Annotated in this window: 103 protein-coding genes and 5 tRNA genes (2 of these 108 only partly in view); 42 read left to right on the forward strand and 66 right to left on the reverse strand. The window is 68.3% G+C overall.

Going from position 1 to position 112,716, the window contains the following annotated elements; all coding sequences use genetic code 11:
- The 8 genes from DES45_RS01570 to aceA all read right to left on the reverse strand — a co-directional run.
- Positions 1-597, reverse strand: the beginning of a protein-coding gene (locus DES45_RS01570; protein ID WP_114768217.1) for an ATP-binding protein. The gene continues 1,644 nt to the left of window position 1, outside the view; the window shows 597 of its 2,241 coding nt (coding positions 1-597); it begins with the start codon at positions 595-597; its stop codon lies beyond the left edge, outside the window.
- Positions 594-1,160, reverse strand: coding sequence for a biliverdin-producing heme oxygenase (locus tag DES45_RS01575; protein WP_170151357.1), 567 nt, complete (start codon positions 1,158-1,160; stop codon positions 594-596). Before DES45_RS01575 ends, DES45_RS01570 begins: the two co-directional genes overlap by 4 nt.
- A gap of 108 nt (positions 1,161-1,268) precedes the next feature.
- Complete coding sequence (locus DES45_RS01580) at positions 1,269-2,021, reverse strand: ABC transporter permease (RefSeq protein WP_114768219.1); 753 nt, start codon at positions 2,019-2,021, stop codon at positions 1,269-1,271.
- Complete coding sequence (locus DES45_RS01585; protein ID WP_114768220.1) at positions 2,018-2,956, reverse strand: ABC transporter ATP-binding protein; 939 nt, start codon at positions 2,954-2,956, stop codon at positions 2,018-2,020. Before DES45_RS01585 ends, DES45_RS01580 begins: the two co-directional genes overlap by 4 nt.
- Entirely contained in the window at positions 2,949-4,067 is a 1,119-nt protein-coding gene (locus DES45_RS01590; RefSeq protein WP_245429747.1) for an ABC transporter permease, read from the reverse strand. The genes DES45_RS01585 and DES45_RS01590 overlap by 8 nt, the downstream gene beginning before the upstream one ends.
- Positions 4,068-4,205: 138 nt before the next feature.
- Positions 4,206-5,117 (reverse strand): glycine betaine ABC transporter substrate-binding protein OsmF, encoded by a 912-nt coding sequence (osmF, locus tag DES45_RS01595; RefSeq protein WP_114768222.1) that lies wholly within the window; start codon positions 5,115-5,117, stop codon positions 4,206-4,208.
- 186 nt (positions 5,118-5,303) lie between these two features.
- Complete coding sequence (locus DES45_RS01600) at positions 5,304-5,510, reverse strand: DUF4170 domain-containing protein (protein WP_114768796.1); 207 nt, start codon at positions 5,508-5,510, stop codon at positions 5,304-5,306.
- A 42-nt stretch (positions 5,511-5,552) separates the two neighbouring features.
- Positions 5,553-6,872: an isocitrate lyase gene (aceA, locus tag DES45_RS01605; RefSeq protein ID WP_114768223.1), complete on the reverse strand. Its 1,320-nt coding sequence runs from the start codon at positions 6,870-6,872 to the stop codon at positions 5,553-5,555.
- A 187-nt stretch (positions 6,873-7,059) separates the two neighbouring features.
- On the opposite strand from aceA, the gene DES45_RS01610 reads away from it, so the two are divergent.
- A complete protein-coding gene (locus DES45_RS01610) occupies positions 7,060-8,493 on the forward strand; it encodes a helix-turn-helix domain-containing protein (protein ID WP_114768224.1) in 1,434 nt (477 codons plus the stop codon).
- Positions 8,494-8,497: 4 nt separating this feature from the next.
- Here DES45_RS01610 and DES45_RS01615 read toward each other — a convergent pair whose 3' ends face one another.
- From DES45_RS01615 to DES45_RS01625, 3 genes are read right to left on the reverse strand one after another with little or no spacing between them, the layout of a single operon-like run.
- Positions 8,498-9,010 (reverse strand): GNAT family N-acetyltransferase, encoded by a 513-nt coding sequence (locus DES45_RS01615; RefSeq protein WP_114768225.1) that lies wholly within the window; start codon positions 9,008-9,010, stop codon positions 8,498-8,500.
- 9 nt (positions 9,011-9,019) lie between these two features.
- Complete coding sequence (locus DES45_RS01620) at positions 9,020-9,760, reverse strand: glutamine amidotransferase (protein ID WP_114768226.1); 741 nt, start codon at positions 9,758-9,760, stop codon at positions 9,020-9,022.
- On the reverse strand, positions 9,753-10,223 hold the full coding sequence (locus DES45_RS01625) for a tellurite resistance TerB family protein (protein WP_170151358.1): 471 nt from the start codon (positions 10,221-10,223) through the stop codon (positions 9,753-9,755). The genes DES45_RS01620 and DES45_RS01625 overlap by 8 nt, the downstream gene beginning before the upstream one ends.
- Before the next feature lie 359 nt (positions 10,224-10,582).
- Here DES45_RS01625 and DES45_RS01630 point away from each other — a divergent pair, with 359 nt between their 5' ends.
- From DES45_RS01630 to DES45_RS01645, 4 genes are all read left to right on the forward strand, one after another.
- Positions 10,583-10,969 (forward strand): response regulator, encoded by a 387-nt coding sequence (locus DES45_RS01630; RefSeq protein WP_114768228.1) that lies wholly within the window; start codon positions 10,583-10,585, stop codon positions 10,967-10,969.
- A gap of 147 nt (positions 10,970-11,116) precedes the next feature.
- Positions 11,117-14,758 carry a tetratricopeptide repeat protein gene (locus DES45_RS01635; protein ID WP_114768229.1) on the forward strand — a complete coding sequence of 1,214 codons (3,642 nt, stop codon included), beginning with the start codon at positions 11,117-11,119 and terminating at the stop codon, positions 14,756-14,758.
- 3 nt (positions 14,759-14,761) lie between these two features.
- On the forward strand, positions 14,762-16,747 hold the full coding sequence (locus DES45_RS01640) for a CHASE2 domain-containing protein (protein ID WP_245429690.1): 1,986 nt from the start codon (positions 14,762-14,764) through the stop codon (positions 16,745-16,747).
- A 228-nt stretch (positions 16,748-16,975) separates the two neighbouring features.
- Positions 16,976-17,863, forward strand: coding sequence for a cation diffusion facilitator family transporter (locus DES45_RS01645; RefSeq protein ID WP_114768230.1), 888 nt, complete (start codon positions 16,976-16,978; stop codon positions 17,861-17,863).
- A 70-nt stretch (positions 17,864-17,933) separates the two neighbouring features.
- Here DES45_RS01645 and DES45_RS01650 read toward each other — a convergent pair whose 3' ends face one another.
- The 15 genes from DES45_RS01650 to hemC form a co-directional block, all read right to left on the reverse strand.
- Entirely contained in the window at positions 17,934-19,688 is a 1,755-nt protein-coding gene (locus DES45_RS01650) for an ABC transporter substrate-binding protein (protein ID WP_114768231.1), read from the reverse strand.
- Between the two features lie 97 nt (positions 19,689-19,785).
- Entirely contained in the window at positions 19,786-20,070 is a 285-nt protein-coding gene (locus DES45_RS01655; protein WP_114768232.1) for a DUF2160 domain-containing protein, read from the reverse strand.
- Positions 20,071-20,082: 12 nt separating this feature from the next.
- Complete coding sequence (locus tag DES45_RS01660) at positions 20,083-20,859, reverse strand: carbohydrate ABC transporter permease (RefSeq protein WP_245429748.1); 777 nt, start codon at positions 20,857-20,859, stop codon at positions 20,083-20,085.
- A 98-nt stretch (positions 20,860-20,957) separates the two neighbouring features.
- Positions 20,958-21,854 carry a carbohydrate ABC transporter permease gene (locus DES45_RS01665; protein ID WP_114768234.1) on the reverse strand — a complete coding sequence of 299 codons (897 nt, stop codon included), beginning with the start codon at positions 21,852-21,854 and terminating at the stop codon, positions 20,958-20,960.
- Positions 21,851-22,939 (reverse strand): ABC transporter ATP-binding protein, encoded by a 1,089-nt coding sequence (locus DES45_RS01670; RefSeq protein WP_114768235.1) that lies wholly within the window; start codon positions 22,937-22,939, stop codon positions 21,851-21,853. The genes DES45_RS01665 and DES45_RS01670 overlap by 4 nt, the downstream gene beginning before the upstream one ends.
- Before the next feature lie 12 nt (positions 22,940-22,951).
- On the reverse strand, positions 22,952-24,040 hold the full coding sequence (locus tag DES45_RS01675) for an ABC transporter ATP-binding protein (protein WP_114768236.1): 1,089 nt from the start codon (positions 24,038-24,040) through the stop codon (positions 22,952-22,954).
- Between the two features lie 318 nt (positions 24,041-24,358).
- The gene (locus tag DES45_RS01680; RefSeq protein ID WP_114768237.1) at positions 24,359-24,646 is read right to left on the reverse strand and encodes a hypothetical protein; all 288 of its coding nucleotides are present in this window, start codon (positions 24,644-24,646) and stop codon (positions 24,359-24,361) included.
- Between the two features lie 850 nt (positions 24,647-25,496).
- A tRNA-Asp gene (locus DES45_RS01685) sits at positions 25,497-25,573 on the reverse strand.
- A gap of 13 nt (positions 25,574-25,586) precedes the next feature.
- A tRNA-Gly gene (locus tag DES45_RS01690) sits at positions 25,587-25,661 on the reverse strand.
- Between the two features lie 23 nt (positions 25,662-25,684).
- Positions 25,685-25,760, reverse strand: a tRNA-Ala gene (locus DES45_RS01695).
- A gap of 112 nt (positions 25,761-25,872) precedes the next feature.
- Positions 25,873-25,948, reverse strand: a tRNA-Thr gene (locus tag DES45_RS01700).
- A gap of 84 nt (positions 25,949-26,032) precedes the next feature.
- A complete protein-coding gene (locus DES45_RS01705) occupies positions 26,033-27,670 on the reverse strand; it encodes a heme biosynthesis protein HemY (protein ID WP_114768238.1) in 1,638 nt (545 codons plus the stop codon).
- 17 nt (positions 27,671-27,687) lie between these two features.
- Positions 27,688-29,397: a COG4223 family protein gene (locus DES45_RS01710; RefSeq protein WP_114768239.1), complete on the reverse strand. Its 1,710-nt coding sequence runs from the start codon at positions 29,395-29,397 to the stop codon at positions 27,688-27,690.
- A gap of 150 nt (positions 29,398-29,547) precedes the next feature.
- Positions 29,548-30,246 carry a uroporphyrinogen-III synthase gene (locus DES45_RS01715; protein ID WP_114768240.1) on the reverse strand — a complete coding sequence of 233 codons (699 nt, stop codon included), beginning with the start codon at positions 30,244-30,246 and terminating at the stop codon, positions 29,548-29,550.
- Positions 30,246-31,172 (reverse strand): hydroxymethylbilane synthase, encoded by a 927-nt coding sequence (hemC, locus tag DES45_RS01720; protein ID WP_114768241.1) that lies wholly within the window; start codon positions 31,170-31,172, stop codon positions 30,246-30,248. The genes DES45_RS01715 and hemC overlap by 1 nt, the downstream gene beginning before the upstream one ends.
- 123 nt (positions 31,173-31,295) lie before the next feature.
- Here hemC and tsaD point away from each other — a divergent pair, with 123 nt between their 5' ends.
- The 7 genes from tsaD (at position 31,296) to DES45_RS01755 (ending at position 37,204) form a co-directional block, all read left to right on the forward strand.
- Complete coding sequence (gene tsaD, locus DES45_RS01725; protein WP_114768242.1) at positions 31,296-32,351, forward strand: tRNA (adenosine(37)-N6)-threonylcarbamoyltransferase complex transferase subunit TsaD; 1,056 nt, start codon at positions 31,296-31,298, stop codon at positions 32,349-32,351.
- The gene (locus DES45_RS01730; protein ID WP_114768243.1) at positions 32,351-33,349 is read left to right on the forward strand and encodes an NAD(P)H-dependent glycerol-3-phosphate dehydrogenase; all 999 of its coding nucleotides are present in this window, start codon (positions 32,351-32,353) and stop codon (positions 33,347-33,349) included. The genes tsaD and DES45_RS01730 overlap by 1 nt, the downstream gene beginning before the upstream one ends.
- A 4-nt stretch (positions 33,350-33,353) precedes the next feature.
- Positions 33,354-33,767: an EVE domain-containing protein gene (locus tag DES45_RS01735; protein ID WP_114768244.1), complete on the forward strand. Its 414-nt coding sequence runs from the start codon at positions 33,354-33,356 to the stop codon at positions 33,765-33,767.
- A 173-nt stretch (positions 33,768-33,940) separates the two neighbouring features.
- A complete protein-coding gene (gene acs, locus DES45_RS01740; RefSeq protein WP_114768245.1) occupies positions 33,941-35,899 on the forward strand; it encodes an acetate--CoA ligase in 1,959 nt (652 codons plus the stop codon).
- Between the two features lie 160 nt (positions 35,900-36,059).
- Entirely contained in the window at positions 36,060-36,320 is a 261-nt protein-coding gene (locus DES45_RS01745) for a DUF6356 family protein (protein WP_210210170.1), read from the forward strand.
- A gap of 67 nt (positions 36,321-36,387) precedes the next feature.
- Complete coding sequence (locus DES45_RS01750) at positions 36,388-36,894, forward strand: L,D-transpeptidase (RefSeq protein WP_114768246.1); 507 nt, start codon at positions 36,388-36,390, stop codon at positions 36,892-36,894.
- An 88-nt stretch (positions 36,895-36,982) separates the two neighbouring features.
- On the forward strand, positions 36,983-37,204 hold the full coding sequence (locus DES45_RS01755) for a hypothetical protein (protein WP_147282328.1): 222 nt from the start codon (positions 36,983-36,985) through the stop codon (positions 37,202-37,204).
- Between the two features lie 10 nt (positions 37,205-37,214).
- Here DES45_RS01755 and DES45_RS01760 read toward each other — a convergent pair whose 3' ends face one another.
- From DES45_RS01760 to DES45_RS01775, 4 genes are all read right to left on the reverse strand, one after another.
- Positions 37,215-38,528 (reverse strand): class I SAM-dependent methyltransferase, encoded by a 1,314-nt coding sequence (locus tag DES45_RS01760; RefSeq protein ID WP_173949852.1) that lies wholly within the window; start codon positions 38,526-38,528, stop codon positions 37,215-37,217.
- 70 nt (positions 38,529-38,598) lie between these two features.
- Positions 38,599-39,513 (reverse strand): sigma-70 family RNA polymerase sigma factor, encoded by a 915-nt coding sequence (locus DES45_RS01765; RefSeq protein ID WP_114768248.1) that lies wholly within the window; start codon positions 39,511-39,513, stop codon positions 38,599-38,601.
- Positions 39,500-39,964 carry a carboxymuconolactone decarboxylase family protein gene (locus DES45_RS01770; protein ID WP_114768249.1) on the reverse strand — a complete coding sequence of 155 codons (465 nt, stop codon included), beginning with the start codon at positions 39,962-39,964 and terminating at the stop codon, positions 39,500-39,502. Before DES45_RS01770 ends, DES45_RS01765 begins: the two co-directional genes overlap by 14 nt.
- 82 nt (positions 39,965-40,046) lie before the next feature.
- The gene (locus DES45_RS01775) at positions 40,047-40,259 is read right to left on the reverse strand and encodes a DUF1674 domain-containing protein (RefSeq protein WP_114768800.1); all 213 of its coding nucleotides are present in this window, start codon (positions 40,257-40,259) and stop codon (positions 40,047-40,049) included.
- A gap of 162 nt (positions 40,260-40,421) precedes the next feature.
- Between DES45_RS01775 and htpX the strand changes: the two genes are divergently transcribed.
- The 6 genes from htpX to DES45_RS01805 all read left to right on the forward strand — a co-directional run bounded on the left by htpX (position 40,422) and on the right by DES45_RS01805 (position 47,642).
- Positions 40,422-41,345 (forward strand): zinc metalloprotease HtpX, encoded by a 924-nt coding sequence (htpX, locus tag DES45_RS01780; RefSeq protein WP_114768250.1) that lies wholly within the window; start codon positions 40,422-40,424, stop codon positions 41,343-41,345.
- 3 nt (positions 41,346-41,348) lie between these two features.
- Positions 41,349-42,659: a 16S rRNA (cytosine(967)-C(5))-methyltransferase RsmB gene (gene rsmB / locus DES45_RS01785; RefSeq protein ID WP_114768251.1), complete on the forward strand. Its 1,311-nt coding sequence runs from the start codon at positions 41,349-41,351 to the stop codon at positions 42,657-42,659.
- Between the two features lie 97 nt (positions 42,660-42,756).
- The gene (locus DES45_RS01790) at positions 42,757-44,517 is read left to right on the forward strand and encodes a heparinase II/III family protein (RefSeq protein WP_114768252.1); all 1,761 of its coding nucleotides are present in this window, start codon (positions 42,757-42,759) and stop codon (positions 44,515-44,517) included.
- 94 nt (positions 44,518-44,611) lie between these two features.
- Complete coding sequence (purH, locus tag DES45_RS01795; protein ID WP_114768253.1) at positions 44,612-46,204, forward strand: bifunctional phosphoribosylaminoimidazolecarboxamide formyltransferase/IMP cyclohydrolase; 1,593 nt, start codon at positions 44,612-44,614, stop codon at positions 46,202-46,204.
- 137 nt (positions 46,205-46,341) lie between these two features.
- Entirely contained in the window at positions 46,342-47,103 is a 762-nt protein-coding gene (locus DES45_RS01800; RefSeq protein WP_114768254.1) for a phosphatase PAP2 family protein, read from the forward strand.
- Entirely contained in the window at positions 47,100-47,642 is a 543-nt protein-coding gene (locus DES45_RS01805) for a regulatory protein RecX (RefSeq protein WP_114768255.1), read from the forward strand. Before DES45_RS01800 ends, DES45_RS01805 begins: the two co-directional genes overlap by 4 nt.
- Here DES45_RS01805 and DES45_RS01810 read toward each other — a convergent pair.
- The gene (locus DES45_RS01810) at positions 47,639-48,187 is read right to left on the reverse strand and encodes a GNAT family N-acetyltransferase (RefSeq protein ID WP_425374249.1); all 549 of its coding nucleotides are present in this window, start codon (positions 48,185-48,187) and stop codon (positions 47,639-47,641) included. The genes DES45_RS01805 and DES45_RS01810 overlap by 4 nt on opposite strands.
- A gap of 38 nt (positions 48,188-48,225) precedes the next feature.
- Positions 48,226-48,867, reverse strand: coding sequence for a DUF1345 domain-containing protein (locus DES45_RS01815; protein WP_114768257.1), 642 nt, complete (start codon positions 48,865-48,867; stop codon positions 48,226-48,228).
- Positions 48,868-49,024: 157 nt separating this feature from the next.
- On the opposite strand from DES45_RS01815, the gene DES45_RS01820 reads away from it, so the two are divergent.
- The gene (locus DES45_RS01820) at positions 49,025-49,447 is read left to right on the forward strand and encodes an OsmC family protein (protein ID WP_114768258.1); all 423 of its coding nucleotides are present in this window, start codon (positions 49,025-49,027) and stop codon (positions 49,445-49,447) included.
- Positions 49,448-49,678: 231 nt separating this feature from the next.
- On the opposite strand, the gene DES45_RS01825 is transcribed toward DES45_RS01820, so the two are convergent.
- The 3 genes from DES45_RS01825 to DES45_RS01835 are packed head-to-tail and all read right to left on the reverse strand — an operon-like array spanning position 49,679 to position 52,557.
- Complete coding sequence (locus tag DES45_RS01825; RefSeq protein WP_114768259.1) at positions 49,679-50,659, reverse strand: TRAP transporter substrate-binding protein; 981 nt, start codon at positions 50,657-50,659, stop codon at positions 49,679-49,681.
- A gap of 35 nt (positions 50,660-50,694) precedes the next feature.
- On the reverse strand, positions 50,695-52,008 hold the full coding sequence (locus DES45_RS01830) for a TRAP transporter large permease (RefSeq protein ID WP_114768260.1): 1,314 nt from the start codon (positions 52,006-52,008) through the stop codon (positions 50,695-50,697).
- Between the two features lie 3 nt (positions 52,009-52,011).
- Positions 52,012-52,557, reverse strand: coding sequence for a TRAP transporter small permease (locus DES45_RS01835; RefSeq protein ID WP_114768261.1), 546 nt, complete (start codon positions 52,555-52,557; stop codon positions 52,012-52,014).
- Positions 52,558-52,777: 220 nt separating this feature from the next.
- Between DES45_RS01835 and DES45_RS01840 the strand changes: the two genes are divergently transcribed.
- The gene (locus DES45_RS01840; protein ID WP_114768262.1) at positions 52,778-53,992 is read left to right on the forward strand and encodes a putative DNA modification/repair radical SAM protein; all 1,215 of its coding nucleotides are present in this window, start codon (positions 52,778-52,780) and stop codon (positions 53,990-53,992) included.
- Complete coding sequence (locus DES45_RS01845) at positions 53,989-55,431, forward strand: UdgX family uracil-DNA binding protein (RefSeq protein ID WP_114768263.1); 1,443 nt, start codon at positions 53,989-53,991, stop codon at positions 55,429-55,431. Before DES45_RS01840 ends, DES45_RS01845 begins: the two co-directional genes overlap by 4 nt.
- A 3-nt stretch (positions 55,432-55,434) precedes the next feature.
- On the opposite strand, the gene DES45_RS01850 is transcribed toward DES45_RS01845, so the two are convergent.
- Positions 55,435-56,751, reverse strand: a complete 1,317-nt coding sequence (locus DES45_RS01850; protein WP_114768264.1) for a cation:proton antiporter — start codon at positions 56,749-56,751, stop codon at positions 55,435-55,437.
- A 138-nt stretch (positions 56,752-56,889) separates the two neighbouring features.
- Here DES45_RS01850 and DES45_RS01855 point away from each other — a divergent pair, with 138 nt between their 5' ends.
- Entirely contained in the window at positions 56,890-59,040 is a 2,151-nt protein-coding gene (locus tag DES45_RS01855; RefSeq protein WP_245429691.1) for a transglycosylase domain-containing protein, read from the forward strand.
- Here DES45_RS01855 and DES45_RS01860 read toward each other — a convergent pair.
- The 4 genes from DES45_RS01860 to DES45_RS01875 all read right to left on the reverse strand — a co-directional run bounded on the left by DES45_RS01860 (position 59,037) and on the right by DES45_RS01875 (position 65,006).
- Positions 59,037-60,230, reverse strand: coding sequence for a multidrug effflux MFS transporter (locus DES45_RS01860; RefSeq protein ID WP_114768265.1), 1,194 nt, complete (start codon positions 60,228-60,230; stop codon positions 59,037-59,039). The genes DES45_RS01855 and DES45_RS01860 overlap by 4 nt on opposite strands.
- An 89-nt stretch (positions 60,231-60,319) precedes the next feature.
- Complete coding sequence (locus DES45_RS01865; protein WP_114768266.1) at positions 60,320-62,761, reverse strand: spermidine synthase family protein; 2,442 nt, start codon at positions 62,759-62,761, stop codon at positions 60,320-60,322.
- 150 nt (positions 62,762-62,911) lie between these two features.
- The gene (locus DES45_RS01870; protein WP_114768267.1) at positions 62,912-63,655 is read right to left on the reverse strand and encodes a M48 family metallopeptidase; all 744 of its coding nucleotides are present in this window, start codon (positions 63,653-63,655) and stop codon (positions 62,912-62,914) included.
- Between the two features lie 76 nt (positions 63,656-63,731).
- Entirely contained in the window at positions 63,732-65,006 is a 1,275-nt protein-coding gene (locus DES45_RS01875) for a polyhydroxyalkanoate depolymerase (protein ID WP_114768268.1), read from the reverse strand.
- Between the two features lie 240 nt (positions 65,007-65,246).
- Between DES45_RS01875 and DES45_RS01880 the strand changes: the two genes are divergently transcribed.
- Positions 65,247-66,626, forward strand: a complete 1,380-nt coding sequence (locus DES45_RS01880) for an ActS/PrrB/RegB family redox-sensitive histidine kinase (RefSeq protein ID WP_114768802.1) — start codon at positions 65,247-65,249, stop codon at positions 66,624-66,626.
- A 57-nt stretch (positions 66,627-66,683) separates the two neighbouring features.
- Positions 66,684-67,241: an ActR/PrrA/RegA family redox response regulator transcription factor gene (locus DES45_RS01885; protein ID WP_173949854.1), complete on the forward strand. Its 558-nt coding sequence runs from the start codon at positions 66,684-66,686 to the stop codon at positions 67,239-67,241.
- A gap of 10 nt (positions 67,242-67,251) precedes the next feature.
- Here DES45_RS01885 and DES45_RS01890 read toward each other — a convergent pair whose 3' ends face one another.
- The gene (locus DES45_RS01890) at positions 67,252-67,749 is read right to left on the reverse strand and encodes an MmcB family DNA repair protein (protein ID WP_114768270.1); all 498 of its coding nucleotides are present in this window, start codon (positions 67,747-67,749) and stop codon (positions 67,252-67,254) included.
- A 247-nt stretch (positions 67,750-67,996) separates the two neighbouring features.
- On the opposite strand from DES45_RS01890, the gene DES45_RS24960 reads away from it, so the two are divergent.
- Complete coding sequence (locus tag DES45_RS24960; protein WP_170151359.1) at positions 67,997-68,620, forward strand: DUF4142 domain-containing protein; 624 nt, start codon at positions 67,997-67,999, stop codon at positions 68,618-68,620.
- 55 nt (positions 68,621-68,675) lie between these two features.
- Here the strand turns inward: DES45_RS24960 and DES45_RS01900 are convergent, their stop codons facing one another.
- On the reverse strand, positions 68,676-71,333 hold the full coding sequence (locus tag DES45_RS01900; protein WP_170151360.1) for a peroxidase family protein: 2,658 nt from the start codon (positions 71,331-71,333) through the stop codon (positions 68,676-68,678).
- A 455-nt stretch (positions 71,334-71,788) separates the two neighbouring features.
- A complete protein-coding gene (locus tag DES45_RS01905; RefSeq protein ID WP_114768273.1) occupies positions 71,789-72,343 on the reverse strand; it encodes a hypothetical protein in 555 nt (184 codons plus the stop codon).
- Positions 72,344-72,494: 151 nt separating this feature from the next.
- Between DES45_RS01905 and DES45_RS01910 the strand changes: the two genes are divergently transcribed.
- The 6 genes from DES45_RS01910 to DES45_RS01935 all read left to right on the forward strand — a co-directional run bounded on the left by DES45_RS01910 (position 72,495) and on the right by DES45_RS01935 (position 83,809).
- On the forward strand, positions 72,495-75,026 hold the full coding sequence (locus tag DES45_RS01910) for an ABC transporter ATP-binding protein (protein WP_114768274.1): 2,532 nt from the start codon (positions 72,495-72,497) through the stop codon (positions 75,024-75,026).
- Positions 75,027-75,233: 207 nt separating this feature from the next.
- On the forward strand, positions 75,234-76,139 hold the full coding sequence (locus tag DES45_RS01915; RefSeq protein ID WP_114768275.1) for an MBL fold metallo-hydrolase: 906 nt from the start codon (positions 75,234-75,236) through the stop codon (positions 76,137-76,139).
- 279 nt (positions 76,140-76,418) lie between these two features.
- Complete coding sequence (locus DES45_RS01920; RefSeq protein WP_170151361.1) at positions 76,419-80,642, forward strand: cadherin domain-containing protein; 4,224 nt, start codon at positions 76,419-76,421, stop codon at positions 80,640-80,642.
- Positions 80,643-80,833: 191 nt separating this feature from the next.
- Positions 80,834-81,838: an NAD-dependent epimerase gene (locus DES45_RS01925; protein ID WP_114768277.1), complete on the forward strand. Its 1,005-nt coding sequence runs from the start codon at positions 80,834-80,836 to the stop codon at positions 81,836-81,838.
- A gap of 1 nt (position 81,839) precedes the next feature.
- Positions 81,840-82,871, forward strand: a complete 1,032-nt coding sequence (locus tag DES45_RS01930; protein ID WP_114768278.1) for an MraY family glycosyltransferase — start codon at positions 81,840-81,842, stop codon at positions 82,869-82,871.
- Positions 82,868-83,809, forward strand: coding sequence for an NAD-dependent epimerase/dehydratase family protein (locus DES45_RS01935; protein ID WP_114768279.1), 942 nt, complete (start codon positions 82,868-82,870; stop codon positions 83,807-83,809). Before DES45_RS01930 ends, DES45_RS01935 begins: the two co-directional genes overlap by 4 nt.
- On the opposite strand, the gene DES45_RS01940 is transcribed toward DES45_RS01935, so the two are convergent.
- From DES45_RS01940 to DES45_RS01950, 3 genes are all read right to left on the reverse strand, one after another.
- Positions 83,742-85,709: a nucleoside-diphosphate sugar epimerase/dehydratase gene (locus tag DES45_RS01940; protein ID WP_114768280.1), complete on the reverse strand. Its 1,968-nt coding sequence runs from the start codon at positions 85,707-85,709 to the stop codon at positions 83,742-83,744. The two genes, DES45_RS01935 and DES45_RS01940, sit on opposite strands and share 68 nt — an antisense overlap.
- Positions 85,710-85,806: 97 nt before the next feature.
- A complete protein-coding gene (locus tag DES45_RS01945) occupies positions 85,807-86,589 on the reverse strand; it encodes an ABC transporter ATP-binding protein (protein WP_114768281.1) in 783 nt (260 codons plus the stop codon).
- Positions 86,586-87,590, reverse strand: coding sequence for a FecCD family ABC transporter permease (locus tag DES45_RS01950; protein WP_114768282.1), 1,005 nt, complete (start codon positions 87,588-87,590; stop codon positions 86,586-86,588). Before DES45_RS01950 ends, DES45_RS01945 begins: the two co-directional genes overlap by 4 nt.
- A 186-nt stretch (positions 87,591-87,776) precedes the next feature.
- Between DES45_RS01950 and DES45_RS01955 the strand changes: the two genes are divergently transcribed.
- The 3 genes from DES45_RS01955 (at position 87,777) to DES45_RS01965 (ending at position 90,938) form a co-directional block, all read left to right on the forward strand.
- Positions 87,777-88,931 (forward strand): aminotransferase, encoded by a 1,155-nt coding sequence (locus DES45_RS01955; protein WP_114768283.1) that lies wholly within the window; start codon positions 87,777-87,779, stop codon positions 88,929-88,931.
- 106 nt (positions 88,932-89,037) lie between these two features.
- On the forward strand, positions 89,038-90,123 hold the full coding sequence (locus tag DES45_RS01960) for a polyamine ABC transporter substrate-binding protein (protein ID WP_114768284.1): 1,086 nt from the start codon (positions 89,038-89,040) through the stop codon (positions 90,121-90,123).
- An 86-nt stretch (positions 90,124-90,209) separates the two neighbouring features.
- Entirely contained in the window at positions 90,210-90,938 is a 729-nt protein-coding gene (locus DES45_RS01965) for an SIMPL domain-containing protein (RefSeq protein ID WP_114768285.1), read from the forward strand.
- Positions 90,939-90,948: 10 nt separating this feature from the next.
- Here the strand turns inward: DES45_RS01965 and DES45_RS01970 are convergent, their stop codons facing one another.
- The 4 genes from DES45_RS01970 to DES45_RS01985 all read right to left on the reverse strand — a co-directional run bounded on the left by DES45_RS01970 (position 90,949) and on the right by DES45_RS01985 (position 93,548).
- Entirely contained in the window at positions 90,949-91,767 is an 819-nt protein-coding gene (locus DES45_RS01970) for an anti-sigma factor family protein (RefSeq protein WP_114768286.1), read from the reverse strand.
- Entirely contained in the window at positions 91,764-92,273 is a 510-nt protein-coding gene (locus DES45_RS01975) for an RNA polymerase sigma factor (protein WP_114768287.1), read from the reverse strand. The genes DES45_RS01970 and DES45_RS01975 overlap by 4 nt, the downstream gene beginning before the upstream one ends.
- A 51-nt stretch (positions 92,274-92,324) precedes the next feature.
- On the reverse strand, positions 92,325-92,996 hold the full coding sequence (locus tag DES45_RS01980; RefSeq protein ID WP_114768288.1) for a GNAT family N-acetyltransferase: 672 nt from the start codon (positions 92,994-92,996) through the stop codon (positions 92,325-92,327).
- Between the two features lie 165 nt (positions 92,997-93,161).
- Entirely contained in the window at positions 93,162-93,548 is a 387-nt protein-coding gene (locus DES45_RS01985; protein ID WP_114768289.1) for a COG4315 family predicted lipoprotein, read from the reverse strand.
- Positions 93,549-93,757: 209 nt separating this feature from the next.
- Here DES45_RS01985 and DES45_RS01990 point away from each other — a divergent pair, with 209 nt between their 5' ends.
- Positions 93,758-94,501 (forward strand): Crp/Fnr family transcriptional regulator, encoded by a 744-nt coding sequence (locus DES45_RS01990; RefSeq protein WP_114768290.1) that lies wholly within the window; start codon positions 93,758-93,760, stop codon positions 94,499-94,501.
- 25 nt (positions 94,502-94,526) lie between these two features.
- On the opposite strand, the gene ptsN is transcribed toward DES45_RS01990, so the two are convergent.
- The 5 genes from ptsN to DES45_RS02015 all read right to left on the reverse strand — a co-directional run bounded on the left by ptsN (position 94,527) and on the right by DES45_RS02015 (position 100,232).
- Complete coding sequence (ptsN, locus tag DES45_RS01995) at positions 94,527-94,985, reverse strand: PTS IIA-like nitrogen regulatory protein PtsN (RefSeq protein ID WP_114768291.1); 459 nt, start codon at positions 94,983-94,985, stop codon at positions 94,527-94,529.
- 98 nt (positions 94,986-95,083) lie between these two features.
- Positions 95,084-95,659, reverse strand: coding sequence for a ribosome hibernation-promoting factor, HPF/YfiA family (gene hpf, locus DES45_RS02000; RefSeq protein WP_114768292.1), 576 nt, complete (start codon positions 95,657-95,659; stop codon positions 95,084-95,086).
- 103 nt (positions 95,660-95,762) lie between these two features.
- Positions 95,763-97,175: an RNA polymerase factor sigma-54 gene (gene rpoN / locus DES45_RS02005; protein ID WP_114768293.1), complete on the reverse strand. Its 1,413-nt coding sequence runs from the start codon at positions 97,173-97,175 to the stop codon at positions 95,763-95,765.
- Between the two features lie 132 nt (positions 97,176-97,307).
- Complete coding sequence (locus DES45_RS02010; protein WP_114768294.1) at positions 97,308-99,734, reverse strand: putative bifunctional diguanylate cyclase/phosphodiesterase; 2,427 nt, start codon at positions 99,732-99,734, stop codon at positions 97,308-97,310.
- Positions 99,735-99,767: 33 nt separating this feature from the next.
- Positions 99,768-100,232, reverse strand: coding sequence for a putative pterin-binding protein (locus DES45_RS02015; RefSeq protein ID WP_114768803.1), 465 nt, complete (start codon positions 100,230-100,232; stop codon positions 99,768-99,770).
- 346 nt (positions 100,233-100,578) lie between these two features.
- On the opposite strand from DES45_RS02015, the gene folE reads away from it, so the two are divergent.
- Together folE and DES45_RS02025 are read left to right on the forward strand one after the other, a co-directional pair.
- Positions 100,579-101,166, forward strand: a complete 588-nt coding sequence (folE, locus tag DES45_RS02020; protein ID WP_170151362.1) for a GTP cyclohydrolase I — start codon at positions 100,579-100,581, stop codon at positions 101,164-101,166.
- Between the two features lie 37 nt (positions 101,167-101,203).
- Positions 101,204-101,707: a 6-pyruvoyl trahydropterin synthase family protein gene (locus DES45_RS02025; protein ID WP_114768296.1), complete on the forward strand. Its 504-nt coding sequence runs from the start codon at positions 101,204-101,206 to the stop codon at positions 101,705-101,707.
- Here DES45_RS02025 and DES45_RS02030 read toward each other — a convergent pair.
- The 7 genes from DES45_RS02030 to DES45_RS02060 form a co-directional block, all read right to left on the reverse strand.
- Positions 101,695-102,597 (reverse strand): DMT family transporter, encoded by a 903-nt coding sequence (locus DES45_RS02030; RefSeq protein ID WP_245429693.1) that lies wholly within the window; start codon positions 102,595-102,597, stop codon positions 101,695-101,697. The two genes, DES45_RS02025 and DES45_RS02030, sit on opposite strands and share 13 nt — an antisense overlap.
- Positions 102,594-103,532, reverse strand: a complete 939-nt coding sequence (locus tag DES45_RS02035) for a bifunctional helix-turn-helix transcriptional regulator/GNAT family N-acetyltransferase (protein ID WP_114768297.1) — start codon at positions 103,530-103,532, stop codon at positions 102,594-102,596. The genes DES45_RS02030 and DES45_RS02035 overlap by 4 nt, the downstream gene beginning before the upstream one ends.
- A 91-nt stretch (positions 103,533-103,623) precedes the next feature.
- Positions 103,624-104,460 (reverse strand): LPS export ABC transporter ATP-binding protein, encoded by an 837-nt coding sequence (gene lptB, locus DES45_RS02040; RefSeq protein WP_245429694.1) that lies wholly within the window; start codon positions 104,458-104,460, stop codon positions 103,624-103,626.
- Between the two features lie 48 nt (positions 104,461-104,508).
- Positions 104,509-105,141 carry a lipopolysaccharide transport periplasmic protein LptA gene (gene lptA / locus DES45_RS02045; protein ID WP_114768298.1) on the reverse strand — a complete coding sequence of 211 codons (633 nt, stop codon included), beginning with the start codon at positions 105,139-105,141 and terminating at the stop codon, positions 104,509-104,511.
- On the reverse strand, positions 105,138-105,881 hold the full coding sequence (gene lptC, locus DES45_RS02050) for an LPS export ABC transporter periplasmic protein LptC (protein ID WP_170151363.1): 744 nt from the start codon (positions 105,879-105,881) through the stop codon (positions 105,138-105,140). The genes lptA and lptC overlap by 4 nt, the downstream gene beginning before the upstream one ends.
- Before the next feature lie 103 nt (positions 105,882-105,984).
- On the reverse strand, positions 105,985-106,599 hold the full coding sequence (locus DES45_RS02055; RefSeq protein WP_114768300.1) for a ribonuclease D: 615 nt from the start codon (positions 106,597-106,599) through the stop codon (positions 105,985-105,987).
- A gap of 117 nt (positions 106,600-106,716) precedes the next feature.
- The gene (locus DES45_RS02060) at positions 106,717-107,265 is read right to left on the reverse strand and encodes a hypothetical protein (protein ID WP_114768301.1); all 549 of its coding nucleotides are present in this window, start codon (positions 107,263-107,265) and stop codon (positions 106,717-106,719) included.
- A gap of 306 nt (positions 107,266-107,571) precedes the next feature.
- Between DES45_RS02060 and DES45_RS02065 the strand changes: the two genes are divergently transcribed.
- Complete coding sequence (locus DES45_RS02065; protein ID WP_114768302.1) at positions 107,572-107,850, forward strand: hypothetical protein; 279 nt, start codon at positions 107,572-107,574, stop codon at positions 107,848-107,850.
- A 211-nt stretch (positions 107,851-108,061) separates the two neighbouring features.
- Positions 108,062-108,457, forward strand: coding sequence for a hypothetical protein (locus DES45_RS02070; RefSeq protein WP_114768303.1), 396 nt, complete (start codon positions 108,062-108,064; stop codon positions 108,455-108,457).
- Here the strand turns inward: DES45_RS02070 and DES45_RS25955 are convergent.
- Positions 108,433-109,284 carry a hypothetical protein gene (locus DES45_RS25955; RefSeq protein ID WP_147282329.1) on the reverse strand — a complete coding sequence of 284 codons (852 nt, stop codon included), beginning with the start codon at positions 109,282-109,284 and terminating at the stop codon, positions 108,433-108,435. The two genes, DES45_RS02070 and DES45_RS25955, sit on opposite strands and share 25 nt — an antisense overlap.
- Here DES45_RS25955 and DES45_RS24700 point away from each other — a divergent pair.
- Positions 109,256-109,513: a DUF1236 domain-containing protein gene (locus DES45_RS24700; RefSeq protein ID WP_170151364.1), complete on the forward strand. Its 258-nt coding sequence runs from the start codon at positions 109,256-109,258 to the stop codon at positions 109,511-109,513. The two genes, DES45_RS25955 and DES45_RS24700, sit on opposite strands and share 29 nt — an antisense overlap.
- Before the next feature lie 69 nt (positions 109,514-109,582).
- Here the strand turns inward: DES45_RS24700 and DES45_RS02080 are convergent, their stop codons facing one another.
- Positions 109,583-110,833 carry an extracellular catalytic domain type 1 short-chain-length polyhydroxyalkanoate depolymerase gene (locus tag DES45_RS02080; RefSeq protein ID WP_114768305.1) on the reverse strand — a complete coding sequence of 417 codons (1,251 nt, stop codon included), beginning with the start codon at positions 110,831-110,833 and terminating at the stop codon, positions 109,583-109,585.
- Positions 110,834-110,893: 60 nt separating this feature from the next.
- A complete protein-coding gene (locus DES45_RS02085; RefSeq protein ID WP_114768306.1) occupies positions 110,894-111,313 on the reverse strand; it encodes a CopG family transcriptional regulator in 420 nt (139 codons plus the stop codon).
- Between the two features lie 153 nt (positions 111,314-111,466).
- Between DES45_RS02085 and DES45_RS02090 the strand changes: the two genes are divergently transcribed.
- The gene (locus DES45_RS02090) at positions 111,467-111,847 is read left to right on the forward strand and encodes a rhodanese-like domain-containing protein (RefSeq protein ID WP_114768307.1); all 381 of its coding nucleotides are present in this window, start codon (positions 111,467-111,469) and stop codon (positions 111,845-111,847) included.
- A 307-nt stretch (positions 111,848-112,154) separates the two neighbouring features.
- Here DES45_RS02090 and DES45_RS02095 read toward each other — a convergent pair.
- Positions 112,155-112,239 (reverse strand) — tRNA-Leu (locus DES45_RS02095).
- A 231-nt stretch (positions 112,240-112,470) separates the two neighbouring features.
- Here DES45_RS02095 and DES45_RS02100 point away from each other — a divergent pair.
- On the forward strand, positions 112,471-112,716 hold the start of the coding sequence (locus tag DES45_RS02100; RefSeq protein WP_114768308.1) for a complex I NDUFA9 subunit family protein. Its footprint extends 858 nt past the window's final position; the window shows 246 of its 1,104 coding nt (coding positions 1-246); it begins with the start codon at positions 112,471-112,473; the stop codon falls past the right edge of the window.

The following is a 112,716-nucleotide window of genomic DNA, read 5'->3' on the forward strand; positions in this document are numbered from 1 at the left end:
CAGGTCGAGATAGGACGGCAGGACTTCGTTCCTGTCCTCCGCGATGACCGTGCCGTTCCAGTTGTCGTCGAAGCGATAGACTAGGACGCGGTCGAACCCGGTCAGGCGGCGGACGTCTTCCGCGGCGACCCGGCAGAGATCGTCCACGGTCACCGTCGTGCGCAGCTGGTCGACGAAGCGGCGGAGCGTCGGATAGAGCGCATCGAGGCTGGCGACCGAATTGGCCGGAATTTCCTCGAGCTCCAGCACCACCTGGTCGCCAGAGCGGGAGAGCACTGCATCGAAGCTCCGCTCGCCGGTCGTGGTCTCGAGCCTCATGGGACGCAGATAGCGGGTTCCCTCCTCGGCGCTCGGCTGGGCGACGTCCGCCCCGATCTCGGCCGCGAGCAAGGGCAGTGCCTGCAGCAGGGGCCGGTTCAGGAGCGTGCCTGGGGCGAGCCCGAACAGGGGAGCGATGTTCGCGCTCGCATAGGTGACGACCTGGTCGGATGGCCGCATCGCCAGCAGGATCCCGTGCGGCTGGATGCTGCCTGGGATGTGGATGGGCTCGCGCTCGCACGCGGTCAGATCGAGGTCCGGTGGTGTCTGAACGTTCATGGCACCTCGCATAACCAGTCATGCATGACATCGAAGGTCCGGCTCGCGGAGGCGACGATGAGATCGTCCGTCTCGGGCGAGGACGCGGCGGCGAGCATCGTCCCGAAGGATTTCCACATCATGGCCGTGTCCCGTCCGTAGGACCGGAAATAGGCGCAGCCGGTCTCGACGGAAAGTCCGAGCCGGCGCTCCACGTCACGGGCGATGATCGTGCCACCGAGGGTGGAACCCTCGACCACATACATGCTCCCCAGCACGGCGGTGGGGGCCTGCAGGGGCATCAAGGGATGGCAGCGCGGCAATCGGGCAATTTCATGAGCGCTCATTCCGAGGGCCCGGAGATCCCGGGCCAGAAGATCGGCCTTGCAGCGGCGACGGAAGGCCTGCCGGTCCGGAGCGCGCGCTTCCGCCGCCGCCTCCCATACCGTGTGGAACCCGTAGAACCGGGCCAGCAGCGCGCGATAGGCCTCGCGTGACGCGATCCGTCGTTCGAGGTCGATCGCCGCCTCGATCCGATCGTGGGCCGGACGCGTTTCAATTTTCAGTCGTTCGAGCAATGTCATGAATGAAGGGACTCTAGGGAAACTTTTCCCCCGCGTATAGGCCATGGAGGTCGTAAACGGGGCTCGCCTTCTGCGAGGTCAATTTAACGTGAAGGTGACGGCCCGGCTTCACGAGGTCGCCGCGACGCCGCCAAGCTTCCGGGCCATTGTTCGCTCCGCCGTCATGAACAGGTCGTGGATCAGGATCGCCAGCAGGGCGACCACGGCTCCGCCCTGAAGGATGAAGGCCGTATTGTTCGATTGCAGCCCGGCGATGATGACCTCCCCCAGCCCCTTGGCCGCCACCGTCGAGCCGATCGTGGCGGTGCCGAGATTGATGACGACCGAGAGTCGGATTCCCGCCAGGATGATCGGCATCGCCAGCGGGAGTTCCACCTCGAGGAGGCGCCTCGATGGGCTCATCCCCATGCCCTTGGCGGCCTCGAGGGTGAGCGGGGAAACCTGCGTGAGACCCGTCAGGGTGTTCTCGAAGATCGGCAGGAGCCCGTAGAGAAAGAGCGCGATGAGGGTCGGCTTCGCGCCGAAACCGACGAGCGGCACGGCGATCGCCAGGACGGCGATCGGCGGGAAGGTCTGGCCGATGTTCACGAGGCTGCGGGAGAGGGGCAGGAACTCCATCCCCATCGGGCGCGTGACGAAGATCCCGAGCAGCACTGCCACGACGGTGCTCGCCAGCGTCGCGCCGAAGACGGTTGCAAGGTGGGCGAGCGTGAGCGTCAGAAGGCTGCCCTGATTGTAGATGGCCGGAGCGCCGTTCACCGTGAGGGGCTCGAAGACGGGCGCGAACAGGTCCGGCGCCGTCACGAAAGCGACGAGGAGCAGAAGCGCCGAGGCGCGCAGGAGCACGGAACCCCGGCTCATGCGGAGGACCGCCCAAACCGCAGGATCCGGTCGACGCTCACGCGCCCGATGACGGTGCCTCCCGCATCCGCGACGGGAAGGACCTCGCGTCCCGACCAGATGAGCCTGGAGAGCGCCTCGCGCAGGTTCGTCGACGCGCTGAGGGCTTCACCCTCCGCCGTCCCCGGCTCGAGCGCATCCTGCACCCTCGCCAGGGACAGGAGGCGGAAGGGCCGCTCGGCCGTGCCCACGAGACGCTCGACGAACTCTTCCGCCGGCCGCATCAGCAGTTCCGCCGGCGAGGCGTATTGCAGGAGTCGCGCCTGATCCATCACGGCGATCCGGTCGCCGAGATGGAACGCCTCCTCCATGTCGTGGGTCACGAGCACGATCGTGGTGCCGAGCCGCCGCTGGATCGCCAGCAGATCGTCCTGCGCCTTGGCGCGGATGACCGGATCGAGCGCGCCGAAGGGCTCGTCCATGAGCAGCAGGGCGGGCCTCGCCGCAAGCGCCCGCGCCACGCCGACCCGCTGCTGCTGGCCGCCGGAGAGCTCGTGCGGATACTTCCCGGCGAATTCCGCCGGGTCGAGCTGATAGAGGTCGAGCAGCTCCTCGACCCGGGCGGCGATGCGCTTCCGGTCCCAGCCCAGGAGGCGCGGCACGGTGGCGATGTTGTCGGCCACGGTCCGGTGCGGGAAGAGCCCGTAGCCCTGGATCACGTAGCCGATCCGGTGGCGGAGCTCGTCCTCCGGGATCGCCATGGTGTCCTGGCCGTCGATGAGCACGCGGCCGGAGCTGGGCTCGATCAGCCGGTTGATCATGCGCAGCAAGGTCGATTTGCCGGCCCCCGAGGTGCCGACGACGACCGCGACGGTGCCCTCCTCGATCACCATCGAGACCTCGTCGACCACGACGGTGTCGCCGTAGCGCTTGCTGAGGCGTTCGATCTCAATCATGGCCGTTCGCCAGGTCGATGGCGGCATCGAGAATCACGGCCGCCGTGAAGGCGAGCGCGACGGTGGGAATGGCGCCGAGCAGCACGAGATCGATCGCCGTCTGCCCGATGCCCTGGAACACGAAGGTGCCGAACCCTCCCCCTCCGATCAGCGCCGCGACGGTGGCGAGGCCGAGATTCTGCACGAGCACGATGCGGATGCCCGTGAGGATGACCGGGAGCGCGAGCGGAAGCTCGATCTGCGTGAGGCGCTGCCGGTCGGACAGGCCCATGCCGCGGGCCGCCTCGACGACCGCCGCCGGAACCTGCGCAAGGCCCACCACGGTGTTCCCGACGATCGGCAGGAGCGAATAGAGAAAGAGCGCCACCAGGGCCGGGGCGCCGCCGATGCCGCGGATTCCGACTTCCGCCGCGAGCGGCACCGTGGCGGCCAGATAGCCGAGCGGCACCATCAGGATGCCGAAGAGGGCGATGCTCGGGATCGTCTGGACGATGCTGAGCACCGGGAGGATCGCGGCCCTCAGCCGGGGCGCGCGATGACAGAGAATGCCGAGCGGCAGCCCGACCAGGCAGGCGGCCAGGAGCGATCCGAGCGCCAGGAAGAGGTGCTGCCTGGCCTCGCGCCAGAAGCCGTCGGCCCGGGTGGCGTATTCCTTCAGGATCGACAGCCCGTTCCAGGCTCCCGAGAGCACCAGAAGCGCCACGAAGGCCGCCGCGACCGCGAGCGCCGCGAGGCGCGCCCAGGGACCGAGGCGCAGGCGCGTGAGCGAATCCGCCACCAGGAGCCCCAGGGCGAGCGCCAGGAGCCAGAAGCCCAGGGCCGGAGAGATCCGCGCGAAGGTGTTCCCGGGCGGCGTCAGGAACCACGCGGCCGCGCCGACGGAGGGCGTGACGACCATGAGCCCCAGAGCCGCCGCTCCCAGGCGCAGCCAGGGCTGCTGCACCACCACGGCCGCGACCGCCGCCAGGAGAGCCGCCGCGAGCACGGCCCCGGCCAGGATCGGTGACACCGCTTCGACCAGCATCCGGGCCTCGCCCGCCACGATCCGGTTGGCCCGGTACGTCACGAAGGGCGCGGCGAAGACCGCGATGCCGATCAGCACCGCGATCACGCCGCCGAGGCGATCGACGGAAAGGCCGGGCCGCGACGAAGCCTCGCCGAGCGCACGGCCTGGAAAGGTGGTCGGATTCACGGGCAGCCCGGTGCCTTCCGCAACATGGCAGCTCTCAAGCGATCGCGCGCGAGCCGATCACTTGAGGAAGCCCTTGGACTTCAGATACTCGGTCGCGACCGCCTTCGCGGCCTCGCCGCCCACCTGCACGCGGGCGTTCAGGTTCTGAAGCGTGGTGAGATCCAGCGATTCGAAGACCGGCTTCAGCACGTCGGCGATCTTCGGGTTCTCCTTGAGGACGGCCTCGCGGACGATGGGCGCCGGCGCATAGACGGGCTGCACGTTCTTGTCGTCTTCGAGCACCACCAGTCCGGAGGGCGCGATGCCGCCGTCCGTGCCATAGACCATCGCGGCGTTCGCCCCGTTGGTCTGCTCGGCCGCCGCCTTGATGGTCGCGGCCGTGTCGCCGCCGGACAGCACGATGAGCTGCTCGGGCTTCATCTTGAAATTGTAGGCGGCCTGGAAGGCCGGCAGGGCCGCCGCGGAATTCACGAACTCGGCCGAGGCGGCGAGCACCACCTTGCCGCCGCCCGAAACCCATTTGCCGAAATCGGACAGGCTCGCGAGCTTGTTCTGCGAGGCTACGTCCTTGCGCAGCGCGATGGCCCAGGTGTTGTTGGCCGGCGACGGGGTGAGCCAGACGATCTTGTTGGCGTCGTAGTCGAGCTTCTTGGCCGCCTCGTAGCCCTTGGCGGCGTCCTTCCAGATCGGGTCGTCGGCCTTGTTAAAGAAGAAGCCCGCATTGCCGGTATATTCCGGATAGATGTCGATCTCGCCCGCCGTGATCGCCTTGCGAACCACGGGGGTCGCACCGAGCTGGATGCGGTCCTGCGTTTTGATGCCGTTGGCATTGAGGGTCAGCAGGATGATGTTGCCCAGCACTGCGCCCTCGGTGTCGATCTTCGAGGACACGACCACGTCGGCCCTGGCGGACAGGGCCGTCAGACCGAGGGCGACGGCGACGGTCAACGATTTCAGGACGGCTTTCATGGAGATCCCCTAGGAGTTCGGCGCAACGGCCCTGCTGTTTTAGGTCACGCCGCGCCATTAGGCAGAGGGTGCCGCCAAGAAGTTCCCCGAAATAGACGATAAAAATGCGGGAGCACGCAACAAGGCACCGCCGTTTTCCCCAGGGGAAGGCGGTGCCTGTTCAGATGCGCGGAGGAAGCGGCCGGCTCAAGCGGTTACGGCCGGCGGCTCCTGGGCGATGGTGAAGCGGACCTGCGCCTGCGGGCGGTGATCCTCGGAGAGGGTGCGCCAGGTGCGCTCGGCGTCGGTGCGGCTGTCGAAGGGGCCGACCACCCGCTCCGTGCCCTGAACTAGCTGTTCGCAGTCGCAGGAGGTGTATTCACCACCGACCACCCAGAAACGTGACTTTTGCATGCTGATCTCCATCGGTGAAAAGGGTTTTGGGATTTGGGAGGCTCACTCCGCCGCCTGAAGCTTGGCGGCGGTCTGGAACTGCGCGGTCTCCGTCGAGTCGCCCATGGCGGTCGTGGAGGACTTGCCGCCGGTGATGACCACCGAGACCTGGTCGAAGTAGCCGGTGCCGACCTCGCGCTGGTGGCGGGTTGCCGTGTAGCCGTCCGCCTCGGCGGCGAACTCGGCGGCCTGGAGTTCCGAATAGGCCCCCATGCCACGGTCGCGATAGCCGCTCGCTAGGTCGAACATGCCGAAGTTGAGCTGGTGGAAGCCGGCCAGGGTCACGAACTGGAACTTGTAGCCCATGGCGCCGAGCTCGCGCTGGAACTTGGCGATGGTGGCGTCGTCGAGCTTCTTCTTCCAGTTGAAGGACGGCGAGCAGTTATAGGCCAGGAGCTTGCCCGGATAGCGCTTGTGGACGGCTTCGGCGAACTTGCGCGCATCGTCGAGGTCCGGGTGCGAGGTCTCCCACCACAGCAGGTCGGCGAGTTCCGCATAGGCCAGGCCGCGGGCGATGCAATGGTCGAGGCCGGTGCCGTCCTTGAGGCGGTAGAACCCTTCCGGCGTGCGGCTGTCGGGCTCGATGAAGGGACGGTCGCGCTCGTCCACGTCGGAGGTGATGAGCTTGGCCGATTCCGCGTCCGTGCGGGCCATGATCAGGGTCGAGGTGCCCATCACGTCGGCCGCGAGGCGTGCAGCGATCAGGTTGCGCTCGTGGGCGGCGGTCGGGATCAGCACCTTGCCGCCCAGATGACCGCACTTCTTCTCCGAGGCGAGCTGATCCTCGAAATGGACGCCCGCCGCGCCGGCCTCGATATAGGCCTTCATGATCTCGAACGTGTTGAGCGGACCGCCGAAGCCCGCTTCCGCATCGGCCACGATCGGCAGGAACCAGTCCCGCTTCGCCCCGCCCTCCGCATGCTCGATCTGGTCCGCGCGCTGGAAGGTGCGGTTGATGCGGCGGCACAGCTCCGGGCCGGAATTGGCCGGATAGAGCGACTGGTCGGGATACATGGCGCCGGCGACGTTCGCGTCCGCCGCCACCTGCCAGCCGGAGAGATAGATCGCCTCGAGACCCGCGCGGGCCATCTGCATGGCCTGGTTGCCGGTCATGGCGCCGAGGGAATGGATGTAGGGGCGCTCCTGCAGGAGCTGCCACAGGCGCTGGGCACCGCGCTCGGCCAGGGTGTATTCGATCTTCACCGAGCCGCGCAGGCGCTCGACGTCCTCGCGGGAATAGGGGCGGCGGATCCCGTCGAACCGTCCGGCGGGGGCGGAAGAGATCAGGTCAGCGAGGGAACCCGGGGGCGTCTGGGCGGTCATGGTTTATCCTTCCGTTTACATCCGTTGACAAAGGGGGCCTGCAAACCGCAATCTCTTTGTGCGAGCAGTGCTTCTGAAGGTAATAATCATCAGCGAAGCTATTGTTTCAACGAGAGTTTCAGGAAGAAAAGTCGTGTTGTCACAACACGACACAGCACTGAGAGTAAAACTGTAAAGAAATTTACCTATGGATGAGAGCAGAAAGCTGTTCGTCGGACCCCGCCTCAAACGCCTGCGGCGGGAGCGCAATCTCAGCCAGGCCCGCATGGCCGAGGAGCTTGGCCTGTCGCCGAGCTACCTGAACCTGATGGAGCGCAACCAGCGCCCGATCACGGCGCAGGTCCTGATCCGGCTGGCCCATGCCTATTCGCTGGACCCGCGGGAATTCGCCACGGACGATCACGAGCGAACCGTCTCCGAGCTGGACGAGGTCTTCGCCGACCCGCTCTTTCGCAGCGCTCCGGTGTCCCGGATCGAGCTGCGCGAAACCGTGGAGAGCGCCCCGACCCTGGTCGATGCGGTCAACCGGCTCTACCGCGCCTATCAGGCCTTGCGGGGCGCGAGCGAGGCCATGACGCCGCGCCTGAACGACCGGGACCGGGCCGAGGACGCGCCGCAGGACAACCCGGTCGACCGGGTGCGCCACCTGATCCACGAGGCCAAGAACCATTTTCCGGAGCTGGACGAGGCCGCCGAGTCCCTCGCGTCCGATCTTGCGCTCACCGGGCACGAGCCGTTCTACGCGGTCAGTGAGCGCCTGCATGCCAAGCACAGCATCCGGGTGCGCATCATGCCGGTCGACGTGATGCCGGATTCCCTGCGCCGCTTCGACCATCACCGGCGGCAGCTCCTGATCTCCGAGATGGTGGAGCCCTCGGGCCGCACCTTCCAGGCCGCCTACCAGCTCGCCTTCGCGGAGATGCGCGAGACCATCGACGCCCTGGCGGCCCGGCTGGAGCCCGAGGACGGTCCGGCGCGGCGGCTCCTGCGCGTCTCTTTCGGCAACTACTTCGCCGGCGCCCTGATGATGCCCTACGGCAGGTTCCACGCGGCCGCGGAGGCGCTGGGCTACGACGTGGAGGTGCTGGGGGCCCGGTTCGGGGCGAGCTTCGAGCAGGTGGCGCACCGGCTCACCACCCTGGCCCGTCCGGGGGCGCGCGGCATCCCGTTCTTCCTGGTGCGGGTCGATTCCGCCGGCAACGTGTCGAAGCGGTTCTCGTCGGGCCGCTTCCCGTTCTCGCAGTTCGGCGGCACATGCCCGCTCTGGAACCTGCACAGCACCTTGCGGACGCCCGGCCAGGTGGTGACGCAGGTGATCGAGCTGCCGGACAGCTCGCGCTGGTTCTCGGTCGCCCGCTCGGTCAAGCGCGCCTTCACCCCGTGGGGCATGCCCGATCCGCAATTCGTGGTGGGCTTAGGGTGCGAGTTGAAATACGCCCATCGGCTCGTCTACGCCCGCGGCCTCGACCTCTCGGCCCCGGACCCGACCCCGATCGGCATCAATTGCCGCCTGTGCGAGCGGGTCGCCTGCCCGCAGCGCGCCGCGCCGCCGCTGATGCACGCGCTGATCGTCGACGAAATGAAGCGGGGCGTGTCGCCATTCGAATTCGACGCGACGTGATCGATCAGGCCGGGCGGTCGTGCCGGTAGAAGGCGTTGGGAATACCGTCGACGTCCCGGATGCCCGTGAACGCCATCCCGGCCTTTTCGAGGACTCTGCGGGATGCGACATGCCCGGCCACCGCGAAGCCGATCACGTGGTCGACGGGCTCGACCCGGTAGATCCAGCCGAGCAGCGCGCCGGCGGCCTCGGTCGCATAGCCCTGCCCCCAGAGAGAGCGCATGAAGCTGTAGCCGAGCTCGAGCTCGCCTGTCTCGGAGAAGAGCCCGAACCCGGCGCGGCCGAGGAACGCGCCGTCCCGGTCCGTGACCTTGAACTTCGTCCAGCCATGGGCCGCGTAATCGGCCCGGAAGCCGTCGAACTTGGCCTTCAGGTACGGCTCGTCCCAGGGCGGATCGCCCATCGCCAGGAAATGCTGTACCTCCGGGTCGCCGTGGAGGGACGCAAACAGCGGGAAATCCTCCGCCGTCCAGGGGTGGAAGCACAGGCGCGCGCTGGTCAGGATCGGCGTCGTCATGGGCAGCGTTCAGCGCTCGGCGGCGAGCCAATGGTCCAGGAAGGCGTCGAGCCAGAGCCGGACATGGGGATCGTACTGGAAACGGCCGTTGATCTGCCGGACGCGGTCCTGCGCGCCGGGCATGGCGAGGCGCTCGGCCGCCACCACCGTCCAGCGGCAGATCATGGCGTGAGTGACCTCCGGGTGGAACTGCAGGCCGAAGGCCGCCTCGCCCACCCGGATGGCCTGGGTCGGAAAGTCGTCGCCGGACGCGAGGGTCTCGGCTCCCGTAGGGCAGTCGAAGCCCTCCCGGTGCCAGTGATAGACGTGGGTCGGCCAAGGCGCGCCGAGATCCTCGCCGAAGACCTTGCCGGCCGGGGTCGGAAGCAGCGGGTAATAGCCGATCTCCGCCCTGCCCTCCGGGTGCTGCCAGACGCCGGCGCCGAGGTGCTTGGCGAGCATCTGGGCTCCGAGGCACAGGCCGAGGAAGGGCTTCTTCTCGGTAAGCGGCACCCGGATCCAGTCGATCTCCGCCTTCACGAAATCGTCAGGATCGTTGGCGCTCATGGGCCCGCCGAAGATCATCGCGCCGCCATGCTTCTCCAGGGTCTCCGGCAGCGGGTCGCCGAACCGGGGCCGCCGGATGTCCAGGACATGGCCGCGCTCCTGCAGCAGGCGCCCCACCCGCCCGGGGGTCGAGTGCTCCTGGTGGAGAACGATGAGGATGGGGTCCTTGGGCTTGGGCGCGCGCCGCGCTGCCGGCCTAGCCACGGGCCTGGTCCGGAACGAGGTTCCTGAGGGCCTCTTCCTTAATGGCGGCGATCTCCGCCTCCGGGAGGTCGAGGAGCCGGCCGGTGCGCCAGATCAGGTCGTCCTCGAATTCATGGACCGCGCCGTCGATGGCGGCGATGCGATAGGCCAGCGCCAGGAGGCGCGGCCGGTCTTCGGAAGGAACGTCCTGGGCGATGCGGTCGATCAGGGAGGTGGAGGGCTCCAGGGTCCCCTCGATCTCGGCGGCGTGCCGCAGCAGGCGCTCCGCCTGTTCGCGGGTCAGGCCAAACCGGGAGCCGAGGAGCACGCGGAGCCCCTCCTCCTCGACCTTCAGCGTCCGGCCGTCGGCGCGGGCGATGAGGATCAGGAGGACCGCAACGGTCAGGCGCTCGTCGGTTTCGGCGGAATCGTCAACGGGGAGAGAATCGTGGAAGAAGTCGCGCAAGCGGGTGATGACGGACATGGCCGGAATATTCGGGTGCCGCGCCCGTCTTCGCAAGAGGCCCCTCATGAGCGTCGTGAAAGGCGCCCCTGCTTCGGCGGCAGGCCTGATCCTTCCGGCAGACCGGACGGGCTCTAAGGCGAAGAGTCGCACGGGATCTCGAGAGGCGCTCCGGCCTCGCCGTCACTTTCACGAATAAAGTCAAGCTCTTCCGGACCTAGGCAAGCGACGCTCCCCACCCTAAGTTAACCCCTGCTGACATCGCATGACCGTTTCGCCGCATGCCCCTCTGTTGCAGGACGGCGTGGCAGTGATATTAGCATTCAATTCCCTGGCTCCGGCAAAGACCGGCTGCCCTTACGGCATGAGAAAGAGCACCTGTGACTGAAAGTATCACCAGCAGCGACCTTAGCGGCCTCAAGATCCTCGTCGTCGAGGATGAGGCGGCCATCTCGCTCCTGCTCGAGGACATGCTGCTCGATTTCGGCTGCGAGGTGATCGGTCCCGCAGCGCGCCTGTCCGCGGCCCTCGATGCCGTCGCGAACGAGAAGGTCGACCTCGCCATTCTGGACGTGAACGTGGCAGGCGAACCGATCTACCCAGTCGCTGAGGCTCTCGCCCAGCGCTCGATCCCGTTCGTCTTCTCGACGGGCTACGGCAGCGCCGGCATCCGCGACACGTTCCGGGACCGCCCCGTCCTGCAGAAGCCGTTCGCTCAGAACGATCTCAAGCAGAAGCTGCTGATGGCCCGCAAAGTGAATCCGTGAGGATTCCAGGTCACGCACTCCAATTTTTCGTCCCCGATGTGCCGTAGAGCACGGCATATCGTTACGGAAATCGTTTTGAGGTTACGTTATTCCTGCTAAGGTTCGCCGCCTTCAGGGTACCTTGTAACTTCCAAGCCGATCTTCCCCATGCATCCTCGCTCCCTCCGGTTCCTGGTCGCCACCAGCGCCCTCGCCCTTTCCCTGGCCGGCGCGCAGGCGCAATCGCCCGTTCCGCGAGCGGCTCCCGCCGCAGGCGCCATCGTGGCCGCCAAGGGCGGCGAGGAACTGCGCTTCGTGCGGGAGGAGGCCTGGCGGTCGGCCGAGCTTAGGCAGGACCTGCTCGGCGGCGACGCGCTGCGCACCAACGCCATCGGCAACCTGGCGATCCTGTTCTCCGACCAGACCCAGATCCGCGTCGGGCGTAACTCGACCCTGACGGTGAACGAGATCGCCGGCGCCGGCGCCGGGACGACCCAGCTCAACCTCCAGGCCGGCAACATCTGGGCGCGCGCCAACCGGGGCGGAACGGGCGTGGACGTCAAGACGCCGGCCGCAGTGGCGGCGATCCGCGGGACCGACTGGTCCCTGTCGGTGGACGGTTCGGGCAAGACGTCGCTCATCGTCCTGGAGGGCGTGGTCGAGCTCTCGAACCCACAGGGCTCGGTGACGGTCCGGCAGGGCGAAGGCGCCGTCGCGTCCATTGGCCAGGCGCCGACGAAGTTCGTGCTCGTGAACTCCAACGACCGCGAGCAGATGCTCTTCTACATGACGCTGCGGGACGCGTTCACCTCGACCTCGGTGTCGCCCCTGACCGGTCCGGCGCTGCGTGCGGAGCGCACCCGGATCGCCGCGATCCCGCCGGAGAACCGGCGGGCCGAGGACTGGCTGAACCTTGCGGAGATCGCCCCCTCGTTCGACGGCCGCGCCGCCGGCGTCGCCGCCCTGGCGGAGGCCCGCCGCTTTCCGCTCAACGCCCGCCAGAGGGCGCGGGCGGACCTGGTCGAGGCCGTGCTGGCCGGCGCGCAGCGGCGCTGGAGCGAGTCGGCGGCTCTCTTCGCCCGTGCCGAACGCGGCGGGCTCGATCCCAAGCGCCGCATCAGCGCCGCCTACGGGCGCTACATCGCGCAGTCGCTCGCGGACCCGAAGCGGATCTATCCCGAGCCGAAGCTCAGCCCGAACGATCCCGAGGCCGCCCTGGCCCACGCCTATGTGGTGGCCTTTCGCGAGGATCTAACCGCGGCCGCCGAGGTGATCCGGCAGGCCGAGAAGCGCTTTCCCAACGACACCCGGATCGCCGTCCTGTCGGCGCAGCTCGCCTTCGCGCTCAACCGGCGCGAGGAGATGCGCGAGGCCATCGCCCGCGCGGTCGCCATCGATCCGGACGATCCGGCCGTCGTGATGGCGCACGCCAACATCAAGGGCGACATCGACGGGCGGGTGAATGAAGCGATCGACGACCTGCGCCGCGTCGCGGCCGTCGCGCCGGGCGACCCGGACGTCTGGAACGACATCGGCCTGTTCGAATCCACCCGCGACCGCCCCATCGCCGCCGAGGAGGCCCTGCGCCGGTCCATCGCGGAGGATCCCGAAAGCCCGATCGCCTACGTCAATCTCGCGCTCCTGATCCTCGACCAGAACCGGGTCGACGAGGCCGGCGTCCTGATCGAGAAGGCGCTCGAACTCGATCCGGCGTTCCACATCGGCTACGTGGCCAAGGGGCGCTACCTCCTGCAGAAGGGCGAGGCCGCCCGGGGGCTCGACTTCATCCTCATGGGCTCCGCCGCCAACCCGGCCCATTCGCAGGGCCTGCTCGCCGCGGCGATCGCCTATTACCAGAACGGCGACGAGGAACTGGCCGATCAGGCGCTGGACAATGCCGACCGCCTCGACCCGAACGATCCGATCGTCTCCATCGTCCGCACGGCCATCGCCATCGACCAGTACCGGGCCGACGAGGCGGTGCTGAGCGCCCGGGAGGCCGTGCGCCGGTTCCGCCAGCGCGGCGGGGATTTCGCCGGGATCGCCGTGAACCGGCAGGCCGGCTCCTACCCGGCCCAGGCCTACCGGTTCATCGGCCTGAACGAGTGGGGCCGCTTCTACGGCGACCGGGTCTTCGACCCCTTCACGGCTTCGGGCTATTTCGACCAGGCCGCCGCCCAGCGTCCGACCCTTCTCACCGCGCGGCCGACCGTCGCGACCGTCGAGGGAGAGACCGCGGACCTGACGGCCTTCAACCTCGTCGTGCAGGGCCTGTTCTTCGATCCTCTCGCGGTGTCGGGCCGGATCGGCCGCCTCGATCTCCTGCGCCGCCCCTTCCTGGATGTGGAGGTCGGCGGCAGCCTGCTGTTCCGGGACAACCGGGTCGGCTGGGGGACGGAGGCCAACGTCCAGGGCTTCACCAACGAACCGATGCCCACCTCGTTCTCCCTTGCGGCAAACCGCCTGCGCGGCGACGGACGCAACCCGATCGACAAGGAGGAGGCGGACAGCGCCTCGTTCTTCGTCGGCTCGTCCCCCTCCGCCACGGACCGCTTCCTCGTCTTCGGGGCGGCCGCCAGCGCGGAGCCGGGCCTCGCGCGGATCGACACCCGGACCCGCTTCTTCACGGGCCAACAGGAGACCACTGCCCTGACCGGCGGGGCCGGCTGGAGCCACAGCTTCAGCGACCGCAACGTCCTCACGGGCGCGGTCTTCGCCCAGCGCAGCTTCGACCGCCGCTACTCGCAGGCGACCTCCGCCGATCTGTTCCCGCTCATCGTGGGCGGGGAGCAACGGGAGCGGCGCTGGACCGAGGGCGTCGTCGCGGCTTTGGGCCATACGGTCGGGTTCGGTGACCTGACCCTCCGCTACGGCTTCGAAGGACAGGCCGGACGATCCTTCAACAGCGCGTTCGGAAACAGCTTCGTTCTCAACGCACAGACCAATCGCATCGAGCGCGCCGACATCAACGAACGCACGGAGGCGGATTTCCGCGCCACCCGTCTCTATGCGGACGCCTTCTGGCGGCCGTCGGACTGGTTCGAAGCCGAGGTCGGAGTGCAGCGGACGTCCGTCGACGTGGAGAGCCAGCCGGGGGACACGTCGGTGACGCCGCGGCTCGGCATCGGCGTCTCGCCGTTCGAGGGGCACTGGCTGCGGGCCGCGTACCAGCGCGACGGCGACCTGCCGCTCGCCTTCACCCTGGCGCCGGTCACGACCGTCGGGCTCGTGCCCAACGAGCTGCCGACCGCGCTCGGCGGCCGCATCGACACGCTCGCCCTGCGCTGGGACGCGGAGTGGAGCCCCCATGTCTTCACGGCCGTCGAGTACCAGCGGCAGGATGCCCGCGGCCTCGACCTGCCTCTCGCCGCCACCCTCGACAGCATCTCGATCGGCAAGGCCCGGATCGAACGTCTCGCCGCGACCGCGAACCTCTGGCTCGGTTACGGGATCGGCGTGTTCGGCACCGTCGGCACGGTCTCGTCCGAGATCCGCTCCGCCGAGGCGGTCGGCGCCGACGTGCCCTTCATCGCGGGACATTTTGCACGGGCGGGCCTCACCTTCGTCCATCCGAGCCGCCTCAAGATCACCATGGCGGGCACCTTCGTGAGCGACCTGAAGGGCGACATCGCCGGAACGCGCCTCGACGATTACTGGACGGCGGACGGCTCGGTGACGTGGGAAACGCCCGACCGGCGGCTGCTCCTGGGCTTCAGCGTCCTCAACCTGCTCGACCAGGATTACGAGATCGCCCCCGGCATTCCCGGCACCGGCCGGACCTACGCGGCCACCATGAAGGCGCGGTTCTGAGGAGTGGGCGGCCCTGAGACAGGCGCCGATTCGTCCCGGACGGGAAGCGCCGACCGGGCAGCCCTGCGCCACTTCGCGATCGCGGCCTTCATCGCGGCGCTCCTGATCCCGCTCGCGTTCTTCAAGCCCTTCGGCCTGATCGAGGCACGGTTCTACGACGTGCTCTCCACCATCGTGCCGCCGCGTCCTCCGCAGCCTGGCGCTCTGATCGTGGCGATCGACGAGCCGTCCTTTTCCGAGATCGGGCAGCGCTGGCCCTGGCCGCGGGACCTGCATGCGCGGCTGGTCGAGAGCCTGCGCCGCGCCGGCGCCCGGGTGATCGGCTTCGACGTCATCTTCTCCGAGCCCTCTTCCGAGGAGGCCGATAAAGCTCTCGCGGCCGCCCTGGGCCCGGACGTGGTGCTGGCGGCGGACGACGTGACGACCGTACTCGAACAGGGCGTCCAGACGACCCGGGTCACCCCGATCGATCCGTTTCTCGATGCCGGCGCAACGCCGGGCGTCACCTCGGTCGATCTCGACGGCGACGCTTACTTACGCCTCATGCCGCGCGTGTCCGAGGGCTTCGCGGCCGAGATTCTGCGCGTCGAGGGCGTCGCCGTCGGCCCGCCGCCGGAGGGCGCGCTGATCCAGTATTTCGGCCCGGCCGACACCTATCCGCGCGTGTCCTACTACCAGGCCCTCGACCCGGAGACCTTCCTGCCGCCCGGCCGCCTCAAGGGCCAGACCGTGCTCGTGGGCCTCAGCCTGAAGGCCGCGACCTCCGCCGATGCGGGCGCGCCCGATACCTTCCCGACCCCCTATACGCTCACCAGCGGCACCCTCACCGCCGGCGTGGAGGTGCAGGCGACGATCCTCGACAATCTGCGCCATCGCCTCTACGCGGTGCCGGTCCCGCGCCTCGCCATGGCCGGTCTCATCGTGGCCGCCGCCTTCCTGGCCGCCGCACTCTGCCGCCGAGGGATCTCCAAGCGCGCGGGCGTCCTGGCCGCCCTGACGATCGTGGGGCTCCTGGTCGGCGCCTGGGCGCTGCTGCGCTTCGGGCGCATCTGGGCGCCCCCTGCCCTGCCGATGGCGGCGGCGCTGGGCGTCTTCGGGGCGCGGTTCGGCGTGGACTTCATGCGCGAGCGCCAGATGCGCCGCGCGGTGTCGGAGGCCTTCTCGCGCTACCTCGCGCCGGAGCTGGTGGCGCAGCTCGCCCGCGACCCCAGCGCCCTGAAGCTCGGAGGCGAGCGCCGCAATCTCTCGATCCTGTTCTGCGACGTGCGCGGCTTCACGAGCATGTCGGAGAGGCTGAAGGACGAGCCGGAGCGGCTCACCACCCTCATCAACCGCCTGCTCGACGTGCTCTCGGGCGCCGTGATGGCCGAAGGCGGCACCATCGACAAATACATGGGCGACTGCGTGATGGCTTTCTGGAACGCGCCCCTGCGCAATCCCGACCATCCGCTGCGCGCCGTGCGCGCGGCGCTCGGCATGATGGGGGCCGTCGAGGAGCTGAACCGGGTGCTGCGCCAGGAGGAGGGCGAGAACGCCCCCCGCTTCGCGGTCGGCGTCGGCATCAACACGGGCGACTGCATCGTCGGGAACGTGGGCTCGCGCTGGCGCTACGACTACTCGGTGCTGGGCGACGCCGTGAACCTCGCCTCGCGCCTGGAGAGCCTGTCGAAGGAGTTCGGCGTCTCGGTGATCCTCGGCCCGGCGACGGCCGCGGCCGTGCGCGGTCATTTCGTGCTGATCGAGCTCGACCGCATCGCCGTGCGCGGCCGCGCCACGGAATCCGCCATCTACACCGTCGTCGCGCCGGCCGCACAGCAGGCTGATCCCGCCATCGCCGAGCTGGAGGAGACGCATCCCCGCCTGCTCGCGGCCCTGCGGGCCGGGCAGAGGCAGGACGCCGAGGCGCTCCTCGACCGCTGCCGCACCCTCGCTCCCTCCCTCGCCGGCTATCACGACAAGCTGGCGGCCAGGATCGCGAAGATCGCCTGAGCCCATGTTCATCCCTGGTGGCCCGACGAGGAGGTAAGGGAATTCAGCCTCCGGTTGGCCCAAGCGCATCGATTTCCTCCCCCTCCGCTTTCCTCCGGCCGGGAAGGACGTGCGCGCGCCCTGCTCCTGCAAGCCATTTGCAAAGAGAAACAAAGACTTGCGGCTTCTGCGAACCGCTCTATAAGGTCGCCTCCGCCCACCCCCGACCCTGACATAGCCCGGACGCCTATGGACAAGATTCAGAAACTTGCCATCGGCAGCATCGTCATCGGAGCGATCGTGTTCGCTCTGAAATATGCTGCCTATTACCTGACGGGCAGCATTGCGCTCTATTCGGACGCGCTCGAGAGCATCATCAACGTGGTGACGGCGGTGGCGGCCTATATGGCCGTGCGCGTGAGCGCGCAGCCGGCCGACGCCAACCACCCATACGGTCATCACAAGGTCGAGTATTTCTCGGCGGTGCTGGAGGGCGTGCTGATCATCGTAGCGGCCCTGATGATTCTCGAGGAATCCTATCGCGGCTTCATGGCGCCCAAATTGCTGGACGCCCCGGCCGAAGGCCTCGCCCTCAACGCGCTCGCCGGCTTCATCAACGCCTTCTGGTCCTGGATGCTGATCCGCGAGGGGCGACGCCTGCGCTCCCCGGCGCTGGCGGCCGACGGGCGCCATCTCCTGACGGACGTGGTCACCTCCTTCGGGGTTCTGGCGGGGCTCCTGCTCGTGCCGATCACCGGCTGGGCGCAGCTCGACCCGGCTCTCGCCGCCGTGGTGGCGCTCAACATCCTCTGGTCCGGCTGGGGCCTGATGAAGGAGAGCATCAGCGGCCTCATGGACGAGGCGGTGCCCGACAAAGTGCTGACCCAGATCCGCGAGGTCATCTCGAACAATGCCGCCGGAGCCATCGAGGCGCACGACCTGCGCACCCGCCACGCCGGCAAGGTCACCTTCATCGACTTCCATCTGGTGGTGCCGGGCGGGATGAGCGTCACGGACGCCCACGACATCTGCGACCGCCTGGAACGTGCCCTCAAGAAGGACGTGGACGGCGCGCTCGTGACCATTCACGTGGAGCCGGACAACAAGGCGAAGCACGCCGGCATCGTGGTGCTTTGACGGGTGCGGCCCAAGAAAAAAGGAGGGGGCGTTCACCCCCTCCTCCTCTTCGTTGCGCGGTCGATCCGGCTCAGCTGCGCTTGGGCGGCGAGGCGGGCCAGCTCTTGATGAGCGTGTCGTAGTCCACCGTCTCGCCCTTCGGCTTCTCGTTGGCGAGCTTCGGCTGCGGCGCGATCGTGCCCGAGGCGGCGGCCTTCTTGATCCACTCCTCGGCCGAGGTCTTCGGGTTCAGCTTCGGTCCGCACTCGCCCTGCACGTTGGCGCGCTCGAGGCGTCCGAGCACTTCGTCCTGCGCGGCCGCAAGCGCGTCCATCGCCTGCTGCGGGGTCTTGGCGCCAGACGCCGCGTCACCGATGTTCTGCCACCAGAGCTGCGCGAGCTTCGGATAGTCCGGAACGTTGTTGCCGGTGGGCGTCCACTGCACGCGGGCCGGCGAGCGGTAGAACTCGATCAGGCCGCCGAGCTTCGGGGCGCGCTCCGTGAAGCTCTTGTCCCAGATGTCGCTCTCGCGGATGAAGGTGAGGCCCACATGGCTCTTCTTCAGCGAGACCGATTTCGAGGTCACGAACTGCGCGTAGAGCCAGGCCGCCTTGCGGCGCTCGAGCGGCGTGGACTTCAGCAGCGTCCACGAGCCCGCATCCTGGTAGCCGAGCTTCATGCCCTCCTTCCAGTACGAGCCGTGCGGCGACGGAGCCATGCGCCATTTCGGCGTTCCGTCCGCATTCACCACCGGCAGGCCGGGCTTGACCATGTCGGCCGTGAACGCCGTGTACCAGAAGATCTGCTGGGCGATGTTGCCCTGCGCCGGCACCGGTCCCGATTCGGAGAAGTTCATGCCGTTCGCCTGCGGCGGGGCGTATTTCTTCATCCAGTCGAGATATTTGGTGATCGAGTAGACGGCCGCGGCGCCGTTGGTGTCGCCGCCGCGCTCCACCGAGGAGCCGACCGGGCGGCAGCCCTCCATGCGGATGCCCCACTCGTCCACCGGCAGGCCGTTCGGGATGCCCTTGTCGCCGTTGCCGGCCATCGACAGCCAGGCATCGGTGAAGCGCCAGCCGAGCGACGGATCCTTCTTGCCGTAGTCCATATGGCCGTAGACCTTGACGCCGTCGATCTCCTTCACGTCGTTGGTGAAGAACTCGGCGATGTCCTCATAGGCCGACCAGTTCACCGGGACGCCGAGGTCGTAGCCGTACTTGGCCTTGAACTTCTCCTTCAGGTCCGGCCGCTGGAACCAGTCGTAGCGGAACCAGTACACGTTCGCGAACTGCTGGTCGGGCAGCTGGTACATCTTGCCGTCCGGCGCGGTCGTGAAGGACTTGCCGATGAAGTCGTTGATGTCGAGCGTCGGCGAGGTGACATCCTTGCCCTCGCCCGCCATCCAGTCGTCGAGCGCGATGGCCTGCTTGTAGCGGAAGTGGGTGCCGATCAGGTCGGAATCGTTCACCCAGGCGTCGTAGACGTTGCGGCCCGACTGCATCTGGGTCTGGATCTTCTCCACCACGTCGCCCTCCTGGATGAGGTCGTGGGTGAGCTTGATGCCGGTGATCTCCGAGAAGGCCTTGGCAAGGGTGCGGGCCTCGTACTCGTGAGTGGTGATCGTTTCCGACACCACGTTGATCTCCATGCCGGCGAACGGCTTCGCGGCATTCACGAACCATTCCATCTCCTTCATCTGCTCTTCCTTGGAGAGCGTGGAGGGCTGGAATTCGGTGTCGACCCAGCGGCGGGCTTCCTCCATTCCGGCGAAAGCCGCGCCCGTGCCGAGCGCCATCGCGATCGTACTGGCGGACACAAGAAGCTTGAGACGCGATCTTGCAAACATGGGTTCTTCCTCCCGTGATCGGCCGGTTGTCGTCCCGGCCGGGTTCTTCCCTTCGGCCCCGTCTTTCAGGGCCGCAGAGCCTTGTTGAACCTTCCCCTCACACGAAGCGGAACACGGCCGCCGCGTAGACGAGGGAAAGGCCGAATGCCCACCAGAGCTGCTCGGGTCCGAAGAACCCGAGCCAGGCGAGATGAATGAAGGCTGCGCCGAGCAGCGAAATGAACAGCCGGTCGCCGCGGGTCGTGGGGATGCGTAAGACCCCGACGCGCTCCGCCTCCGGCCGCGCGACGGCGAGCACCGTCATGACGAGGAGCAGGCTGGCGATGCCGGCGAAGAAGAGGCCGGTCTGCCAGGTCCAGGCCATCCAGGCGAGATCAGGCATCGACCGCCCTCCTCAAACCCGCCCCAGGGCGAAGCCCTTGGCGATGTAGTTGCGCACGAACCAGATCACGAGCGCGCCCGGCACGATGGTGAGGACGCCGGCCGCCGCGAGCATGCCCCAGTCCATGCCGGAGGCCGAAACCGTGCGGGTCATGGTGGCCGCGATGGGCTTGGCGTTCACGGTGGTCAGCGTGCGCGCCAGCAGCAGCTCGACCCAGGAGAACATGAAGCAGAAGAAGGCCGCCACGCCGATGCCTGAGGCGATCAGCGGCATGAAGATTTTGATGAAGAACCGCGGGAAGGAATAGCCGTCGATGGCGGCGGTCTCGTCGATCTCCCGCGGCACGCCCGACATGAAGCCCTCCAGGATCCACACCGCGAGCGGGATGTTGAACAGGCAATGCGCCAGCGCCACGGCCCAGGGCGTGTCGAAGAGCCCGATCGCCGAGTAGAGATTGAAGAAGGGCAGCGCGAACACAGCCGGCGGCGCCATGCGGTTGGTGAGCAGCCAGAAGAACAGGTGCTTGTCGCCGAGGAAATGGTAGCGCGAGAACGCATAGGCCGCCGGCAGCGCGAAGGTGATCGACAGCACCGTGTTGATCACCACGTAGGTGAGCGAGTTGATGTAGCCCGAATACCAGCTCTCGTCCGTGAAGATGCGGATGTAGTTGTCGAAGGTGATCTCCCGCGGCCAGAGGGTGAGGCCGGAGGTGATCTCCAGGTTGGTCTTCAGGCTCATGTTCACGAGCCAGTAGATCGGCAGCATCAGGAACAGGAGGTAGAGGGTCATGACGACCACCTTCCCGTTCACCCGCGGGCCGGCGACGGCGCGGTTGACCGCGGCCGGCGTGTCCTTCGCTCGTGAGGCTCCGATGGCGACGGTGTCGGTCATGCCTCGACCCTCTCGCGGTCCGCGTCCACGTTGGTCATCACCGTGTAGAAGACCCAGCAGATCGCCAGGATGATGAGGTTGTAGACGATCGACATGGCGGCCGCCTTGCCGAGGTCGAACTGCCCCAGCGCCAGCTTGACGAGGTCGATCGACAGGAAGGTGGTGGCGTTGCCGGGCCCGCCGCCGGTCAGCACGAACGGCTCGGTGTAGATCATGAACGAGTCCATGAAGCGCAGGAGCACCGCGATCAGCAGCACCCGGCGCATCTTGGGCAGCTGGATGGTGCGGAACACCGCCCAGCGCGAGGCGCCGTCGATGCGCGCGGCCTGGTAGTAGGCATCGGGAATGGATTTCAGGCCCGCATAGCACAGGAGCGCCACGAGGCTCGTCCAGTGCCACACGTCCATGACGATGATGGTCACCCAAGCGTCGAGGGAATGGCCCGTGTAGTTGTAGTCGATGCCGAGATGGTTCACGACCCAGCCGAGAAGCCCGATGTCGCCACGGGCGAAGACCTGCCAGATCGTGCCGACTACGTTCCACGGGATCAGGAGCGGCAGCGCCATCAGCACGAGGCAGAGCGCCACCGTCCAGCCCTCGCGGGGCATGGCGAGCGCCACCGCGATGCCGAGCGGGATCTCGATCGCCAGGATGATGGCCGAGAACAGGAGCGTGCGCCACAGGGCATCGAAGAAGCGGCCGCCGAGCTCCCGCGACGGGTCGAGCAGCTCCGCGAACCACCCCACTCCGTTCCAGAAGAACTGGTTGTTCCCGAACGTGTCCTGCACCGAGTAGTTCACCACGGTCATCAGCGGCACGACGGCCGAGAAAGCCACCAGGGCGAAGACCGGCAGGACCAGGAACCAGGCCTTGTGGTTGAGGGTCTTGTTCATCGCGCCGGCTCTCCCGCGACGAGGTGCCCGTCGGCATAGATGTGAACGTGACGCGGATCGAAGGCGAGCGCGGCCTCGTCCCCGTCGATGGCGAAGGTTTCCGGCACGCTCGCCGCCAGGGCGTTTCCGGCAAGCTCCACCCGGGCGATGCGGGCGCGGCCGATATCGTCGATGCGCCGCACGCGCACCGGCAACCCGTCCCCCCTCTCCTGCAGCCGCACGAATTCTGGCCGGATGCCGAGTTCGATCCGCTGGCCCTGCGGCAGGGTCCGGTAGGCGCGCGTGAGCGACACGGGCTCGTTCTCGATATAGGCCGTCGCGCCGTCGACCCGGCACGGCAGGATGTTCATGCCCGGAGACCCGATGAAGTGGCCCACGAAGGTATGGGCCGGGCGTTCGAAGAGCTCTTCCGGGGTGCCGGTCTGCACCACCGCGCCGTCATGCATCACCACGACCTTGTCGGCGAAGGTCAGTGCCTCGGTCTGGTCGTGCGTGACGTAGATCATGGTGATGTCCAGCGCCCGGTGAATCTCTTTAAGGGTCGAGCGCAGCTGCCATTTCAGGTGCGGGTCGATCACGGTGAGCGGCTCGTCGAACAGGATCGCGGCCACGTCGGGCCGCACGAGGCCGCGTCCCAGAGAGATCTTCTGCTTCATGTCGGCCGTGAGATTGCGGGCCTTGCGGTCGAGCACGCGGGTGAGGTCGAGAAGGTGCGCGATCTCCTCGACCCGCGCGGCCGTGCGGTCGCGCGGCACGCCGCGGTTCTTGAGCGGAAAGGCCAGGTTCTCGCGCACCGACATGGTGTCGTAGACCACCGGAAACTGGAACACCTGTGCGATGTTGCGCGCCTCCGTGGACAGCTCGGTCACGTCGCGCTCGTCGAAGCGGATGCGCCCGCGCGTGGGGTGCACCAGCCCGGAGATGATGTTGAGGAGCGTGGTCTTGCCGCAGCCGGAGGGACCCAGGAGCGCATAGGCGCCGCCCTGGTCCCACACGTGGTTGATCTCCTTCAGGGCGTAGTCCTGGGGCCCGCGCGGATCGGGCTTGTAGGCGTGGGCCAGATGATCGAGGGTGATTCTGGCCACGGCGCTCTCCTCTCAGGCGGCCCTTGCGAGATCGGCGGCCGCAAGCCGGCCGGTCTCGTCGAACAGGAACAGGTGACGCGGGTCGAGCCACGCCGTCACGACGGCGCCCGGCTCCAGCCGTTTAACCCCCGGCACCAGGGCGACGAAGCGCCGGTCGCCCACGTCGAGATGCACATAACTTTCCGAGCCGGTGATCTCGGCGACGGAAACGGTGGCCGGAAGGTGGATCGCGTCGGGGGCGCCCGAAGCCTCGAGCCCGAGGTGATGCGCCCGGAAGCCCACCGTGTAGGACCCGTCCGGCACGTCCGCGAAGACGCCGCGCGCCGGCACCTGGCCGCCGGTCCCGAGGGTGACCGTCCCGCCGGATTTCTGCGCCGTCAGCGTGTTGAGCGGCGGATCCGAGAAGACCCGCGCGGTCACGAGGTCCTGCGGCCGCCGGTAGACCTGCGGCGTCGGGCCGAACTGGGTGACGCGGCCCTCGAACAGGGTCGCGGTGTTGCCTCCGAGGAGCAACGCTTCGGACGGCTCCGTGGTGGCGTAGACGAAGATCGCGCCGGAGGCCGCGAAGACCCGTGGCAGCTCCTCGCGCAGCTCCTCGCGCAGCTTGTAGTCGAGATTCGCGAGCGGCTCGTCGAGGAGCACCAGGTCGGCGCGCTTGACGAGCGCCCGCGCGATCGCCGTGCGCTGCTGCTGTCCGCCCGACAGGTTCAGGGGCTTGCGGTCGAGATAGGGCTCGAGCTTGAGGAGCCGCGCGGCATCCTTGACCCGGGCGGCGATCTCGTCGCTTCTGAGCCCGGCGACGCGCAGGGGCGATGCGATGTTCTCATAGACCGTTAGGGACGGGTAGTTGATGAACTGCTGATAGACCATCGCGACGCTGCGGCGCTGGACGGGCCAGCCGGTCACGTCCTGCCCGTCCACAAGCACATGGCCCGTGGTCGGCGCGTCGAGTCCCGCCATGAGGCGCATCAGCGAGGTCTTGCCCGCCAGCGTCGCGCCGAGCAGCACGTTGAGGGAGCCGCGGGTCAGCGTCAGGGACACGTCGCGGATATGAGTCTCGGCGCCGACCTTCTTGCTGACGTTGTCGAGAACGAGGGTCACGCCGCAGGTCCTCTCCGTCCGAGAAGACGAGCCTCGGGCGACGACGAATCGAGATCGTCCAGAGCCTCACCGCATTGAGCGTCGCGGATCCCATCTCCCAAGCGCTTTCTCCCTGAAGCCCTCGTTCGATTCGGCGTTTTTTTGTTTCTTGTGAGCTCAAGCCTATGTGGGCCGCGAGGGGAGCGCAAGAGGCCGCACGAGGCACCCGAAGGGAAGGCCCTGTGCATATCCCCGGCCCACGCCAGGACATCACCGAGCCAAAAGAAAAGCGTGGCCCCGAAGGACCACGCTGGACGCTACGCTACTCTACTGAAGGCCTTAGTCGCAGATCGTCATGCGACGGGTCACGCGCTCGCCGTAGCGATTGATGTGGCGGCGCACTTCGACGCGGCAGTCGCGGTCGTCGTCGTCGACGATCACGCGGCGCTCGACGCGGCGGCGCTCCACGACCGGACGGTATCCGCGGTCGCGATCCTCGTAGACGCGGACGCCGCCGGGGCCGACCTCGAAACCGACCTGCGCCTGAGCAGGCGTGCTGGCACTCGTCACGATGCTTCCGAAGCCGAGGACGGCCGCAGCCGTCATCAGCAAGATGTTCTTACGCATGTCCCTACTCTCCATCACAGAGAAAACGTGCAGCAAGAACGCTTCCTTCGCTGCCATGGTTCCGATTATTTTTGATTGGGACTAACGTCATAAGAACCCGTCTGAACGAATGTTCAGATTACTTCCGAACTCTTGGATCTCTACTGTCGGCCGACTTGCGCGGAGGCGCTTCCACGCCCGAATACATCAAGGCGCTCCGGAGCGGCAGACGGCCCGGGCCATGCCGGAATGCCGCACCGGATGCAGGAGGTCGGTTAAGGCTTTGTTTACGTTTCGGGCGCAGCCTTCTCGTGTGCCGAGTGCGGCACAACGTGTAGCTCTCCCTGGATGTGGCCGTAGAAGGCGGCCTACCTTGAGCGCCAGCCGAACGGGCGCTCTTCTTTTGAGCACGACCCTGGCTATGCGATCCGGCGAAACCCTGACGGCGCCGAACAGCACCGGAAACTTTCTTTGCCGCCACGCTGAAACCCGGTGTCGTGAGCCGGCTTGAACCTCTGACGGGCTCCGAATCGTCCCGTCCCAACGCAGACCGGCGTGACGATGCGTGTGGGCTCCTGACGCCCGCCGGTCCTGCATGAACCCTGACCGGGCGCCCGCCCCGGCCTGAACAGGATGGAGGCTGGAATAGCGATACCCACTGGGCTGAAGCACGCCTCCCCGCCGATCAAGTGAGCGCCGAGGCCTCCTTCGGCCCGACAATTCGTCTGAAGATCACCGGATGATGTCCGGATCAACGCCAGTGGCGAGTGACCACGCGTCACGACGGGCCCGTCCTCCAACAGGGAGCGGGCCCGTTTTGCGGGCTCCGGACCTTTTCGGCGATGGAAGAAGGGGAGTTCCCTGGACCGAGTGGCGCGGGCGACGGGGCTCGAACCCGCGACCTCCGGCGTGACAGGCCGGCACTCTAACCGACTGAGCTACGCCCGCGTATCAGTGTGTTTGGAGCGGGCGAAGGGATTCGAACCCTCGACCCCAACCTTGGCAAGGTTGTGCTCTACCCCTGAGCTACACCCGCACACTCCAAAGTTTTCAAGTGCCTGGTGGAGCTGAGCGGGATCGAACCGCTGACCTCGTGAATGCCATTCACGCGCTCTCCCAACTGAGCTACAGCCCCATGCCCGGCACGGCGGTTTGGGTGACCGCCACTGTCTTCCCGATCTCACGAACGCGACGGCTACCGGGAGGCAGCCCTTTAGCACACACCTTGACCCAAGGGGAGAAGGAAATGGTGCCGCAAGAGGGATTCGAACCCCCGACCCCCTCATTACGAATGAGGTGCTCTACCAGCTGAGCTATTGCGGCGTCGCGATCTTGCGATCGAAGAGGGCGCCCTCATACCCCCAAGCGCGGGGCTTGGCAAGGGACGCACGCATTTTGCCGCGCCCGTTACCCAAATAATCCGCGGCGGCCGCCGCCGGCCTCCTTGAGCTTGGGCACGTCGGGCGGCGTCACGGGAAACACGACGGGCTCCGGCCGGTGCGCCGTCGCCTCGGCGGCCCCCTCCCTGGCCGGCTCCTTCTCCGGCCCCTGGACAGTCTCCGGGGCCGATTCGGCCGGTGCCGGCGCGGTGGCCGTGGCGTCGACCGGAACCGGCTCGTCCGCGACCACGGGGGCTTCCGGCGGGGCCGCTTCGGCCGGAGCCGAGACCGCGACCTCGTCCGGCGCGATCGGCGGCAGGATCTGCGGCTCCTCGTCGAGGTCGCCGGTCACGTCGTCGCTCATGGCGACCTCCGGCGCGACGAGCACGTCCGGCGGAGCCTGCCACACGAAGGCGTCGATGCGACCGGTGACAGGCGAGATCGGCGCCCAGCGGTCCGACACGACCCCGTCCGCGATCCAAGCCGGATCGCGCGGCGCCCGGGTGGCGCGGGCGAGCCATTCGCGGCTGCGGCCGGTGCGGCCGTGCTCGGCCTCTTCCAGATCGGCCATGAGGAGGCAGACCCGCATGGTCGGGCGCTCCTCCAGCAGCGGCTGGAGGGCCCGGCGGGCGCGATCGAACTCGCGGGCCTCGTACGCCGCCCGCGCGACGGCGAGCTGGCCCTCGGGGGCGTGGTTCGAGAGCCTCTGCAGGGTCTCGGCACGGGCGAGCCGGTCGAGGGCCGAATCGCCCGGACGGAGATTGAGATAGACCTCGGCGAGCTCCGGGTGCGGGTTGCTGCGCCAGGCGGCCTCGACGATCTTGGCCGCGCGGCGCAGGTCGCCCCTGTGCGACAGGAGGCGCCCGGCGAGCGCCGCCGCCGGAACCAGATCCGGCGCGAGCTTCACGGCGTCTTGGCTGCTGCGCAGCGCGCCATCCGGGTCGGTCTCGGCCCGCTCGAGGGCGTCGGCGGTGAGCAGGACAGCCCGCTGGCGCTTGGCGGTCTTCTTGTCGAGAAGACCGAGGGAGGCCCGACGGTCGATCGCCTCCAGGGCGCCGCGCCAGTCCCGCTCGGCGGAGCGCGCCTCGAGGACCGCGTCGCTCGCCCAGGCCGCGGCCGGCGCAAGCCGCACGGCCTCGGCGGCGTATTCCCGCGCCGCGAGATTGTCGCCGCGACGGCGAGCCTCGACGAAGAGGCCGCGCAGGCCCAGGACGCGCGTCTCGTCCTCCTCCATCATCTGGGTGAAGGCGGCCTCCGCGGCCGCCCGGTTGCCGGACACCTGGGCGGCCTGCGCCTTGAGGAGCAGGGTCAGGGGCTCATGCCCCAGGAGACGCTCGGCCTCGCCGGCATAGCGGCGGGCCGCGATCGGATCCCCCGCGCCGACCGCCACCATGCCGCGGGAGACGGCCTGATAGCCCCGGGCGCGGCGGCGCGCCTTCGAGGCGAAGCTGAGCCGGGAGGGCAGGCCCATGATCGTGACCACGATCGACCACAGCATCGCGAGCAGGAGGGCGAGGCCGGCGAGCCCGACGGCGGCGACCGCCACCGAGGTCTGCGCCTCGTAGCCCCCGAAGGTCACGAGGACCGTGCCAGGCCGGTCGGCGAGCCAGACCGCCCCGAAGGCAGCAAGGCAGAGGAGACCGATAAAGACGAGAGCGCGCCACATGCTGGCCTGATCCTTACTTACTGGGTCGTACGGGTGTTGAGGGCGGCGACCGCGTCGGAGACGATCGCCTGCGCGGCCGCATCGGCCTGGGCGCGCGCCTTGGCCTGACGGCCCCATTCCTCGGAGAGGCGCCGGGCCGGCTCGGGCAGGGCGTCCCAGCCGGAGACCGCCGCCGCGACGTCGCCGCGGGCGAGCGCCTGCTCGATCTTGCCGACGAGGCCGGTCACGCCGGCCGAGTCCGGCGCGTCGACCGGCCTGACGGTCACGACCTTGTCGGCCATGCGCATGAGCCGGTCCGTCCAGGTCGCGTCGGCGGGCCGCTCCTGCTGCAGGATCCTCTCGCCGAGCGGCTTGAAGTCCTGGGCGAGCTCGGCCGCCGTGGGCGCCCCCTGCTGGGCGAAGGGTTCGAGGGCCTGGAGGCGGCCCGGATCGGTCTCGGCATTCCTCAAGGCGGACAGAACGTCCGCATAGGGCGCACCGTTCCGCAGGGCGGAGCCGAGGCGCTCGGCCAGGATGACCCGGATCGCCGGCTGAGTCGTCGCCTCGGTGGTCTGGGTGACCTGACGCGACAGGGCGGCGAGGCGCTGCTCCTGCTCGCCCGTGCGGCGGTCCTGCTCGGACAGGCGCCGGTCGACCTCGGACACGCGGCTCTCGACGGCCTGCCGCGCCTGGGCGGCCGCCTGCTGCACGTCGGCCCGGACCTGCTGGAGATCGGTCTGGACCTGCTGGACCGTGCCCTGGACCTGCTGGATGGCGCTCTGCGCCTGCTGGAGGCTGCCTTGGACCTGCTGCACCTGCTCGAGCGCGCCCTGCGCCTGCTGGAGCCGCTGGGCATTCGCCTGGATCTGCTCGTCCGCCCGCGAGACGCGCTCGGTGAGCTGGGCGAGGGCCGCCTCGTTCTGCTGCGGTTGCGGAACCGGCCGGTCGAGGGCCTCCTGGGCCCGGGCGGCCGCCTGCTCGGCAGCGCTCTGGGCAGCCTGGATCCGCTGGTCGACGGAGCCGACCGCCGACTCGACGGCGGCAAGCCGGCTCTCGAGCTGTCCGTTGGCGGCTGCCGGCTGGCCCGGCGCCGGCGCGGCGCGCTGCTGCGCCAGGGCGCCGACGCGCTGCTCGAGCTGGGCGATCCGCGGGTCGTTCCCGGTCGGGGCGCCCTGCCAGTGCTGGATTCCGTAGAGGAGCCCCGCGCCGATCAGGCCGCCGAGGAGGCCGGAGCCGATCATGGCGCCGGCATTGCTGCGCGGCGCGGGTTCGGCCCGCGGCGGCGGAGGCGGCACCTCAGCCGGCTCGGCGTCAGGGCGGAGCGTCGCTCCGGCAAGAGTGTCCTGGGCGCCCGGCAAGGTGTCGGATGCGCTCGCGAGGGTGTCCTGCGCCGACGGGGTGTCCTGAGGAGGCTCCTCGCGCAGGACCGTTTCCTCGGCCGGCACCGGCTGGCCGGGGATCTCCGCGGCGGGCGCCATGTCGACCGGAATCTCCTGCGCGGCCAGGGGCTCGGCCGCGCCGCCCGGAAGCGAATCGACCCCGGCTCCCGAATCGAGCGTCGCCGTCGGCTGGGCGGCCGCATCCTCCGCCACGGGGGCCGGCTGCGCGGTCGCCTCGTCCTTGGGCTTCTTGTCCTCCGGCGGAGCCGCGTCGTGGACGACGGTCGCCTTCAGGTCGATCGTCGCGGGCTCGCGCTTGTGCTTCTTGCGGGAGGATTTCGAGGCTTTGGGGTCAAATGAATCGGTCACGGATCACTCTTGAGATGCAAATATGGCAAGCTTGAGCGCAGCGTTTCGTTCCCTGCCCGGGTATCCTCCCGAAGAACCGCCGGTTCCCCCGGGCGATGCCGTGCGACGACGGCCTTCACGGACGGATCGTAGACGAAGCGTAGCCCAGCGTCACGGGAGGCCGTCCAGCAGGGCGAGGAGCGCCTCCTCGTCCGGCCGCGCCGCCTGAAGGGTCGCGATGCCCAGCCCTTCGAGGGGCGCCGCCACGTCCGGCGACAAGCAGAGATGCGGAAACGTCCTGAGGGTCGATGTCAGCCCTGCCTCCTCTGTCAGCCGGAGAACGATGGTCGCGCTCCTGCGGGAATAATGGAGCGCCGCCCCGATTTGGCCAGTGTGCAGCGCCTCCGCGGCCGAGGGCTGCAATGACGCGACCGCCTTCGCCTCGTAGGCCTCCCATTGCACGATGCGGTATCCCGCGGCCCGCAGCGAGGCCGCCGGCTCATCCTTGTGATGGCGCGCCGTGACGTGGAGCAGCGTCGTGCCGCTCCTTGCGGCATCGCGGATGACGCCGATCATCGATTTCGCGTCGCCATCGGCCGTGACCACATGGTGGAACCCGGCCTCGCGCACCGCGGATGCCGTGTGGGGGCCGACGGCGAAAACCGGTTTCGTCCGGTCGCCGATCTGCGCCAGGGCCTCCTGCGCATGGGCGCTCGTGACCACCAGCGCGTCCCAGGTCTCCGCCGGCATGGGATCGCCTGTCGGGACGACCTCGGTCACGGGTGCGATGACGGCATCGTGACCGCGTTCCGCAAGACGCCCTGCCGTTCGCACGGCATCGTCCTGCGATCGTGTGACGAGGATGCGCATCACGAGTTCAGGAATCCGGCCGGCATGCGGGAGCGAAGGTCGAGCCCCGCCTCGCGCCCGAGGGTGGCGGCGTCCGACGCGTCGCCGCGGCGGACGACCTCCAGGGTCTCCGACCCGTCCGGCCGCAGGACCATACCGCGGATTTCGAGCGAATTCCCGTCGAGGCGCGCATGGCCCGCGATGGGCGTGCGGCAGGAGCCGTCGAGCACAGTGAGAAAGGCCCGCTCGGCCGCGAGCGCATGGCCGGTCGGCGCGTCGAGGATCGCCGCGACCGCCTGGGCCACCCGGCCGTCGTCGGCCCGGATGGCGATCGCGATGGCGCCCTGCCCCACCGCGGGCAGGAAGTCCGTCACGTCGAGGGTGGCGGACACATGGTCGGTGAGGCCGAGCCTCCGCAGGCCCGCCATGGCCAGGAGCGTGGCGTCGACCTCGCCGCGATCGAGCTTGGCGAGGCGCGTCTGCACGTTGCCGCGCAGGAGCGTCACCTCGATGTCGGGGCGAAGCCGGCGCAGCTGCGCCTGGCGCCTTAAGGAGGCGGAGCCGACCACGGCCCCGGCCGGCAGATCGGCGAGGCTCTTGAAGCGGCGGCTGATGAAGGCGTCGCGCACGTCCTCACGCGGCAGGTAGCCGGCGATCACGATCCCCTCGGGCAGCGCCGTGGGCAGGTCCTTGGCCGAATGCACCGCGAGGTCGATGTCGCCGTCGAGCAGCGCGATGTCGAGCTCCTTGGTGAACAGACCCTTGCCGCCGGCCTCCGAGAGGGGCCTGTCCTGGATGGCGTCGCCCGTCGTCTTGATGATCGAGAGCGGCAGCCGCTCGGGCGCGAGGCCGTGGGCTGCGCCGAGGCGTGCCTGCGTCTCGTGGGCCTGGGCGAGCGCCAGGGGGCTGCCTCGCGTTCCGATGACCAGGGTGGGTGCGTCTGCCATTCCGGCTGGGTTTCCTTCAATCAGGAGAGCGATCGGGTTTGATCTTGTGCGGCGCGGCGGACTATAGGGGGAGGACAGGCGGGCCGTGAAGCCCGAAAGATCACGTAGGGATCCGTCCAGCACATGCGCATCCTCGGCATTGAGACCACCTGCGACGAAACCGCCGCCGCGGTGGTGGGCGTCGGCTTCGACGGCAAGGGCGAGATCCTCTCCAACGAGGTTTTGAGCCAGATCGCCGAGCACGCCCGCTATGGCGGCGTGGTGCCGGAGATCGCCGCGCGCGCCCACGTGGAGGTGATCGACCGGCTCGTGGCACGGGCGCTCAAGAGCGCCGGCTGCACCATCAAGGACATCGACGGCATCGCGGCCGCCGCGGGCCCGGGCCTGATCGGTGGGGTGCTGGTGGGGCTGACCACCGCCAAGGCCCTCTCCCTCGTGACGCGCAAGCCGCTGCTGGCCGTGAACCACCTGGAGGCGCATGCGCTGACCGCGCGACTCACGGACGGCATCGGCTTCCCGTACCTGCTGCTCCTCGCTTCGGGCGGCCACACCCAGCTCGTGGCCGTGCGCGGCGTCGGCGACTATGTCCGCATCGGCACCACCATCGACGACGCCATCGGCGAGGCCTTCGACAAGGTCGCGAAGCTCTTAGGCCTCCCCTATCCGGGCGGGCCGCACGTGGAGGCCGAGGCCGCCAAGGGCAACCCGGAGCGCTTCAACCTGCCGCGCCCCATGCAGGGCCGGGCCGAGCCGAACTTCTCGCTCTCGGGTCTGAAGACCGCCGTGCGCCTGGAGGCCGAGAAGATCGCGCCGCTCACCCAGAGCGACGTGGCGGATCTCTGCGCCAGCTTCCAGGCCGCCGTGGTCGACGTGGTGGTCGACCGCACCCGGGTGGGGCTGCGCGCCTTCCGGGAGATCGCCGGCCATCCGACCGCTCTCGTGGTGGCGGGCGGCGTCGCCGCCAACCAGGCCATGCGCCAGGCGCTCCAGCGCCTCGCGGTGGAGACCGGCCTGCGCCTCGTGGCCCCGCCCCTGGCTCTGTGCGGCGACAACGGCGCCATGATCGCCTGGGCGGGCCTTGAGCGGATGCGGCTGGGCCTCATCGACGACATCACTGCCCCGGCGCGCGCCCGCTGGCCCCTCGATTCGAGCCGTGACGAGGCGGGAGCCAAGGCCTGATGCCGGCATCCACCGGCCCGATCGGCATCGCCGGCGCCGGCGCCTGGGGCACAGCGCTCGCCAATGCGGCGGCCGCCGCCGGCAACGACGTCACCTTATGGATGCGCTCGCCCGAACAGGCGGCGGAGCTGTCCGCCTCGCGCGCCAACGAGCGCTTCCTGCCGGGCATCCGCCTGCACGAACGCATCCGCCCGACCGCCGACCTGTCGGAGCTTGCCGGCGCGCGCGCGGTGCTCCTCGTCACCCCGGCGCAGACCACCCGCGGGATGACGGCGGCGCTTGCAAACATCCTGCCGCCGGAGGCGCCTCTCGTGCTCTGCGCCAAGGGCATCGAGCGCGAGACCGGGGACTTTCTCTGCAACGTCGTCGAGCAGGTCCGCCCCGGCGCGCCGGTCGCCGTTCTGTCCGGCCCGAGCTTCGCCCACGACGTGGCCCGCGGCCTGCCCACCGCCGTAACCATCGCGTGCACGGATGCGGCCCTTTCGGAAGGCATCGCCACCGCGCTGTCGGGCCCAACCTTCCGGATCTATCACCGCACGGACGTGCGCGGGGTCGAGATCGGGGGCGCGGCCAAGAACGTGCTCGCCATCGCGTGCGGGGCGGTGATCGGCCGCGGCCTTGGCGAGAGCGCCAAGGCGGCCCTGATCGCCCGCGGCTTCGCGGAGCTCCTGCGCTTCGCCCGCGCCTATGGGGGCGAGGCCGAGACCCTGATGGGACTCTCCGGCCTCGGCGACCTGGTGCTCACCTGCTCGTCCGCGCAGTCGCGCAACTTCGCCTTCGGCATGCGCCTCGGCCAGGGAATGTCCGCGGCGGACGCCGCCGGCGGAAAGCTCGTGGAGGGCGCCGCGACCGCCAAGGCCCTGGTGGCGCTTGCCCGCGCCAAGGCCATCGACATGCCGATTTCCGAGGCCGTCGAACGGATCCTCAACGGCGCCTGGACCCTCGACCAGGCCGTCGACGCCCTCATGAACCGTCCGATCAAGTCCGAACTCGAGTAACAGCATGGCCCACTGGCTCTACAAGTCCGAACCCTCCGTCTGGTCCTGGGACCAGCAGGTCGCCGAAGGCGCGAAAGGCACGCACTGGAACGGGGTGCGCAACCACGTCGCCAAGCAGAACCTGATGGCGATGAAATTAGGCGAGCAGGGCTTCTTCTACCATTCCAACGAGGGTAAGGCCGTCGTCGGCATCGTCCAGGTGATCAAGGAGTACTATCCGGACCATACCGACGAATCGGGTAGGTTCGGCATGGTGGACATCAAGGCCGTGAGGCCCCTGCCGAACCCCGTGACCCTCGACGAGATCAAGAAGGAGCCGGCGCTCAAGGATATGATCCTCGTCAACAACTCGCGCCTCTCGGTGCAGCCGGTCACGGACGAGGAATGGGCGATCATCTGCCGGATGGGCGGGCTCTGACCCCAGCGTAGGTACGGCCTGTCCCACCTCCCCACGGGGGAGGGAAAAGACGCGCTGTTGCACCGCAAACAAAAGTATGAACGACCAAAGTCCGATCCGGGGCGGCTTCCCGACGCAGCGCACTTTCCGTAAAGCTATAGGCAACCACATCGATCGCCTCTGGGAGAAGCGCCATGGAAGAGAAGATCTACGACGTGTCGCCGGAATGGAGCCGCCGCGCCTATCTGGACGACGCGGGATACAAGGCGAAGTACGAGGCTTCCGTTAAGGACCCGGAGCGCTTCTGGGCCGAGGAGGCCAAGCGCATCCATTGGTTTAAGCAGCCGACCCGGATCAAGAACACCAATTTCGGCCCCGAGAACGTGGCGATCCGCTGGTTCGAGGACGGCACCACCAACGTGGCCTATAACTGCATCGACCGGCATCTCGACACCCGCGGCGACCAGGTCGCCATCATCTGGGAAGGCGACGATCCGTCGGAATCCAAGAAGATCACCTATCGCGAGCTGCACGACGAGGTCTGCCGCATGGCCAACGTCATGCGCAACCGCGGCGTCGCCAAGGGCGACCGGGTGACGATCTACATGCCGATGATCCCAGAAGCGGCCTACGCGATGCTCGCCTGCGCGCGGTTGGGGGCCATCCACTCGGTGGTGTTCGGCGGGTTCTCGCCCGATTCCCTCGCGGGCCGCATCGAGGATGCGAAGACCGCCTTCATCGTCACGGCCGACGAAGGCCTGCGCGGCGGCCGCAAGGTCCCCCTGAAGGAGAACGTGGACGCGGCCATCGAGCGTGTGGGCCCCGGCATCGTCGACCACGTTCTCGTGGTGCGCCGCACGGGCGCAGCCGTCAACATGGTACCCGGCCGCGACGTCTATTACGACGAGGCCGCCCAGATGGTGTCGGGCGAGTGCCCGGTGGAGGAGATGAACGCGGAGGATCCGCTCTTCATCCTCTACACCTCAGGGAGCACCGGCAAGCCGAAGGGCGTGCTGCACACCACGGGCGGCTATCTCGTCTACACGGCGATGACGCATCAATACGTCTTCGACTACCACGACGGCGACGTCTACTGGTGCACCGCCGACGTGGGCTGGGTCACGGGCCACTCCTACATCCTCTACGGCCCGCTCGCGAACGGCGCCACGACCCTGATGTTCGAAGGCGTGCCGACCTACCCGTCGATCTCCCGCTTCTGGGACGTGATCGACAAGCACAACGTCAACATCTTCTACACCGCGCCCACCGCGATCCGCTCGCTCATGCAGGCGGGCGAGGACCCGGTGAAGAAGACGTCGCGCAAGTCGCTCCGCCTGCTCGGCTCGGTCGGCGAGCCGATCAACCCGGAAGCTTGGGAATGGTACCACCGCGTGGTCGGCGACGGCCGCTGCCCGATCGTCGACACCTGGTGGCAGACCGAGACCGGCGGCATCCTGATCACGCCGCTGCCGGGCGCCACCAAGCTCAAGCCCGGCTCGGCCACCCGGCCGTTCTTCGGCGTGAAGCCTCAGGTCGTGGACGCGGACGGCAAGGTGCTGGAGGGCCAGGCCGAGGGCAATCTCGTGATCGCCGATTCCTGGCCGGGCCAGATGCGCACGGTCTACGGCGACCACGAGCGCTTCGTGCAGACCTACTTCTCGACCTATCCGGGAAAATACTTCACGGGCGACGGCTGCCGCCGCGACGCCGACGGCTATTACTGGATCACCGGCCGCGTCGACGACGTGATCAACGTGTCCGGCCACCGCATGGGCACGGCGGAGGTCGAGTCCGCGCTGGTCGCCCATCCGAAGGTGTCGGAAGCCGCGGTCGTGGGCTATCCGCACGACATCAAGGGCCAGGGCATCTACGCCTACGTGACCCTGATGGCGGGCGAGCAGCCCACCGAGGAGCTGCGCAAGGAGCTCGTCGCCTGGGTGCGCAAGGAGATCGGCCCGATCGCCTCGCCGGACCTGATCCAGTTCGCGCCGGGCCTGCCCAAGACCCGCTCGGGCAAGATCATGCGCCGCATCCTGCGCAAGATCGCCGAGGACGAGTTCGGCAATCTCGGCGACACCTCGACTCTGGCCGACCCGGCCGTGGTCAACGACCTCGTGGAGAACCGCCAGAACAAGCGGATCCAGGCGGCCTGACGCCGCCTTTCCGTCTGGGTTTCGTCATGGCCGGGCTCGTCCCGGCCATGTTCGTTTGAGGGTCTGCTGTGCCTGCGTCCGGCCAAAGGCCCATCCGAACGGGCAGCTTGAGCCCTCCCAGTGCAGGTCCTACCATGCGGGCTTCCTGAGGGAGGCTTCCATGTCCCTGAAGCGGCTGTTCACCGAGCATCCGGAATCCGTCGGCGAGACCTATCTGGAGCATATGGGCGTGGCCTTGAGCTTCGCGTTCCCGCTGCTCCGCGCCGGCCTCGCGGCCCTGGTCCACGCCGTCCTACCGTTCCTCTGCGTGACGACGGCGAGTTCCACCGTGAAGCGCCTTCATGCCCGCATGGTGAACCGGACGCCCCGGCCCGCCGCAGCGGTCCAGGACCGCATGTTGGGCTGGGACCCGGTGATATGATCCCTTGGAACCGTAGCCGTTCTTCCCGCGTCTCACCTGTGTACAGCTTTGCAGGAGGGGGTGAGACATGGTCAGGGCATTGGCTTTCGCGGCGGCCTGCGTGGCAGGCACCATGGGCCTAGCGGACGCAGCCGCGGCCCGCGAGGTGGTGCCGTTCCAGGCCAGCATCTCTCCCGGCACCATCGTGATCCGCACGGGCGAGCGGCGCCTCTACTACGTGCGCGGCGACGGCACGGCCGTCCGCTATCCGGTCGCGGTCGGCAAGCCCGGCAAGCAATGGTTCGGGGAGGCCCGGGTCGACGGCAAGTATGTCCGTCCCGCCTGGTCCCCGCCGGCGGAGGTGAAGCGCGACAACCCGCGGCTGCCCAACGTGATTCCGGGCGGCGCCCCGAACAACCCCATGGGGGCGCGGGCGCTGACCCTTGACCTGGACGAATACGCCATCCACGGCACCAACCGTCCCGGCTCCATCGGGACTTACGCCTCCTACGGCTGCATCCGCATGCACAACGAGGACATCGTGGACCTCTACGAGCGGGTGAGCGTCGGGACGCGGGTGGTCGTCACGCCCTGATCCTCCGGCTTTATAGAACTTTGTAACAATTCGTTTGCGTCCCACGGCGATTCACGTTTCAATATAACGTGCACGTGAGGCGCCGCCGATGAACAGCAGACCAGATCAGACCCCGTCGGCATTGCGCCCGGAATTCCCCGGGCTCGCCGTCCTGATCGGCATGTCGGTCTGCCTGCTCGGACTGATCCTCACGGCCTATGGGGCCATCTGGGTGGCATCTCCGCCCTTCGGCCCCGCCATCATGGTCTTCGGCCTCGTCATCCTGGCTCTAGGGGTTGTCCTGCTGAGGATGCTCCTGCGCCCCCTCTAGATCCCAACTCTCAACGGCTGCCGTCGCGATAGAGATCCGCCCGTGACGGCGGCAGTCCGGACGGGCCGCGGGTGCGCTTGGAGGCAAGCGTCTGGTTGACGCCGATAACGCCGCGCTCGAAACCGAGCGACACGCCCGCGAGATAGAGCAGCCACGCCCGCGTGGTCTCGGGGCCGACTTCCGCTTCCGCCTTCGCCCGGTTCGCCGTGAGGTTCTCCCACCACAGGCGCGTGGTGCGCTGGTAATGCTCGCGCCAGGCCTCCACGTCGTGCACCTCGAAGCCGTGGCGTTCGAGGTTGGAGACCGACATGCCGAGATGGTCGAGCTCCGCGCCCGGGAAGATGTAGCGCATGATCGCCTTCGCCTCGGGCTTGAGGCGGCCGAACGCCTTGTCGGAGCGCTTGGCCCGGCGCGCGATGCAATGATGCAGGTAGAGCCCACGGGGCCTGAGCAGCCGGTGAACCGTGCGGAAGTAGGTGGGGTAATTGGCGATCCCCACATGCTCGAACATGCCGATAGAGGAGATCTTGTCGAACTCGCCCTCCATCTGGGTGAAGTCCTTGAGCAGCACCTCGACCCGGTCCTGGAGCCCCAGCCGCTCGACCTTCTCGCGCGCTAAGGCCGCCTGCTCCTCGGCGAGCGTCACGCCCACCGCCTTCACGCCGTAATGCTGCGCCGCATGGCAGATGAGCGCGCCCCAGCCGCAGCCGATGTCGAGCAGGCGCTCGCCGGGTTTGAGCCGCAGCTTGCGGCAGATCATGTCGAGCTTGTCCGTTTGAGCGCGGGCGAGGTCGTCGTGCCAGTCGGGCTGGAAGTAGGCGCAGGTATAGACCATCTCCGGGTCGAGGAAGAGCCGGTAGAAGTCGTTCGACACGTCGTAGTGATAGGCGATGTTGGCCTTGTTGCTGGAGGGCTTGCCGTCGCGCGCGCCGGTCCCTTCCGCCGGCCGGTCGAGGGGGCGGGGCATGTCGGCGGGCGCGCGGAAGAACCGGAAGGCGGCCTTCAGGGCCTTGAGCTTGCTCACACCCTTGAGGCGCCGGCCGATCTTGCCTTGCGGGCGCTGCGCCGCAAGATCGAAGATGGTGCCGTTCTTGAGATCGAGAAGCCCCGCCACATAGGCGTTGACGGCCGTGTCCAGGGTCGGCCGCCGCAGCAGGCTCGCGACCACGTTCTCGCGCTTGATCACGAGGCGCATGGCGTAGGACGGCAGGTCCCGCGGAACCGTGGTCCCGTCCCACAGCTCGAAGCCGAATTGCAGATCCAGCGCCCGGTGCGCCTCGTCCAGAAGATCCCGGAAGATGTCCAGGCGTGCCGCCCCGCTCACTCCACCCCTCCCCTTTTGGGCAGCACGGTAACGGCTGCGGCCGGGCAGAACAATGGTCCCTTTGGCGGGCTCAAGGATCCGGCGTCGGCAGCGGGCGGGACAGGTCGAGCTGCGCGACGTGGCGGAGCTTCTCGGGATTGCGCACTACGTAGATGGCGGTGATGCGCCCGTCCTCGATCTGGAGCGCCGTGGTCTGGAGGGTGTCGCCGGCCTCCAGGGTGACGAAGCCCGGCAGGCCGTTGATCGTCCCCTTGTACAGCACCGGCGGCGTCGCGAAGTCGGACTTGCGGGCCACGCCCATGAGGAGCCCCGCCACCCGGCGGAAGCCGAAGAGCGGGTTGAGGGCCGCGTTCTTGATGCCGCCGCCGTCCGTATAGGCGGCCACGTTCTCGGCGAGCAGCGCCTGCAGCCCCTGCAGGTCGCCGCTGCGGGAAGCCGCGAAGAAGGCATCGACCACCCGCTGCCCTTCGTCCTGCGGGACCGGGAAGCGCGGACGGGCGGCGCGCACGTTGCGACGCGCCCGGGCGGCGAGCTGGCGGCAGGCGGCGGGCTCCCGGTCGAGGGTCCGGGCGATCTCGTCGAAGCCCATGCCGAACACGTCGTGCAGCAGGAAGGCGGCGCGCTCGAGCGGAGAGAGCCGTTCGAGCGCCATCATCAGCGTGAGGGAGAGATCGTCCTCCCCGTCCTCGGCCCCGTCGTCGAAGACCGGCTCGGGAAGCCAGGGCCCGATATAGGTCTCGCGCTTCACCCGGGCCGATTTCAGGTGGTCGAGGCAAAGCCGCGTCACCGTCCGGGACAGAAAGGCGGCGGGCTCCCGGACGGCGGAGCGGTCCGCCCCGTGCCAGCGCAGCCAGGCCTCCTGGACGATGTCCTCGGCTTCCGCCATCGAGCCGAGCATCCGGTAGGCGAGGCGGACCAGCCGGGGCCGTAAGCTCCGGAACGGGTCCGCCTCATGGGCGTCTCCGTGGCCGTCAGGCGGCCGCACGGTGCGCCCCGACCGGATGGATCGACCGGAACCCGATGGCGAAGCGGTTCCAGGCGTTGATGGCGGAAATCGCCAGGGTGAGCTTGACCTGCTCCTCGTCCGAGAAATGCGCCTTCAGGAGGGCGTAATCCTCATCGGGCGCACGGGTCTGGGCCACCAGCGTGAGGGCCTCGGTCCAGGCGAGGGCGGCCCGTTCCCGGTCGCTGTAGAGGGGCGATTCGCGCCACGCGTCGAGGAGGTAGAGACGCTCCTCGGTCTCGCCGTCGGCCCGCGCCTCGCGGGTGTGCATGTGGATGCAGAAGGCGCAGCCGTTGATCTGCGAGGCCCGGACCTTCACCAGATGGATCAGGCTCATCTCCAGCCCGCTCGCCTTCACCTGGTTCTCCAGGTCGAGCATGGCCTTCATGGTGGCCGGGGCGGCCGTGAAGGGGTTGAGGCGGGGTTCGGTCATCGTCGTCAATCCTTTTCGATCGTGCTGACGGGATCAAGACGAGACGACGGGGCCGGATGTGACATGCCCGGCGAAAATTTTTTCAGAAGTCGCTGGCGAGGCCCTTCACCTCCCAGTCCTCGTAACGGACCGGCTCCAGGCCGCCGCGACCGTTATGCTCCTTGCGGGCGGCGATCTCCGCCGCACGGGCGTCGATCTCGCGGCGGCGCTCGGCCGCCTCCTCCAGGGCGCGCCGGGCGGCGGGCGAGAGGGGCTTGTCGGGTGCCGCGCCTTCGAGGAAGGCGGCCGGATCCATCTTGGGGGTGTCGTTCGTGCTCATGGGGCGCCTTATGCCATGTCCGCCCGGGCCTTTCGAGCGCGTTCGGGCGGATCCTGCGAGGATCTTGGGACTGACCTGGACCGTTCCCACATAAGGGTCGTGCGGACGATCCGCGTTGGACACGAGTTGGAGACCCTGATGAACACCGTCAAGACCGGGATGCTTCTGGCGGCCCTGACGGCCCTTTTCGGCGTGGTCGGCTACATGCTGGGCGGCGCGAACGGCATGCTGATCGCACTCGGCCTCGCCGTCGCCACGAACCTCTACGCCTATTGGAACTCCGACCGGCTGGCGCTCGCGGCCCATCACGCGGCCGAGGTGGACGAGCGCACGGCGCCCGACCTGTTTCGCATGGTGCGGGACCTGTCGCAGCGCGCAGGCCTGCCGATGCCGCGGGTCTATCTCATCGACAATCCCCAGCCCAACGCCTTCGCGACCGGCCGCAACCCGGAGAACGCCGCGGTGGCCGCCACCACGGGCCTGCTGCAGATGCTCTCCTACGACGAGATCGCAGGCGTGATGGCGCACGAGCTGGCCCACATCAAGAACCGCGACACCCTGATCATGACCGTCAGCGCCACCGTCGCGGGCGCCATCGCGACGATCGCCCAGTTCGGGTTCTTCTTCGGCGGACGCGGCGACGAACGGCCCAATCCGATCGTGATGCTGGCCACCGCCCTCATCGCGCCGATCGCCGCCATGATCATTCAGATGGCCATCAGCCGCTCGCGGGAGTATGACGCGGACCGGATGGGCGCCGAGATCTGCGGCCAGCCCATGGCACTCGCGTCCGCGCTCGCCAAGATCGCGGGCGGTGCCGCCCACATTCCCAACATGGATGCGGAGCGCCACCCGGCGACGGCGCCGCTCTTCATCATCAACCCCCTTTCGGGACACGGCATGGACAACCTCTTCTCGACCCACCCGGCGACGGAAAACCGGATCGCCGCCCTCCAGGCGCTGGCGCAGCAGATGGGAGCACCGATGCGCGGCGGCTTCGCGCCCCGGCCGCCGGCGGGCAGCCCCTGGGGCAATGCCCCGCGCCGCGGGCCGTGGGGCTGAGACGTGGCCGATCATTCCGAATCCTCCGGCCTCGGGCCGCGCCGCCTCGCCTGGAATGCCGTCACGGAGGCGCTCAAGCGCCGCGTTCCCCTCGACGACATGCTCGACGAGTTCGGCCCCCAGGAGCGCCTGTCGGGCCGGGACGAGGCGCTCGCCCGCGCCATCGCCATCGTGACCATGCGCCGGCTCGGCACCATCGGCTGGGCCCTGCGCGAGCGGCTCGACAAGGGCGCCCGCGACGAGCGCCTGCTCAACCTCCTCGCCATCGGGGCGGCGCAGATCCTCTTCCTCGACGTGCCGGACCATGCGGCGGTCGACACCGCCGTGCAGCTCGCTCAAGAGGACCGCAGGCTGAAACATGCAGGCGGGCTCATCAACGCGGTCCTGCGCCGGGTCGCCCGCGAGCGCGACGGGATCCTGTCCGCCGCCGATCCCTGGCTCGACACGCCGGGCTGGCTGGAGGAGCGCTGGATCGCCCAGTACGGGGAAGACCTCGCCGCCGAGATCGCCAGGGCGCATCAGGCCCTGCCGTCCGTGGACCTGACCGTGAAAGAGGACGCGTCCGGCTGGGCCGAGCGCCTCGGAGGCATCCTGCTGCCGACGGGGAGCATCCGCCTCACCGAGCGCACGGCGATCCGCGAGCTTCCTGGCTACGAGGACGGCGCCTGGTGGGTGCAGGACGCCGCCGCCGCCCTTCCGGCGCGCCTGCTCGACCCCAAGCCCGGCGAGCGCATCGCAGATCTGTGCGCCGCGCCCGGCGGCAAGACCGCCCAGCTCGCCGCCGCCGGAGCCGAGGTGCTGGCCGTCGACCGCTCGGCCAAGCGCCTGAAGCGGCTGGAGGAGAACCTGGCGCGCCTGAAGCTCCAGGCCGCGACCCGCGCCGTCGACGCCGAAAAGCTCGACGAGACGTCCTTCGACGCGATCCTGCTCGACGCGCCCTGCTCGGCGACGGGCACGATCCGCCGCCACCCGGACGTGGCCTGGACCAAGGGCGAGGAGGACGTGAGGAAGCTCGCGGGCCTGCAGACGCGCCTCCTCGACAAGGCCGCAAGCCTGCTCAAGCCTGGTGGGCGGCTCGTCTACTGCACCTGCTCGCTCGAAGCGGAAGAAGGGGAGCGGCAGGCCCAAGCTTTTCTCGCGCGGCATCCGGACTTCAAGCGAAAGCCGGTCAGTCCTGAGGAGATCGGCGGCCTCACTGAGTGCCTGACCCCGGAGGGCGACGTGCGAACCCTGCCCTGCCATCTTTCGGTGGCCGGCCACGACCGCAGCGGCCTCGACGGGTTCTTCATGGCCCGCTTCGTGCGGGATGCGTGACAACAAAACACTCCGTGCTTACCGGATGTTAACCAAAAAGCTGGAACTCCTCGTTTAAGCTGCAGTCGAATTCAGCATGAGAAGAGGAGCGCCACGCGTGGATTCCGGGCCCGACCGCTGGCGGCTATACGGCCTCGCGCTGCGCGAGGCCGGTCGCGCCGCGCGCGGCACCCTCGCCGGGAGCGCGACGCTGCTCCGGTTCGGCACTCCCGTGCCGCACCGGCTGCTCTTCGCCCCGCAGGACCTGCGCACGGCCGATCCCACTATCGCGACCGACATCTATTCGGGCTTCTTCGCCTTCGCGGGCCGCGCCATCACCACGAGCGGGCGCTCGCCCTTCAGCTTCGTGCCCCCGAGCCGCGCCTGGGCTGAGGCGCTCTACGGGTTCGGCTGGCTCCGGCACCTGCGGGCCGCCGGCACCGCGCTGGCCCAGGCCAATGCCCGCTCGCTCGTCGACGAGTTCGTCACCTCGCGCCTCGGCGACAAACGGACCGCCACCGAGACCGGAATCCTCGCGCGCCGGCTCATGTCCTTCATCAGCCAGTCGCCGCTGATCCTGGAGGGCGCGGACCACGCCTTCTACCAGCGCTTCCTGCGCATCCTCGGCCAGTCGGTGAAGGACCTGGAGCGGCGCACCCGCACGGGCGCCCTGCCGTTCGAGCTGCTCATGGCGGCCATCGCCCTGTGCTATGCGGGCCTGTGCTGCGAGGGCCTGGAGCGCACGCTCAAGCGCGCCACGCGCCTCCTCGTGCGCGAGCTCGACCGGCAGGTCCTGGCCGACGGCGGACATGCGAGCCGCAACCCGCGCATCGTCGTCGAGCTGCTCTTCGATCTCCTGCCGCTCCGCCAGATGTACGCCAGCCGCGAGATCGACACGCCCGAATCCCTGCTCCACGCCATCGACCGCATGCTGCCCATGGTGCGCCTGTTCCGGCACGGCGACGGCACCCTGTCCCATTTCAACGGCATGGGCGTGACCGCCGCCGACCATCTGGCGACGCTCCTCACCTACGACGACATGCGCAGCCAGCCGATCCACCACGCGCCTCATTCGGGCTACGAGCGCATGGAGGCGGGCCCCGCCCTGCTGGTCGCCGACGTGGGCAAGCCGCCGCCGCTTCCGCTCTCGACCGAAGCCGGCGCCGGCTGCCTGTCGTTCGAGTTCTCCAGCGGCCGCCAGCGCATCGTGGTCAATTGCGGCACGCCGCGCATCGCCACCGAGGCGGTGATCCAGGCCTCGCGCTCGACGGTGGCGCATTCCACCGCCTCCATCAACGACGTCTCGTCCTGCCAGATCGTGGCCGCGAAGGGCCATTGGCTCGACCGGGCGATCGCCGGCTGGGTCATGCGGCGGATCGGCCCGGTGGTGATCGGCGGGCCGGAGCGCGTGACGGCGGAGCGCAGCGAACGCGACCACGTGCAGCTCCTCAGCGCCAGCCACGACGGCTATCGGGCGGGCTTCGGCCTCACCCACGAGCGGCGCTGGCACCTCCATCCCGACGGGGAGGTGCTGGAGGGCGAAGACGTGTTCTGGGGCGAAGGCACGAGCGTGCCGACCCGCGAGGCCGTCGTGCGGTTCCACCTGGCGCCGGGCATCAAGGCGAGCCGGGCGCAGGGCGGCCGCGTGGTCATGCTGGTCCTGCCCAACCGGGAGGCCTGGCAGTTCACGGTCAGCCCCGGCGAGGCCTTCGTCGAGGACAGCGCGTTCCTGGCGACGTCGGAGGGCATGCGGCGCACGGAGCAGATCGTGCTCGGCCTGCGGCCGAGCGAGACGCCCTCCGTCCGCTGGCGCTTCCAGCGCCTGGCCCGTAGCTTTCCGCAGGAGCCGCCGGCGGAGCCCGATCCGGGACTGCTCTGAAATCCGTGCTCTGCCATGAGTTTCGCGGCGGTTCCCATCGGGGTGTCGCCGTGCTATCGCGCGCCCATATCCTATCCAAATGGAGCGGCCCGCCATGCCGAGCGACCCGAAGCGCATCACGCGCGCCCTGCTTTCCGTTTCCGACAAGACCGGCCTCGTGGACTTCGCCCGCGCCCTGCACGAGCGCGGCATCGAACTGGTCTCCACCGGCGGGACGCACAAGGCGCTCACGGAGGCGGGCCTGCCCGTGAAGGACGTGAGCGACGTCACGGGCTTCCCCGAGATGATGGACGGCCGCGTGAAGACGCTCCATCCGTCGGTTCATGGCGGCCTCCTGGGCATTCGGGCGAATCCCGAGCACCAGGCCGCCATGCTGGCCCACGGCATCCAGCCCATCGACCTGCTGGTGGTGAACCTCTATCCCTTCGAGGCGACGGTCGCGGCGAACAAGCCGTACGACGACTGCATCGAGAACATCGACATCGGCGGTCCCGCGATGATCCGCGCCGCCGCCAAGAACCACGGCGACGTGGCCGTGGTGGTGGACGGGGCCGACTACGCCGCAATCCTGTCCGACCTCGACGCCTACGAGGGCGCCGTGACCCTCACGTTGCGCCGGCGCCTCGCCCAGAAGGCCTATGCGCGCACCGCCGCCTACGACGCGGCGATCTCCAACTGGTTCGCCCGCGAGCTTGCTGAGGAGACCCCGCCCTTCAGGGCGCTCGGCGGGTCCATCGCCGAGGTGCTGCGCTACGGCGAGAACCCGCACCAGTCGGCTGCCTTCTACCGCACGCCGGAGAACCGCCCCGGCGTCGCCACCGCCCGGCAGGTCCAGGGCAAGCAGCTCTCCTACAACAACATCAACGACACCGATGCGGCCTACGAGGCCGTGGCCGAGTTCCTGCCCGAACGCTCCGCCGCGGTGGTGATCGTCAAGCACGCCAACCCGTGCGGCGTGGCGGAAGGCACGACCCTGCGCGAGGCCTACGAGAAGGCCCTGCGCTGCGACCCGGTCTCGGCCTTCGGGGGCATCGTGGCCATGAACCGGCCCCTCGACGCGGAAGCCGCGCGCGCCATCACGGAGATCTTCACCGAGGTCATTATCGCCCCCGACGCCAGCGAGGAGGCCATCACCATTGTGGCCGCGAAGAAGAACCTGCGCCTGCTGCTCGCGGGGGCCGTGCCCGACCCGCGCCAGGAGGGCCTGACCTTCCGCACGGTGGCAGGCGGCTTCCTGGCTCAAGCGCGCGACAACGCGGTGGTCGACGCCATGGACCTGAAGGTGGTGACCAAGCGCGCGCCCACCGACCGGGAGCTCGAGGACCTGCGCTTCGCGTTCCGGGTCGCCAAGCACGTGAAGTCGAACGCGATCGTCTATGCCCGGGACCTCGCCACGGTCGGCATCGGGGCCGGCCAGATGAGCCGGGTCGATTCCTCGCGCATCGCCGCCTGGAAGGCCGCCGAGGCCGCGAAGGCCGCGGGCCTGCCGGAGACCCTCGCCAGGGGCTCGGTGGTCGCCTCCGACGCGTTCTTCCCCTTCGCGGACGGCCTGCTCGCCGCCGCCGAGGCGGGCGCCACGGCGGTGATCCAGCCCGGCGGCTCCATGCGCGACGAGGAGGTGATCCGCGCCGCCGACGAGGCGGGGCTCGCCATGGTGTTCACCGGCTACCGGCACTTCCGGCACTGAGGACGACGCTCGCAGGCCTGCCTCGTCACGAGGCGGGCGCTCGCGGGATGAAACCGGGCGGCAGGATCGTATCCACCGTGCGGGTTGGCGAGAGCGAGGGCGCATCTCTCCCCTCGCCAGACCCGCATCCGCCCTCTATGTCTTCCCCGATGCATGCCCTGATCACCCCCGCCACCCGCCTCTGGCTCCGGCTCCGCCTGAACGAGCTCGGCCCCCTGCTGACGCTCGCGGCCTTCGGGTTCTTCGCCTGGGCCTTCATGGAGCTGGCCGACACCGTGCGCGAGGGTGAGATCCATGCCCTCGACAGCCGGCTCCTGCTCGCCCTGCGTGATCCTACGAATCTCGCCAATCCGATCGGGCCGTCGTGGCTGGAGGAGGCGGCGCGCGACATCACCGGCCTCGGCGGCTATGCGGTCCTGAGCATCATCACCTGGGGAACCTGGGCCTATCTGATGATCGTCGGCAAGCGCGGGACGGCGCTGCTGGTGCTCGTCGCGGTGATCGGCGGAACCCTTCTGTCCTCGGGCCTCAAGCTCGGCTTCGAGCGCCCGCGGCCGGACCTCGTGCCCCATGCGACGCGGGTCTACACCGCGAGCTTCCCGAGCGGCCACGCAATGATGTCCGCCGTGACCTACCTGACGCTCGGGGCCCTGCTGGCCCGGGTCGAGACCCGAAGGCGGGCCCGCGCCTTCATCGTCGGCCTCGCCGTCGCCATGACCCTGCTCGTCGGCATGAGCCGCGTCTATCTTGGCGTCCACTGGCCGAGCGACGTGCTCGCCGGATGGTCCGTGGGCGCCGCCTGGGCGTCCCTGTGCTGGTTCGTGGCCCTGCAGCTCCAGCGGCGCGGACAGGTGGAGAAGCCCGGCGAGACCTCGTCGCCCGAACCCGAGAGCTCATGACGGACGACGACACGAAACCCGTCCGGAAGATCCCCCGGAAGGTCACGCCGGCCTATCTGCAGCGGGCCGCCATGGCCTATCTCGAGCGCTACTCCTCCTCGGCCGAGAACCTGAGGCGGGTGCTGCGCCGCAAGGTCGACAAGCGCTGCCGCCTGCGCGGCGAGGACCCGGCGGAGTTCCACGAGGCCATTGACGAGGTGGTGGCGAAAAGCCTGCGCGCCGGGCTCATCGACGACACCCGCTACGCCCAGGCCCGGGTCTCCACCTTGCGCCGCCGCGGCGGCTCCGCCCGCGCCATCCAGGCGAAGCTCGCGGCCAAGGGCGTCGACCGCTCCACGATTGCGGACGCCCTCGATGGCGAGGACGGCGACGAGGAGAGCGCGGCCCATGCCTTCGCGCGCCGCCGCAAGCTCGGACCGTACCGGCCCGGCGAGCGGGCGCCCTACCGGGACAAGGATCTCGCGGCCATGGCTCGCGCGGGCTTCCGCTTCGACGTGGCGCGCGGCATCGTCGACGCGGAGCCGGACGAGGAAGCCTAGACACCCTCCCGGACGAACATGACCGTCGGCTTGTCCTTGTACGTGGTGCGGCAGAGTTCCCGGTAGCCGCATTTCTCCGCCACCCGGATCGACGGCCCGTTCTCGGGTGCGATGATGCAGGCCGTACGGCCGGGGCCGAAATGCGCATCGCCCCACGCGACGGCGGCGCGCGCGGCCTCGGTCGCATAGCCCTTGCCATGTCCCGGGGGAGCGATCACCCAGCCGATTTCCGGAACGCCGTCGAGCGACGGCTCGATCTCGCGCTTGAAATCCGCGAACCCGACCTCGCCCATGAAGCGGCCGGTCTCCTTCTCGGCGATGGCCCAGTAGCCGAAGCCCATCAGGGCCCAATGGCCGACATAGCGCACCAGCCGCGACCAGACCTCCTCGCGCGTCGAGGGCTTGCCGCCGATGAAGCGGGTCACCTCCGGATCGGTCCAGAGCGCGAGGCTGCCGTCGAAATCGGCGACCTCGTGCCCGCGCAGGATGAGGCGTTCGGTCTCGAGGATCGGGGCGGCTCCGGTCCTGGGGCTCATTCGTGTCATGGCGTGTTCGTCTTTTCCCATGCGGTGGTTCGGAAGATCTAGAGAAGCCCGGCCCCCACGTTCACCGCGAGCGCCAGGATCGTGGTGTTGAACAGGAAGGACAGGATCGTGTGGGCGAGTGCGAGGCGGCGCATGCGCCGCGACAGGATGATCACGTCTGAGGTCTGGGCCGCCGCCCCGAGGTTGAAGGCGAAATAGAGGAAGTCCCAGTAGTCGGGCTTGCCCTCGTGCGGAAACTTCAGGCCCTGCCGCTCGCCCGCGTCGCCGTAATATTCGTGGGCGTAGTGGATGGCGAAGATCGTGTGCACGAAGAACCACGAGCACAGGATGGTGATCGCCGCGACGGAGAGCCGGAAGACCTGCTGGCCGGCCGGGTCGTCGTGGATGCCCTTGAGCTCCACCGCGATGGCCGCAAGGCTCGCGACGGCGGCCGCCATGGTGAGGATCAGGACCGCGATCGCTCCCTCGTCCTCCTGGGCCGCCCGGTCCTGCATGAGGGTGGTGGACGAGCCCAGGGCGATGGTCCAGGCGATGCTGAGATAGCACACGACCCCGACATCCCAGGACACGAGGAGCCGGGAATTCACCATCCATTCCGCCGGAAGCATCCCGAACACGAGGGCGGCCAGAAGGGCGGAGCCGAGAAGCCTCGGGCGCAGTTTGGCCGGTACGCGCATCATGCCGCCGTCTCTCATGCCGGTGCTCGTCCCTGCGAGAAAGCCGAGCCTGCGGCGGAACGCAAGGCGAAACTGCCATGAGGGCTTTGCAACGAAGACATCTGGCCCCTCATCCGGCCTGTTCTAGATCACCCAACGTAAACCTCACTGGGAGACCTCCATGAACCGCAAGGCAAGAGCCGTCTGGCAGGGCACGGGCAAGGATGGCAGCGGCCACCTCTCGGCCGATTCGGGCGTTCTGTCGAACACGCCCTACTCCTTCAAGACCCGCTTCGAGAACGAGAAGGGGACCAATCCGGAGGAGCTGATCGCGGCCGCTCATGCGGGCTGCTTCACCATGGCGCTCGCCTTCCAGCTGCAGGGCGCCGGCTTCACGCCGACCGAGCTCGCCACCGAGGCGGTGGTGACCCTGGAGCAGGAGGGATCGGGCTTCAAGATCTCCAAGTCCGCCCTGACCCTCAACGCCGACGTGCCCGGGATCGACCGCGCCAAGTTCGAGGAGCTCGCCCGCGCGGCCGAGAAGAACTGCCCGGTCTCCAAGGTGCTCAACGCCGAGATCACGATGAACTTCACCCTGGCGTGAGATCGTCCGAACCGCTTCCATGGCCCCATCTCGGGGCCTTGCAGCTCCTCCATCCTCATCCTGAGGAGCGGCGCAGCCGCGTCTCGAAGGATGGTCCAGAGAGCACTGGAGACGTCTCGCCCTTCGAGACGGTCACTCACGTGACCTCCTCAGGGTGAGGCTGTGATGGGGAGGCGGCTCGGCATGATGGCCGGGTTCAGGCCCGGCCATCACCGTATATGGAAGCGCGTTTCACATCGACTTCTTGTAGGCGTCGATCACGGCCTGCCCGTCGGGGCCGGCCTTCTTCAGCCAGTCCTGGGTCAGTTGCTCACCGACCTTCTGGAAGCCGGCCTTCAGCTCGGGGCTCGGCGGCTGGACCTTCATGCCCTTGGCGGCGATCTGCTCCATGTACCACTTGGTCTTGTCCTGGGCCATCTGCCAGCCGCGGTCCTCGGCCTTCTTGGCGGCGGCGAGGATCGCCTCCTGGGTCGGCTTGTCGAGGGCGTCGAAGGCGGCCTTGTTCACGAAGACCATGTTCTTCGGGAGCCACGCCTGCGTGTCGTAGAAGTGATCGAGGGACTCCCACACCTTGGTGTCGTAGCCGGTGGCGCTCGACGACATGAAGGAGTTGACCGCGCCGGTCGCGAGCGCCTGCGCCAGCTCCGCCGCCTGGATCGTCACCGGCTGCGCGCCGACGAGTTCCGCGATGCGCGCGGTGCCGACGTTGTAGGCGCGCCACTTCAGGCCCTTCATGTCCTCGATGGTGTTGATGTCCTTCTTGGCGAAGATCCCCTGCGGCGGCCACGGGATCGCATAGAGCAGCATCAGGCCCTGGCTCGCGAGCTTCTTCTCGATCGCGGGCTTCTGCGCCGCCCAGAGCTTCTTCGCCTGGTCGAAGGAGGTGGCCACGAACGGCACCACGTCGAGGCCGTAGATTGGGTCCTCGTTCTCGTGCAGCGAGATGATGACCTCGCCCATCTGCGCCTGGCCGGTCTGGACCGCGCGTTTGATCTCCGGCGCCTTGAACAGCGACGCGTTGGGATGGACGGTGATCTGCAGCTTGCCACTGGTGGCCTCGCCCACGTCCTTGGCGAAGAGCACGAGGTTCTCGCTGTGGAAGTTGTCGGCCGGATAGGCGGCCGGCAGGTTCCACTTGGTCTGTGCGAGGGCCGGCACGCTCATCGCGAGCGCGGCCGCGAGGCTTAAGGTCAGGCGTGACATGTATTTCATCGTTGTCGTCTCCCTCTTTTCGTTGTCGATCGGTCCTAATTCGGAAAGGCGAGCTTCGGCAGATAGAGCGCGACCTGCGGAAACACCGTGATGATGGCGAGCGCCGCCACGAGCAGGAAGAAGAAGGGCAGCGCCGCCCGGGCGATCGTAAAGCTGTCGCGTCCGCTCATGTTCTGGAGCACGAAGAGGTTGAAGCCCACGGGCGGCGTGATCTGGGCCATCTCGACCAGGATGATGAGGAAGACGCCGAACCAGATCAGGTCGAAGCCCGCTTGCTTCACCATCGGCAGCACCACCACGGTGGTGAGCACGATCATCGAGATGCCGTCGATGAGGCACCCGAGGATGATGTACATCACCGCGAGCGCCGCGATCAGCGTGTAGGGCGACAGGTTCTGCGCCTCGACCCATGTGGCGAGCGCCGCCGGAATTCCCGTGAACGCCATGGCGGCCGTCGTGAAGGCGGCGCCGGCGAGGATCAGCATGATCGTCACGGTGAGGCGGGTTGCGCTGAGAACGCTGTCGCGGAAGGTCTCCCAGGTCAGGGTGCCCGACCACCAGGCGAGCGCCAGCGCGCCGAGAACGCCCCAGGCGGCGCATTCCGTGGCGGTCGCCCAGCCGAGGAGCAGGGCCGCGAAGATCAGCGTGATCAGCAGGAGCACCGGAAACAGCCGCGCGGATTGGCGCAGCTTGAAGGCGAGGCTCGTGCGGGGCTCGCGCGCGGGCGTCCGCTGCGGGTTGAGGAGCGACCAGACCAGGATGTAGCCCGAATAGAGCGCCATCACGAGCAGGCCCGGCAGGAAGCCCGCGAGGAAGACCTGGATCACCGAGACGTTGGCGGCGATAGCATAGACCACCATCGGGATCGAGGGCGGAATGAGGAGCCCCAGCGTGCCGGAGCCCGCGAGGCTGCCTAAGGCCATCCTGTCGTCGTAGCCGCGCTTCTTCAGCTCCGGCAGGGCGATCTTGCCGATGGTCGCGCAGGTGGCGGCGGACGAGCCCGACACCGCCGCGAAGACGCCGCAGCCGACCACGTTCACGTGCAGGAGCCGCCCCGGCAGCCCGTTGAGCCAGGGCGCCAGCCCCTGGAACATCTGCTCCGACAATTTGGTGCGAAAGAGGATCTCGCCCATCCAGATGAAGAGAGGCAGGGCCGCGAGGGTCCAGGAGGCGGAGCTCGACCAGACCGTGGTGGCCAGCACCGGCCCGATCGGCACCGACGTGACGGTCATGGCCGCGAAGCCGACCACGAGGAGCGCGATCCCGATCCACACCCCGAAGGCGAGGAGGATTGTCAGGATCCCGAACAGGATGGCGGCTGTGGTGACGAGGCTGAGATCGGCCAGCATGGTTCAGATCCCGCTCTCGGCCGCGCGCTCCACCACCTCTTCGGGGGTGGCGGGCGGCGGACGCTCGTAGCGGGGCGCGTGCCCCGTCAGCACGTGCACGAGCTCGTCCAGGAATGCGATGGCCAGGATCGCGAGGCCGACCGAATAGCCGAGTTGCGGGATCCACAGCGGAACGGCCACGACGCCTTGGGACATGTCGTTGAACCGGAAGCTGTCATAGGTCATGTGCGCGGCGTGCCAGGCGAAGTAGCCGATCACGGCCGCGCCCAGCAGCAGGCACAGGATCTCGACCGCGCGCCGCAAGCCAGCGGGCAGGCGCTCGGTCAGGAGGCCGACCCGGATCAGGTCGCCGGTCTTGAAGGTGTGCGCCAAGCCTAAGAACGCCATGGCGGCCATGGACCAGGCGGCGAAGTCGTCGCCCGCCGGCACGTTGATCCCGATCTCGCGGCCGACCGACAGGCTCATCATGAGCAGGAAGATGATGATGAGGAAGACACCCGCGAGATAGCCGGCGGCGCGGTAGAGACCATCGAGCAGGGTTCGGATCATGCGGGTCAGGTCTCTCGCGTTCGGGTTCGCACAGGAGATTACCGTCGCGGTTGACGGGCACAAGAGCCCTTCGCCCGGCGAATGCACAAGCGTCCGGCTTTCGCTGCCCGCCCCCTGGGCAAAAGTCCCTCGTCTCCATGCGACCACCGGCCCCGCCCCATGGCCTCGCCTTGGGCTCCGTCTTCTGCTAGAACAAATAGAGAACATGAAAGAGCTGCCTGTGGACGAGAAGCTTGCCAAGAAGCTGCGCATCCTGGCGGATGCCGCCAAGTACGATGCCTCCTGCGCCTCCTCGGGCGCCCCGAAGCGCAAGGCCGACCCGGACGGCTTAGGCTCGACGACCGGCGCCGGGATCTGCCACGCCTACACGCCGGACGGGCGCTGCGTCTCGCTGCTCAAGATCCTGCTGACCAATTACTGCCTGTTCGACTGCGCCTATTGCGTGAACCGGCGCTCCTCCAACGTGAAGCGGGCGAAGTTCTCTGTGGACGAGGTCGTGACGCTCACGATCGAGTTCTACAAGCGCAACTACATCGAGGGCCTTTTTCTCTCCTCCGGCATCATCCGCTCGCCCGACTACACCATGGAGCAGATGCTGCTGGTGGTGAAGAAGCTGCGGCGCGACCACGGCTTCCGCGGCTACGTCCATCTCAAGAGCATCCCGGAGGCGAGCCCCTGGCTCATCGAGGAGGCGGGCCTGTGGGCGGACCGCCTGTCGATCAATCTCGAGCTGCCGACCGAGGCGAGCCTGGGGCGCCTCGCACCCGAGAAGGACGGCGCCTCGATCGAGGGCGCCATGGCGCAGATGCACGAGCGCATCCTGGAATCGAAGCAGGAGCGCCGCCACTTCTCGCCCGCAGGCCAGTCGACGCAGATGATCGTCGGCGCCGACGACACGACGGACGCGGACGTGCTGCGCACATCCGCCAAGCTCTACGGGCATTACGACATGCGCCGCGTCTACTACTCGGCCTTCAGCCCGATCCCGGATTCGAGTTCGGTCCTGCCCTTGAAGCCGCCGCCGCTCATGCGCGAGAACCGGCTCTACCAGGCCGACTGGCTGCTGCGCTATTACGGCTTCGACGTGGACGAGATCGCCTCCGGCGGCGAGAAGGGCATGCTCGACCTCGAGGTCGACCCGAAGCTCGCCTGGGCGCTCAAGAACCGCCACCTGTTCCCGGTCGACGTGAACGTGGCCGAGCGCGAGATGCTGCTGCGGGTGCCGGGGCTCGGTGCGCGCGCGGTCGACAAGATCGTGGTCGCCCGCAAGCACACCACCCTGCGCCTGGAGGACGTCGCCCGCCTGACCTCGGGCCTGAAGCGCGCGCGGCCCTTCCTGATCACCGCCGACCACCACCCGCAAGGACGCCTCGACCGCCTCGACCTGCGCGAGACGCTGGTCGAGAAGCCCGAACAGCTGAGCCTCTTCGCATGACCCTCCACCGCATCACCCTTCGGGACGGCGCGGACCTCGACGGATTCCGCAAGGCCGTGCGCCGGCTCGTCCACGAGGAGCTCGCGCCCCAGCATGTCGTTTTCGACGTCGAGGCCGCGCCGGACCTCTTCGGCGGCGAGGCGGCCGGTGAGGCGTCGCCGATCTCCCTGCCGCGCAGCCTGAGCGAGATGATCGGCCGCGTCGTCTGCCACCGGGACCCGGAGCGCTACGCCCTGCTCTACCAGCTCGTCTGGCGGGTGCTGAACGGCGAGCGCGAACTTCTCGACATCGCCACCGATCCGCTCGTGCACCGGCTCGAGCTGATGGCGCGGGCGGTGCGGCGCGACCTCCACAAGATGCACGCCTTCGTGCGCTTCCGACGCATCCGGGATGCAGAGCTCGAGCGCTTCGCCGCCTGGTTCGAGCCGGAGCACTTCATCCTGGAGGCGGCGGCGCCCTTCTTCGTCGACCGCTTCCGCTCCCTCGACTGGACGATCCTGACGCCGATCGGGTCCGCGCACTGGGACCGGGACAAGCTGACCTACGGCCCGCCGGCCCGGCGAGAGGACGCGCCGGCGGAGGACGAGTTCGAGGACAGTTGGCGCGGCTATTACGAGAGCGTGTTCAATCCGGCGCGGGTGAACCCCGTCGCCATGCGGGCCGAGATGCCCAAAAAGTATTGGCGCAACATGCCGGAGGCCGTCGCCATCCCGGGGCTGATCCAAACCGCGTCCCAGCGCGTTGAACGGATGATCGAACAGGAGGCGACGATGCCGGCGAAACGCACCCCCGAGCGCGCCCTGGAGGCCATGTGGGACCAGGAGCCGAAGACGCTTGAAGAGCTCAACGCCATCATCGCGAAGGCCGGGCCGCTGGTTCCGGGCGCGACCCAGGCCGTCTTCGGCGAGGGACCGGCACATGCCGACATCGCCTTCGTGGGCGAGCAGCCCGGCGACCAGGAGGACCTGCAGGGGCGGCCCTTCGTGGGCCCGGCCGGCAAGCTCCTGACCAGGGCCCTGACCGAGGCGGGCATCGACCGGAGCCATACCTATCTTACCAATGCGGTGAAGCACTTCAAATTCGAGCAGCGCGGCCACCGGCGCATCCATTCCAAGCCGACCACCGGCGAGGTGAAGCACTACCGGCCCTGGCTCATGAAGGAGCTGGAGCTGGTGCGGCCCAAGCTGGTGGTGGCGCTCGGCGCGACGGCGCTCCTGGCGCTCACCGGCAAGGCGACGCCGATCACCCGCTCCCGCGGCCGGGCGAAGTTCGGCGCCTGGGAGGGTTACGTGACGGTCCACCCGTCCTACCTGCTGCGCCTGCCCGACGAGGAGACGAAACGCGAGGCATACGCCGCCTTCCTGGCGGATCTGCGCCGCATTCACGACCTCGCCCTGGCCGATCCGGACACCGGCGAGCTCCCGCTCGCGGCCGAATAGGCCCTAGACGCTCTCGGGCCGCGGCGCCGCAGGGGTCCCGGACGGGCCCGGCTCGACCGGGCACCAGGCATCCACCGCCTCGCCCCGGTTCTGCCGCTGCCGGTCGAGATACCGCATCACGGGGGTGACCGTGGTGCCGTGCAGCAGGATCGAGATCAGCACGATCAGCCCGGTGGTGCTCCAGAGCAGGTCGGGCGCCTCGAACTTCGCATGCCCTAGGGCATAGGCGAGGTAATAGGCCGAGCCGAGGCCCCGGATGCCGAAGAAGCTGATCACCGCCTTCTCGTCCCGACGCTGGTCACGACCCATGAGGCTCAGCCAGCCGCTCAAGGGCCGCACCAGGAAGATCGTCGCAAGCGCGAACACGACGGCCTCGAGGCTCAGCGCCCGAAACAGACCGCCGTCGGCGATTGCGCCGCCGAAGATCACGAGCAGCACCATCATGAAGAGCCGTTCGAGCTGCTCGACGAAATCGTGCAGCTTCTCGTGATACTCGTGGTTCCGCTCGACCGAGCGCAGCCCCAAGGCCGCCACGAACACGGCCAGGAAGCCGTAGCCGTGAGCCATCTCGGTGAGCCCGTAGGCGAGGCAGGTGATCCCCAGGGCCACGAAGCCGTCGCCCGTGCGGGAGAGCCTGGCCCGGTTGGGCAGCCGGAAGGTCAGCCATCCGAGGAAACGACCCACGACCCAGCCGACCGCGAGCCCGGCTGCGAGCTTCCAGATCACGTCGACCGTGAACCAGTGAAGGAGCCAGGGCTCGCCTGTCTGGGTGGCGAGCGCAAGCGCGATGGCGAGATTGACGAACGGAAAGGCGAGTCCGTCGTTGAGGCCGGCCTCCGACGTCAGGGTGAAGCGCACCTCGTCCTCCAGCCCCTCTCCGGGCGGCCCGACCTGCACGTCGCTCGCGAGCACCGGATCGGTCGGCGCGAGGGCCGCTCCAAGAAGGATCGCGGTCGCCGCCCCGAGGCCGAGAAGCAGGTGGGCCAGCACCGCCAAGGCCGCGATGGTGAGCGGCATGGCGACGCCCAGGAGGCGCCAGGTCAGGGCGCAGCTCGCCCAGGCCAGCGGCCGGTCGAGCTTGAGCCCCGCCCCCATGAGGGCGATCAGAACCACGAACTCCGTGAGCCGCTCGGTGATCGCCAGGTGCTCCTGCGGGTGCGGCGCCACCCCCGGGATCTGGGGGATCGAGAACAGGACCACGCCGAGGCCGACGCAGACGATCGGCAGCGAGAGCGGAAGCTCCTTCAGGAGCATGGGCAGCCACGCCGTGAGGAGCACGACGGCGCCGAAACCTGCAAGCACGACGATATAGGAATCCATGAGACCCTGAACGTCCCGGGGATTCCCCGGGTTCCGCCGCCTGATGGGTTAACCGCCCCTTAAACCCGCCACATTTACAGTGCCTCAGAACATGTTAAGGCCGGAATATGCCGGCCGTCTCAACATGGGGTTAGAATCTTGGCGAACGGACGTGACCGACGCGAGCCGGTCTTCGACGCGCCCGCCGCCAGCGCGGGGGAGCTGGACGACTTCCGCCTCTCGCCTGAGGACCGGGCAGGGGGCACCATGGCAAGGCAGCGCGCATCACGCGGAGGCTCGGGCAATTCCGGCCGCGGCGCTCCGCGCCCGAAGAGCCCCAAGCGCCGGCGCGGCGGCCGTTCCATCCTGGGCAAGCTCTTCTATGCCGGCGTCGTCCTCTGCCTCTGGGCCGTGATCGCGGTCGGAGGCGTCGTGGCCTATTACGCCGCGCAGCTTCCCCCCATCGACCAGCTCACCGTGCCGAAGCGGCCGCCCAACATCGCCATCATGGCGAGCGACGGCTCGCTTCTGGCGAATCGGGGCGAGACCGGCGGGCGCACCGTGTCGATCAAGGAACTCCCGCCCTACCTGCCGAAGGCCTTTGTGGCCATCGAGGACCGGCGCTTCTACGACCATTTCGGCATCGACCCGATGGGCATCGCCCGTGCCCTCTACCGCAACATCCACCGCGGCGGCGTCTCCCAGGGCGGCTCGACCCTGACGCAGCAGCTCGCCAAGAACCTGTTCCTCACACAGGAGCGCACCGCCTCGCGCAAGATCCAGGAGGCGATCCTGTCGCTCTGGCTTGAGCGCAACTACACCAAGGACCAGATCCTCGAGCTCTACCTGAACCGGGTCTATTTCGGCGCCGGCGCCTATGGGGTCGAGGCCGCGGCCCAGCGCTACTACGGCAAGTCCGCCCGCAACCTGTCGCTCTCGGAGGCTGCCGTCCTGGCCGGCCTCGTCCAGGCGCCGTCGCGGCTTGCGCCGAACCGCAACCCGCAGGCCGCCCAGGCCCGCGCGGAGCTCGTGATCGCCGCCATGAACGAGCTCGGCTTCATCACGCCGGGCATGACCAAGACGGCGCTGAGCGATCCCGCCCAGCCCATGCGCCCGAAGGGGGCCGGATCGGTCAATTACGCGGCCGACTACGTGATGGACGTGCTCGACGACTTCGTCGGCACCATCGAGTCGGACATCGTGGTCTCGACCACCATCGACCCGACCCTCCAGGCCGCGGCCGAGCGGGTGCTCGTGGACGAGCTCGCCGCCAAGGGCCAGAAGCTCAACGTGAGCCAGGGCGCCTTCGTGGCCCTGCAGCCCGACGGTGCGCTGAGGGCCCTGGTGGGCGGCCGGAACTACGAGACGAGCCAGTTCAACCGGGCGACGGCGGCCCGCCGCCAGCCGGGCTCCTCGTTCAAGCCGTTCGTGTATCTCACGGCCATCGAGCGGGGCTACACCCCCGACATGGTCCTCGAGGACTCGCCGGTCAATTACAAGGGCTGGGCGCCGCACAACTACGACCGCAAGTACCGCGGCCCCATCGCCATGCGCGACGCCCTGGCGCTGTCGCTCAACACCATCGCGATCAAGCTCAACATGGAGGTCGGGCCGAAGAGCGTCGTGCAGACAGCGCAGCGACTCGGAATCTCCTCGCCCCTGCAGGCTAACGGCTCGCTGGCGCTCGGCACATCCGAGGTGACGCCGCTCGAACTGGTGGCGGCCTATGCGGCCTTCGCCAATGGCGGCACCGGGGTCATCCCCTACGTCATCGCCCAGGTGAAGACCACCGACGGCAAGCTGATCTACAAGCGCCCGGCCGGCGGAGGACTCGGCCGCGTCATCGACCCGTCCGCGGTCGCCATGATGAACGACATGATGCACAACACCTTCGTGGTCGGCACGGCTCGGAAGGCGCAGATCGGCGACTGGATGATGGCCGGAAAGACGGGCACGACAGACGACTACAAGGACGCTTGGTTCGTCGGCTTCACGGGCAATCTCGTGGCGGGCGTCTGGCTCGGCAACGACGACGGCGCGCTCACCAAGCGCGTGACCGGCGGCGGCCTGCCGACGGAAGTCTGGCACGAGTTCATGAAGATCGCCCTCAAGGACAAGCAGCCCGTGCCGCTTCCGGGTCAGCAGTACTTCCGCACGCCCGCACCCTCCGAGGTGCCGGTGGCGGACGCCACGGGCGCGCCGCAATACGCCACCGCCCAGCCCCGCGAGAGCGGCTGGGTGGCGCCGGGCCCGCAGGCGCGGGCGCGTGGCGGCGAGAAGAACTTTCTCGAGCGCCTGTTCGGGCTCTAGCTCTTCGCCGACCGGGCCCGCCCGGTCGCCGTGAACACCGCGAGCGCCAGCACGCCCGTCGTGGCGATGGCGGCGGGCAGCGGCAGCGCGGAGGCGCCAAGTCCCTGGCCGAGCAGGATGCCGAGCACCGCCGCGAAGGTCATCTGGCAGATGCCCAGCAGCGACGAGGCCGCCCCGGCCCGGGCCGGGAACGGCATCAAGGCCGAGGCCATGGCCTGCGGCATGGTGAGCCCGACCCCGATGCCGTAGATCGCCATCGGTCCCGTGATGGCGAGGGACGACGCGACGCCCGCGGCCACCAGGACCAGCATCAGGACGCCGCCGAGCGCCAGACTCGTCACCCCGAGCCGGATCGTGCCGTCGAGCCCCCACGGCCCGACGAGGCGCTGCGCCAGGGTGGTGCCGGTGATGAAGCCCACCACCACGAACCCGAACGAGAAGGCGTAAGTCAGCTCGTTCAGGCCGTAGAGGCCCTGGAGCACGAAGGACGAGCCCGAGATGAAGGCGAAGAGCCCGCCATAGGTCAGCATCGACAGGGCGACGTAGACCCGGTAGCCCGGATGCCCGAGCAGTGTCCCGAACCCCTTCACGATCGACAGGAACGAGATCGGCACGTCGGATTTCGTCCGGATGCTCTCGGGCAGCCGCAGGACGACGGTGGCGGCGAGCGCCGCGCCGCACAGGATCATGACCGCGAAGGTGACGCGCCAGCCGGAGACCTGCGCGATCAGGCCGCCGAGCACCGGCGCGACCGCCGGCACCACGCCCATGATGGTGCCCATGCGGGACAGCTCCCGGCCGGCGCGCGGCCCCTCGTAGAAGTCGCGCACGATGGCCCGCCCGAGAACGATCGGCCCCGAGGCCCCGAGCGCCTGCACGAAGCGGGCCGCCACCAGGGTCTCGATGTTGGGCGACAGCGCGCAGACGAGGCTCGCCAGGGTGAAGAGGCCGAGGCCGAAGAGCAGCACCGGCTTGCGGCCGACCCGGTCGGAGACCGGCCCGTAGAAGAACTGCCCGGCCGCGAAGCCGAACAGGAAGGCCGACAGGGTCAGCTGCGCCTGGGCGGTCGTGGCGCCGAAATCGCGCGCGATGGCGGGCAGCGACGGCAGGTACATGTCCGTCGAGAGCGGGCCGAGCGCCGTGAGGAGCGCCAGGACGACGGTAAGGGCCAGCGTTTCGGGCTTGAGCATGGAGGGCATCGACCGGATCAGGAGACAGGCAGGCCTTAAGCCGATCCGGCTCGCCTGTCATCTGCCGGGTGACGATTTCGCCCTCGCGCCTACTGGGCCGGCGCCGCCTGCGGCTGGAGGACGGTCCGCAGGAGGACCAGGGCCGGCAGGGGCAGGAGCAGGTAGCAGACGGCCCCGATCCGGAGCGTGGTGTCGATGCCGAACTCGATGCTCGTCAGGACCGCGACGCTCGCGGCCAGAACGCCGGCCGCCCCGTTGATGCCCCAGAACCACGGCGTCGGCGTCTCGTCGATGGCCCCGACGAGACGCATCCCGGTCGGGAAGCCGAAGCCCATGAGGAAGCCGGCCGGCGCCAGGACCACGACCGCGAGTCCCGCCCGCAGGAGGAGGTTGGCGCTTTCCAGGCGCAGCAGGATCTCGGGCAGCCAGGCGGGCAGGAGAAGGAGATACAGGCTGGTGAGGACCGCCCAGCCGATGAGCCGGCCGCCGCTGTCGAGGGGCGCACGCTCCGACACGAGGCTGCCGATCCCGGTCGACAGGATCAGGCTGAAGAGCACGACGCTCAGCGCATAGACCGGGTGGCCCAGGAAGACGCTGATGCGCTGGAGCAGGCCGATCTCGGCCATCATGAAGCCGATGCCGATGAGGGCGAAGTAGAGGGTCCCGGCCCCGACGAGCGCGGACGGTCCGGTGCCGACGGTGGAGCGCAGCGGCACGAGGATCGTCGCGGCGACCAGGACGGCCGAGATGAGGATTAGGATCGCAAGTGTCAGGGTCGCGCTGAGGTTGCCGCCATACACCCCGCCCCGCGAGGCTAAGCTGAAGACGTCTTGGTCGAACAGGCGGTCGAGCCGCAGCTGGTTGAAGAAGAACGGGCGGGCGTCGGTGGACGGGCTGAGGTCCAGGTAGGAGCCGCCGGTGGCCTGGTCGAGAGCTTCCCGGTCGGGGGCCGAGACGATGCGCTCCAGAAGCGGCGAGGCGGCTGGTCGCTGCGGTCTCAAGAGGACCTTGAACGCGTTGGCGTCGGCGGCGCCCTGGAGCGCCGCGAGGGCCTCGTCGGATAGGGGAGCCCGCGACGTGACCAGGGTGGCCACATGGTCCGAGGCCGCCATGAAGAGGTGGCGCTTGGCGTCCGCCGCGCCCATCTCCTGCAGGGTCGCGACCGCGAGGCTCACCATGCGGCCGGTCTCGTTGACCTCGCCGGGCGCATACCAGCGGCTCACGGTGAAGACCCCCGTCGGCGTCAGGCGCTCGAGAAAGATCCGCCAGGCCTCGACCGTGTAGAGGCCGTTCTCCGACAGGGTGAAGGCGCCCGCGCCCGTGGCCGCCCAGGTGTCGATCAGGCTCATCTGGACGATGTCGAAGGTCCGGTTCGTGCGGGCGAACCAGCTGCGCGCCTCGTCGACCTCGAAGCTCACGCCGGGCAGACGGCCGATGGCGGTGTAGTCGGCGAAGCGACGGGTCAGGAGGTCGATGAAGATCGGGTTGATCTCGACGCCCACCACCTCCGGGACGCCGAACAGACGCGCGGACAGGAGGTCCCGGCCGCCCCCGACCCCGATCACGGCCCCGCTCTGCAGCCCCGGGATCGCATAGGCCACGTTGGTGACGTCGGAGCGGAGGAAGTCGAGCTCCTTCAGGTCGCCGGAGAAGCGGTAGACGGCGGTGCCGGCGCCCCCGTCGATGTTCATCCAGCGCTGCTCGATCGGAGCCGCGGCGTAATGGGGCGACGGTCCCCAGAGCGCCGGACGCTCGACGGCGGGCTGGCCCACCGTGATCCGCGAGAACGAGTTCCAGCGCTCGAACGCGATCCGCTCCGGATGCTCGATCTGGTCCTTCACCACGGTCGGCCTGACACCCTCGGTCAGGCTGTTGCCGAGGGCCAGGAGCGCGAGTCCCGCCAGCACGACGCCGCGGTGTCGGAACAGCCTGCCGGTGACGGTCCGGTCAGCCGGAATGCTCCCGAGGCCGGCCTGCGCGAAGAGCAGGCCGCCCGCCGCGATGAGGACCGCGATCCAGAGCACCGCCGAAGGCCCGCTCACCAGGTTGAGCAGCACGAGGGCGCCGAGGCAGCCCAGGGCTGCGCCGACGAGGTCGACCCCGTAGACCACCCCGACCGGGAACGGGCTGCGCGTCAGCGCGAGGCTGACCACGATGCCGGAGAAGAAGAACGGCAGGGACAGCACGACCGCGAACTCGGCCCAGACCACGAGGGACATGACGGAGGCCGGCAGGCTCGTAACGACGGTCAGCTGCACCAGGAGCGCCAGGACCGTGGACAGGGCGAAGCCGAGCGACGCGGCGGCGAGGTGGTAGGACAACTCCTCGGGCCGGTACCGCCGGGGCCGCAGATAGACCCAGACCGCCCCTGCGGTCAGGCCGAACATCGCGATGCTGATGACGAAGAAGGCCAGGTGGTACCAGGACGTGACCGAGATGATCCGGGTTTCCACGATCTGCAGCATGAGGGTCGCTGCGGTGACCATGCCGAGGCCGGCGTAGAACGGCAGCCGTTGCACATTCTGGGGCAATCGTCGCCTCCCTGTCGCGGGGGATCGATCGCGGCACCGGCCGTGCGCGTCCACGGCCGGAGACCCGACGCAAGGGAAACTGTCTCATGAAAACGCGGCTGTGTCAGCTTGGCTTGAAGAGCCGGCCGGACGCGATAGGCTTTTGGCCCCTCACCCGAACCGGTGCAGGGCGCTGCCGTAGGTCTTGAGCCAGGCCTCCGCCTCGTCGGTGCGCGGGCAGAGCTGGTGGGTGAGCTTCCAGAACCGGTGCGAGTGGTTGAGCTCGCGCAGGTGCGCCACCTCGTGGGCCGCCAGATAGTCGAGCACGAAGGGCGGGGCCATGATCAGGCGCCAGGAGAAGCTGAGCGCCCCCGTGGCCGAGCAGGAGCCCCACCGGCTCTTGGTGTCGCGCACGGTGATCCGCTTGGCGGTCACGCCCAGCGCGGCCGTGTGGCGCTTCACGGCGGCCGCGAAGTCGCGCTTGGCCTCGGCCTCCAGGAAATCCTGCACCCGGCGGGTCACATGGGCGATGTCGCCGGTTACGGCGATGATCGGCTGGCCCTCGGGATCGCGGGCGGCCTGGGTTGTTCCCCTAATGTTCGACCAATGAACGACGCGGTGCGGCACCCCGCGCAGGGGCACCAGCGAGCCGGGCTGGAACAGGACGCGCTCCGGCACCTTGGCGAGGCGCGTGGCGATCCAGCCGCCGTGGCTGTCGGCGAATTTCTGGGCAAGGCCCACATCGGTCCGCTCAGGGATCGTCAGCACGACCTCCCCGGTCGCGTTGGACACGCGCAGGGTGATCCGCTTGGCGGTCGGGCGGCGCTTCAGGGCGACCTTGAAAGCCTGACCGTCGTGGGAAACCTTGAGATAGGGAGGGTCCGCAGGAACGCGGCGGAACAGGGCGAATCTCATGTCCGCAATCTGCCCCGCCGGGTCGTTTTTGTCAGCGCAGCCGTTTGCCGCTGCCGTGAACCTATCCGGAACGGGCTTAGGCTCTTGACGCCCTCCGCGGGGCTGGTTCTCGATCGGCCGCCTGGGCGTGATTCTGAATGAATTCAACGATTCGAGGAGCGATTTCAGCCCGGAAACGAGAACCGTTGAAGACGCCATAGTGCCCGACGCCCTTCTGCAGATGGTAGAGCTTCTTGTCCGCCGGCAGATTAGGCGTCAGATCGAGCGCTGCCAAGGTCTGGCCGACGCCCGAGATGTCGTCCCGCTCGCCCTCGATCGCCATGATGGCGCAGCGGCGGATCGCCATGAGGTCCACCGGCTCGCCCCGGTGCAGCATCTCGCCCTTGGGCAGCTCGTGCCGGACGAACACCTTCTCGACCGTCTGGAGGTAGAACTCGGCCGTCAGGTCCATGACGGCGAGGTACTCGTCGTAGAAGTCCCGGTGCTTCTCGGCCGAATCGCCGTCGCCGTCGACCAGGTGGTTGAACATCTCCCAATGGGCCGTCAGGTGCCGGTCGATGTTCATGGCCATGAAGCCGGACAGCTGCAGGAAGCCCGGATAGACGTCGCGCCAGAAGCCGGGATTGCCCGGGGGTACCTTGGTGATGCAGTGGTTCCGGAACCACTCGATGCCGCGCTCCTCCGCCAGCTGGTTGACCGCGGTGGGGGAGCGGCGGGTGTCGATGGGGCCGCCCATCAGGATCATGGACCGGGGCGTGCGCGGGTCGTTCTCGGCCTCCATGCGGGCGATGGCGGCGACCACCGGCACGGCCGGCTGGCACACGGCCATGACGTGGAGATCCGGCCCGAAGGTCCGGAACATGTCCTTGAGGTAGTCGATGTAGTCGTCCAGGTCGAAGGCGCCCTCGGCCAGCGGGACGGTGCGGGCGTCGGCCCAGTCGGTGATCATCACCTGGTGGGTCGGCAGGAAGGTCTCGACGGTGCCGCGCAGGAGGGTGGCGTAGTGCCCGGACATCGGGGCCACGATCAGGAGCTTCGGCTGGGTGGCGGCGGGACCCGATTCGCGGTCGAAGGCGATCACGTCGCAGAAGGGGCTCGACCAGACGATCCGCTCGGTGACCGCCACCTCCTCGCCGTCGACCAGGGTTGTGGCGAGGCCGAATTCCGGCTTGCCATAGCGCCGGGTCGTCCGCTCGAACAATTCGCAAGTCGCCGTGACGGTGCGTCCATAGGGAGTGTCGGCCAAAGGATTGCCGGGAATCTCGAACAAGGACTTCGTTGCACTGGAGGCTACGCGGGCCGGCCCTAGCAACCAATGGGCCGTCTCATACCAATAATATGAAAAGTTCATACAAATCCCCACGAACGGTCGGGCGCCCGGTTTTCCCTCACTGCCAGCGAGTTTGAGCTTATTCTCCAACCAGAGGGTTAAGATGAAAGTTCCAAAACGGTTTTGCAATGCTGTTAAGCCTGAAAAGCCGGTTTCTCATGCTTTAGACGAACGTCCGGCGACCTTTCAGGGCAGGAGTTAGGAAAATCCTGCCCGTCCGGTTGCTTGGCGAATGCTCCGATCACCCTATCCTGTCTGTCCATGGTTGAGATCAGACCCAAGAACGTCACGCGCAACGCCCGGCAGCTGCGGCTCGACACCCTGGTGCGGCTGCGCTGGCTGGCGATCGTCGGCCAGGCTGCGGCCGTGACCGGGGTGCGGTTCGGCCTCGGCTTCCCGCTCCCCTTCGGGCTGTGCTTCCTGGTGATCGCGGCCTCGGTCTGGGTCAACCTGCTGCTGCGAATCCAATTCCCCGCGAGCCACCGGCTCAGCGATAACGCCGCGACGGTCCTGCTGGCCTTCGACATCCTGCAGCTCGGAGCCCTGCTCTACCTGACCGGCGGGCTCGAGAACCCCTTCGCCATGCTGTTCCTGGCGCCCGTCCTGATCTCGGCGACAGCCCTGAAGCCGGAGCGGACCCTGGGGCTCGGCCTCCTGGCGGTGGGCTCCGCCAGCCTGCTGGTCCTGGCGCACCGCCCCCTGCCCTGGTTCCCGGGGCAGAGCTTCACCCTGCCGTTCCTCTACGTGTCGGGGATCTGGACCGCGATCCTTCTCGGCACGGCCTTCACGGGGATCTACGCCTGGCGGGTGGCCGAGGAGGCGCGTCAGCTGGCGCAGGCGCTGGCCGCCACCGAGCTGGTCCTCGCCCGCGAGCAGCATCTCTCCCAGCTCGACGGCCTGGCGGCCGCGGCCGCCCACGAGCTCGGCACGCCGCTCGCCACCATCGCGCTCGTGGCCAAGGAGCTCAACCACACCCTCGGCCGGGACGGTCCCGTGGCGGACGACCTCAAGCTCCTGCGCGAGCAGGTGGAGCGCTGCCGGACGATCCTGACCAAGCTCACCTCCATGGGGCAGGAGCAGGGCGGCTTCCTGGAAACCGTGTCCTTGAGCCATCTGGTGGAGGAGATCGTGGCGCCGCAGCGGGCGCTGGGCCTCGACATCGAGGTGATCGCCAGGGGCGACGGGCCCGAGCCCATGGGGCACAAGAACCCGGGCGTGATCTACGGCCTGTCCAACATCCTCGACAACGCGGCCGACTTCGCGGCGAGCCGGGTGACGGTGGAGGCGTGCTGGTCGCCTCACGAGGTTTTCATCGAGATCCGGGATGACGGCCCAGGTTACGCACCCGATATTCTTCTCAGGGTCGGAGAGCCTTACGTGACCACCCGGAGCGCCGCGCAGCGCTCGGAGACGGACGAGGAGGACGGCGGTTCGGGACTGGGCCTGGGGCTGTTCATCGCCAAGACGCTGATCGAGCGTTCGGGCGCCCAGCTCACCCTGACCAACGCGGCTCCGCCCGCCTCCGGCGCCATCGCGCGGATCGTTTGGCCGCGTCACGCGTTTGATCGAGGTGCGGCAATTTCGCCGCAGGGGGCCCCTGCCGGGACCCTCAAAGAACAGGGGAGGAATTCCCATATGTAGGAAGGGCGTAAAGGCCCGCCTTCAAAGGAGTTTTTCCGAATGCAAGGAGATGTTCTGATGGCCGACGCGCCCCTGGCGTTCGAAGATCGGGCCGACAAGAGCCTCTTGATCGTGGACGACGATCGTCCGTTCTCGACCCGTCTCGCCCGCGCCATGGAAACGCGCGGCTATGAGGTCCGCGTCGCCGAGAGCGTCGCCGACGGCCTTGCGGCGATCGAGGCGGATGCGCCCGCCTTCGCGGTGATCGACATGCGGCTCGGCGACGGCAACGGCCTCGACGTGATCGAGCGCCTCAAGAACCGCCGTCCCGACGCCCGCGGCGTCATCCTCACGGGCTACGGCAACATCGCCACCGCCGTGACCGCCGTGAAGATGGGCGCCTTCGACTACCTGGCGAAGCCCGCCGACGCCGACGAGATCCATGCCGCCCTGATGGCCCAGCCCGGGGAACGGGCGACCCCGCCCGAAAACCCGATGTCCGCGGACCGGGTACGCTGGGAGCACATCCAGCGGGTCTACGAACTGTGCGGCCGCAACGTCTCCGAGACGGCGCGCCGGCTCAACATGCACCGCCGCACCCTTCAGCGGATCCTCGCGAAGCGCGCTCCGCGCTGACGATCCCCTTCTACAGGCGCCCGTCCGGAACCCCGTCCGGATCGGCAAGCGCGTGCAGCAGGGATGCGGCCGCGTGGGCGAAGCGCAGGGTCACGGCCTTGCGGCGCGCGCCCGCGAGCGGGTGATGGGCCGCCTCGCGCATGATCGCCGCTCCGAAGCTGTCCGCCAGGATGAGCCCGCGATCCTCGGGCAGGATGTCGAACGGCACCGTCTCGGGCACGGCGAAATAGAACCGGTCGCAGAAATCCTCGTAATCCGGCCACTTCCTGTCGGCCCGGAAGTCGGCGACGCTCGACTTGATCTCCACGATGGTGAGCGCGCCGCCCGGCGCGAGCGCGATGATGTCCGCGCGCCGGCCGTTGGCGAGGGTGAATTCCGGAATGGTCACGTGGCCGAGCTGCGCGAACAGGCGACGCACGCCGCGCTGGACGCCCGCCGCGACGGGGGACTGGCGGCCGTCGGTCAGGATGGGGGCTTGCGGCTTCAGGAGGGCGGGCGAATCGGACATGGCCCCGAGAGTACCCGCCGCAGAGCCCGCCGCAACGGCGGCATTGTCGCGCTTGCGCCGGAGGCGGCCTCGAGAAACATCCATGCTCAAGCTGAAACAATGGGTGGCGGCCGAAGTTGGGTCCAGGCGCATCGTGCGGAAAAATGACCTCGGTTTTCCGCTTCGACGATGCGCTGCTTTAGCGGCCGGGCGAGCGCCTTCGGGCGTATCGCGGCGGAGCCGCACTTTCAGGGACAAGGAGACACCCATGGATCGCCGCATCCTTCTGGCGGGCATCGCCTCGCTCGCCATCATGCCCGCCCTCGCCCAGACCGGCGGGGTCCCCGCCACGCAGCAGCCGGGCGCAGCCTCCGGTGCGCGCATGAACCAGGCGAACGGCCAGATGAGCCAGGCCGACATGCAGCACATGCAGCAGACCATGCAGCTCGGCATGGTGGCGCTCGAGACAAGCCGCATCGCGATGCAGAAGGCCCAGAATCCCGAGCTCAAGCAGTTCGCCCAGTTCGAGGTGCAGGAGCAGACGACCCTGTCGGAAGTGCTCCGGTCCATGATGGAGCCGGCCGCCACCGCCGCGACGTCCAGCCAGTCCGGCCAAGCGAGCAGCTCCCCGGCCTCCGCCGGCACCATGCCGATGGACCAGCAGAGCCGCGACATGGTGCAGAAGCTGCAGAGCGCCCAGGCCGGCGCAGAGTTCGACCGCCAGTACCTGCAGGGCCAGATCCAGGGCCACCAGAACCTGCTTCAGGCGCAGGAGCGCTACCTGCAGTCGAACCCGCAGAACCGCGAGCACATGAACGTGGCCAAGATGTCCCGCACGCAGATCCGCGAGCACATCGCCCTGCTCGAGAACATCCAGCAGAAGATGCGCTAAGATCGCGCGGAAAGGCGCGCCCCGGGCCCGGAGCGCGCCTTTCCTGCCGCCGGCATCAGATGATGAAATCCGCCTCGCTGATGTTGCGCACGTTCACGCCCTCCAGGACGATGACGTCGTCTCCGAACGCGACGACCGTGTTGCGGCCCGAGGCCGTGATCGAGATGGTCTCGACCCCCTCCCCGAACAGGGCCGAGACGTCGAGCTTGTCCTGGCCGCCCGACGGGTCCGCATCGAAGCCCTTGATCGTGTCGCGGCCGAACCCCTTTCGGAACACGAAGACGTCGTTGCCCGTCCCGCCGTCCATGGTGTCGTTGCCGGCACCGCCCTCCATCGTGTCGTTGCCGGCGCCGCCCTTGAGGTTGTCGGCTCCGCCGAGACCCTTGAGGGTGTCGTTGCCGCCTGCGCCGTCGAGGGTGTCGTTCATCGACCCGCCGGTGATGTGGTTGCCCAGGTCGTTGCCGGTGCCCGAGAAGGCCCCGCCGCCCTTGTAGACCAGGTGCTCCACGTAGGCTCCGAGCTTGAACGAGGAGGTCCAGGCCTCCACGGTGTCGGTCCCGCCGTCGGCGGTCTCCGTCACCGAGTCGGACCGGCTGTCGACCCGGTAGATGTCGTCGCCCTTCTCGCCCCACATCTTGTCGTCGCCGGTGCCGCCGTCGAGGGTGTCGTTGCCGTCGCCGCCGTAGAGCTTGTCCTCGCCGGCCTCGCCGCGCAGGTCGTCCTTGCCGCCGCCACCCCGGATGGTGTCATGGCCTGATCCGCCCCAGATCTGGTCGTCGCCGCCCGCGCCGTCGACGGTGTCGTTGCCGCCGAGCGCCTTGATGATCTCGTTCTTCTCGGTGCCGGTGTGCTTGTCCGACCTCTCGGTCAGCTCGACGAGCAGGTTGACGGGCGGAGGCGGGCTCGCGGGAGGCGCGCCCTTGCTGCCGGTGGTGCTGCCGTTCGACGAGGCCAGGAACACGTGGTCGGACAGGCCCGTGATGCCCGTGTTGCGCATGATGATGTCGGCGAAGGTCTGCGCGTTGTCGGGGGACTGGAACAGGCTGTCGTCGAGGATCTCCAGGTAGTAGAACCGGTCGCCGTCCTGGAGCCGGTCGAGCTGCTCGAGGAAGATGTACCCGAAGGTCGAGCCGAGTTGCCCCTTGGTGGGCTTCTCGGCAAGCCCCCCGATCCACAGGTCCATGGCCTGGAAGCCTTCCGGGTAGGCCTGCTTGAGCTGGTTGATGAAGGCGTCCGACAGCCCGTTGCGGGCCTGGAAATCCGCCCAGCCCGTATAGGGCCTGAGGCTCGACAGGCCGGTCTTCGCATAGAGCTCCGCCCGCACCGTGTTGAAGGGCGCGATGCCGGTGTCGCGGCCGCGGAAGATGTTGAGGGCAGCCAAGTCGAGCGGCTGGCCGACGAGCTGGTTGCGCAGGGCGTTGACCACGTCCACGTCGATCGCCTGATGCGTGACGCCGGTGGCGCCGAGCAGCAGCTCGTCGATCCCGACGTCCTTGATCTTGCCGGGGTTGAGGAAGGCCTGCACCAGCGAGAGCTGGCCCATGATCCCGTCGGCGCCTTTGTAGCTCACGGTCTCGTTGAGCATCGAATGGCCGAACCGGTAGGCCACGTGCGCGAACTCCGCCGAGATCGACACGTCGACGGTGGGATCGTAGCCGTCGAAGCCGTGCTCCTCCTCTCCCGGATCGATCCCGCCCGCCATGGCGTCGGCGAATTCCGTGAACACCACGCGCTGGTACTCGGCCACGTTCACGATCTTGGCGGCCTGGAAGTACTCCTCCTCGGTCCATTTGTTGCCGGTGCGCTCCTTGAGCACGTCGACCCAGAAATTGTGGTTGCGGGCCCAGATCGTGTGGATCGAGGTCAGCATCACGTTCTCGTTGAGGCGCCCGTCGCCGGCCACGAAGTAGTGGCCCATCTTGTCGAGGTCGTAACCGTTCGCGGGGTTGTTGTTGACGTAGGACGGGGTGAAATCGAGCAGCAGGGCATGGCCCGTGCCGTCGAAGTTGGAGATGTCCTCCGACGTCAGCTCCTGCCCGTCCGTCATGATCCGGTAGTTCTCGCGGATGTGGTTGAGGGTCGGCAGCAGCGCCCGTCCCGATCCGTCGATGTCGCCGGTCAGGAGGTAGGCCGTCTGGACCTTGCCGGACGGCCCCGTCTCCCACTTGCGCAGCAGGTCCGTCACCGCCTCGTGCGAGCCGTAGGCCTGGTTCTGGTCCACGTAGGGCGAGGTCATGTTGAGGTGCTGGGCGGCGATCTCGTCGCCGTTGTTCGGGATGCCGTCCGGATCGATGCCGGTGCCGGCGATGATGTTGGCCCGGGACGCCGTGATCGGAAACCCGTCGGAGCCGATCTGCACCCGGCCCGACGCGCCCTTGGGCACGAAGTCGAGGCCGTGGTCGAAGTACTGGCCGAAGAAGGTCAGGAGCGCGGAGCCGCCGAACGCGTTCGGGATGTTCTCCTCGATCCCGTCCCCATCGTTGTCCTGGTTCGACACGATGTCGGAGATCTGCCGGGGGGTGTTGACGGTGGTGCGGATGCCAGACGCGCCGTCGGTGTAGTAGGGATTGGTGAGGCGGATGAAGGGCTGCGCCGACGATCCCCAGGTGGGGTTGGCGACGTTGTTGCCGTAGCCGCTCGAGTCCCGGATCTGGCCTGTCCGAACGAGGTTCAACAGGTCCGCAATGTCTTCACTGTCGAGTTGCAATGCCATCGTCGCCTTCCCCTCGCGATTCGCCGCATGGGCGGTGGAAAGACGATGAAGACGCCGGAATTTCCTGACCATCGGCCGAAGGTTCCGGGTCCCAGGGACCAAGGTCTCATCATTCGAATTCGACACTCTACTTCGAACGAAGGACCGAAGACTGCCTGAAACGGCACGGCCGGGCGATCATCATTTCAGGCGACCGGCATCCTCAAAGAATAGCTCAAACGGCTTGCCAGGATCGGAAGCGTCCGGCCCGCAGCCGTCCGTCACGGGTCCTCCGTGGAATCGTCCCGCGTCGGCCGGGTGGCCGCCCCTCGCCGATCGCATTAATCCATCCCGCTGTCCGGCCCGGGGCGCCATCCGAACGAGGCAGGACCACGACTGAAGCGGTGGGCGCAACGGGGCCGCCTGGGAAGCGCCCTGGCCTTTTTCGCCGGGCCCTCGCTTAGGGGTTAGCGGCCCTAATGCAGCATCAGAAGCTGCGGGTCGAGATCGTCGAGGAGCTCGTGGAGGCCGGCCAGGTGCGGGTTGACCGACAGGGCGATCTGGAAGGCCGCGCGGGCCTCGTTGAGATGGCCGTTGCGCAGGCAGATCTGCCCGAAGCCCGAGATGGCCCCGAAATGCCGCGGCTCCAGCTCGAGCGTGCGCCGGATGTCCTCCAGGCTGTCCCGGTCGCGGTTCTCGATATAGGCGAGCGTCGCGCGCTTGTTCCAGGCCTCGGCCCAGTCGGGATGCTGGTCCACCAGATGGTCCAGCAGGGGCCGCGCCTGCTTCAGGGCGCCGGACGCCATGGCCTCGACGGCCGCCCCCATGGTCTCTTCGGCCACCCGGTCCTCGTGGGACATCCACAGGGCCCAGATCTGGTCCTCGATCTCCTCGGCGTCGCAGGCCGGGTCCGGCTGCGCCAGGGTCCGGAACAGGCTCGTCAGGCGCCGCGGCGTTCCGGGCGCGGGCCTGCGGGCCGGCAGGTCGAGAATGAGCTGGAGAACGGGATCGACCGGGAGGGACGACGTCATGGCGGGCTCGACCATCCTCCTCTGGGCAGGCCTGCGGGAGGGGAGAGATAGAGTTCCCGATCGCGGCGGCGAGGGGGCTGCGACTTTGGACTGGCCGTTCCGGCAGGGCTTGGATAACGTCAGGCCGCACGTCTGACCCTTGGGAGACCACATGGAGCGCGATCCGCTGCGCCTGGCCTGGAACACGAAGCCGGTTCGTCACATCTTGGGATTCTGTCTCCTGATCCTGGCGGGGCTGCTGCTCCTCGTCGGGCTCGACCTCGTCCGCATCGTGGTGGACCGGGCCATCGGGGGCGCCCCGGCCCCGGCGGAAAATGCCTTCCTGCGCCTGGTGATCACGCCGCCCGCGAGCCTCTGGCCCGAGCCGCTCGTGCTGTTTCAGGGCTTCACCCTCGGGGCCGACGCCTTCGCGATCGCCACGATCGGCGGCCTCGTGGTGGTGCCGGTCCTGATCGCCCTCGTGATCGCCCTCGTGGATTTCCTCAGCGTCGGCATCGGCACCCGCGCGCTGGCGCGGCTGAGGGCCAGGGTCGTGGCGGCGGTCCTCAAGGCGCCCTCCGGGGCCCGGGACGAGATCGCGGCGGTCACGGCGCTGGCCGGAACGACGCTGGCGCGGGAGAGCGCCGTTCTGGGCGCCGCGCTGCTCACCCCCATGCAGCTCGGCGGCATGATCGGGCTCGCCTTCGCGTATGTGCTGGTCACCGACTGGCGCCTGGGCGCGACGCTGGCGGTCGCGCTGGCCGTGGCGGCCATCCTCAACGCCCGCCGCCTCGCCCTTCGGATGGAGGCGGCCCGCGCCCGGCAGCGGGAGGGCGAAGGCGCGGAGACCGCCTTCGCGGACCTCGAACACCGGCTGCCGGCCCTGCGCGCCCACGGCACGTCCCCGTTCGAGAGCGACCGGCTCGGGCAGGCCCTCGACCGGAGTCATCGGCCGGTCGAGTCCCGGGAGCGGCGGATCGCGGTCGTGGATGCCTTCGCGGCCGCGACCCTAATGATCGCGCCCCTGGCGGTTCTGGCCGTGGCCGTGTGGTTCGCGCCCGAGCGGCCGCCCTCGGCGGGCGCCGTGGCCTCGTGCATCCTGGCCGCCTCGCTGGCCGCCTTCGGGGTGAAGGAGATCGTGCAGTGGCAGCGGCTCACCACCCGGGTCCACACGCTCCTGTCCGACATCGCCCAGAGCCTCATCGCCCTGCAGCCCCGCGACGGGCAGCCGGCCCACGCCCCCCTGCCCGAGCACGGCGCCCTGGTGGCGCAGGGCGTCTCGGCCTACGACCGCGTGAGCGGCGCCCGGATCACCGGCGTGACCCTGAGCCTCGCGTTCCCGTCCCACGTGGCCCTCGTGGGCGACGGCGATGCGGGGCCGCGGGTCTTCGCGGCGCTCGTCGGCGGCCTGATCGATCCGTCGACCGGCCGGCTGACCTATGGCGGCGTGGACCTGTCGGGCGTCGATCCGGTCGAGCGGGCGCAGCGCATCGCGCTCGCCGGCGACACGGTGCTGATCCCCGGAACCCTGCGCGACAACCTGCTCTACGGCTGTTCCGTCCCTTCCGACGAGATCGACGGGCGGCTGTGGGAGGCGATCGGCGTGGCGGGGCTCGACCACCTGATCCATGCCCGCGGCCTCACCGGCACCCTGAACCCGAAGCGGGAACCCGAGGTCGCGGCCGCGATCGTGGAGTCGCGCCGCGCCGTGCAGGCGGCGCTCGCGGGCGAGAACCTCGACCGTCTGGTCGATCAGTTCAACGCGGAGCGCTACAACCGCTATGCGACGATCGGCGAGAACCTGCTGTTCGGCAAGCCCATCGGCGACACCTTCCGGGAGGACCGGCTCGCCGCCCACCCGTTCGTGCGGGCGATCCTGGAGGCGGAGGACCTCACTAAGCCGCTGGCCCGCATGGGCCTGTCCATCGCCACCAGCATGATCGAGATCTTCGCCGAGATCCCGGACGGCCACCCGCTCTTCGAGCGGTTCGGCTTCTTCGCGGCGTCGGACCGGCCCTATTTCGAGGACCTGGTGGAGCGCCGCACCGAGAAGCGGCGCGGGGCCCAGAACGCCCGCGACCAGGAGCGCCTGATCGGCCTGGCGCTTCGCTACAACGAGAGCCGGCACCGCCTGGGGCTTCTCGACGACGTCATGGAGGCGCGCATCCTGGCGGCCCGCGCGGACTTCACCCGCATGCTGCCGGTGAGCCTCAAGCCCTCGATCGAGTTCTACGACGAGAACCGCTTCTGCGCGGCCGCGAGTGTGCAGGACAACGTGCTGTTCGGGCGCATCGCGTCCGACCAAGCCGGCGCCGCCGAGGCGGTCCAGAGGGTCATCCGCCGGGTCCTGACGGAGCGCGGCCTCGACGGCGAGGTCTCCCGCATCGGGCTCGGCACGCCCGTGGACATCCAGGGCAGCGACCTGACGCTCACCGAGATCGCCGCCGTCGACCTGGTGCGCTGCCTCGTCCGGCGCCCCGCGATCCTCATCGTCCAGCGCGCCCTCGAGGGCCTGCCCGGGCCGGCCGCGGAGCGCCTCGTGGCGAGCCTCAGGCGGGCCATGATCGGGCGCGGGCTGGTCCTCGTCACGCCCGGGATCTCGCCCGCGATGGATCGTCCGGCCTTCGACGCCGTTATCCGTTTCGAGCGGGGAGAACCCGTCATGGACAGCCGCGCACGGGAGCCGGAGGCGCTCTCCGCATGAGCGATTGGCCCTTGACCCCCGGTTCAACTCGCGGTCAGCTAGAGCGTCGTGCGGAAAGACGGACCCGGTTTCCCGTACGACGCGATGCCCCACTCGAGGAAGAGCATCGGGTAAGGCGAGCACGTGGAAACTATCCCGGGTCCGATGCGCCAGTCGCATGTGCGCTGGCGCACACGGCACAACCGACAGATCGGCCATGATGGTAAAATGAGTTCACGAGCTGCATCTTCCGACCTGCTCCAGATCCGCTTCTGGGGGGTTCGCGGCTCGACATGCGCGTCAGGCCCTCAATTCGTGGAGTTCGGCGGACATACGCCCTGCGTCGAGATCCGCTGCGGCGAGCGCCTCTTCATCGTGGATGCCGGGACGGGCCTGTCGGCGCTGGGCGCCCAGCTCGGTCCCTCGGCCCCGAAGGACATCGACATCCTCCTCAGCCACCTGCATCTCGACCATATCGGCGGCCTGCCCTTCTTCAAGCCGGCGCTCCTCGGCCAGGACCGGGTGATCCGCACCTATTGCGGCAACCTGGAGGGCGACAGCGCCATGGCGTCCCTCGACCGCCTCTTCGCGCCGCCGCTCTTCCCCGTACGGCTCGGCCAGCTTCCGGCCCGCTTCGAGCACCACGGCTTCAAGGCGGGCCAGCCCCTCGTGTTCGACGACGGCGCCCGCGTCGAGACCTGCCTCCTCAACCATCCGGGCGGCGCCACCGGCTACCGCTTCCGCCACCGCAACCGCAGCGTCTGCTACATCAGCGACGTGGAGCACTCGGAGCCCTGGCCCGACACGGACCTCGTGGCCTTCATCCGCGACGCCGACCTCGTCATCTACGACGGCATGTTCTGCGATTCCGAATACACGAACTGCCGCGGCTGGGGCCATTCCACCTGGCAGAAGGGCGTCGAGCTCGTGCAGACGGCCGGCGCCAAGGCGCTCGCCATCTTCCACCTCTATCCCGGCCACGACGACGCCTTCCTGAAGATCTGCGAAGCCGAAATGCAGAAGAACATGCCCACCGCCTTCGTGGCCCGCGAGCGCCAGCTCGTGACGCTCGAGGCGGAGGAGGAGCCGGCAGCGGCGGCCGCCGAGCCGAAGGCGGTTCTGGCGAAGGCCTGAAGGGCAGGCGATGGGGTCGCGTGGGCGCGCCTGTGATCATGGCATCCGAGGCACGACCGGCCGCCTCTTGCGCTCCTCTGTGGCATCTCCAGAGTGACGTTTCGTAAGTATCGGTCCCGTATAGCCTCGCTTCCGCTGCGGAAGATGTGCGTTCAGGCACAACGCCCTCCCGTTCGGGGCATCCCAGGTTGCACGATTGTTATGTTGTAGCGTATTTATTCCTCTCAAAGCCCTGGCTCATCCATGGGCAGCGTGATCACGCCTCCGAGGGGAACAGCCATGAACGACCGTCACTCCAGCCCGGCCCTGTTGGCTGCTTCGGCCCCAGGTACGGATCTGCAACTGCTTTCCGAGACCGCGCCGGTGCTCGGCAACCTGGATGGGGACCTCGTCGCAGCCGCTCCATATGAAGCAGCCCTCCTGGATCTCGGCAGCAATGCGACCCTCGCCGATTCCGACAGGGATCTCACCCGTCTGACCGTTCTCCTGATCAATGGCGACGCCTCCGACCAGTTAGGCGTTCGGACACAAGGCACCGGCATCACCATCGACGCGCAGAGGCGGATCTGGATTGACACCTCCAACGACGACGATCCCGACAACGATGTCCTGCTCGGAACCTTCGCGATCACGGCTGGCTCTGTCTCCCTCAGCATCGATTTCACGGACGCCGCGACTCCCGAACTGGTCCAGCGCCTCATCCGGGCCCTGACTTATACGCGGGATGTGACCGAAACTTCCGACACCATCACGAAATCCATCACCGTCATCGTCCATGACAGCAACAATCAGCGCGCTCAGGCCTGGATCGACGTGGTCGCCGAGGGGGCCGCGGTTCATGCCCTGACGACCGGCGCGGATGAGATTACCGGCACCGGCGGCCGAGACATTTTCGTGGCGGGCGGCGAGGACCTCAACCCCGGCGACGAGATCCATGGCGGCGCCGGCGATGACGTCCTGCGCCTCGAGGGCGGAACCGCCAGCCTGAGACAGATCGTCATGACCGGAATCGAGACGATCCAAGGCTCCACCCTCACGGATTTCATTACTATTTCTGCAGAGCAACTGGCGGATGTCGAGGCCATCGATGGGGGAGGCGGCAACAGCGACCGGCTGTTCATTTACGGAATGAATATCGACCTCACAGGCAAGACGATCTCGAATTTCTCGTCCCTCGATCTGATGACGGACGGCGCTACGATCACGCTCGGCAGCAAGGACCTTGCCAAGAAGGTTTGGGGCTATGGGGCTCAGGAAGACAAGCTGATCCTGACGTCGGGCACGCTCAGCGAAGCGGAGCGCCAAGCCTTGCACCGGCAAGGCGTCGATACGATCGAAGACGAGACAGGCTACACGACGACGAACGACGCGCCGCAGGTGTCGAACCTCGGCGGCGACCGGGTGGCCAGCGACGGCAGCAACCCGGTTCTGCTCGATACCGGCGCAGACGCAACGGTCACGGACGACGACGGAGAATTCTCTCAGCTGACGGCCTATGTCGCGAGCCGCACCGATGACAACGACGTTCTCGGCATCGCGGCGCGGAACGGCGTCACGGTCGATGAATTTTGGATCTCGGTCGATGGAGTGGAGATCGGCGAGATCTACGATTTCACCGGTGAGGCATCGCAAATCTCCATCGTGTTCTACGAAGGCGTCACGGCAGCGCAGGTCGAAAAGGTTATTCAGGCGCTGAACTACCGCCGCGCCTCCGGTGCCCTCGATCAAGACCTGGACATCAAGGTCGACCTCTACGACATCGGCGGTCGCAGGGCCTCGCACACGGTCACGGTCGAAGCCCTTGACGTTCCGCCGCCGAACACCGCTCCGGCGCTCGGCAATCTCCACTTGGACGTGGTTCAGGCAGCCCCGAACGAAACGGTTTTCCTCGACCGGGGAGGAGACGCGACGGTCGTCGGCTCCGATACCAGTCTCGTCTACCTCGACGTCCTCATTTGGGGTGCGGTCTCATCAGATCTCCTGGGCATCCATGCGTCCGCAGAGAACGGGATCTCCGTCGAGAGCGGGGAGATCCGGATCGACGGCAATCTCATCGGCACGATCGATTCGTCCTCGACCGCCTCCAACCTTGTCATCGAGCTCGTGGCCGGAACCGCGGCGCCTCTCGTGCAGCGGCTCGTGCGGGCGCTCACCTACAAGAGCACGACGAGCGATCCCGACGCCATCGTCCGGAAAGCAATCGACGTCTACCTGTACGATGAGGATGGCGATGCCGCGTTGGCCTATGTCGACGTGATCGTCGGGCCGGCGAGCGCCCATGTGCTGACGACGGGACAGGATATCCTCAACGGAATAACGGGCTCCGACGATACCTTCGTGGCGAGAAGGTACGATCTCACGACCGGAGACATGATCGCTGGCGGCGATGGCAACGACACCCTGCGCCTCGACGACGGCGGAAACTTCGACCTGAGGCCGGTCACGCTGAGCGGGATCGAAACGATCATGGGCTCCGCGGACTACATAGACACCATCCATCTTTCCGCGACGCAGTTGAACGGCATCACGGAGATCGATGGAGGAACCGCTGCCGATATCGATTACGACAGTCTCATCATCAGCGGCGCGAACATCGATCTGACCAACAAGACGATCGCCACCATCGAGTATATCGACCTCGACACCGACGGAGCCGTGATCACGGTCGGCAGCAAGGAACTGGCCATGAAAGTCCATGGCCTTTCGACCCAGGGCGACAAGCTGATCCTGACATCCGGTACCCTCAGCGACGCCGAGCGGCTGACCCTGCACCGGCAGGGCATCGAGACGATCGTGGACGGCAACAACCGGTCGACAACCCATGTAGCGCCCTTCGTCGCTAATCTCGGCGGCGATCGAGTTGTCGGCAACGGAAGCAGCCCGGTCTTTCTCGATGTGGGCGCCAACGCGACAATCGCCGATGACGACGGAGGCCTCTGGGAGATCAAAGCCTACGTATCGACCCGGACGAGCAGCAACGACATCCTCGGTGTTGCCGAGGTGAACGGCATCACCGTCGATGAATATGGCGGCATCATCATCGGAGAGGTTTCGGTGGGCTCCATCGATGTTTCCCAACCCGGAGCGATCAAGATCTACATCAGCCCGTTCGCCGATGCGGCAGAAGTGCAGCAGATCGTCCGGGCCCTGACCTACCGCCATGCCTCGGGCGCCCTGGCCCAGGACCTTCAGGTCAAGATCGACATCAAGGACATCGGCGGTCGCACCACAACCCAAACGGTCACGGTCACGGCATCCGCCGATCCCAACCCGCCAGCCGCCCCCGTCATCGCCAACCTCGACGGCGACCAGGTGTTCAGCGCCGGGACCGACTGGGTCTATCTCGACAATGCCGTCCCGGCGCTCGCCAGCGTGACGGATGACGGCTCCTTGACCAGGCTCCAGCTCACCGTCGCGAATGCCACGGAGGCTGCCAAGAGCGTCTTCAAGATCACCGAGTTCCCCGAGAACGTCGACGGCTACGAACTCGCGCTCACCGACGGGATGAACGACGGCAGCGAGATCTACGTCAAGCTTCCGGGTGACATCCTGACCAAGATCGGCGTCATCGACGGCACGAACGGGGGGGCCGGCGGCCTCACCGTGGCACTGCACGGCTTCGCGACGCCGGACCGCGTGAAAGTCCTGCTCCAGCATCTCACCTACAAGCGCCCGGACAACGCAGCGCACGATCCGGTTGCGGTCGAGATCAAGCTCACCGACGACGATAATCTGAGCACCACCGCCACCGTGACGGTGAAGTCCGCAACGCCGCCGCCGCCGTCGAACGCCGCTCCCACCGGCCTGTCGCTGAGCGCCGGCAGCGTCCAGGAGAATGCGGCCGCCGGCACGGTCGTCGGCACCCTCGCGGCCACCGATCCGAATGCGGGCGACCGATTCACCTACACGCTCCTCGACGGTGCCGGCGGGCGCTTCGCCGTTCAGGGCGACAGGCTCGTGGTCACGCGTGGGGATCTGCTCGACTTCGAGCAGAAGGCCTCGCACGACGTGCGGGTGCGCGTGACGGATTCGGGCGGCTTGAGCCTCGACAAGACCCTGACGATCGGCCTCACGGACGCAGTCGATACCTTCATCGGCACCTCCGGCAAGGACCGGATCACCGGCACGGCGGGCGACGACGTGATCAACGGCCGGGGCGGCAAGGACACGCTCACCGGCCTCACCGGCCGGGACAAGTTCGTGTTCGACACGACGGTCAAGAAGGGCCAGTTCTCGTTCGTCACCGACTTCAAGCCGGCGGACGACCAGCTCGTCTTCAAGGCGTCCGTCTTCAAGAACAAGCAGATCAAGAAGGACAAGGGGCTGCCTAAGAAGTTCTTCAGCCTCGACAAGCCCAAGGACGGGAACGACCACTTCATCTACAACAAGAAGAAGGGAATTGTTTACTATGACGCCGACGGAAGCGGGGCCAAGAAGGGCATCGAGATCGTCAAGGTGAAGCCCGGCACCAAGCTTGCGGCCGCCGATTTCGAGTTCATCTGAGCCGGTCGGGCCCTTCCGGCTCCCCGGCTCTGCCAGGCTGGAGCCCGCGCGGGCGATGCGGACACCCCAGCGAGACTTTCGGGGGTATCCGCATGGGGCAGGCAATTCGGCATGCCTCACGCCGAACCGGTCTCCACATCCGGGAAAAATGCTCTAAGGTCCCCGCCACCTTCACTTTCGCGGGCGTTTGAATGTCGTCTCCCATCCTGGTCACCGGAGCCGCCGGGTTCATCGGCTTCCATGTCGCCAAGCGTCTCCTCGACGACGGCCATCAGGTGGTGGGGGTCGACAGCTTCACGCCCTATTACGACATCGCCCTGAAGGAGGCCCGCTTCGCCGGGCTCACCCCGCGCAACGGCTTCTGCGCGGAGCGCCTCGACCTCGCCGACCCGCAGGCCACGCGGGACCTGTTCGGGCGCCACCGGTTCGAGCGGGTGATCCACCTCGCGGCCCAGCCCGGCGTGCGCTTCGTCGACCCGACGCCTTACGTCACCTCCAACATGGTGGCCTTCACCAACATGCTGGAGGCCTGCCGCTACGGGGAGATCAAACACCTGGTCTATGCCTCGTCGAGCTCCGTCTACGGCGCCAACCGCAAGCTGCCCTTCTCGGAGCACGATTCCACCGACCACCCGGTCAGCCTCTACGCGGCCACCAAGAAGGCCAACGAGATGATGGCGCATTCCTACGCCCATCTCTTCGGGCTGCCGGCCACGGGACTGCGCTTCTTCACCGTCTACGGCCCCTGGGGCCGGCCCGACATGGCGGTCTACAAGTTCACCCGCGAGATCGCCGAGGGGCGCCCCATTGAGGTCGCCAACGCGGGCAAGGTCTGGCGCGACTTTACTTACGTGGACGACATCGTGGAAGGCATCGTGCGCCTCGTGCACAAGGAGCCGGCGGCCGATCCGGCCTGGGACGCCACGCATCCGGACCCGGCCACCAGCGCGGCGCCGCACCGGGTCTACAACATCGGCAACGACAGACCGGAAGAGCTCAACCGCCTGATCGCCATCATCGAGGAGGCGGTCGGCCGGAAGGCGCAGCGCATCGACAAGCCCCTGCCCCCGGGCGACGTGCTCGAAACCCGCGCCGACGTGACGGACCTGCGCCGCGACGTGGGCTTCGCGCCCACCACCTCGCTCGAGGAAGGCGTGCGCCGCTTCGTCGAGTGGTATCGCGGGTATCACGGCTGACATGACGTCCACCGATTTCGTTGCGGGCCTCGCCGCGCCCGGCCTGCTGCTGGGCACAGCCCTCCTGTCGGCCGCCCTCCTCGTCCTACTGAAGCCCCTCCTCGTCCGCTATGCGCTGGCGCGTCCCAATGCGCGCTCAAGCCACCGGATCCCGACGCCCCAGGGCGGCGGCATCGCGGTGGTCGGCGCCTGCCTCGCCGTGGCCGGCATCGTTCTGTGGGCATCGGGTCTGCCCATGGGCGGATTTCTCGTCGTCGCGGCCGCCAGCATCGCCCTCGCGGCGGTCGGCGCCGTCGACGACATCCGTCCGCTGCCGGCAGGTCCCCGTCTCCTGCTGCAGGTGGCGGCCGTCGCGGCGATCGTAGTGGCGAGCCAGGTCCGAGTGCTGCCGGAGGTGGTGCCCCTGGTGCTGGAGCAGGCTTTCCTCATCCTCGGCGGAGTCTGGTTCGTGAACCTCGTCAACTTCATGGATGGGCTCGACTGGATCACGGTGGCCGAAATGGTGCCGGTCACGGCCTTCGTGGCCGCCTTTGGGCTCTTCGTCGTGCCAGAGCCGGGTCCCGCGCCCCTCGTGGCCCTTACCCTCTGCGGCGCCATCCTCGGCTTCGCGCCCTTCAACAGGCCGGTGGCGAAGCTCTTCCTCGGCGATGTCGGCTCGCTGCCGATCGGCCTGCTGGTCGGCTGGATGCTGCTGGAGCTCGCGGGAACCGGCGCCCTGGCGGCCGCCCTCCTGCTGCCGCTCTACCACCTGATGGACGCCACCATCACCCTGTTGAAGCGCCTGGCGCGCGGCGAGAAGGTGTGGGAGGCCCACCGCAGCCATTTCTACCAGCAGGCCACCACGAACGGCTTCACGCCGCTCGCGGTCAGCGCCCATGTGTTCGGCCTCAACCTCCTGCTCGCGGGGCTTGCGACCGTCACCCTGATCTGGCCGTTCTGGCCGGTTCAAGTCGCCTGCCTCGCGGCCGGCGTGGTTCTCGTCGGCCTGCTCCTCTCCCATTTCGCGAAGCCGCGCCTAAAATCCCCTGCATGACAGCTCCCCTCATAGCGCTCACCGGCGCGACCGGCTTCATCGGCCAGCATCTCCTCAAGGAACTCCCCAAGCGCGGCTACCGGGTCCGGGTGCTGCTCCGGCGCCCCTCCGAGGTGCCCGAAGGCGCGACCAGCGCGGTGATCGGCGACATCGCCCAGCCCTACAACATGGCGGCGGCGCTTCGCGACGTGGACGCGGTGATCCACTCGGCCGGTCTCGCTCACGCCATGTCGGGCCGGCCGGAGGACGATTACCGGGCCATCAACACCGAGGCCACGATCAAGCTGGCCCAGGCCGCCGAGCGGGCCGGCGTGAAGCGCTTCGTGTTCCTGTCTTCGATCCGGGCCCAGAGCGGGCCGGTGGCGGAGGGCGTGCTCACCGAGGAGCGGGTGTCCGCGCCCACCGACGCCTACGGCCGCTCGAAGCTCGAAGCCGAGGAGGGCCTGGCCCGCTTGGGGCTCGACTGGGCGGCCCTGCGGCCGGTGCTCGTGTACGGGCCGGGCGTGAAGGGCAACATGGCGGCCCTGCTCCGGCTCGCGCAATCGCCCTGGCCCCTGCCGCTCGGCGGGCTGAAGGCCAAGCGCTCGCTCCTGTCGCTCGACAACCTCGCGGCCGCCATGGACGCGGTGCTGAAGGCGCAAGGCACGCTGAAGCGGCCCTTCATCGTGGCCGATCCCGAGCCCGTGACGGTGCCCGAGATCGTCGCGGCCCTGCGGGCGGGACTCGGGCGCGGTCCGGGCCTGATCCCTGTGCCGGCCTTCGCGTTCAAGGCGGCAGCCCTCCTGGCCGGCAGGGCGGAAGCCTACGAGCGGCTGGCGGGCTCGCTGGTGGCGAGCCCCGCGGCCCTCGAGGCGCTCGGCTGGCAGCCGGTCAATTCGACGCCAGACGGGCTGGCTCGGCTGGCGCGGGAGGCTCAAGCGGCAGCACCCGGCGCTTGAATTCGGGAATCGCCTCCTCGAAGACCCGCTCGGCCGCGCTCCGGTCGCCGGCCGCGATGGCCCGGTCGAGGGCGTCGAGCCAGCGGTCCACCCGCTCCCGGTCGGCGAAGATGGGCTTCGCCGCCATGACGCCGTCGATGCCGATCTCCGCCATGGGCTCGTCGCGGGCGAACAGGATCTCGTGCAGGCGCTCGCCGGGCCGCGTCCCCATGACGGCGATCTCGATGTCCTCGCCGGGCTCGTAGCCGGCGAGCCGGATCATGCGCTCGGCGAGATCGTAGATCCGCACCGGCTGGCCCATCTTGAGCACGTAGACCGAGGCGCGCTCGTAAGCGGCGGCCGCATCGGCCGCGATGCGCCGGCCGTCGTCGGCGTGAGACGCGGAGGTGAGCACGAGATCCGCCGCCTCGCGGGTGGTCATGAAGTAGCGCACCATGTCCGGATGCGTGACCGTGACCGGCCCGCCGCGGGCGATCTGCGCCTTGAACTTCGGCACCACGGACCCGACCGAGCCCAGCACGTTGCCGAAGCGCACCGCGATGAGGCGCGGTGCCCCGTTGTGGCCCTTGAACTCGGCGTCGAGGGCCTGGGCGTACATCTCGGCGAAGCGCTTGGTGGCGCCGAGCATCGAGACCGGATCGATGGCCTTGTCGGTGGAGATGATGACGATCTCGCCGACCCCCGCCTCCACGGCCGCATCGGCCACGTTCACCGAGCCGAACACGTTGGTCTTGACGCCCTCGGTCCAGTTCCGCTCGAGATAGGGCACGTGCTTGAGGGCGGCCGCGTGGAACACCACGTCGGGCCGGAACTCCCGCATGACCTCGCGGATCCGATCCCGATCGCGCACGTCGGCGATGAGCCCGTCCACGTTGGTGTCGCTCGACAGGAGCGTGGGGTTTTCCAGGATGTGGTAGAGCGAGGGCTCGGAGCTCTCCACGATCATCAGGTCGGTCGCCCCGAAGGCGACGACGCGGGTGCAGATCTCCGACCCAATCGAGCCGCCGCCGCCCGTCACGAGGACGCGCTTGCCCCGGATGAAATTCTCGAGGCGGCGCCGGTCGATCTGCACCGTCGGGCGCAGGAGCAGGTCCTCGATCTCCAGCGGCGCGAGCTCCGCGTCGCGCATGCCCTCGCCCAAGCTCGTGACCCGCACGAGCGGAAGGCCGAGGCGGCGGGCGCGGGCGATCAGCATCTCGGGATGGGCCTCGGGCGCGAGCGCGCTCGGGGTCGCCACGAGCCGGCGGATCGGGGTGCCGCGCTCCTGGAAGTCCTGGATGACCTGGTCCATGTCCGTGAAGGTGCCGAGCACCGGCACGCCTCGGATGGACTGGCCGAGGTCGTCGGACCGGAACGACAGGACGCCCTTGGGCTGGAGCCGCTTGACCGCTCCCGACTCGATCGCCCGGATGAACACCTCGATGTCGCTGCCGCGCCCGAGCAGCAGGGCCGGCGTGTTGGAGTCCCGCTCCAGGGTCTGGCGGGAGCGGGCGTACTTCACGTAGCGGAAGGCCAGCCGCGGCCCGCCCAGCAGGAACATCTGGATCAGCCAGTAGAGGGCGATCGTGATCTTGCCGAAGAAGTAGAAGCCGAAGAGCTGCGGCGAGAACAGGACGTAGTCGATGACGAGCAGCGTCAGCGCCAGCACGCTCGTGGCCCGGAAGATGTTGAACAGGTCCGGCAGGGACGCGAAGCGCCACTTGGAGCGGTAGAGCTGGAAGAACCAGTAGACCAGCCCCGCGAAGGCCACGAAGGGCGGCAGGAACAGGGGCAGGTGCTGGAGCCGTTCGTCGAGAAGCCTGCCGTCGAAGCGCACGTAGAAGGTCGCCACGACGGCGACGGCCGTCATCGCGAGGTCATGGACGACGATGAGCGTCTTCTTGAAGTCCTGCCGTTTCAAATCAGGGGGTCCCGCCACATTGTTCCGCGCGGTATCCGCCGCGTTCCCGGCTTTGTCAATGTGACGGCGGACATGGCCGGTGGCCGGGACGGTCCGGTCAGGCCTGCGGCAGCGGGCTCTCGGCCACCACCACGAGGCCGCCTGTCTCCTGGGACACATGGGCGCTGATGCCGAAGCTCGCCGCGAGCTTTTCCGGGGTGAACACCTCGGCCGGGGGCGCATGGGCCTGGAGGCGGCCCCGGTCGAGAAGCACGATCTCGTCGGCGAATCGCGCCGCCAGGGTGAGGTTGTGCATGATGGCGACCACCAGCGCTCCGGCCCGGGCCTGGGCCCGGAGCACCTCGAGCACCATCAGCTCGTGGCGCGGATCGAGGGCCGCGACCGGCTCGTCGGCCAGGAGAACGGGCGCTTTGGTCGCAAGGGCTCGGGCGAGCAGCACCCGGGCCCGCTCGCCGCCGGAGAGTTCCGTAGCGGGACGGTCGGCGAAGTCCCGCACGTCGGCGGCCGCCATCGCGTCCTCGACGGCCCGGCTTCCGGCCCCGCCGAGGGAATCGGGTCTCTCTCCGTGCGGCAGGCGCCCGAGAGCCACCACGTCGCGGACCGGCAGCGGCCAGGCGACGCCGCCGTTCTGGGCCAGGTAGGCGATGGCCCGCGCCCGGTCGGCGGCGCGGAGCCGGGCAACCGGCTCCCCGTCGAGGGTGACGGCGCCGGCGGCCGGCGTCACGAGCCCCGCGAGGCTGCGCAGGAGGGTGGTCTTGCCGGCCCCGTTCGGCCCGACGATGACGGCGAAACGGCCCGACTCGAAAGCGAGATCCACGCCCGACAGGGCCCGGCGGGACCCGAGATCGATCGACAGGGAGCGGGCGACGAGGCGCTTCATGCGGGCGTCTCCGCCAGTTCCGCCTTGCGCCGGGCGATGACCCAGAGGAAGAGCGGCACCCCGAGAATCGCGGTCAGGACCCCGATCCTCACCTCGGTGCCGGACGGGATGAGGCGCACGGCGCAATCGGCCGCAAGCAGCAGCGCCGCGCCCGCAAGCCCGGCCGGCACCAGGGTGCGGGCCGGGTCGTAGCCGACCAGCGGCCGCACCAGGTGCGGCGCGACCAACCCCACGAAGCCGATCGAGCCGGCGACCGCCACCGAGGCGCCGGTCCCGACCGCGGCGCCGGCCACGACGAGAAGCCTCAGGCGGCGCAGGTCGACCCCGAGGCTCTGCGCCGTCTCCTCGCCCAGGGCCAGGGCCCGCAAGGACGGGGCCGCCGCCAGCACGAGGGCCGAGGCCGCAAGGATGAACGGCAGGGCGAGCCACACATGGGTCATCGACCGGTCCTCGAAGGAGCCGAGCAGCCAGAACACGATCTCGGTGACCGCAAAGGGATTGGGCGAGAGGCTGATGGCGAGCGAGGTCCCGGCCCCGGCGAGGCTTCCGACCGCGAGCCCGGCGAGCACGAGCACCACCACGGTGGCGTTTCGTCCCGCCACCGCCACCACGACCGCGATGGAGACGAGCGCCCCCGCGATGGCCGCGACCGGGAGGGCCCAGGACAGGGCGCCAACGAGGCCGAAATAGAGCACCAGCACCGCCCCGAGAGCCCCTGCCTGCTGCGCGCCGAAGACCGACGTATCGGCGAGCGGGTTGCGCAGCAGCCCCTGCAAGGCCGCACCCGTCAATCCGAGGATCCACCCGACCAGGAGCGCCAGGATGGTGCGGGGCAGGCGGATCTCCCGCACCACCACGCCAGCGCTGCCCTGGTCCGACACGAGCGCCTTCGCGGCGGCGACGACCGGGATCGGCGCCGGCCCGACCGCGAGCGAAGCGAGGCTCAAGGCCGCGAGCAGAATCGCGAGGCTTGCGATGAGGGAGGGCCGGGAGGCGGGCATGAGCACCGATTGCGTTGACGCCTCCGCGATAGCAACAGCGCCCCCCGGTGTCATCCTCGACGTTTCTTCCTTCCTGTTGCGGGAGGGGAAACCTGGACCCCCATGCCGACAAAGCGGGTTCGATCCCGCGTCGGACCGTGCTACGAAGCAGGCCAAGCCCGTGAAAACCAACGCTCAGAGCCCGGCATGAATCCGCTTTTCGCCAACCTGCCCACCACCGTCTTCGAAGTGATGTCGAGCCTCGCCCGGGAGACGGGCGCCATCAATCTCGGCCAGGGCTTCCCGGACGATCCGGGCCCGGAGGACGTCAGGCAAAAGGCGGCGGACGCGGTGCTCAACGGCTACAACCAGTACCCGTCCATGATGGGCATCCCGGAGCTGCGCTCCGCCATCGCGGCCCATTACCGGCACTGGCAGGGCGTCGACCTGGACCCCGCCACGGAGGTGATGGTCACGTCCGGCGCCACGGAGGCGCTCGCGGGCGCGATCCTCGGCATCGTCGAGCCCGGCGACGAGGTGGTGCTGTTCGAGCCCATGTACGACGCCTACCTGCCGCTCGTGCGGCTTGCCGGCGGCGTGCCGAAGTTCGTGACGCTCCAGCCGCCCCATTTCCGGCTCACCGAGGAGGCGCTGGCGAAGGCCTTTTCCCCGAAGACCAAGGCGGTGCTGCTCAACAACCCGCTCAACCCGACCGCCACGGTCTTCGCGCCCGAAGACCTGACCCTGCTGGCCGATTTCTGCCGCCGGTTCGACGCCATCTGCATCAGCGACGAGGTGTGGGAGCACGTGGTGTTCGACGGCCGCCGCCACCAGCCGGTGCTGGCGCTCCCCGGCATGCGCGAGCGCTCGGTGAAGATCGGCTCGGCGGGAAAAATCTTCAGCCTCACGGGCTGGAAGGTCGGCTTCGTGTGCGCCGCGCCGCACATCATGAAGGTGCTGGCGAAGTCGCACCAGTTCCTCACCTTCACGACCCCGCCGAACCTGCAGGTCGCGGTGGCCTACGGCCTTGCGAAGGACGACGCCTATTTCGACGGGATGCGGCGCGACTTCGCCCGCAGCCGCGACCGCTTCACGGCGGGGCTCAACACGCTGGGCTTCGACGTGATCCCGAGCCAGGGCACCTACTTCGTCAACATCGACATCGCGCCCTTGGGAGAGACCGACGACGTGGCCTTCTGCCGCCGCCTCGTGACCGAGCACGGCGTCGCGGCGATCCCGGTCTCGGCCTTCTATGCGCAGGGCGCCGTGAAGAACGTGGTCCGCTTCTGCTTCGCCAAGAAGGACGCGACGCTCGATGCGGGCCTCGAGCGTCTGGCGAAGGCCCTCAGGCGGGCGGCCTGACGGCGGGCTTATCCACCGGGCCGACTTCAAGATTGTTTCTTGCGCCGGAAGCTCTTAGCCTCACGCCGTTTGTCCCCCCTTCGAACCAGAGGAGTTCCCACCCCTGATGATCCGTACTCTCGCTTCCCTTGCCCTGGCCCTTGGCCTTGTTACGGGCGCCGCCGCTCAGGAGCGCGTCGTCAACGTCTACAACTGGTCGGACTATGTGGATCCGAAGGCGCTGGACGAGTTCACGAAGCAGACGGGCATCAAGATCGTCTACGACACCTACGACAACAACGAGATCGTCGAGACGAAGCTGCTCGCCGGCAAGTCCGGCTACGACATCGTCGTGCCCTCCGGCCCGTTCCTGCAGCGGCTCATCGGCGCCAAGGTGTTCCAGAAGCTCGACAAGTCCAAGCTGCCGAACCTCGCCAACCAGTGGCCCGAGGTGACGCAGCGGCTGGCCGTGTTCGATCCGGGCAACCAGTACGCCGTCAACTACATGTGGGGCACGACCGGCATCGGCCTCAACACCAAGAAGGTGAAGGACACCCTGGGCGACATGCCGCTCAATACCTGGGATCTGGTGCTAAAGCCCGAGATCGCCTCCAAGCTCAAGGCCTGCGGCATCTACATGCTGGATTCCCCGGAGGACCTCTTCCCCGGCGTGCTCGCCTATCTCGGCCTCAACCCGGATTCCAAGCGGGTCGAGGACCTGAACAAGGCCGGCGACGCCCTGTTCCGGGTGCGCGGGAACATCCAAAAGTACCATTCGTCCGAGTACATCAACGCCCTCGCCAACGGCGACATCTGCGTGGCGGTAGGCTATTCGGGCGACATGATCCAGGCCAAGAACCGGGCCGAGGAGGCGAAGAACGGCGTCGAGATCTCCTACGTGATCCCGCGCGAGGGCGCGCTCATGTGGTTCGACAGCTTCGCGATCCCGGCGGACGCCAAGAATGTGGCCGAGGCGCACGAGTTCATCAACTTCATGCTGAAGCCCGAAATCGCCGCCATGAACGCGAACTTCGTGTCCTACGCATCGGGCAACCTCGCGGCCAAGCAGCACATCAAGCCGGAGATCCTCAACAATCCGGGCATCTATCCGGACGAGGCCACCATGAAGCGGCTCTTCACCAACACCGCCTACGACGAGCGCTCGCAGCGCACCGTCACCCGGCTCTGGACCCGGGTGAAGACCGGCCGTTAATCGGCCGCTCAGGATCGCCCCGGCATCATCCGCCACGCCTGCTGCTCCGCCGCTTCGGCGGAGCAGCCGTTTCAGGGAGACCCTTCATGCGCCTCGCTACCCTTGCGGCCCTGGCCACCCTCGCGTTCGCCGCCCCGGCCCTCGCCCAGACCGATGCCGGACGCCACCAGCCCACGATCAGCGTCGTCGGGACCGGCGAGGTGGAGCTCAAGCCCGACTTCGCCCGCGTCTTCGTGACCGTGGCGACCCAGGCCGACACCGTGGCGCAGGCCGCCAGCTCGAATCGCGCTGCGACCGAGCGGGTTCTCGCCCGCATCGAGGGCCTGGGCATCAAGAAGGAGGACATCCAGACCGCGAACTTCCAGGTCTTCCAGACGCCGACCCAGTACACCCCGGACGGCAAGGAGGTGAAGGCGCCGAAATTCTCCGCCAACCATCAGCTGCGCATCACCACCCGCGACCTCGACGGCGTCGGGCGGCTCGCTGGCGAGATCCTGGCGAGCGGCGACATGACGTTCCAGTCCGTCTCGTTCGGCCTCGACCGACAGGAGGAAGGCGCTGACCGGGCCCGGGAGGCGGCCGTGCGCGACGCCAAGCGCCAGGCCGAGGTCTATGCCTCCGCGGCGGGCGTGGGGCTCGGCCGGCTGATGGAGATCCGCGACGGCTCCGCCCAGCCCTTCGAGCCGCGCCCCGAGATGCGCATGCAGATGGCCCTCGCCAAGGGCGCCGATTCGGCGGTCCCGATCGTGCCGCCGGCGACGATCCGCTACACGTCGAGCGTCCAGATGGTGTGGGAGATGGCCGCGCGTCCTTGAGGCGCCGCCCTTACAGGGTGCCGCGCTCCGGCGGCTTCGCCTTGTCCTCGTATTGCCGGTAGACCGCCTGGGCGACGGTCAAAAGCTCGTCCCGGCCGAGGCTGCCGGTCACCACGTAGGAGCAGCCCTCGTCGATCCACGAGAACGCCGAGACCCCGTTCTGGCTTTCGAACCGGAAAGCCGTTTCCTTCTCGGCCGCGCTGGAGCGGGCATAGAGCGTCAGCCGCTGCCCGCCGTCGTTCTGGTACATGAAGAGAGCCGCGGGCTCCGCGCCTGCCGGCAGGAGGCGGCCGCCGATGAGGCGGTAGCCCTGGGCGGTCAGGTTCGGGGCTACGAGCGGGTGGCCGACCCGGCGCGACAGCCATTGGACGAGATGGGCCTCCTGGTCGGCCGCGACCTCCACCGGGTGCAGCCGCTCGCCCACATAGGTCCGGTAGGCGGTGATCGCGTCCCGGGCGGCGGTGTCCGCAGCGGCCTGGCGCAGCGGCAGGCCGTCCTTCGCCAGAAACGCACCCCCGGCGGCCCCGACGGCGAGGCCGATCGAAAGCCAGATCGCGGCCGCGGCGGCCGCGGCCGGCCGGAAGCGCGCCGGGCGACGGCCGGCCTCCACGAGATGGGCGACCCGCAAGCGGGCGGGAATTGGCTCGGCCGCCTTGAAGGCGAGCCGGTCGCGCAGGGCCTGGCGCTGCTCGGCCTCGACGGCGACGCGCGACGCGGCGGCCGGACTGTCCGCCAGATAGGCCTCCACGGACCTCAGGCGGCCGGGCGCGAGCCTGCCGTCGAGATAGGCCTGCAGATCGTCCTCGCCGATGGGACGCTCGTCCGTCACTTGATCCTCCTGAGGACGGCGCTGCGCCCTCCCTCCATGAACCGTCTCATTCTTTCCCGGGCCCGGCTGAGCCGCGACATCACCGTGCCGATCGGGACATCGAGCACCCGGGCGGCCTGTTCGTAGGACAGATCCTCGACCCCGACCAGCAGGAGCACGGAGCGCTGCTCCTCGGGAAGCGCGTCTAGGCCGGTGAGGATGTCCTTCAGGCCCGCGCTCCCGTCCGCATGGCCGTCGGGAGCCGCGACCTGATCGAGGGTCTCGACTCCCACCTGCTGCCCGCGCTGCCGGCGCTGCCGCAGGCTGTTGAGGAAGAGGTTGCGCTGGATGGCGAAGAGCCAGGCTCTCAGGTCGCCGTCCTGCCGCCGCTGGTGCCAGCGGCTGATGGCGCGCTCCAGGGTGTCCTGCACCAGATCGTCCGCCGTCTCGTCGTCCCGGAGCAGGGCCCAGGCGTAGCGCCTGAGCCCGGGGATCTGCGGTTCGAGAAGCGATGCGATCTCGTCCAAGGGGCTAGCTCCTCCTCCGTCGTCCGGCTGCCGCATGGAATCGGGCTCCGGTCAGACGGGGGGCTCGGACCGGAGGATCCTGGCGTGGAACACGGACCGGCAGCCCCGGCTCGCATAGGACAGGAAAGGACGCTTCCCGCCAAGGACGAAGACCTTGCCGACGGTCCTGAAGCCGATCCTCTGGAGGCCCTTCTGCGATGCGCGGTTGTGGGACTGGACGCAGCTGACCAGCCCCTGGAAGTTCTGCTGCGCGAGGAAGGACTGCATGGCCTTGGCCACGCCGATGCCGTAGAGCCGGCGCCCGCGGAATCCGGGCGCCGTGAAGGCTTTGTACATGTAGACCCAGCCGGGGTTGAAGATGGCCGTCAGCGAATCCTGGATCGGGGTCGGGCCGCTGGCGAACCACGCATAGGCGCCCAGCGCCCCGTCCTGAACGAAGGCATGGCAGCGGTCCCCGCGCGCGAGCGCCGCCGCGATGAAGGCCTCGTCGAGCTCCAGGGACGGGTCCGCCGCGGAAAAGCGCCGGATCTCGTCGTGATTCAGGAAGGTCCAGTGCTCCCCGGCGCCGGCGACGAGCCCCCAGTCGATCTCGGCCCGGGCCAGAACCACGATCCGGAACACCATCAGCATGGCGGCGCTGTTCGCCAGCCGATAGGCCAGATGGAACAGGGTGCTGGCAAGCCCGTGGCGTGCCGCATAATTTCGAATGCGGTCGAGAACCATCTGTCGCTGCAGGCCGGGGACGCCCCTCGAGTGCTGACTGATCATGCCTGCCGACAATAAGGCGCGCGGGCACAGGTGCACTTAGCCAAGGCGAGGTAACTCCCTCGGCTGTTCGGGGTACGTCCCTCGCATCACGCCGCGACGTCCCGGCCACGAGCCCGCTCCTCAAGGCGCCGCCACGTGCCAGACCTGGTTGACGCCGTCGCCGGTCACGTCGCCGGCCTTGGTGTCCTTGACCCAGGTGTAGAGCGGCTTGCCCTTGTAGGCCCATTGCATGGAGCCGTCGTCGCGCTTCACGACGCTCCAGTCGCCCGACGCCGCGGCATTGGCGGGCGCCATCAGGGGCGGCCAGTTCTGGGCGCAGGTGCCATTGCAGTTCGACTTGCCGGCCGCATCGCGGTCGAAGGTGTAGAGCGTCATGCCCTTCGCGTCGACGAGGGCCTTGCCCTTGGTCGTATCGGCGACCTTGGCCGGGGCCATGGATTGAGCCGCCGCGCCCGTCGCGGCCAGGAGCGTCGCGGACAGGATGATCGAGCATGCCGAAAGCTTCATGAGAGTTCTCCCCAGGATCTTGGTTGATCACGACCTATAGACACGGCCGCCTGGGCCTTTATTCCCGCACGAGTGAAAGACGGCGACGTCGCGGCCTGTGGCCCTTGCCGGCGGAGCGCTTCCCCTTGAGGGCGGTTCCGATCGTCCCATTTACGAACCGAACCTTATTGCGGGAGAGCCGATTGCGCGATCTTCCTTCACGGCGGCCGATGCAGACGAAAGCCGGTGACCATCCCGGAGATGTCCTGATCCGCAAGCTCGAGCAGCGCGACCGGCTCTCCGAGGAGGAGAAGAGCGTTCTCGCAAGGGCGGTCGCGCGCATCCGGGAGTTCGCCGTGGACGAGGACCTCGTCAGGGAGGGCGAAAGGCCCACGGAGAGCACCCTGCTGATCGACGGGTTCGCGGCCCGGTACAAGGGACTGGCGGATGGGCGCCGTCAGATCACCGCCATTCACGTCGCGGGCGATTTCGTCGACCTCCACAGCTTCCTGCTGCACCGGATGGACCATGGGGTGGTGGCCTTGAGCCCCTGCCGGACGGGGGCCGTGCCGCACGAGACGCTGCGCGAGATCACCGAACGTTATCCGCATCTCGCGCGCCTGCTCTGGCTCAACACGCTGATCGACGGGGCGATTCATCGCGAATGGCTCGTGGCGATGGGCCGGCGGCCGGCGGTCAGCCAGATGGCCCACCTCATCTGCGAGCTGTTCCTGAGGCTCCGGGCCATCGGGCGGACCGAGGGCGGCAGCTTCCGGCTGCCCCTGACCCAGGCGGAGCTCGGCGACACCCTGGGCCTCTCGACCGTCCATGTGAACCGGACCCTGCAGGAGCTCAGGGCAGCCGGGCTGGTCACCTGGCGCGACCAGATCGTGACGATCAACGACTGGGACGGTCTGGCCGCCATGGCCGAGTTCGATCCGTCCTTCCTCTACCTCGAGAGCGAGCCGCGCTGATCCCCGGCTGCCGCTGCGGCAGACGTCAGGCGGCCTTCGGGAATTCCGTCATGATGGCATAGAGGGCGGCGGCGTCCCGGGTGGCGCGCACCCGCTCAACCAGGCCCGGCTCGCGCAGGACGCGGGCGACCCGCGACAGGGCCTTCAGGTGGTCGGCGCCCGCTCCTTCGGGGGCCAGGAGCAGGAACAGGACGTCCACGTGCTGGCCGTCGAGCGCCTCGAAGTCGATCGGCTTCTCCAGCCGCGCCACGAGCCCGAAGATCTTGGTCAGGCCGGGGAGCTTGCCGTGCGGGATCGCGATGCCCTCGCCGATGCCGGTCGAGCCGAGCCTCTCGCGCTGGAGCAGCGCCTCGTAGATCGCCGCGGCCTCCAGGCCGGTGAGACGGGCAGCATGGGCGGCAATTTCCTGGAGGGCTTGTTTTTTGCTGTTCACGCGCAACGCGGGCAGAACGGCTTGAGGGTCTAGGAAGTCCAGCAAGGGCATCGATCAAGCTGCATATGTTGTGAAGCCGATTCGGCCTCGTGCCGTTCCAAGCAAGTCTTGGGCCAAAACAACGGTCAGTCCTCTGGATACGGGCTCCTTCAGGGCTGCGCCGGCGGAGGGTCGACCCAGCCGATCGCCCCGTCGCCGCGGCGGTATACGACGTTCACGCGGCCAGTGCCAGCATGGATGAACACGAGCGCGGCCGCCCCGGTCAGGTCGAGCTGCATCACGGCGTCGCTCACCGAGTAGCGGTGCAGCGCCTTGGTGGTCTCGGCGATGACGATCGGGTGGTAGCCCTCCTGCACGACCGTCTCGTCGGTGGGGGCCTCGAACACCGCATAGGGCGCCTCCAGGCCGGAGGGCCGCTCGGCGGCCTGGGCCACATGGTCCTTGATCCGCTGCTTGTAGCGGCGCAGGCGCCGCTCGATCCGGTCTGCGGTCTGGTCGAAGCTCGCATAGGCGTCCTGGGCGGCTCCGGAGGCCTCGAGGGTGACGCCCGAGGCGAGGTGGAGCACGCAGTCGGTCCGGAAGCCTGCGCCGTCGCGCGCCACCGTGACATGGCCCGTATAGGTGCCGTCGAAATACTTGCTCAGCGCGCCGGCCACGCGCTCCTTCACCTGGGACCTCAGGGATTCGCCGATATCGAGATTCTTGCCGGATATCCTCAAGGTCATGGCGTTCTCCTCTGGCGTTCTTCTTCCAGCGGGTGGGCCCGTGGGTGACGCTGGGTGAAATGATGATGGTTTGGGGACGCAATACAAGACTTGATGTTGAGCTTCAGGATGTCTTCAATCGGTGTTTGCCCCTCCGGCGTCGGTCGGCCGAGGACGGGATGCGCAGGGCCTCCCGGTATTTCGCGACGGTCCGCCGGGCGACGGCCATGCCCTCCGCCTTCAATTTTTGGGCAATTGCATCATCCGACAGCACGGCGTCGGGCGCCTCCGCGTCCACGAGCTGCCTGATTCGATGACGCACGGCCTGGGCGGAATGGCCGCCCTCCCCGGCCGCGGCCCCGAAGAAGAACCTCATGCCGAGAACCCCGCGGGCGGAGCCGATCGCCTTGTTGGCGACGACGCGCGAGACAGTGGATTCGTGCATGCCGATGGCCTGCGCGACGGTCTTGAGGGTGAGCGGGCGCAGAGCCGGGACGCCCTGGCGGAAGAATCCCTCCTGGTGCCGCACGATCTCGGTTGCGACCTTCAGGATCGTGCGGGCGCGCTGGTCGAGGCTGCGGGTGAGCCAATGGGCGGTCTGCAGGCATTCCGAGAGGAAGAGCTTGTCCTTCTCGCTCCGGACCGACCGGGCCACCTCGGTGTGATAGGACCGGTCGAGGAGAATGCGGGGGAGCGTGTCGGGGTTGAGCTCGACCAGGAAGCTGCCGTCGGGGCCGTCCCGGACCAGTACGTCCGGGACCAGCACATCGACCGGCGCCGACGCGAAGGCGAGGCCAGGCTTCGGCTCCAGGCGGCGTAGCTCGGCCAGCATGTCGGCGAGGTCCTCCTGGTCGACGCCGCAGAGCCGCCTGAGGGCCGCGAAGTCCTGCCGGGCCACCAGGTCGAGCCGTCCGAGAAGCGCCTCCATGGCGGGATCGAGGCGGTCCCGCTCGCGCAGCTGGATCCGCAGGCATTCGGCGAGGGTGCGGGCCCCCACGCCGGGAGGGTCGAAGCCCTGGATCACCCCCAGCACCGCCTCGACCGCTTCGGGCGTCGCCGGCACCCGTTCCGCGATGTCAGCGAGGTCGTCGGTGAGGTAGCCGGCCTCGTCCAGGCTGTGGATCAGGTGGCGGCCGATCTCGTGGCTGACCGGGTCGGCGAGAGCGAGATCGAGCTGCGCCTCGAGGTGCTCTGCGAGGCTCGCGGCGCGCGCGAGGGTCGCCTCCAGCTCGGGCTTGAGCTCGGCGTCCCCGCCGCCGGACCGGGACGCGCCGCCGGACGGCCCGGCCGTCACGGGCAGCGGGCGCGGCGGCGGCTGGCCGCCGCCGGGCCGGGGTGCCGGGGGCTTGCGGAGCGGGGAAGCGGGAAAGGCGCCGCCCTCGGCCTCCTGCAGGAGCGGGTTGCGCTCGAGCTCGGCCTCCACGTAAGCGACGAGCTCCGCATGGGAGAGCTGGAGCAGCTTGATCGACTGGAGCAGCTGCGGGGTCATGGCCAAGGTCTGGCCCTGGCGCAGTTCAAGCCGTTGCGTTGCGCTCATGACCGCATCCAGCCGCCCTCGGCACGGGAGAAACCCTGCCGCCTATCTGTACTGTGGCGCCCCGTGGGCGTCAAAAGGCAAGGATTCCTAGAGCGTTCTGCGGCCCCGACGCTCGCCCGTCCGGGCGGCGCATCAGGCCTCGGCTGCCTTCGGCTGCTTTTCCGGATAGAGCGAGAAGACGAGATCCTGGGCGGGGAGCGGGTAGCCGAAATAGTACCCCTGGGCCTCGGTGCAGCCGGCGGCGAGGAGGTGCCGATACTGCTCTTCCGTCTCCACGCCCTCGGCGGTGGTGATCATGCCGAGGCTCGACCCGAGGCGGGTGATGGACTGGACGATGGCGAGGCAGTCCGCCCGCGAGGTCAGCTCCCGGATGAAGGACTGGTCGATCTTGATCTTGTCGAACGGGAAGCTGCGCAGGTAGCTGAGCGACGAGTAGCCCGTGCCGAAATCGTCCATGGCGATGCACACGCCGAGCCGCCGGAGCTGGTGCAGGGTCGCGAGCGTCATCTCGTTGTCCTGGAGCAGGACCGATTCGGTGATCTCGAGCTCCAGCCGGCTCGGGCAGAGACCGGATTGGGTCAGCGCCCGGTCGACCGTCTCGACCAGGGTTCGGTTGCGGAACTGCACGGGCGAGAGGTTGACCGCCACCTTGATGCCGTCGGGCCACTGGGCGGCCTCCTGGCACGCCTGCTCGATGACCCATTCGCCGAGCGCCGAGATGAGGCCGATATCCTCCGCGACCGGGATGAACTCCGCCGGCGAGACCATGCCGCGCTCGGGGTGCTTCCAGCGCAGGAGCGCCTCGAACCCGCTGATCTCGTGGCGGCGGATGTTGATCTCCGGCTGGTAGGCGAGCGTGAACTCCTTGTTGGCGAGCGCCTTGCGCAGGTCCGCCTCGAGCAGGCGCCGGGCCTGGAGCTGGGCGTCCATCTCGGGCTCGAAGAACCGGTAGGTGCCGCGCCGGTCGGACTTGGCGCGGTAGAGCGCAAGATCCGCATGCTTGAGAAGCTGGTCCGGGGGGACGCGGCCCTCGGTCGCCAGCGCGATGCCCACGCTGGTGCCGATGACGATCTCCTGGCCGTCGACCTCGTAGGGTGCCCCGATCGCGTTGATGATGCGCGCCGCCAGCGACGCGCAGTCGTTCGGATCGCCCACGGTGCATTGCAGGACGGCGAATTCGTCGCCGCCGAGGCGCGCGATGAGGTCGCCGTCGCGCACGCAGGAGCGCAGCCGGTCGGCCACGGCCTTGAGCAGCTCGTCGCCCGTCTCGTGGCCGAGCGAGTCGTTCACGTCCTTGAAGCGGTCGAGGTCGAGGCAGAGCACCGCGATGGTCGTGCCTTGGCGATGGGCCGCCGCGAGCGCCTGGTCGAGCCGCTCGCGGAACAGCACCCGGTTCGCCAGATCGGTGAGCGCGTCGTGATGCGCCATGTAGGCGATCTGCGATTCGGCACGCCGCCGTTCCGTGATGTCCTCGTAGGTGGCGATCCAGCCGCCGCCGGTCATGGGCTGGTGCGAGACCGAGAAGGTCTCACCGCCGGGCTCCTCCTGGATGAAGGAGGCGCGGCGACGGTCGCGGATCAGCTCCTCCTGCTGCTCGCAGATGGCCCGCAGGGCCGCGAGGCCGGGCGTGTCGGTGCGGTCGGCGCCCCGGGTCAGGCGCTCGAGGGTCACGCCGGGCTTGGCCCGGTGGTTCAGGCCGAAGAGCTCGCTGAAGCGCGCGTTGAACACGATGATGCGGCCGTCGCCGTCGACCATGCACAGGCCGTGGGACATGTTGTTGAGCGCCGCGTCGAAGCGCTCGTTCTGCATGCGCAGCTCGTGCTCCTGCGCCTGCAGCACCTCGTTGCGGTTCTGAAGCTCCTTGTAGGCGAGCCCCAGGGCCTTGTTGGCGTCCTCGAGCTCGGCCGAGGTCGCCTGGAGATTGCCGGCGAGCGTCCGCAGCTCCGCCTGGGCTCGTTCCAGCAGCCGGTTGTGCCAGCCGAGCAGGCCGAGGAGCACGATCCCGGTGAGGATGAGACAGGCCGCCAGCCCCGAGAACAGCCAGTGCAGGCGTATGAGTTCGTGCTGGTCCTCCGCCACCCGCTGGCCGCCGTAATGGTTGGCCGCGGAGGCCATGTCGATCAGCTGGGTTTCGAGCGGCTGAAGAAGCGTGTAGGCGCGCACGGCGTTGCCGGGCGCGTCGATGGCGTCGATGAGGGGCTGCACCTCGGCGAGGACCTCGGCGAGGCGCTTCACGGTCGCCTGGCGCTCGGGATCCCGCTCGACAAAGGACTGGAAGTCGCCGTCGCTGAGCAGCTTTGCGCGGCTGAGAAGGATGTCGTAGCGCAGCTGCACTTCATCCTTGTCGACGCCGGTGCCCGGAATCCCGTAGGCGTTGAGCCGCTGGCCGAGCCGGACGAACTCCGACACGGCCTGGCTTGCGAGCCACGAGATGTTGTAGCGCGAGACTTCCTTGAGGGCGTTCTGGCGCTCGACCACCAGAACCGAGATGTAGACGGCCGACAGGAGGAAGCTGGCAATGACGACAGCAAGCACCAGTTTGAGCGTGCGCAGCGACAATGGCAGTCCTCCGGGGACGACGTCAGGCGGCCGTCACTTTACGATAATCTTGGCCACCTGCCAGACGGATCGGCCGTAGAAGGTCTGATTCTTCAGCTCCGGCTTACTATCGAACGGGTAGATGACGAAGAGGGGCCCCTTGTCGCGGACGGGCATGTACTCGCCGTTGCGCTTGAGGGCGAGGATCACGTTGTATTTGGAGAAATCCTCCATGGGGATTTCGCTGCTGTAGTCGTTGAGCGCCACGAAGACGGCGCGTTCGCCCTTGGCGCCCACGCGCTTCATGAGCTTGTCGAGGGAGACGCCCTCGAACTTCACCGGGCCGTTGTACCAGGGCGTGTTGGTCTCGATCGTCTCCATGCCGATGGCTTCGAGCATCGCGCGGTCGAACTGCGCGGTGTTGTCCTTGTTGGTGGTGTCGATCTGGCCGGAGATCGTCAGGATCGGCTTGTCGGCCGGAGCCGGGAGCGGATCCGCGCCTGCGGCGCCGGCACCCATGAGCGCAGCGACTGCCACGGCAAATATAACGATATGTCGTTTCACGTAAGCCCCGATCATTCTATTCCCCGGATCCTGGTCGGAAAAACTGTTATCAAGAACAAGCATAATAGGTGAGTTCTAATTATTCCTTTAAGAAGTGTTTTGTCGCAGAGGAATAGGATATAGCTTTTGCGCGAACATTGAGCGTCACGCTTCGAAGCCAGCCGTGACACTAGGTAATGAAAAAGGCTTCGTACAATAGGGCATTAGGTCGATTATGAACTTCCACTCCACCGGAATGAAATTCTCCCGGCTGTGCAATGAGGCGCTCGATCAACCGATCGACGAAGCGGAGCGGACAGCAATGATTGCTGCGGCCGCCCGGAAGGTCGAAGAACTCTTCGACGTTCTGCGCATCGATCATCAGAACGACCACAACACGCGCGAGACCCCGCAGCGGGTCGCGAAGATGTTCGTCGAGGAAATCCTCCAGGGCCGCTACACGGCGCCCCCGAAGATCACCGAATTCGACAATGCCCGCTCCTACGACCAGCTGATCGTCACGGGGCCGATCGAGCTGCGCTCCATGTGCGCGCACCACCTCATGCCGATCTACGGCCACGCCTATATCGGAATTCTTCCGGCCGCCGACGGCAAGATCATCGGATTGTCCAAATACGACCGTATCGTGGATCACTTCGCGTCCCGGCTGCAGATCCAGGAAGAGCTCGTCAAGCAGATCGGGGACTACGTGGTGGACATGACAAAGCCCCGCGGCCTCGCCGTGCGCATCAGCGCCGTCCACATGTGCAAGACCCAGCGCGGCGTGCGGTCGAGCCGCCGCAGCCGCATGGTGAACACCTGCTTCTGGGGCGAGCTCGCCACCAGTCCCGAGCACAAGAGCGAGTTCCTGCAGGAATGCATCGCTCTCGAGCGCGGATCGCCCGAGTAACCGTCGAAACCCGATTGAGCCCGTTGAAGAGCCTCGCATGAACCTGTCTGTCGCGATCCCGGCGCTTGCTGCCGAAAACCGTCCCCGCGGACGCGAAATCTACCGCTCCACGAAGGCCTACGATCACGCGGAGGGGCTGTCGTGCTGCTTCCGGCAGTGGCGGGCCACCCATTCCCATTGCCGGCTGATCCACGGCTACGCCCTGGCGTTCAAGTTCGTCTTCGCCACCTTCGAGCTCGACGAGCGCAATTGGTGCTTCGACTTCGGCGGCATGAAGCCCGTGAAGGCGTGGCTGAAGGACCTGTTCGACCACACCATGCTGGTGGCCGAGGACGATCCCGAGCTCGAGCGCTTCGAGGCCATGCACCGGGACGGCCTGATCAATCTCCGGGTGCTGCCGGCGGTGGGCTGCGAGGCGACCGCCAAGCACGTGTTCGACCACGTGGCCTCCTTCGTGCACGAGGAGACCAACGGCCGGGTCTGGCTCGAGAGCGTCGAGGTCAAGGAGCACGGCGGCAACTCGGCGATCTATTCCCGCTGAGCTTCGGGAGACGGCGGGGTCCGGGTCGCGAGCCACAGGCCTGCGGCCACCGCCGCGAGCCCGAGCACGGCGCCCGGCGTCAGCGCCTCCCCGAGGAGCCAGACGCCGAGGAACGCGGCCGTGACGGGGCTCAAGGACAGGAAGACCGTCACCCGGGTCGGGGTGGTCTGCTTGAGGGCCCAGAGCCACAGCACGTAGCCGATGCCGCTTGACGCCCCGATGAACAGGATGGCGGCCCAGCCCGGGCCGCTCAAGGACGGCGGGCCCAAGAAGAGCCCCTCCCCTCCGGCCAGTCCCGCCAGGAACGCCACCGAGGCCGCCATGGCGACCGTCCCGAGCGGCAGGGTCGGGTAGCGGGCGAGATAGGGCCGGTAGAGGACCGAGCAGACGGCGCCGCAGAGGGCTGCGCCCAGCACCGCGGCCGCACCCAGCCACTCGGCGCTTCCGCCCCCCGTCAGCACGCTCTCGCCGAGCGTGACGCCGACGCCCGCGATGCTGAGCAGGACCCCGAGGGTCTTCGGGCCGGTGAGGCGCTCGCGCCCGAGGATCGCCGCCACCACCATGGTGAGAAGCGGAAACGTGGCGAAGAGCAACGCCGCGCGGGTCGAGGGCATGAGGCGAAGCCCGATGTTCAGAAGTGCGATCAGCAGCCCGAACTGCCCGATGCCGAGCGCCATGATGCCGAGAAGGTCGCGGCGCGCGAAACGGATCCGCCCCGCCGCCGGCAGGAAGGGCAGGAGGCAGAGGACCGCGATGGCGTAGCGCAGCAGCGCGAGCGACGCGGGGCCGATCTCCTGCACCACGAAGCGCGTCGCCACCATGGCGGCGCCCACCTGCACGCCGACGCCTGCCGCGGCCGCGAGGGCGAGCCCGTCCCGCGCGCGGGTCACAGGTCGAGATTCCAGTTCTGGCCGACCAGGTCCTTGCCGAAGGAATGGTGGCGCTCCTCCTCGACGAGACGGAAGCCGGCCGCCTCGTAGATGCGCCGGGCCGACACCAGGATGTCGTTGGTCCAGAGCGTCAGGGTGCGATAGCCGCGCTCGCGCGCGAAGCGGATGCACTCCTCCACCAGCCGGCGCCCGATCCCAAGGCCGCGGGCCGAGGCCTCCACGTAGAGCAGGCGCAGCTTCGCAACTTCGTCCGACTGGCGCACCAGGAAGACGCTGCCGACGATCCCGCCGTCGCGCTCGGCGATCCAGGCATTCTCCCACGCCGGATCGAACCTCTTCACGAAGGCGGCGGCGATCTCCGCCACCAGGGCCTCGAAGGTCTGATCCCAGCCGTACTCGGTTGCGTAGAGAAGCCCCTGCCGGTGGACGACCCAGCCGATGTCGCCGGGCCGTAGGCCGCGCAGGCGAAAAGGCTCGTCCGCGTCCGGCGCGCCGCCGAGCAGACGCTGGACCCTGCGCATGGCGCCGACGAGATCCTCCCGGTCGGCGGCCGACAGCCGGCCCAGCATGGCGGCGATCTGGTCGTGGGAGGCCCGGTCGAGCGGCGCGAAGGCCGCGCGTCCGGCCTCGGTCAGGGACAGCACCGACTGCCGGGCGTCGGTCTTCGATGGGGTTCGGGTCAGGAGCCCCTTCGCCTCGAACCGCTTCAGCAGGCGGCTCAAGTAGCCGGCGTCGAGACCGAGGTCGCGGCCGAGGTCGGAGGCCGTGAGCCCTGCCCGCTGGGCGAGCTCGTAGATCACCCGGACCTCCGTGAGGGAGAACGGGCTGTCGTAGAGATGCTCCTCCAGGAGGCCGATCCGGCGGGTGTAGAAGCGGCTGAAGGCGCGGAAGGCCGCGACCTGCTCCTCCTGAGGCGAGGCGGGAACGTGATCCATGGATCCCTCCTGTCGATGCAAGAGGGTTCCCTAGAAACTTGACTGAGTCAACTAATTCGTCCGCCGCGCCGCGGTCGTCGCGAAAAGCAGGCTAGAGACGGAAATCCTCGCCGAGGTAGAGGCGGCGAACCTCCTCGTTGGCCACGATCTCGTCCGGATGGCCCTCGGTGAGGACGCGGCCCGAATGGATGATGTAGGCGCGGTCGATGAGGCCGAGCGTCTCGCGGACGTTGTGGTCGGTGATCAGCACGCCGATGCCGCGGCGGGTCAGGTGGCGCACCAGGTTCTGGATGTCGCCGACCGCGATCGGGTCGATGCCCGCGAAGGGCTCGTCGAGCAGCATGAAGGTCGGCTCGCCGGCGAGCGCGCGGGCGATCTCGCAGCGGCGGCGCTCGCCGCCCGAGAGGGCGATCGAGGGCGACTTGCGCAGGCGCGTGATGTTGAACTCGTCGAGCAGGGCGTCGAGCTTGCGCTCGCGCTCCTTGCGGCTCGGCTCGACGATCTCGAGCACGGCCCGGATGTTGTCCTCGACGTTGAGGCCCCGGAAGATCGAGGCCTCCTGCGGCAGGTAGCCGATGCCCAGCCGTGCCCGGCGGTACATGGGCAGGCCGGTGACTTCGTGCCCGTCGAGGCTGATGACGCCGCGATCGGCCATGACGAGCCCGGTGATCATGTAGAAGATCGTGGTCTTGCCGGCGCCGTTGGGCCCGAGTAGGCCCACCGCCTCGCCGGCCCGGACGTTGAGGGCCGCATCGTGCACAACGGTGCGGCCGCGGTAGCTCTTCTGCAGGCCCTTCACGGCCAGCACGCCGGGGCCGCCGAACACGGACATGTCGGCGGTGGTCCCGTAAAACGATTGGTCGAGTCCGCCCCGCGGCGCATCGACGAGGCGCGCGTTCGACGGGGCTGCGGGGGAACGGTTGAACAAGGGCTTCAAGAGACTGTTCGCTTCACCAATGAAAACGGGCCCGGAGGCTCAGTTCGTCGCCGGCTTGCCGGAGGCGGGCTTGGAATTGCCGGCGCCGGTCGGGGCTGGGCCGCCGCTGCCGGGCACGAACAGCGCCCTCACGCGCCCGCCGGGCTTCGTCTCGACGTTGGCCACGCCGGTGTTGATGTCGTAGACCACGCGTTCGCCGCGGGTGACGTTCGGGCCGTCGCTCAGCGCCGCGTTGCCGGTGAGGAAGATCTTGTTCGAGGTCCGGTCGAAGGTGGCGTTGTTGCCGGTGGCGACCTGGGTCTTCGATACGATCGTGACCGGGCCCTGGCAGTCGATCTTCTTGATCGAGCTGTCGTCCGCGCCCTGCGGACCGGGCGCGGCAGCCTGCCCGCCCTGGCGGTTCTGCTCGTAGAACACGGTCATCTGGGTGCAGTTCATGGTGCTCTCGCCCTGCACCGCCACCACGTTGCCGGCGAAGACCGCGCGCCCTTCCTTGTCGAACACGTCGAGGCGGTCGGCGTCGATCTTGATCGGCTCCTTGCTGGATCCGAAATTGCCGAAGCCGACGGCGCGCTCCTTGCCGGCGCCAACCTGGGCGGAGGCGTCCGGCGCCCAGACGGGCGCCGACAGGAGAAGGACGCCGGCGATGGCGGCGAGGCGGGTGATCGTCATGGGCGGACACTTGTCGGTTGCGCCGGCAGGCTGGTGGAGCCCGTGCCGGCTGGAGCGGGGGCGGAGGCGTCGGCCGCGGCGTTGGCGGCATTGAAGGTGGTGCTGACCCGGCCCTTGAAGTGCATGACCTTGCCGTTGTCGGACACCTCGAGGCCCGTGGCCTCGATGACCCCGTTGGGCAGGGTGACGGTGACGGGCTCCTTCGACACCACCGTGCCGGCCTTGAAGTCCACGAAGGCCGAGCGGAGCAGGACCTGCTGGCCGCCATCCGTGTGCACGCGAACGTCCTGGCGCAGGTTCATCTGCTCCTTCTGGGTGTTCAGGATCCCGACGGCGGCCTCGAGACGGGCGGTGCTGCCCTTGTCGTCGGTGATGAGGCGCGCCCGCAGGTCCTTCAGCTCGACCAGGTTGGGGTTCTTCACGTCCTGGGTGGCGGCGCTCGCGGTCACCTCGTAGGGACGGTTGTCATTGCGAAAGCCCGTGAGCTTCGGGCTTTCCATGGTGACGTTGGTGCCGCTGACCGAGATGGGCCCGACGGACAGACCCTCGATCTTCCGGAACGGGTCGAGATAGGCGACCGCGCCGATCCCGGCCGCGGCGACGAGGGCGCCGACCGGGATCGCCACCTTGGCGAAGCGGACCAGGCGGGAATGGCGCTGCGCCTTGGAGTAGGCGCGCGAACGCACGCCCGGCACGGAGGCCGGACCATCTCCGATGGTGATGCCCTTGGTTCCCGCCACTGATGAATGACCCCTTCCGCCCACGTTGGACCGGTGCCATGGCCGAGAGCCGTGGCAATGTTGTGACGGAGATAGGATTTATGGCTGAAAGTTTAAAGCTGCGTCAACTATGCGCGAAGATGTCCGTGTCCGGCCAGCCTAAAAGATCCAGCTGTGCGCGAGTCGGCAGGAACGAGAAGCACTGGTGCGCGATGCCGAGCCGGTTCTCCCGCTCCAGCATGCGGTCGAGCCTCTCGCGCAGGGCGTGGAGGTGCAGTACGTCCGAGGCCGCATAGTCGAGCTGGGCCTGGGTGAGCGTGTCCGCGCCCCAGTCGGAGGATTGCTGCTGCTTGGAGATCTCGACGCCGAGTTGCTCGCGCAGGAGATCCTTGAGGCCGTGCCGGTCGGTGTAGGTCCGCACGAGCCGCGATGCGACCTTGGTGCAGTAGACCGGGCGCGGCATGATCCCGAACGAATGAAACAGCACCGCGAGATCGAAGCGGGCATAGTGGAAGATCTTGAGCACGCTCTCGTCGGCGAGCACCCGCGCCAGGTTCTCCGGAACGGGCGCGTCCTTGAGGATCTGCACCACGTCGGCGGTGCCGTCGCCGGTGGAGATCTGCACCACGCAGAGCCGGTCCCGGTGAGGGTTGAGGCCGAGCGTCTCGGTGTCGATCGCGATCGCCTCGCCGGGCTGGTAGTCCGCGGGCAGATCGCCGCGATGGAAACGGGTCGTCATGAGAGGTCCAGGAACCGAGGAATGCCGCCCCCGCCTCTAGCGCGTCTGCGGCCCGGCTTCAACGAGCGATGGAAGGCCCCGCCTTCGCGGCGGGGTTTTCCGGCTTGTCGGGACGACCTAGTAGCAGGTCTGGACCCGGCGCACGACCACGCGGCCATAGCGGTTCACGACGCGACGCCGCTCCGTGACGCAGGAGCGGGCCGGGGCGTAATAGGCCGGCCCATAATAGCCCGACGGGCCGTAATAGGGGTTGGTGGCAGCGCCCGCGATGGCGCCGAGGGCGAGGCCGCCAATCAGGCCCGCCGCCACGGCGCCGCCGTTGTCGTACCGCCGGTAATAGGGATAGTAGCCGCCGTAATAGCCGTAGCCGGGTCCGTAATAGGCGGGCCTGTAGCCGCCCCGGCCATAGCCGTAGCGGGGCGCGTAATAGCCGCGGCCCCAACCGCCGCCGTAGCGCGGGCCGTAATAGCCGCCCGTCACGACGGGACGTGCCGCCGGGCGGAAGCCGGCCGCGGGCGCGAACCCCGTGCCGGTGACCGGAACGCCGCGGTAGAAGACACGGGGCTGGGTGGTGACGAACTGCGCCGAGGCCGGGGTCGGTTGGAACGCAGCCACGGCGCCGAGCGCAAGGGCCGCGACGGCGAGGGATTTCAGCGAACGACTCATGGTGCCCTCCGGGACACAGCCTGTTCCAAGATGGTTGTGACAACGATCCTGGGAGTTGGGATGTTCCGCCTTTGTCTTGCTTTGCCCTGCGTTTCCCGGCCGCGGCACCCGCGGGATGTCGCATGCCCTTGGATCGGATCCTCCGGCATCCTTTTCCCGCCCCCGATGCCGCGATATCCGCCAGTAAATCGGGGTCATCCCAAGGACTTATTCTCGCTTGGAATCTGCCAATACTTTGGCGGGGAACCACGTTTGCTTCCGGCCGTTGGCTCACCGTCCGAATAAGCCGACAATACGGAATGGAACATGAGCAAGAAAGCAACTCTCCTCGCCGCCACCCTTCTGCTTGGCCTGCCGGCCCTCGCCCAGGCCCAGACCACCCGTGCCCTGCCCGACCAGCCCGGCGCCTCGGAATACGCGCCCGGCCAGCGCGCCAAGTCGTCCACGACCGGACAGAGCGCGACCGATTTCGCGCCCGGCCAGAAGGCGAAATCCTCGATGACCGGCGAATCGGCGAAGTCATTCGCGCCGGGCCAGAAGGCTAAGGAGCCGCACTCCACCGGCACGCTTCATCGCAACCGATAAAACCCCTGTAATTTCAAAGGAAGGGCTCGGCTTAAGCTGAGCCTTTTCCATTTTCTACTTCGATATCTTTCCGCAAGCGTGGCAGGAGAATACGAAAATCTGTTCATCACCAAAAAGAGATTGTGCGCAACCTATGCGGCCAACCTGCGTTGCAAGTCCGATGCAAACAGCCCGCCCGGTCCGTGGCGGTGCCTAACGATGGAGAAGATCGATGCGACGCATCCTGCTGACGACTGCCACTCTCGGCGCCCTGACCCTCGGGGCCGCCGGCGCCATGGCCCAGACGGCCGCCCCGGTGCCGAACGCCAGCGGCTCCCAGGTGACCAACCCGAACACCTACGGCGCGACCGTGCCGCAGAACCAGGGCGCCGCGCAGGCCATCCCGGCCGCGCCCGGCATGACCGGCACCTGCGCTCCGTCGCCGAACGCCAGCGGCTCCCAGGTGACCAATCCCTGCACCTACGGCTCGACCGTGCCGCAGAACCAAGGCCAGCCCGGCATGATGGGTGCGCCCGCCGCCACCGGCTCGATCGCTCCTCCGGTGCCGAATGCCAGCGGCTCGCAGGTCACGAACCCGAACACCTACGGCGACACCAAGCCCCAATAACCTCCCCGTCTTCGACCATCGTTCAGGATGCGGACCAGGAGCGCCCGGCGCACCACGCCGGACGCGTCCCGCATCCCGATGGCCGCGACGACCCAGCAGCGCAGATCCGGACCGGCCGCGAGCCCGACCGGACTGCGCTGAACTCGTTCCGGAGGATCCCGAGCCGACCGGGGGCTCGTCTCCGGGCAGCGGCATAGACCCGCAAAACTGCTTAGATTCCATAACCTTAGCACTTCCGAAACCTGACACGGATGCGGAACGGCGCCGGCCTCAATCCGTTCTGTCTCCTGTGTGGAGGCTCCCTGTCGGAGCTCCGAAGTTGAGGGAGAGAATTCGATGCGGATCACGATGTTGGCCACGGTCGCTGCGGCGGCCCTGTCGTTGAGCGCTGCGGCCATCGCCCAGACGAGCGGCGGCTCCTCCGGCAGCACGGGCGGCGGCAGCGGCGGCGGCGCCGTCTCATCACCCAGCGGCGGCGGCACGTCGGGTGGTACCTCGGGCGGCACCTCCGGCGGCGCCTCGACCGACACGGGCGGCACCAGCGGCGGCGCGTCCGGATCGACCTCGGGCGGCACGAGCGGTGGCACGGGTGGTACGGGCGGCGGCTCCGGCGGCACTTCCGGCGGCGCTTCCGGCACGACGTCGGGTGGCACGTCCGGCGGCGCCAGCGGCACCTCGTCGGGCCAGACCGGCGGCGCCGCGGGATCGACGTCGGGCTCCACGTCGGGCGGTGCGGCATCGAGCGGCACGCGCAGCACGACCACGACCGGCAGCACGTCGAGCTCCGGCAGCGTGAACGTGACGTCCGAGCAGCGGACGGAGATCACGCGCGCCTTCACGAGCGTGAACGTGGAGCCGGTGCGCGAGGTGAACTTCAGCGTCAGCGTCGGGTCCGTCGTGCCGACCACCGTGACGACCCTGCACACCTGCCCGAGCGAAGTGGTGCGCATCCTGCACGGGCTGCCGGAATGCCGCTACATCGTGGTGCGCGACGAGATCGTCATCGTCGAGCCCAAGACCCGCAAGATCGTGACGGTGATCGAGCGCCGCGGCTGATCCGCAGCCGGGCGCTTCACACGCGATCGAACAATGTGGGGGCCGGCATTGCCGGCCTCCATCGTTTCATCAATGCTGCGGCGGGCGCACTGCCGGATGCGCCTGGAAGAAGCGCAGCATCTCGCGGCTGGCGTCGGGTCCGCGCGGATCCGTGTACGATCCCGCCGGGCTCCCGCCGGACCAGGCGTGGCCTGCGCCATGCAGCACCCATTGCTCCAGCATCGGATGACCGTTCTCGTCGGTCTGCACCGTGCGGGTATAGCTCACGCCCCCCGGGCTTTGGCCGCGATCGACGGTGGCGCGAAGATCCGATGCCGCCTTCGACTGCGCGATGACGTGGTCGCCGTTGACGGGGTGCACGGTCTTGTCGCCGTCTCCGTGGAACACGATGGTCGGCACGGTGCGTCCGGCGTGGCGCGCTGGTGCACCGCCTTGGCGCATCGCCGCGAAGGCCGAGGCGACGTCGCGCGCCGCCCCGCAGGCGAGGCCCGAATGGACCCCGACCGCCGCGTAGAGATCGGGATAGGTCGCACCCATCACGGCCGCCGCCGCGCCGCCCGCCGACAGGCCCGCCACATAGACGCGCCCAGGCGCGACGGGAAACTCCTCCATGATCGCCCGGGTGATGCCGGCGATGAGCGCGGGCTCGCCCTGATCGCGCTGCTGGTCGGAGACGTTGAACCAGTTCCAGCATTTCTGCACGTTGGCCGACTTGGTCTGGGCCGGATAGGCCACGAGAAAGCCCTCCTCCTCGGCCAGTTCGTTCATGCGCGTTCCGGCCGCGAAGTCGTCCGGCGACTGGGTGCAGCCGTGCAGCATCACCACGAGCGGCAGCGGCTCGCCGGTGGAGCGCGCCGGGACGTAGAGCTTGTAGGCCCGGCGCCCGGCCGCATTGGCGAAGACCCGCTCCTCGAAGCGCGCCCCCTCCGGCAGCGGAGCCGGGGCTTGGTTCGGCCCCCGGTCGAGGCCCGGCAGCGTTCCCGGTTCGCCGATGCGGCCGAGGAAGTCCCGCAGCGCCTCCGGCATACCGGCAGGCGCGAGACCGTGCGGAAGCCCGGTCCAGGACGCTCCTGCCTCCGCCTGCCGGTCGCTCTCGCGCGGCGCCTCCTGGTCCGGCGCGGTCCAGGACCCGTCCGCTGCGCGAGGGGGCTGCAGGTCGATGACCGAGGCCTTCTGTCCTGCGGGAGAATCGCCCGGCTGCGGCGCCGTCGCTTCCTTGCCCGACAAGGCGTTGCGGATTGCGGCCATCGCGTCGGAAAGCCGGCCGGCCCGGGTGAGGCGCGTCACCTCGGCCATGGCGGTCTTGAAGGGGGAGTTCATGGGAAATGTCCTGTTCTTGGCCGGACGCATCCGGCGGAAGGGGTGTGATCGGGGCAGCGCTCAGCGGATGCGGTCGCGCAGGGCCTCCTTCACGGCCGCGCTCGCATGGAGCGCGCCGAGCACGTGAAGGGACGCGATGGTGTCCCGCGCCAGCTCCGGCGTGACGTCCGGGGCGATGCTGGCGAGCCCGAGCACCTGGATGTGGAGGCGCTCGCCGGCGGCCTTGGCGGCTTCGAGATCCTGCCGGGTGAAATGGCGCAGGCCGAGATCGAGCTGGTGCCGCTCGACGGATTTTTTGACGTTGTCGTTGTGCCGGTCGAGCTGGTTGCGGATCGCCGTGCGGATGAAGTCGGTGCGGTTCGAATAGAAGCCCTCCTGCACCAGGAGGTCGATCTGCCCGAGATCGACGAAGCCGAGATTGATCGTGATCTTCTCGCTGTCGGCCGCCTTGGGCCTGAGCTCCTGAATGCTCGCGGTCATTCTACCATCCTTTCACCATCCGTATGGATGGTAGATGGCGACGGGGGACGGAGCCTGCAAGGGCCGTCATCGTGAACGGCGTGCCCGTGAGGATTATTGGTCTGAGTGGCGAACGGGCTTAGACTCGCCCGGAGGACTGTCGAGGAGGACATCATGGCCGCAAACGTGAAGGACCTGCTGGCGCAGGCGAACGCCGCCGTTCCGAAACTGTCTCCGGCTCAAGCCGCGGAGAAGATGCGCTCGGGCGACGTGCTCGTGGTCGACGTCCGCGACCCAACTGAGGTCCAGCAGAGCGGGAAGCTGAAAGGGGCCGTCAACGTCTCCCGGGGCATGCTGGAGTTCCGCGCCGACCCGGACAGCCAGTACCACAACCCCGCCTTCCGGAAGGACAGGACGATCCTCGTCCATTGCGCCTCCGGCGGCCGCTCGGCCCTCGCCGGCAAGACCCTTCAGGACATGGGCTACACGGCCGTGTTCAACATCGGCGGGTTCAAGGACCTGGCCGAAGCGGGGATCGACGTGGAGCCGGCGTGAAGCCACCCGGCTCAGGGGCGAGCCTCGCGGGACGGCATTAGCGCTTAGGGCTGATGTGAAGATCACCAATGCCTGCAACCATTGCCATCAGGCCGCCGGCATCGGCTTCGTCACCGTGCAAGTCCCGACCCGATCGCCCTTCAGCAATCAGAACTTCCGGCCGGGACGATGAGCGCGCGGCGAGTCAGAACGCCGGCCATCGATCGCAAAAGCAGCAGTCTCAGCCGCGCAGCCCGCATGGCTGCGGGCGCCGGACAAGCAATGACATTTTCGGGAAAATTGCTCAGCGAGCCGACTTCGAGAAAGATGGTGCCCAGGAGAGGACTCGAACCTCCACGGTGTTACCCGCTGCTACCTGAAAGCAGTGCGTCTACCAATTCCGCCACCTGGGCATGCCTCGTCGGCGAGGCTTCGTTTAGAGGCCTTCGGGCGCCGCGTCAATCGCCGAAAACGCCGTTTGGGCGCTTTCTCTGTCGCACGCCCCTTCACAGCCCTCCGCCATCTAAAAACAGGAGCATCGGATTGGACCCAAAAGTGGATTCCACTTTTGGGTCCGATGCTCTAGAGACGTTCCAAAATCCATTTCCCGGGCAGTCCAAGTCCCGACGGACAGGAGCTTTTCAATGATCGGCGCGATCCGCACGCCCTCCCAGCAACTCGTCACCGTCTTCGGCGGCTCCGGCTTCCTCGGCCGCTACGTGGTGAGCGCGCTCGCCAAGCGCGGCTACCGGGTCCTGGTGGCGACGCGCCAGCCGAATCGGGCGAACTTCCTGCCCCAGGGCATGGTCGGCCAGATCAACGCCATCCAGGCCAATCTCCGCGACCGGGACTCGGTCGCCCATGCGGTCGCCAAGGCCGACCATGTGATC

The sequence above is a fragment of the Microvirga subterranea genome (assembly GCF_003350535.1).
GTDB lineage: Bacteria > Pseudomonadota > Alphaproteobacteria > Rhizobiales > Beijerinckiaceae > Microvirga > Microvirga subterranea.

What these genes read in the sequence shown, in the direction of transcription:
- DES45_RS01575 (WP_170151357.1), bottom strand. Translation starts at nt 1,160, where the DNA reads ATGACATTGCTCGAACGACTGAAAATTGAAACGCGTCCGGCCCACGAT.
- DES45_RS01580 (WP_114768219.1), bottom strand. Translation starts at nt 2,021, where the DNA reads ATGAGCCGGGGTTCCGTGCTCCTGCGCGCCTCGGCGCTTCTGCTCCTC.
- DES45_RS01585 (WP_114768220.1), bottom strand. Translation starts at nt 2,956, where the DNA reads ATGATTGAGATCGAACGCCTCAGCAAGCGCTACGGCGACACCGTCGTG.
- osmF (WP_114768222.1), bottom strand. Translation starts at nt 5,117, where the DNA reads ATGAAAGCCGTCCTGAAATCGTTGACCGTCGCCGTCGCCCTCGGTCTG.
- DES45_RS01600 (WP_114768796.1), bottom strand. Translation starts at nt 5,510, where the DNA reads ATGCAAAAGTCACGTTTCTGGGTGGTCGGTGGTGAATACACCTCCTGC.
- aceA (WP_114768223.1), bottom strand. Translation starts at nt 6,872, where the DNA reads ATGACCGCCCAGACGCCCCCGGGTTCCCTCGCTGACCTGATCTCTTCC.
- DES45_RS01610 (WP_114768224.1), top strand. Translation starts at nt 7,060, where the DNA reads ATGGATGAGAGCAGAAAGCTGTTCGTCGGACCCCGCCTCAAACGCCTG.
- DES45_RS01615 (WP_114768225.1), bottom strand. Translation starts at nt 9,010, where the DNA reads ATGACGACGCCGATCCTGACCAGCGCGCGCCTGTGCTTCCACCCCTGG.
- DES45_RS01625 (WP_170151358.1), bottom strand. Translation starts at nt 10,223, where the DNA reads ATGTCCGTCATCACCCGCTTGCGCGACTTCTTCCACGATTCTCTCCCC.
- DES45_RS01635 (WP_114768229.1), top strand. Translation starts at nt 11,117, where the DNA reads ATGCATCCTCGCTCCCTCCGGTTCCTGGTCGCCACCAGCGCCCTCGCC.
- DES45_RS01645 (WP_114768230.1), top strand. Translation starts at nt 16,976, where the DNA reads ATGGACAAGATTCAGAAACTTGCCATCGGCAGCATCGTCATCGGAGCG.
- DES45_RS01650 (WP_114768231.1), bottom strand. Translation starts at nt 19,688, where the DNA reads ATGTTTGCAAGATCGCGTCTCAAGCTTCTTGTGTCCGCCAGTACGATC.
- DES45_RS01655 (WP_114768232.1), bottom strand. Translation starts at nt 20,070, where the DNA reads ATGCCTGATCTCGCCTGGATGGCCTGGACCTGGCAGACCGGCCTCTTC.
- DES45_RS01660 (WP_245429748.1), bottom strand. Translation starts at nt 20,859, where the DNA reads ATGACCCTCTACCTCCTGTTCCTGATGCTGCCGATCTACTGGCTCGTG.
- DES45_RS01665 (WP_114768234.1), bottom strand. Translation starts at nt 21,854, where the DNA reads ATGAACAAGACCCTCAACCACAAGGCCTGGTTCCTGGTCCTGCCGGTC.
- DES45_RS01680 (WP_114768237.1), bottom strand. Translation starts at nt 24,646, where the DNA reads ATGCGTAAGAACATCTTGCTGATGACGGCTGCGGCCGTCCTCGGCTTC.
- DES45_RS01705 (WP_114768238.1), bottom strand. Translation starts at nt 27,670, where the DNA reads ATGTGGCGCGCTCTCGTCTTTATCGGTCTCCTCTGCCTTGCTGCCTTC.
- DES45_RS01715 (WP_114768240.1), bottom strand. Translation starts at nt 30,246, where the DNA reads ATGCGCATCCTCGTCACACGATCGCAGGACGATGCCGTGCGAACGGCA.
- hemC (WP_114768241.1), bottom strand. Translation starts at nt 31,172, where the DNA reads ATGGCAGACGCACCCACCCTGGTCATCGGAACGCGAGGCAGCCCCCTG.
- tsaD (WP_114768242.1), top strand. Translation starts at nt 31,296, where the DNA reads ATGCGCATCCTCGGCATTGAGACCACCTGCGACGAAACCGCCGCCGCG.
- DES45_RS01730 (WP_114768243.1), top strand. Translation starts at nt 32,351, where the DNA reads ATGCCGGCATCCACCGGCCCGATCGGCATCGCCGGCGCCGGCGCCTGG.
- DES45_RS01735 (WP_114768244.1), top strand. Translation starts at nt 33,354, where the DNA reads ATGGCCCACTGGCTCTACAAGTCCGAACCCTCCGTCTGGTCCTGGGAC.
- acs (WP_114768245.1), top strand. Translation starts at nt 33,941, where the DNA reads ATGGAAGAGAAGATCTACGACGTGTCGCCGGAATGGAGCCGCCGCGCC.
- DES45_RS01745 (WP_210210170.1), top strand. Translation starts at nt 36,060, where the DNA reads ATGTCCCTGAAGCGGCTGTTCACCGAGCATCCGGAATCCGTCGGCGAG.
- DES45_RS01750 (WP_114768246.1), top strand. Translation starts at nt 36,388, where the DNA reads ATGGTCAGGGCATTGGCTTTCGCGGCGGCCTGCGTGGCAGGCACCATG.
- DES45_RS01755 (WP_147282328.1), top strand. Translation starts at nt 36,983, where the DNA reads ATGAACAGCAGACCAGATCAGACCCCGTCGGCATTGCGCCCGGAATTC.
- DES45_RS01770 (WP_114768249.1), bottom strand. Translation starts at nt 39,964, where the DNA reads ATGACCGAACCCCGCCTCAACCCCTTCACGGCCGCCCCGGCCACCATG.
- DES45_RS01775 (WP_114768800.1), bottom strand. Translation starts at nt 40,259, where the DNA reads ATGGATCCGGCCGCCTTCCTCGAAGGCGCGGCACCCGACAAGCCCCTC.
- htpX (WP_114768250.1), top strand. Translation starts at nt 40,422, where the DNA reads ATGAACACCGTCAAGACCGGGATGCTTCTGGCGGCCCTGACGGCCCTT.
- purH (WP_114768253.1), top strand. Translation starts at nt 44,612, where the DNA reads ATGCCGAGCGACCCGAAGCGCATCACGCGCGCCCTGCTTTCCGTTTCC.
- DES45_RS01800 (WP_114768254.1), top strand. Translation starts at nt 46,342, where the DNA reads ATGTCTTCCCCGATGCATGCCCTGATCACCCCCGCCACCCGCCTCTGG.
- DES45_RS01805 (WP_114768255.1), top strand. Translation starts at nt 47,100, where the DNA reads ATGACGGACGACGACACGAAACCCGTCCGGAAGATCCCCCGGAAGGTC.
- DES45_RS01810 (WP_425374249.1), bottom strand. Translation starts at nt 48,187, where the DNA reads ATGACACGAATGAGCCCCAGGACCGGAGCCGCCCCGATCCTCGAGACC.
- DES45_RS01815 (WP_114768257.1), bottom strand. Translation starts at nt 48,867, where the DNA reads ATGATGCGCGTACCGGCCAAACTGCGCCCGAGGCTTCTCGGCTCCGCC.
- DES45_RS01820 (WP_114768258.1), top strand. Translation starts at nt 49,025, where the DNA reads ATGAACCGCAAGGCAAGAGCCGTCTGGCAGGGCACGGGCAAGGATGGC.
- DES45_RS01825 (WP_114768259.1), bottom strand. Translation starts at nt 50,659, where the DNA reads ATGAAATACATGTCACGCCTGACCTTAAGCCTCGCGGCCGCGCTCGCG.
- DES45_RS01830 (WP_114768260.1), bottom strand. Translation starts at nt 52,008, where the DNA reads ATGCTGGCCGATCTCAGCCTCGTCACCACAGCCGCCATCCTGTTCGGG.
- DES45_RS01835 (WP_114768261.1), bottom strand. Translation starts at nt 52,557, where the DNA reads ATGATCCGAACCCTGCTCGATGGTCTCTACCGCGCCGCCGGCTATCTC.
- DES45_RS01845 (WP_114768263.1), top strand. Translation starts at nt 53,989, where the DNA reads ATGACCCTCCACCGCATCACCCTTCGGGACGGCGCGGACCTCGACGGA.
- DES45_RS01850 (WP_114768264.1), bottom strand. Translation starts at nt 56,751, where the DNA reads ATGGATTCCTATATCGTCGTGCTTGCAGGTTTCGGCGCCGTCGTGCTC.
- DES45_RS01860 (WP_114768265.1), bottom strand. Translation starts at nt 60,230, where the DNA reads ATGCTCAAGCCCGAAACGCTGGCCCTTACCGTCGTCCTGGCGCTCCTC.
- DES45_RS01870 (WP_114768267.1), bottom strand. Translation starts at nt 63,655, where the DNA reads ATGAGATTCGCCCTGTTCCGCCGCGTTCCTGCGGACCCTCCCTATCTC.
- DES45_RS01875 (WP_114768268.1), bottom strand. Translation starts at nt 65,006, where the DNA reads ATGAACTTTTCATATTATTGGTATGAGACGGCCCATTGGTTGCTAGGG.
- DES45_RS01880 (WP_114768802.1), top strand. Translation starts at nt 65,247, where the DNA reads ATGGTTGAGATCAGACCCAAGAACGTCACGCGCAACGCCCGGCAGCTG.
- DES45_RS01885 (WP_173949854.1), top strand. Translation starts at nt 66,684, where the DNA reads ATGGCCGACGCGCCCCTGGCGTTCGAAGATCGGGCCGACAAGAGCCTC.
- DES45_RS01890 (WP_114768270.1), bottom strand. Translation starts at nt 67,749, where the DNA reads ATGTCCGATTCGCCCGCCCTCCTGAAGCCGCAAGCCCCCATCCTGACC.
- DES45_RS24960 (WP_170151359.1), top strand. Translation starts at nt 67,997, where the DNA reads ATGGATCGCCGCATCCTTCTGGCGGGCATCGCCTCGCTCGCCATCATG.
- DES45_RS01900 (WP_170151360.1), bottom strand. Translation starts at nt 71,333, where the DNA reads ATGGCATTGCAACTCGACAGTGAAGACATTGCGGACCTGTTGAACCTC.
- DES45_RS01905 (WP_114768273.1), bottom strand. Translation starts at nt 72,343, where the DNA reads ATGACGTCGTCCCTCCCGGTCGATCCCGTTCTCCAGCTCATTCTCGAC.
- DES45_RS01910 (WP_114768274.1), top strand. Translation starts at nt 72,495, where the DNA reads ATGGAGCGCGATCCGCTGCGCCTGGCCTGGAACACGAAGCCGGTTCGT.
- DES45_RS01915 (WP_114768275.1), top strand. Translation starts at nt 75,234, where the DNA reads ATGAGTTCACGAGCTGCATCTTCCGACCTGCTCCAGATCCGCTTCTGG.
- DES45_RS01920 (WP_170151361.1), top strand. Translation starts at nt 76,419, where the DNA reads ATGAACGACCGTCACTCCAGCCCGGCCCTGTTGGCTGCTTCGGCCCCA.
- DES45_RS01925 (WP_114768277.1), top strand. Translation starts at nt 80,834, where the DNA reads ATGTCGTCTCCCATCCTGGTCACCGGAGCCGCCGGGTTCATCGGCTTC.
- DES45_RS01930 (WP_114768278.1), top strand. Translation starts at nt 81,840, where the DNA reads ATGACGTCCACCGATTTCGTTGCGGGCCTCGCCGCGCCCGGCCTGCTG.
- DES45_RS01935 (WP_114768279.1), top strand. Translation starts at nt 82,868, where the DNA reads ATGACAGCTCCCCTCATAGCGCTCACCGGCGCGACCGGCTTCATCGGC.
- DES45_RS01945 (WP_114768281.1), bottom strand. Translation starts at nt 86,589, where the DNA reads ATGAAGCGCCTCGTCGCCCGCTCCCTGTCGATCGATCTCGGGTCCCGC.
- DES45_RS01950 (WP_114768282.1), bottom strand. Translation starts at nt 87,590, where the DNA reads ATGCCCGCCTCCCGGCCCTCCCTCATCGCAAGCCTCGCGATTCTGCTC.
- DES45_RS01955 (WP_114768283.1), top strand. Translation starts at nt 87,777, where the DNA reads ATGAATCCGCTTTTCGCCAACCTGCCCACCACCGTCTTCGAAGTGATG.
- DES45_RS01960 (WP_114768284.1), top strand. Translation starts at nt 89,038, where the DNA reads ATGATCCGTACTCTCGCTTCCCTTGCCCTGGCCCTTGGCCTTGTTACG.
- DES45_RS01965 (WP_114768285.1), top strand. Translation starts at nt 90,210, where the DNA reads ATGCGCCTCGCTACCCTTGCGGCCCTGGCCACCCTCGCGTTCGCCGCC.
- DES45_RS01980 (WP_114768288.1), bottom strand. Translation starts at nt 92,996, where the DNA reads ATGGTTCTCGACCGCATTCGAAATTATGCGGCACGCCACGGGCTTGCC.
- DES45_RS01985 (WP_114768289.1), bottom strand. Translation starts at nt 93,548, where the DNA reads ATGAAGCTTTCGGCATGCTCGATCATCCTGTCCGCGACGCTCCTGGCC.
- DES45_RS01990 (WP_114768290.1), top strand. Translation starts at nt 93,758, where the DNA reads ATGCAGACGAAAGCCGGTGACCATCCCGGAGATGTCCTGATCCGCAAG.
- ptsN (WP_114768291.1), bottom strand. Translation starts at nt 94,985, where the DNA reads ATGCCCTTGCTGGACTTCCTAGACCCTCAAGCCGTTCTGCCCGCGTTG.
- hpf (WP_114768292.1), bottom strand. Translation starts at nt 95,659, where the DNA reads ATGACCTTGAGGATATCCGGCAAGAATCTCGATATCGGCGAATCCCTG.
- rpoN (WP_114768293.1), bottom strand. Translation starts at nt 97,175, where the DNA reads ATGAGCGCAACGCAACGGCTTGAACTGCGCCAGGGCCAGACCTTGGCC.
- DES45_RS02015 (WP_114768803.1), bottom strand. Translation starts at nt 100,232, where the DNA reads ATGGGTGCCGGCGCCGCAGGCGCGGATCCGCTCCCGGCTCCGGCCGAC.
- folE (WP_170151362.1), top strand. Translation starts at nt 100,579, where the DNA reads ATGATTGCTGCGGCCGCCCGGAAGGTCGAAGAACTCTTCGACGTTCTG.
- DES45_RS02025 (WP_114768296.1), top strand. Translation starts at nt 101,204, where the DNA reads ATGAACCTGTCTGTCGCGATCCCGGCGCTTGCTGCCGAAAACCGTCCC.
- DES45_RS02035 (WP_114768297.1), bottom strand. Translation starts at nt 103,532, where the DNA reads ATGGATCACGTTCCCGCCTCGCCTCAGGAGGAGCAGGTCGCGGCCTTC.
- lptA (WP_114768298.1), bottom strand. Translation starts at nt 105,141, where the DNA reads ATGACGATCACCCGCCTCGCCGCCATCGCCGGCGTCCTTCTCCTGTCG.
- DES45_RS02055 (WP_114768300.1), bottom strand. Translation starts at nt 106,599, where the DNA reads ATGACGACCCGTTTCCATCGCGGCGATCTGCCCGCGGACTACCAGCCC.
- DES45_RS02060 (WP_114768301.1), bottom strand. Translation starts at nt 107,265, where the DNA reads ATGAGTCGTTCGCTGAAATCCCTCGCCGTCGCGGCCCTTGCGCTCGGC.
- DES45_RS02065 (WP_114768302.1), top strand. Translation starts at nt 107,572, where the DNA reads ATGAGCAAGAAAGCAACTCTCCTCGCCGCCACCCTTCTGCTTGGCCTG.
- DES45_RS02070 (WP_114768303.1), top strand. Translation starts at nt 108,062, where the DNA reads ATGCGACGCATCCTGCTGACGACTGCCACTCTCGGCGCCCTGACCCTC.
- DES45_RS02080 (WP_114768305.1), bottom strand. Translation starts at nt 110,833, where the DNA reads ATGAACTCCCCCTTCAAGACCGCCATGGCCGAGGTGACGCGCCTCACC.
- DES45_RS02085 (WP_114768306.1), bottom strand. Translation starts at nt 111,313, where the DNA reads ATGACCGCGAGCATTCAGGAGCTCAGGCCCAAGGCGGCCGACAGCGAG.
- DES45_RS02090 (WP_114768307.1), top strand. Translation starts at nt 111,467, where the DNA reads ATGGCCGCAAACGTGAAGGACCTGCTGGCGCAGGCGAACGCCGCCGTT.